The following is a 99,105-nucleotide window of genomic DNA, read 5'->3' as shown; positions in this document are numbered from 1 at the left end:
TTGAAGCTCAGGCCCTCGCGCCTCAAGAACATCCAGACCGCGTTGTGCGAGACCTTGACCCCGCGTGCGGCCAACTCATCCTTCAGACCATGCAGTGTCAGATGCGGCGTCTCACGCACACGCGCCTCGATGAAGGCACGGTGCGGCTCCAGCACCCTCTTGCGATGTCCGCCCATCTTGCCAGGCGCAACCGAGCCAGTCGCCCGATGGCGCTGCAACAACTTCACCGCCGCCGAAACCGAAATGCCGAACCGTTTCGCGGCCGACCGGCGGCTCTCGCCACCCAAAACCGCCGCTACAACACGTTCGCGAAGATCATCCGAAAGAGGTCGCGTCATCCGATGCTGGCCTCCACTCCAGCCAGCATCTTGAATCACAAAACCGACTGATCCGGAATCCCCTTCGATTCCGTCAAATCAGGAACCGCTCTAACTGTGCTGCATGGATGCAGCTCTAACCGGCATCCCGGTTGGTCAAGGCGATGTGGCAGCAGCCGGAACCGTGGCCCGGCGTCCAGGTGACGTTGTCGAAGCGCACTCCGGTGGCCTCGAACAGGCCGCGGTCGAAGGCGCCGGCGATGCGGCAGAGTGTGGCGAGCTTCTCGTCGCCGACGCCGGCCTCGACCCAGGCGTCCTTCAGCGGACAGCGCCTGACCTTGAAGGCGATGCGGTCCGGACCGCGTTCGACGTCGGTCGGATACATGCGGCCGCCATCCGGGCTGACGGCGAGGAACGCCTCGCCGATCGCCGGTGCGTCGTTTGGGCCGAAATCGGCAAAGGCCGCCGCCGCAACCTCCTTGCCGCGTTGTTCGATGATACGGATCATGATCGCCTCGGCTTTTTCCGCGCCCAACTCCGCGGTTAGCTCGTCGAGGAATAGACGATAGAGATCGGCGCGGTTGCGGAAGGCGGAATCGAGTTCGCGCGACAGTTTTTCGGCTCGGGCTTCGGCGTCGGTCATGATGCGTCCCGTTCGATCCTTGACAGTCTTGGCGCTGCCGCCACCAGCGCCTTGCCGATCGCGGATTGCGGCGCGTCGATGACGCTGCGCGCATCGCCGCTCTCGGCAATGCGCCCGGCTTCCAGAATAGTGACCCGGTGGGCGATGGCACGGACGACGCCGAGATCGTGCGAAATGAACAGATAGGCGATGCGTTCCTCGCGTTGAAGGTCAAGCAGCAGCTGCAGGATCTGCGCGCGCACCGAAACATCGAGCGCCGACACGGCCTCGTCGAGCACGACCAGCGACGGTTTCGTGGCGATGGCGCGGGCGATTGCAACGCGCTGGCGTTGGCCGCCGGAAATTTCGTGAATGGCGCGGCCGGCGAGACCGGGGCTGAGGCCGACGCGTTCCAGCAGAGCTGCAATATGGCGCGCGCGCTCGGGGCCAGAGGCAATGTGATGGATGCGCAAGGGGTCGTCGAGCACACGCGCGACTGTGGCGCGTGGGTTCAAGGCGGCGAGCGGATCCTGAAACACCATCTGAAGGCGGGCGCGCCGGCCGCGCAAGGCAGCGCCGTTCAGCGACAGGAAATCGCTGCCTTCAAATTCAATACGGCCGGTATCGACTTCGATGAGCCGGAGCACTAGACGAGCTATCGTCGACTTGCCGCTGCCGGAAGGTCCGGCCAGCGCCAGCGTCTCGCCGGGGTCGATGTGGAAGGAAACGTTGTCGACCGCGGCGATGATCTTGCCGCCGCGACTGTATCGTTTGGTCAGGCCGGAAACGGCGAGCAGCGGGTCGGTCATGTTCGCCGCAACAGCGGCTCGGCGTCGAGGCCGAGATGAGCGTCAAGCAGCACACGAGTGTATGCGTGACGCGGCGCATTGACGATTTGGGCTGTCGAACCGAGCTCGAGCAGCTCGCCATGCCGGAACACCGCGATGCGCTCCGCCAGCTCAGCGGCCAGCGCAATGTCGTGGCTGATGAACAGCAGCGTCATACCGTCCTCGGCCACCAGTCGCCGGATCAGCCCGACGATCTCGGCCTGCACGATCGTATCCAGCGCGCTGGTCGCCTCGTCGGCGATCAGCAATCTCGGACCGGCCGCGATCGCCGCGGCGATGGCGACACGCTGCTTCTGGCCGCCCGAGAGCTGGTGTGGAAAGGCGCAGAGGGCAGCGTCCGGATCGGGCAGGCGGACGCGCTCGAGCAGGGTTTTTGCCTTGGCATGGGCGTCTCGCCAACTGAGGCCGAGATGAGTGCACGCGACTTCCGCGATCTGCTTGCCGATTGGCATCACCGGGTCGAGACTGGCGGATGGGTCCTGGAAAACGAAGCCGATGTCGCGGCCGCCGATGGGGGTGTGGCTTGTCGCAATGACGAATGGTCGGCGCTCTGTCGCGCCCCCCTCTGTCCTGCCGGACATCTCCCCCTCAAGGGGGGAGATTGCGCTTTCATCTCTGCCTTCGCCAATCACCGAAGCTGGCGGAAAGGAACCGGCTGCGAAACTACCGATCTCCCCCCTTGAGGGGGAGATGTCCGGCAGGACAGAGGGGGGTGCCTTGGCACGAAACATTGGCGGCGGACGCAAGAGCCAATCGATGCGGCCTTCGATCCTGGCGGTGGCCGGCAGCAGCCCGGCAATGGCCAGCGCCAGCGTGCTCTTGCCCGAACCGCTTTCACCGATGATGGCAAAGCGCTCGCCGGCGGTGATGTCGAAGCCGACATTCTTCAGCGCCGCTACCTCGGCGCCGTCGCGGCGATAGGTCACCGTCAGATTGCGGATCGAAGCAAGCGCCGTCACGACAGGCTCCTCCTCATCGCCGTGGTCTCGACGACGCCTTCGCCGGCGAGATAGACGCCGAGCACGGTGAGCACGAGCGCTACGCCCGGAATAATCGACAGGAAGGGCGCGGTGCGCAGCACGGCGCGGCCTTCGGCGATCATGCCGCCCCAGGTAACCCGGTTGGGATCGCCGAGGCCGAGAAAGGACAATGCCGCTTCGGTGAGAATCGCCGCGGCGACGATCACCGACGACAAAGCCATTACCGGCGGCAGCGCATTGGGGAGCACCTCGCGAAAGGCGATCTCCAACGGATGCATGCCGATGACGCGGGCGCCGGCAACAAAATCGCGCTCGCGGATCGACAGCACTTCGGCCCGCGCCACGCGTGCCGGTCCGGTCCAGGCGCCAAGCGCGATCGCCGCGACGACGACGCCGAGCGACGGCCCGACGATGCTGACGAAAGCCAAAGCCAGCAGAAAGGCTGGCACGGTCTGGAACGCGTCGGCGATGCGCATCAGCATCTCGTCGACAACGCCGCCAGCAAAGCCGGCCAACGTGCCGATTATGGCGCCGACGGCAAGGGCGACGGCTGCTGCTGCCAGCCCGACCGCCAGCGAGGTGCGGGCGCCGTGGAGAAGCTCGGCTAGCACGTCGCGGCCGAGCCGGTCGGTGCCGAGCGGCAGCGACCAGTCCTGGAGGGGCGGCAGCAATGCCGGTCCGGCAATCGCCTGCGGATCGCCGGGAAACAACAAAGGCGCGGCAAAAGCCATGGCAAACAGCGCCGCCAGGATGACCGCGCCGGCGATCGCTTCCGGGGTCCGGAGAAAGCGGCGAAGCGGGCTCACGCGCCGGCCCCACTGGCCCCAACGCGCGGATCGAGGAAGGCGTAGGCGATGTCGACGAGAAGGTTGATGATGACGACCAGGACGGCGCTGACGAGAATGATGCCGAGCAGTAGTGGGGTATCCCGCGCGGCCACTGCTTCCTGCGCCAGCCGGCCGAGGCCGGGGACGGAAAAGACGCTCTCGATGACGACGCTGCCGCCCAACATCTGCGCGGATTGCAGGCCGAGCATGGTGACCAGCGGCAACAGCGCGTTACGGGCGACGTGAGCGAGCACGATGCGACGGCGGGAAAGTCCCCTGGCACGGGCGGCCAGCACAAAGTCCTGTCGCCACACCTCGGCCATGCCGGCGCGCGTCATGCGCAGATAGAGCGCGAGATAAATGAAGCCGAGCGCCGAAACCGGCAGGACGAGATGGCGGGCGATATCGGCGGCGCGATCGAGGCCGGTCCTGGCCGAGACGATACTCTCGATGCCGCCGATCGGAAACCAGCGCAGGTCGACGGCGAAGACAATGATCAGCACAAGCCCGAGCCAGAAGCCCGGCACGGCATAGAGCGCCAGCGAGCCGATGGACAGGAAACGATCACGGAAGCTGCCGGGTCTGGCGCCGGCATAGATGCCGAGCGCCGAGCCGAGGCCGAAGGAGAGCGCGGTGGCGCTCCCCATCAACAGAAGCGTGTTGGGCAGGCGCTCGAGGACGACTTCGCGGATCGGCCGCGAAAAGGTGACCGACTGGCCAAGGTCGAGATGCAGCAGCGCCCAAAGGTAATTGGCCAGCCGCGTCAGCTCAGACTGGTCGAGCCCCCAGCGGTGACGCAACAGCTCGATCATGCCGGCGTCGCCGCCGGTCGAGACGATATAGGCATCGACCGCGTCGCCGGGAGCGGCTTCGAGCAGCAGGAAGGTGCCAATGACGACAATCAGCAGCACGAAGATGCTGCCGACGAGACGGCGGCGAAGGAGGATGACGGCGCGGGTCATGGCGCAACGCCGATAGGAGAGCCAAGTCTTCGGTGCCGCGCTCTACGGCGCCCCCCTCTGTCCTGCCGGACATCTCCCCCACAAGGAGGGAGATTGGCAGCTTCGGCGTTGCCGGCCGTCTTGCAACGCTGGAGATTGGCGAAAGCGACAATGACAGCCGATCTCCCCGCTCGTGGGGGAGATGCCAAGTGATGGCAAAGAGGGCAGGACAGAGGGGGGCGCGAAAAAGCTCTCATCGCTGAAGCTGAGCACCCACACAAGCGGCACGCAAGTCTGGAGAGACTTTCTTACCCCGCCAGCCAAGTGTCCGCCCAGTTCGATACTGCCCAGCGCGGGTTGTTAGCGATGTTGTTGACCGTATCGCGGGCGACGCTGATGAAACTCCATTCGGCGACGTTGATCAGTGGCAGGTCGGCGGCAACTTTTCTCTGGAACTCCTTGTAGAGTTCGGTGCGGGCGGCGGTGTCGAGCGTCTCCGATGCCTTGGCGATCAGGGCGTCGAGATCGGCATTCTTGTAGCCACCTTGGTTGGAGAAGGGCACGCCGTCGGGAATGCCGCTCTGCACCAGGATGGTGGTCGAGATCGCCGGATCGCCGCGGAACACCGGCGGCCCGACTGCAAGGTCGAAGGCGTGGTCGGTGTAGACAGCCTTGATATGCGCGGCAGAGTCGTTGTTGACCAGCTGGGCGTCGATGCCGATGGCGGCGAGCGCCTGGCGCAGATAGTCGCCGAACTGCTTGGTTTCGTTGAAGTAGGGCGCCGGCAGCAACCTCAGTGAAAAGCGCTTGCCGTCATCGCCCCGGCTGTAGCCGGCCTCGTCAAGCAAGGCGTTGGCCTTGGCGACGTCGAAGGCGTAGGTCGGCACGTCGGCGGTGTAGAATTGCGGGTCGTTTTTCGGCACCGGGCCAGTGGCGGTGGCGGCATAGCCAAGGAATACCGTCTTGACGACGAAATCCTTGTCGATGGCGTGAGCGATCGCCTGGCGTACTTTCAGGTCGGCCAGCTCCTTGCGGCGATGATTGATCTCGACGACGAGCTGGTAGGTCAGCCCTTCATAACCCTTGGTGATCACCTTGACACCGGGCACTTTGGAGATGCGGTCGAGATCGGCCAGGGGCACGGCGGAGAAGGCGGCGAGCTGGATCTCTTCGGCTTCCAGGGCGCTGGCCGCCGACGTGCGGTCCGGCAGCACCTGATAGATGATCTCGTCGAGATAGGGCTCGTCCTTGTCCCAATAATCGGTGTTCTTCTCCAGCCGGGAATATTCGCCGGGCTTGTATTCGGCAAATTTGAACGGTCCGGTGCCGATCGGGGCGTTGTTGGCCGGGTTGTCCTCGATCTTTCCGGTCTCGTAGATGTGCTTGGGCACCACGCTGCTCAGCGCCGGCAAGGCGTTGCGGATCAGCTGGAACGGTGTCGGCTTGGCGAATTTGAACACGGCGGTGGTTTCGTCCGGCGTGTCGACCGCCTCCAGATCCTTGAACACGGTGCGGCCGAGATTCTGCAGCGGCTTCCAGACCTGCAGCGCCGAGAAGGCGACATCGGCTGAGGTGAATGGCTTCCCATCATGCCATTTGACGCCCTCGCGCAGTTTGAACGTCACCGACAGGCCGTCGGCGGCACCTTCCCAGCTGAGCGCCAGGCGCGGATCGAGCCCGTCCTTGCCGCCGAAGGAGGCCTCGGCCAAGGTTTCCACGATCTTGCTCGAGATGAAGAAGACGCCGTTCGAGGCGACAATCGCCGGATTGAGATTGCGCGGCTCGGAATCGGCGGCGACAACCAGTCGTCCGCCCTTTCTCGGCGTCTGCGCCGAGCCGATCGTCGGCATGGCGGTGGAGGCCAACAGCAATGCCGAACCGGCCAGCATCCTACGTCTGGAAATGGTGAACTCTGGCATGATCGAACTCCGTCCTCTCCGCGGACCCGGCCGGGTCCGCCGTACCCCGCGGACGCTCGTAAGCATCCTGCAAAGCTGATTATGGGCCTTGTGCGGGGTTTCGCCAAAGACGGAATTGGCGCATCTCTACGTGGCTTTGAAATTTCCGTCCGCTGGACCAGTTGTACAGAAAACGGTTCGACGCGCGGTTCTAGCAGGACCAGACTGGAGTACAGTGCAGCAGGTGGAGCAGCTTTTAGGGCTGGTTCGCCCGTTCTGGCTGGACCAGATCGGGCAAAATGATGCAGATTTAAGCATAGCCGAGGTTCAGAGCCGGAAAAGCCGGTGCCGGCGAGCGGCCGGCTAAGGAATTTCAGGGAGAGAGACATGAACATTGCCCCAGGCAAGAATGCCGTCGGCAGCGTGCCGTTCGACCAGGCCAGGGTGGACGAGCTGATGGAGGAGGCCGGCATCGACGTGCTGCTCGCCACCTCCAAGCACAACACGCAATATCTGCTTGGCGGCTACAAGTTCATCTTCTTCGCCGCCATGGATGCAATCGGCCACAGCCGTTATCTGCCTGTCGTCGTCTATGAGAAAGGTGGGCCGGAGCATGCCGCCTATATCGGCAACCGCATGGAAGGCGGCGAGCACCAGAATCATCCGTTCTGGACGCCGACACTGCATGCCGCCTGCTGGGGTACGCTCGATGCCGCCAATCTGGCGGTCGAGCATTTGCGAAAGATCGGCAAGGGCAATGCCCGCATCGGCATCGAGCCCGCCTTCCTGCCGTCCGACGCCTATATCCTGATCCGCAACGCGCTGCCGGATGCCAAGCTGATCGATGCGACTGATATGCTGGAGCGCATGCGGGCAATCAAAACCGAGGCGGAGCTGGAAAAGCTGCGCATCGCTTCTGAGCTGATCACCGATTCCATGCTGGCGACCATCGGCTGGGCACGCGAAGGCACGACCAAGAGCGAGATCATCGAACAGCTCAGGCGCGAGGAGACCAATCGCGGCGCGCATTTCGAATATTGCCTGTTGACGCTAGGCTCCAGCCACAACCGCGCCGCCTCGCCGCAGGCGTGGAGGAAGGGCGAGGTGATGTCGATCGATTCCGGCGGCAACTACCACGGCTATATCGGCGATCTTTGCCGCATGGGCGTGCTGGGCGACCCTGACGCCGAACTCGAGGATCTGCTGGCCGAGATCGAGACAGTGCAGCAGGCGGCCTTCTCCAAGGTCAAGGCGGGCACGCTGGGCGGTGACATGATTTCTCATGCCGAAGGCGTTCTGAAGAAATCCAAGGTTGCGGCCTATACTGATTTCTTCGCGCATGGCATGGGGCTGATCACGCATGAAGCGCCGTTCCTGATGACCAACCATCCGGTGACCTATGAAGGCACCTATGCCGCAAAGCCGCTGGAGAAGAACATGGTGCTTTCGGTCGAGACGACCATGCTCCACCCGACGCGCGGCTTCATCAAGCTGGAGGACACGGTGGCGGTGACCGATGCCGGTTACGTCATGTTCGGCGATCGGGGCAGGGGCTGGAACAGGGGTGGGGCTTAGGCGCCTTCTATCTCACTTCCCGCCCGGCGGCATCAACCTGAAATCCGGCAACTCCCGCAATGCCAGTTCCGGCCCTGCCGGCGAATAGACGACGAAAAGCTGCATCGGCCCGTCGCCGGTATTGAGCGTCGAGTGGAAGCGGCTTTCCGGCACATAGATGGTGCAGCCGGGGCCGACTTTCTCGACGACCGGGTTGCCTTTCTCGTCTTCGACCATCTGCTCGCCATTGCCTGAGATGACAAAGATGATCTCCTCCGCACCCGGATGGTTATGACGCGTATGGCCTTTGCCTGACGGTAGGTCGACGACACCACCGGAAAATCGCTTTGCGCCGTTCACTTCGGGAGAGACCGTCAGCGACAGCCTGCCCCAGTCGAAGCCGAAGGCGCTGACGTCTTTTGGATATACGAATACCTTGCTGTTGTCGGTCATCGTTCCACCCTTCTGTTTGCTGGTCTCTACGCAGCGCCGAACGTGACCGCCTTGAAATCCGCCGTCTGCCTGGCGATTGAGGCTTCCGCCGGCAGCCGCTCCATCGAACTGGCGCCATAGAACCCGTGCAGGCCCTTGCAGCGCTCGAGAATATATCTGGCGTCGTCCGGCATCGAGATCGGCCCGCCATGGCAAAGCAGGATCATATCCTCGCGCGCTGAGCGTGCCGCTTTGGCGATGGCGTCGATCTCGCTCACACAGTCGTCCAGCGATTTAGCCGATGTCGCGCCAATCGAGCCGCCGGTGGTCACCCCCATATGGGCGACGACGATGTCGGCGCCAGCTGTTGTCATGGCGCGCGCCTCGTCTGGGTTGAAGACATAGGGCGTGGTCAACAGGTCGAGTTTGTGAGCCTCGGCGATCATGTCGACCTCGAGCCCGAAGCCCATGCCGGTTTCTTCAAAACTCTGCCGCATCTGGCCGTCGAACAGTCCGATGGTCGGAAAGTTCTGCACACCGGAAAAGCCCATCGTCTTCAACTCGGCCAAAAGCAGCGGCATGATGACGAAGGGATCGGTGCCGTTGACGCCGGCCAGCACAGGCGTCTTCTTCACTACCGGCAGCACTTCGTAGGCCATTTCCTTGACGATCTCGTTGGCGTTGCCATAGGCGAGCAGGCCGGCGGCCGAGCCGCGCCCGGCCATGCGGTAGCGGCCGGAATTGTAGATGATGATCAGGTCGATGCCGCCGGCTTCCTCTGCCTTGGCCGACAGGCCGGTGCCGGCACCGCCGCCGACGATCGGCACGCCGTCCGCGATCATCTTGCGGAATTTCTCCAGGATTTTCTTGCGCGGTATGGCGGCCATGTCTTGGTGTCTCACTGTCTGGCGATGTCGAGGAAGGCCGTCGTGGCAGCCCAGGCGAATTCGGGGTCGTTGATATGAAGCGGCAGGCGCAGCACGCGCCGCGTTTTGGCCGGTTTGATGGTACGCTCGATCGCCCCGAACAAAGCGGCATCGGCTTCAGGGTCGAAGAAGGCGCCGCCTTCAATGTCGAGCGCCGACACGCCTTTCTCCGGAATGAGGAAACGAACCGGACCCTGGCAGAGGCTCAGCCTTGTACCGATCCATTCGCCGATCGTTCTGCTTTCGTCGGCAGTGGTGCGCATCAGTGTGACGTTTGGATTGTGCTCATAGAACAGCCGGCCGCGATAGCGTTCCGGAATTGTCGGCGGCGCCCAGAAATTGACCATGTCGAGCGCGCCGACCGAGCCCACATAAGGCAGCCCGGTGCGGGCGATGGCGCCAAAGCGATCTTCGGTCGCCGGCAGCACGCCGCCAAGCACCAAGTCGCAGACTTCGGTCGTTGTGATGTCGATGACGCCTGACAACAGGCCGCTGTCGGCCAATTTTTCCATGGTGCGGCCGCCGGTGCCGGTGGCATGAAAGACCATGCAGTCATAAGTCGAACGAAGCTCATCGGCGATCGCGGTCACGCATGGCGTGGTGACGCCGAACATGGTGAGGCCGAGCGACGGTTTGCCCTCGGGCGGCGGCGCCGGCTTTGTCGCCATGCCTGATATCGCCTGGGCGGCATTGTGCAGCACGACACGCGAAAGCCGGTTGAGGCCGGCCATGTCGGTCACCGACGGCATCATGACGATGTCGGAGATGTCGACGTAAGGCGCGGTGTCACCCGAGGCCAACGTCGAAACCATGATCTTGGGCAGACCGAGTGGCAGCGTGCGCATGCCTGCGGTGATGATCGAGGTGCCGCCACCGCCGCCAATGCCGATAATCCCGGCAATATCGCTGCGCGACTGGACAAACCGGGCAAAGGCGGCAGCCATCGCCGCCACCGCGGTGCCGCGATCGTCGACGCCGAGCACGGCATTGCGACCCTCGGAATGGTGGCTGGCGACCTCGTCTGCCGAAACATCGACCGGCACGGTCGCGCCGCGTGTTCCGATGTCGACACGGGCAATCGAAGCGCCGGTAGCCGCGACCGCATCGGCCAGAAATGCGAGTTCCTCGCCCTTGGTGTCGGCGGTGCCCACCACATAGATGCGCTTCATCGCGTTTCCCCGGTCTTGGGCGTGCTCGGCGCTGCCGCCCCTTTTTGCCCGGCCGTTCGACGGCGCGAAGGGCCATTGCAATTTTTTGAGACACGCGTATCGTATTGACATGAATGTCTCACGTCAACAAGCGGCAATGGACGACGATGCCAGCCAAGGGCCGAACCCCCAAGTAGAGCGCGGGGCCCGCGCGCGCACCAGGCGTCTCATGCTTGAGACGGCGACAAAGCTGATGCAGGCGGGCGCCACGCCCTCCGTCAGCGAGGTGGCGGAGGCAGCGGAGGTCTCGCGCGCCACCGCCTATCGGTATTTTCCGAGCCAAGCGGCGTTGGTGCAGGCGGTGGTCGATGAGGGGCTTGGGCCGATCCTTACGTGGAAATCGAGCTCTGCCGATCCCGAGCGCCGGGTCGCCGAGCTGTTCGAGACCGCCATGCCGCGCATCGAGGTCTTCGAAGCGACGTTCAAGGCGGCGCTGAAACTGTCGCTCGACCAGTGGGCGCAGCGACAGGCAGGCACGCTTGACGGCGAACCTGCCTTCACGCGCGGCCATCGCGTCGATCTTTTGAAAGATGCGATCGCGCCACTCAAAGGCCGGTTGCCGCCGCGCGAATTCAAGCGGCTCGCGCAGGCGCTGTCATTGATCTTCGGTGTTGAGGTGCTGATCGTTTTAAAGGATATATGGGGATTGGATAGCCGCAGTATGATGTCGGTTGCGCAATGGGCGGCCGGCGCTCTTGTGCGCGCGGCTATGACCGAATCGATGATTGAAGGAGATGGGATCGCGCCGACGACCGCCGTGAGATGACGCCAATCTGGTTCGACCAGATTTTCAACCTGGCTATTCATGCTACTAGCGATGCAGCGGCCCAAGTAAGGCATTCATGTATCAAGGAGTAGGAAAATTCAGGGAAAACAGGCAGATATCGCAGAAGCCAACTTGTCTGCGTGTCCGCCACCGCCCAAGAAAGGGCTTGACGTTCCTCTTAAATTGGTAATACCAGATCAGGACAAATAAAGCGGATCAAAGGTGAAGGCTGAGATCCGTTTCGGTCGAGCGAGGAGGCTCAAAAACCGGAACGGTGCCGTCACGGGAGGACTACCAGGGCCGGCCTCGCCGCCGGCTCGCATGACGCGGTAGAATGCGCACAAGGGAGGAAATCATTATGCGCAAGACAATGACCAGCTTGCTTGCTGGTATCGGCCTAGTGCTCGCCTGCGGAACGTCCGTCTACGCGCAGGAAAAGGAACTTACAATCTTCTGGGCGGAATGGGATCCGGCCAATTACCTGCAGGAACTCGGCAACGAGTACGAGAAGGAGACCGGCGTCAAGATCACGGTGGAAACCACACCGTGGCCCGACTTCCAGACCAAGGCCTTCACCGAGTTCAACGCCCATGGCGACGCCTACGATATGGTCGTCGGCGACTCGCAATGGCTTGGTGCTGGCTCGACCGGTGGCCACTATGTCGACCTGACCGACTTCTTCAACAAGCACAAGGTCGGTGAAGTGATGGCACCGGCCACGGTGAAATACTATGCCGAATATCCGGGCGGCAGCAGCAAGTACTGGGCCATTCCGCTCGAAGGCGACGCCGTCGGCTGGTCCTATCGCAAGGACTGGTTCGAAGACCCCAAGGAAAAGGAAGCCTTCAAGGCCAAGTATGGCTACGATCTCGACGTGCCGAAGGATTTCAAGGCGCTACGCGACATCGCCGAATTCTTCTACCGGCCGGACCAGAAAAAATACGGCATCGCCATCTACACCGACAATTCTTATGACGCGATGGCGATGGGCTTCGAAAACGCGCTGTTCTCCTTTGGCGGCGAGCTGGGTGACTATAAGACCTACAAGGTCGATGGCTTCATCAACTCCGACAAGGCGATCGCGGCGCTCGACGCCTACAAGGAACTCTACAAGTTCACGCCTCCGGGCTGGGCCAAGTCGTTCTTCGTCGAGGACAACCAGGCGATCACTGAAAACCTGGCCGCGATGAGCATGAACTACTTCGCGTTCTTCCCCTCGTTGATCAACGAGGCGTCGAACCCGAACGCCAAGAACACCGGCTTCTTCGCCAATCCAGCCGGACCTGGCGGCGACCAGTTCGCCGCACTCGGCGGTCAGGGCATCTCCATCGTTTCCTACTCGCAGAAGCAGGAAGAGGCGACGAAGTTCCTGGAATGGTTCATCAAGGACGAGACCCAGAAGAAATGGGCAGCGCTTGGCGGCTACACCTGCAGTGCCGCCGTGCTCAACTCGCCCGAATTCCAGAACGCCACGCCCTACAACAAGGCGTTCTACGAGACCATGTTCAAGGTCAAGGACTTCTGGGCGGTTCCGGAATACGCTGAACTGCTGCAGCAGCTTAACCAGCGCATCTATCCTTACATGATCGGCGGCGAAGGCACCGCCAAGGAGACGCTGGACGCACTGGCAGCCGACTGGAACGCGACCTTCAAGAAATACGGCCGCGGCCAATAAGTATGAAGTTTCACGGAGGGGGCGTTCGTGCCTCCTCCGTTTCTTTTTCTGATTTTTGAAATCTTTCTGATTTCTGAACTGGGAGCAGGGTCTTGGCGACCACAATGATCACCACGCTGGACAGGTCCTCGCGGGCCGCCGCTCGCGGTCTAAGCGACATTTCGATCCGCAATCTCTTCATCATCCCGACGATCCTGTTTCTGATCGTCTTTAACATCTTCCCGCTGATCTATTCGCTGGGCTATTCGTTCACCGATTTCCGCGCCTCGACCAGCGCGGCGGCGAATTTCGTCGGGCTGCAAAACTATCGCGACCTGCTCAGCGATCCCTATGTCTGGTCCAACTTCGCCATCACCGCAAAATACGTCATCATCTCGGTCGCCGGCCAGCTGCTCGTCGGCTTCGGCGTGGCCATGCTGCTCAATCGCGACATTCCGCTCAAGGGCCTGCTGACGACGCTCCTGTTGTTGCCGATGATGCTGTCGATGGCCGTCGTCGGCCTGTTCTGGAAGCTGCTCTACGATCCGTCCTTCGGCATCATCAATTATGCGCTCGGCCTCGGCACCTTCGAATGGCTGTCGAATCCGAAAATGGCGCTCTATGCGGTTGCGCTGACCGACATCTGGATGTGGTCGCCCTTCGTCATGCTGTTGTCGCTGGCCGGCCTGTCGGCCGTGCCCAAGCATCTCTACGAGGCAGCCGCGATCGACAGGGCCGGGCCGTTCTACACCTTCTTCCGCATAACGCTGCCGCTGGTTGCGCCGATCCTGATGATCGCGGTCATCTTCCGCACCATGGAGGCGTTCAAGACCTTCGACCTCGCCTACATCCTGACCAGCCAGCCGACGGCCGAGCTGATCTCGATCCGGCTCTACAAGATGGCGTTCCAGGAATGGCAGACCGGGCGTTCCTGCGCGCTCGCCTACATCGTGCTGATCATGGTGCTGGCGATCACCAACATCTATGTCAAATACCTCAACAAGGTGAAGGAGCGCTGAGATGGCCGCAGTCCGCACTTCTTCCGAAATCACCTTCAACCGGGTCGCCATCGTCGCTGTCCTGCTGGTGACGATCATCTTCCTGGCGCCGATCTACTGGATCGCCTCGACGGCGTTCAAGCCGCGCAACCTCGCCACCACCATTCCGCCGACGGTGGTTTTCCAGCCGGAGATATCGCCCTTCGTCAAGTTGTTCACCAAGCGTTCGCAGCTGCGCAGCCCGCCGTCGCCGGAGGAGTACGCGGCTGCGCCGTGGTGGGAGCGCGTCGTCTTCAATGGGGGCGAAAAGATCGTGCGCGACGGCAAGGGCCAGGTGCAGTGGTCGGGCTATCCGAGCCGTTTCATGAACTCACTGATCGTTGCCATAACCTCGACCGTCCTGGCCGTCGGCATGGGCACCTTCACCGCCTATGGGTTCTCGCGCTTCAAGGTAAAAGGCGAGGCGGACCTACTGTTCTTCATCCTGTCGACACGCATGCTGCCGCCGGTGGTCGTCGCCATTCCGATGTTCCTGATGTACCGGGCGGTCGGCCTCAACGATTCCCATATCGGCCTGATCATCCTTTACACCGCCTTCAACCTGTCCTTCTCGGTGTGGCTGATGAAAGGCTTCATGGACGAGATCCCCAAGGAGTATGAGGAGGCGGCCCTCGTCGACGGCTATACGCGCATGGAGGCCTTCTTCAAGATCGTGCTGCCCGAGGCCGCCACCGGCATCGCCGCCACCGCCGTGTTCTGCTTTATCACGGCGTGGAACGAATATGCCTTCGCACTGATCATGACCAGCCGCCGTGCCCAGACAGCACCGCCCTTCATCCCCAGCCAGATCGGTTCCGGCCTGCCGGACTGGACGGTGATTGCCGCCGGAACCTTCCTGTTCCTGCTGCCGGTCGCGATCTTCACCTTCCTGCTCCGCAACCACCTGTTGCGCGGCATGTCGTTTGGAGCGATCCGCAAATGAGCTTTCGCGACATCAACCAGAAATATCTCGAACCGGGCAGCCAGGTGCTGATGGTGCTCGGTATCATCGCGCTCTGCCAGCCGTGGAACATGCTGCTGCACAGCTATGGCGTGACCATCATCCTGATCGGCCTGATCGGCTTCAACATCACCTCCAAGATCGCGCCGGAGGAGAAGGCCGGCACCGGGCAAGGGGCAAATCCGGGGGCACAGCATTGACCCAGATCGAGCTTCGAGGCGTCCAGAAATATTTCGGCGCCGTCCAGGTCATCAAAGACCTCAACCTGAAGATCGACGACAACGAGTTCATCGTGCTGCTCGGCCAGTCGGGCTGCGGGAAGACGACGACGCTCAGGGCGATTGCCGGGCTGGAGACGATCGACGGCGGCGACATCCTCATCGACGGCAAGCCGGTCCAGCACCTCAAGGCCGCCGATCGCGATATCGCCATGGTCTTCCAGTCGTTCTCGCTCTATCCGCATATGAGCGTCTATGAGAACATCGCCTTTCCGCTCAGGGCGACGCGCAAGAGCAAGGCCGAGATCGACAGCGAGGTTCGCTCGGTCGCCAAGAAGCTGCAGATCAGCGATCTCCTCGCCAAGAAACCGTCGGCGCTGTCGGGCGGCGACATGCAGCGCGTGGCGATCGGCCGAGCCTTGGTGCGGCGGCCGAAGGCGATGCTGATGGACGAGCCGATCGGGGCGCTCGATGCCAAGCTGCGCGAGGAGATGCGGGCCGAGATCAAGCGGCTGCACATCAAGCAGGGCTCGACCAGCATCTACGTCACCCACGACCAGATCGAGGCGATGAGCCTCGCCGACCGCATCGTCATCATGCATGAAGGTGTGCTGCAGCAGGTCGGCTCGCCGGACGAGGTCTATTCGCATCCGGCGAATCTTTTCGTCGCGCAATTTGTAGGCAGCCCGGTGATGAACGTCGCCGACGCTTCGGTGACCGAGAAAGCCTCATCGGCCTCGGTCACGGTCGGCGATGCGGCCGCCGGTTTCGAATTCCCGCGCGCCTTGCTGTCGAAGCTCAACGGCCATGCCGGCAGCCAACTCGCGCTCGGCATCCGGCCGGAAGGCGTCCTCGTCCGCCGCGAAGCCGCCGAGGGATTCTTGCCGGTGGAGACGCAGATCGTCGAGCCGCTCGGGTCCTTCGACATCGTCGACCTCAAGGTCGGCTCCAAGATGCTGCGTGCGCGCACCAAGAGCGGCTTCATCGGCGGCCCCGGCGAAAGAGTCTTCGTCAGAATCGATCCCAGCCAGGCGCATTTCTTCGACACGGCGAGCGGCAAATCGCTGGGAGTGAGACTCTGATGGCCCACATCCAGCTCAAGAACATCTCGAAGAAATTCGGCAATCACACCGCCTTGACCGGGCTCGATCTCGACATCGCCGATGGCGAGTTCTTCGTCCTGCTTGGCGAGACCGGCGCCGGCAAGACGACGACGCTGCGCATGATTGCCGGCCTGGAAAAACCGAGCGAAGGCCAGGTCTTCATCGACGGCGTCGATGTCGCCGACTGGGGCGCGGCCGAGCGTGACGTGGCGCTGGTGCTGCAGCAATATTCGCTGTACCCGCGCTATACGGTGCGCCAGAACCTCGAATTTCCGCTGAAGCCGAAGATCCGCCGGCTGCCCGATGCCGAGATCAAGGATCGTGTCGACCGCGCGGCCAGGACGCTGAGGATCGAGCATCTGCTCGACCGCAAGACCGACAGGCTTTCAGGCGGCGAGATGCAGCGCGTCTCGATCGGTCGCGCCATCGTGCGCAAGCCGCGGGTATTCCTGATGGACGAGCCGTTGTCGGCGCTCGACGCCAAATTGCGCGAGGCGCTGCGCACCGAATTGAAGAACCTGCAGATGCAGCTTGGCGCCACCTTCCTGTTCGTGACGCATGATCAGATCGAGGCGATGTCGATGGGTGACAAGGTCGGCGTGCTCAACCATGGCCGCATCGTACAGACCGGCACGCCGTACGAGATCTATAACAATCCGCGCGACACCTACGTGGCAAGCTTCGTCGGCTCGCCGCCGATGAACCTCATCGACGGCAAGCTCGTCAACGGACGTGCGGTGATGGCGCCGCTCAATTTCGAATTGCCGTTTGCGGGGGGTGCCAAGACTTCGGGGGGTGCCAAGACTTCGTGGGGGCTAAAGACGGGCGCGGCGACCGACGGTCGCCCGCTCGTCTTCGGTATTCGTCCCGAGGACGTCTATCTCGAGACCGGCGCGCCGGTCGAGGCGCGGGTCCATGACGTCGAGAACCATGGCGTCGAGAAGATCCTGACGCTGCGGGTCGGCGACGCCATGCTGCGCGCCACCGTGCCTGCGAGGACCGACGTCCAGATAGAGCAGCCGGTGCGCTTTGCCTGGAACCCGGACAAGGTGGTGCTGTTCGACAAGGGCAGCGGAATAAGCCTGCGTCACGCCGGCTAAGTACAAGCGTCTTTACTGCGCTAGAGCGGGATACGTTCAAAGTGAACCGTGCATGCCGCTCTATCCATGTGTTTTAGCCGCATTTGTGCGACGCCACGTGATTCCGCTTGGCTGCGAAATGCTCGAGTCTTCCCGTCATCCCCCGTACGGGGGATGCGGATGCTCCGATTTGTCGAATAGGCTGATCCTTTGGTCCCAAACGGGCTTTGCAAGCCCAATTTGGAGGCCCAAAATGGAGGGTTGGCTATGGGAAATCTGTTCCGCAGTTTTGCGACGATCCTGCTCGTCGCCGGTATGGGATTGTCGGCGGCGCATCTGGGCGAGGCGCAGGCAGCCAAGAAAGTTGTCGCCGGCGCGAAGGTCGACGCCAAGAAGATCAAGGACCTCAACGGCACGGTCAATCTGTCCACCAGCGACTGCAAGCTGTTGTTGAGCGGCACCGTCGTGGAAGTCTCGGATGGCAGGTGCGGGGCCTCCGGCAAATATTGCAAGAGCAGCGCCGGCTCGGCCTGCATCACCGAGCAATAAGCCGGCCAACGTTTAGCCGGCCTGGCGGATCTCCGCCTGTTCCTCGGCCCGGAAATGGCTGGGCGGCGATCCGATGACCCGTTTGAAGGCGCGGCTGAAGGAGGCGTCGGATTCGTAGCCGAGGCGCGCCGCGACGACGGAAATCTTGAGCCGGTCGCGGACCAGCCATTGCCTCGCCTGGTGCATCCGCACCTGCGTGACGTACTTTGCCGGTGTTTCGCCGACAATGGTTGCGAAGCGCTCGGCGAAACCTGATCGCGAGGCACCCATCATCTTCGCCAGAGCCTCCACCGTCCAGTCGCGGTTCGGTTCCAGATGGATCGCGGCCAGCACCCGGCCGATCTCGCGGTCCCTGACCGCCGCAATCCAACCGGAAGAGTCGCCGCAGCCGCGCTCGACCCATGAGCGGATGACGGTCGCGGCGAGCACATCGGCCAGCCGCGCCAGGATGCCGCCAGAGCCGACGCGCTCCATCGTCACCTCGCGGGCCATCGCTTCCAGCAAATGCGGGATACCTGGCTCATAGGCCTCCAACTCATGTGCGCGCATCACGTCCGGCATCATGCCGAGCAAGGGGTGCAAGCCATCGAGATTGAAATACATGCTGCCGAAAAACAGCAAGGTCCCCGGACGGCAGCCGGGCATGCCGTCATTCGACATGCAATAGACACCCTTGCAGATTTCCTCGACATCATAGCCGTGGATCGGCGCCGCCTCGATACCCGGCTCGCTCGCCAGCGTGTGGGCTGAGCCGCGCGGCAACAAGGCAGCGTCGCCCGCCTTGAGCTCGACCCATTCACCGGACGGCTGCAGCAACCAGCAGCCTTGGCGGCCGATGAAATGAAACCGTGCCGCCGCCTGAGCCGGAAAATGGATGCCCCAGGGTTCCTTCATCTCGCAACGGCCGTAATCGACGCCTTCGAGGCGCAATCCGCGCAATATGTCTGTCAGCGGATCACCGGTGATTGGAATTTTGGACGAACGGTCAAGCATAATGGTGTTTCTAGCATGGAAACTCCAGACAGTCACTCCCTATGTTGCATTGCAGCCAAATGCTGCGCTGCAACCAGATCGGAGATCCCTCATGACCGAACCCGCGACAGGCGTCATGGACGCCGTTCTCGACCCATCGGAAACCGGCGAACGATCCGAGCCCGCATGGGGGGCGGTGGTCTCCCTGGCGCTCGGAGTCTTTGGCCTGGTGACCGCGGAATTTCTGCCTGCCAGCCTGCTGACGCCGCTTGCACAGGATCTCGGCATCACCGAAGGCGCCGCCGGGCAGGCGGTAACGGCCACCGCCGTCATTGGCGCGATTGCGGCGCCGACCATGGCTATTGTCACCAAGCGGCTGGACCGCAGGCTGGTCATGTGGGCGCTGACGGTGCTGCTTGTGCTGTCAAACCTGGTGGCCGCGTTTGCGTCCTCGCTTCCCGTTCTTCTGATTGCCCGCATCATGCTCGGGATCAGTCTTGGCGGCTTCTGGTCGATGTCGGCAGCCATGGCGATGCGGCTCGTTCCGATGCGGCTGATGCCGCGTGCCATGTCGATCATTCTCACCGGCGTTTCGGTGGCGACGGTCTGCGCGGCTCCGGTCGGCGCCTATGTCGGCGACATCTGGGGCTGGCGGACGGCGTTCATGATCGCCGCCGTGGTTGGTGCGCTGGCGCTGCTGGTGCAGGTGGCTACCATCCCGAAGCTGCCGCCTGCAGGTACGGCAGGTTTTCGTACGCTGCTGGAGGTGATGAAGCGGCCGATGATCAGGGTGGCGCTGCTGGTGGTGCTGCTGGTCGCCTCGGGACATTTTGCCGGCTTCACCTATGTCCGCCCGTTTCTCGAGAAGGTGCCCGCGCTGGACATCGAGACGATCTCGCTTGTGCTGCTCGCCTACGGCATTGGTGGCTTCTTCGGCAATTTTGCCGGCGGCTTCATTGCCGAACGCAGCCTCAAGGCAGCCGTCAGCCTGGCGCCCCTGCTGATCGCGTTTTCGGCGCTCCTGCTGCTGGTGGTCGGAGGTTCACCCGTCGTGGCTGCAATAGCAGTGGCCAGCTGGGGCTTTGCCTTCGGCGCCGTCCCAGTCGGGCTGCAGACCTGGCTGGTGCGGGCCGCCCCCGATCAGGCGGAAAGCGCCGGTGGGCTCATGGTTATGACGTTCCAGGTCGCCATCGCGTTGGGCGCCGTCTTCGGCGGCCTGCTGGTCGACAATACCGGCGTTGCCACCGCCTTCGCCTATTGCGCGGCGGCGACGTTGCTTGCGGCACTGGCGGCGTTCTTCCTTGGCCCCAAGCCGATCGACGACCCCAAGGCCTAAACGGAACGGCCGTCGAAGTCGAAGACCGGCACGGCGGCGACGTCCAACGCCTCGATGCAATTGATATTGATATAGGCACTTCGCCCGCTCCCTTCGCCGACATCCTCGGCGAAGGGGTGAATGCCGCAGCTGCGGCAGAAGCGGTGGGCGATGACATGGTTGCCGAAGCTGTAGCGGCCGAGATCATCGCCCCAGGCAAGCACCCGCATGCTCTCATGCGGAACTGCCCATAGCAGTGCACCCTTGCGCGAGCAGATCGAGCAATTGCACCGAACGGCTCCGGTCAGCTCGCCTTCGACCTCGAACGCGACCTTGCCGCAGTGGCAGCTGCCTTGGTAGAGCATCGGGCCTTCCTCCTTCGGTTCGACAGGTGCAAATCCGACCGTGCCGGGCTATGTCTCCTGCGGCCAGTTTCTGGCTACTACCTTAAGACGTTGCAAGCGCGCGGAGTCCGACACCGAAAAATGCAATCAGCCCGCGATCACCTCGAAGCAATTCTTTCGCCTCTTGCCGCTCGCGTCGACGATGAGAGGGTTTTCGTAAAGCTCTACCCGGAAGCCGCACGGGCGGCGGCGGACGCCACCGATGCGCGGCGAAAAGCCGGCGTCACGCTCGGGCCGCTCGATGGGGCGATCGTCTCGATCAAGGATCTGTTCGATGTCGCCGGCGAGCCGACCACGGCGGGCTCTCTGCTGCTCGCCAACGCAGCGCCGGCGCTGCGGGATGCCATTGTCGTGCAACAGTTGCGCCAGGCCGGCGCAATCATCCTCGGCAAGACCAACATGACCGAGTTCGCCTTTACTGCGATCGGCGTCAATCCACATTATGGCACGCCCGGCAATGCTAGCGATGCCAGCCGTATTCCGGGCGGCTCCTCCTCAGGCGCCGGCGTTTCGGTGGGCGAAGGCACCAGCGAAATCTCCATCGGTTCCGATACCGGTGGTTCGGTGCGCATTCCGGCATCGCTGAATGGCGTCGTCGGTTTCAAGCCGACTGCGCGGCGCGTGCCGCTTGCGGGTGCGTTTCCGCTGTCAGCCACGCTGGACTCGATCGGTCCGCTGGCCCGCACCGTCGCCGAATGTGCGGCGGCCGATGCAGTGATGTCGGGCGAAAACCTGGCGGCACTGTTGCCGCTGCCGCTGGACGGCCTGCGCATCGGTATTGCGCGCGGCGTGCTGTTCGATGATACGCAGGAAGAGGTCGCGACGACGTTCGACCGGTGTCTGCGCAAGATAGAGCTTAGCGGCGCACGGCTTGTGGAGCTGTCGATCGACGACCTGCTTGCCGATCTGCGCGTGGCAACCCAACGCGCGTCGATCGCGGCGATGGAAGGGGCGGAGATCCATGCCGACTGGCTGGCGACGGGAGCGACGAGGCCGGTCGACCCGCGGGTAAGCGGGCCATTGTCGCGCGCCGCCGCCATTCCGGCCACGGTCTATATCAGGGCAATGCGCCGCCGCACGGCGCTGGCCGCCGCGATGGATGACCGGCTGGCGTCGGTCGACGTGCTGGCCCTGCCGACCACACCGGTGACGGCGCCGACGATCGTGTCGATGACCAGCGACGAGGCTCTGTGCAACAGGACGGAAGGCCTTCTGCTGCGCAACACGCAGGTCGCCAACCAGTTCGATCTATCAGCCATCTCGCTGCCGATGCCGGGAATGACGCGTCCGGCCGGGCTGATGCTGGTGGCGCGCAATGGCCATGACCACCACCTACTGCGCATCGCAGCCGGCGTGGAGGGGCTGCTTGCAAATTGATCGGATAGCGCGTGTCAGCGCGACGAGCAGTGGCCGCGTTCGCTGTCCTTGGCGGCGCGTTCGATGCTGGTGGCGACCAGCCAAGGCAGGGTGTACCGCTTGCCGTTGAAGGTCCGGGTGCGGTTCTCGATCGAGCCGACAACAACGACCTTGCCGGCATAGAGCTTGTCTGAAAGATCGAGCGCCTTGTCTTGCTGCGGCAGGCGATCGATGTCGATTGAAACGCCTTTGATGAGCTTCCCAGCAGCGAGGTCGAGTGCGCTGTTCGATGGACAGGGTGCCGCCACGCAGCGTATGCCGTTGTCGCAGAACACGTAGCTACCCTGTCCGTTGGCGAAGGCTTGCGCCGTCGCCACGCAGAAGCCGGCGGTCAGTAGGAATTTTGTGACGCTTGCCATGCTGGCACCATCGCCGGCGAATTCGGGAAAATTGGGGCGCTTTCAGAAATCGGCAGGGAACCGCCGCCGGTAGTGCTCGACCACTTCGGGGTTGCGCAGATTGACCGGCAATCTGTTGGCCAGCACCAGCAAGGCTTCGCCAGCCGCGCCGACGCCCATGCGCATCATCGACTGCTCGGTAATCCCAGCCATGTGCGGGGTGACGATGACGTTGTCGAAGCCGAAATAAGGATGGTTGGGCGGTAGCGGTTGTGTAGCAAAAACATCGAGCGCAGCGCCGCCGATGCGGCCCTTCTGCAAGGCCTCGATCAGCGCGTCGTCATCGATCACCGGCCCGCGCGAAACATTGATCAGCAGCGCATCCGGCTTCATCCGCTCAATGCGCTCGCGGCTGATCAGCCCCCGTGTTTCGGGCGTCAGCGGGCAGCACAGAACGATGATGTCGCTCTGCTCGATGAGTGCATCGATCGACAGGAAGCCGACCCTGTCCGGCGCCGGCCGCATGCTGCGCGTCGTCGCCACCACATTCAGATCGAACCCATGGGCGGCGATGTGGCCAACCGCCTGACCGATCGCGCCGAGGCCGACAATGCCGATCGTCTTGCCCGCTAGCTCGCTGGCCACCACCGTGTGTTCGCGGCCCGCCAGCCAGCCCTTCGCACGCAAGTCGCGGTCCAACACACGGAAGCGCCTAAGCAGCGCCAGCGCCGCGAACATCACATATTCGGCGACAGATCGCGCGTTCACCCCCGGCACATTCGCCACCAGCACGCCGGCCGCATTGGCCGCTTCCATCGGTACCATGTCCAGCCCGGCGCCGTGGCGGATCGCGGCCCTGAGCTTCTTCGCGCCTTCGAAAAGCGCCGCAGGCAAGGGAGCGCGAACGATGATGACATCGGCGTTCCTCGCCTCGGCGGCCAGCGTGGCCGCATCGAGGGCGGAAGCAACGACGAGTTCGCCGGCCCCGGTCAGCATGGAAGCGGCACGAGGGTGCAGTCTGTGTGTTGACAGGATCTTGGGCATTTCAGGCCTTTTCGAGCGCAGGGCTTTCCGGTTCCGCCCCACGCCCCTCGATCAGCCCCTTCCAGTAGCTTTCCGCGCCTTGCAGGTGGGCGCTCATCAGCGCCTGGGCGAGATTGCCATCGCGGCGCAGCAGCGCCTCGTAGATCTGGATATGCTCGGCATGGGAGCGCACGCTGCGTTCGGGATCGTTGAAATAGATCGGCAGGCGCAGTTCACCCATCATGTAGTAGACGCTGCAGATATTGTGGAAGACGCTGTTCTTGGTCGCCCGCACGATCTCGAGGTGGAACTCGCGGTCTTCCCGGGCAAGCCCTTCACCGGCGGCGATGCGATCCTCGGAGGCCTTCAGGATCTCGCGCAGCCGCTCGAAATTCTCCTCGGTGGCGCGTGAACAGGCAAGTTCGGCGGCCTTGATCTCGTGGATCTTGCGCAACTCGACCGTCTCGTAGATCTGGACGGGATCGAGCGGCAGGCCGGCGCGGGCGAACAGCGCCATCGCCTCGACGCTCGCCTGCTTCGTATCGATGTAGATGCCGGATTTCGCCCGTCGCTCGACGATGCGCATGGCCTCGAGAATGGCCAGCGCCTCGCGGATCTGGCCGCGGCTGACGCCGAAATGCTCTGCCAGTTCGCGCTCCGACGGCGTGCGGCCCGTCTCCTTGTCCGAATGGGAGAACAGATAGGCGGCGAGTTCCGCGAGAAGGTTCTTTTCTTTCATGTCAGCCGTGTTGCGCGTGCGCCTCCAGGAACCGCTCCGAAATGGTGAATCCCAGCCCGGGTCTATCAGGGATCGCTACCACACCGTCCTTTGCTTCGACAGTCTCTTCGATCAGATCGTGGATCATCGGGTTGGCGCCGAGCGAATATTCGACGGTGAAGCTCGCCGGCGAAGCAGCGCAGACATGCAGCCCGGCAAAGAAGCAGGGCGCGCCGGCCCAAAGATGCGGCGCAAAGCGCAGATTGAAGGCGCTGGCGATGGTGCCGATCTTCATCGCCTCGCTGATGCCACCGCAAAAGGCCGGATCCGGCTGGAATATATCGGCGGATTTGAGCACGGCGAGGTCGCGGAAGGCATAGCGCGTCGCCTCGCTTTCGCCGGTGGCGATCGGGATCGAACCGCAGGCGCGCACCTCGGCCATGCCGGGCTTGTCGTCGGCGATCACCGGCTCCTCGAACCAGGCGAGATCGAGGTCGCCGGCGAGATGGATAAAGCGCTTGGCTTCGGCCACCGTGTAGGTGCCGTGCGCGTCGACCATCAGGTCGATATCGGGACCGAGCGCCTGTCTGGCGGCACGGACGCGAGCGGCCGAGATATGTGGGGCGCCGTCCATGGCGCCGACGCGCATCTTCAGCGCCTTGAAACCGCCCTTGGTGATGTAGGACTGCAGCTGGTCGCCGATGGCTTCCGCAGTGGCCCAGCCGCCGGAAGCATAGGCCGGCATGCGGTCCAGCTTGCGGCCGCCGAGCAGCCGCCAGACCGGAACGCCGAGCGATTTGCCAAGAATGTCCCACAATGCGATGTCGACGGCGCTGATAGCGGCGATGCTCATGCCGCGTCGTGCCAATTGCGGCATGGCGTGGCCAGCGCGAGCGGCGCTGTCGTGGCGCGTGCCATTATAGAGCATCTCCCATATGACGCCGATGTCAGCCGGGTCGCGGCCGACCAGCTGCGGGCCGACCTCGTAGTTCAGCAAATGGACAAGGGCGCCGTAGCTGCCGGCGCTGCCGGCGGCATTCTTGCCCTCGCCCCAGCCGACCAGCCCGTCGTCGGTCTCGATGCGCAGGATGGCGGCGTCGAACGTCGCTACCTGACCGAAGTCGCTGCGGTGCTGCTTCGCGGCTTCGATCGGTATGCGGACCCACCAGGCTTGGACCGTCTTGATGCGCATGTTCATCCTCGGCCCGGCCGCGGTGAGGCGGAAGGGCTTTTCCAAACGGCTCGGCTACTTGATCAGCGGCAGCAGCGTTTCCGCGTTGATGCGCATCTGGTCGGTGTAGAATTTCTCCGTGAGCACGCTGGAGCCGTGGTCCTGAATGAATTTCAACTGCTCCGGCGAGATGTCGACGGGGTTGCGTTCGACCATGTCGGGATAGGGGGCAGCCGGCGTGCGGTCGACGGGGGCGACGAATTCATTGGTCAGCGCGCCGTCATAGCCGATCTCCTTCAGCGTGCCGACGATCTTTGGCCAGTCGATCTGCCCGAGGCCGGCGGCGAAGCGGTTGTTGTCGGCGACATGGAAGTCGTACAGGCGCTTGCCGACCTGCCGGATGGCGTCGTAGACGTTAAATTCTTCCATGTGGATGTGGTAGGCGTCGAGGCAGACGCCGCATTCGGGACTGACCGCATCGGCCAGCGCCAGTGCCTGGGCGCCGCGGTTGAACAGATAGGTCTCGAAGCGGTTGAGCGGCTCGACCGCGATCTTGACGCCGACCTTCTTGGCGTGGGTGAAGCATTCCCGGGTGGCGTCGACCACCCATTTCCACTCCTCTTCCTCGGTGCCGTCCGGCACCACCTTGCCGACGGTGGCCGGAACCAGCGTGATGATCTCGCCATCAAGTTCGCTGACCATGGTCAGCACGTCCTTGACATACTGCACCGAGCGCTCGCGTTGGCCCTGGTCCTTGGCGGCGAGATTGCGCTCGCCCAGCATCAGCGTCACCGCTCCCCAGCAGCGAATGCCGTACTCGTTCAACAGTGCGCGCGTCTCCTTAGGCTTGTACTGTTCGGGTTCGCCGGAGATCTCGATCGACTCGTAGCCGAATTTCTTGATGCGCTTGAGCGTCGTTTCCAGCGGCTCCGCCCGCATCCAATTGTGCGTCGAAAGATGCATGGTCTATCCTTCCCAGAATCGTCTGTACCAGTTCGCCTGCGGCGCACTCTGCCGAAGCGTGTCGCATGATTCCTCCCCAAGGCGTCCCAGCATTTTTGGCAAACTGGTTCGACCAATTGGGCCTGATGGGAGGTCTACAGTAATTTTATCTGGACGGCAAGAACTGCTGTCATCAAGCGTTGGTTCCTAGCTAGACCATTGATTATGCTTAAACATGTGGCCTAACTCGGCATGGTTGCAGGACCGTCGCAGCGCGTCAAATGGCTTGACCAGATTTCGGCATTTGGTAATACCAGAATAGCAGCGCTGAGCGCGCTGTGCAAAGAGACCAAAGACGCTGGCCCTGTTTTCAATCGGCGCTATGCTTGGTCGTGAAACATAGGGAGATGCCGATGCCGACGACGATGAAGGGGCCTGGTCTGTTCCTGGCGCAGTTTGCGGGCGATGCCGCGCCGTTCAATTCGCTGGCCTCGATCACCAAATGGGCGGCTGGTCTGGGCTACAAGGGCGTGCAGATCCCAACATGGGACGCCCGATTGTTCGATCTCGAGAAGGCAGCCTCCTCCAAGGCCTATTGCGACGAGGTGAAGGGCATCTGCGCCGATGCCGGCGTCGAAATCACCGAACTGTCGACGCATCTGCAGGGGCAACTGGTGGCGGTGCATCCCGCCTATGACGCGCAGTTCGACGGCTTTGCGCCGGCTGCGGTGCACAACAATCCAAAAGCCAGGCAGCAATGGGCGGTCGAACAGATGAAGTTCGCCGCCAAGGCGTCGAAGAATCTCGGGCTCAAGGCGTCGGTGTCGTTTTGCGGAGCGTTGGCCTTCCCATACCTCTACCCCTGGCCGCAGCGGCCGGCGGGATTGATCGAGGAAGCGTTTGCCGAACTCGGCAAGCGCTGGAAGCCGATCCTCGACGTTTATGACGAGAACGGCGTCGATGTCGGCTACGAAATCCATCCGGGCGAGGACGTGTTCGACGGCGCGACATTCGAGATGTTCCTCGATGCGGTCGGCGGCCATAAGCGCTGCAACATCAACTACGACCCGTCGCACTTCCTGCTGCAGCAGCTCGATTATCTCGAATTCATCGACATCTACCACGAGCGGATCAAGGCGTTCCACGTCAAGGATGCCGAGTTCAATCCGACCGGGCGGCAAGGTGTCTATTCCGGTTACCAGAGCTGGACCAACCGTGCCGGGCGTTTCCGCTCGCTCGGTGACGGGCAGGTGGATTTCGGCGGCATCTTCTCCAAGCTCACCCAATACAATTACGATTCATGGGCGGTGCTGGAATGGGAATGCTGCCTCAAGCACCCGGAGGATGGTGCTGCCGAAGGCGCTCCCTTCATCCAGCACCACATCATCAGGGTGACGGAAAAAGCATTCGACGACTTCGCCGGCGGCACGACCGATAAAAAGGTGCTGCGCGGCATGATGGGGATCTAGCACAGATATCCCTCCCCCTCGAGGGGAGGGTCGATCCACGCAGCGGATCGGGGTGGGGTCGCTGGGCGTAGAGCTCGGCATGAACCAACCCCACCCGGCCCTGCGGGCCACCTTCCCCTCAAGCGGAGGGGTATTTCAGTGACGAGGGAGAAAATCATGGTTGGCGCATCGAAGACGGAAACGGGAGGCGGTCCGATCCGTTACGGCATGGTTGGCGGCGGACAAGGCGCCTTTATCGGCGCGGTGCATCGCATCGCGGCGCGCATTGATAACGAGTTCGTGCTGGTTGCCGGCGCCTTGTCGTCGAATCCGGAGCGCGCCAAGGCCTCGGCGGCCGAGCTTGGGCTCGATCCGGCGCGCAGCTACGGCTCCTATGCCGAGATGGCCAAGGCCGAGGCCGAGCGGCCGGACGGCATCGAGGCGGTGGCCATCGTCACGCCGAACAATGTGCACGTGCCGGCAGCCAAGGCTTTTCTCGAGGCCGGCATCCATGTCATCTGCGACAAGCCGCTGGCGACGTCGCTGGCCGAGGCGAAGAGGTTGGCCGCGCTGGTCGAGAAGACCGGCAAAGTTTTTGTGCTGACGCACAACTACACCGCCTATCCGATGGTGCGGCAGGCACGCGAGATGGTGGCCAAAGGACAGCTCGGCGATGTCCGCATCGTGCAGTCGGAATATCCGCAGGACTGGCTGACCGAAGATCTGGCCGCCACCGGCCAGAAGCAGGCTGCGTGGCGCTCAGACCCCAAGCAGGCCGGTGCCGGCGGTGCGCTGGGCGATATCGGCACGCACGCCTACAACCTCGCCCGTTTCGTCTCCGGGCTGGAGCTCGATTCGTTGTCGGCCGATCTCGATGCGTTCGTACCGGGGCGGCTGCTCGACGACAACATCAATGTGCTGCTGCGCTTCAAGCCGGTCGGCGGGTCGCACCCCGCCAAGGGCATGATCTGGGCAAGCCAGGTGGCGCCCGGCCACGAGAACGGCCTGAAATTGCGCATCTACGGCTCGAAGGGCGGGCTCGAATGGGTGCAGGCCGATCCGAACTATCTCTGGTACACGCCGTTCGGCCAGCCGAAGCAGTTGATCACCCGAAACGGCGCGGGAGCGTTGCCCGTTGCCGGGCGCGTCAGCCGCGTTCCACCAGGCCATCCGGAAGGCTATCTCGAAGGTTTCGCCAACATCTACCAGGAAGCCGCGCGGGCCATTCGTGCGGCGCGCCGGAAGGGCGGCAAGCCGGCTAAGGATGTCGTTTTCCCAACTGTGCAAGACGGCGTCGAAGGCATGGCCTTCATCGAGGCCTGCGTGAAATCGGCGAAGAAGAATGGAGTATGGACGAAACTTTAATCACTGCGTCCGGTTAACGGGAAGTCCCCCTCACCCGGATTGCCAGCCGAATTGCAAGGGCAATTCGGGGCATTCCGATCTCTCCCCGAGGGGAGAGGAGATCGCCTGCGTTGGCGTCTGCATCTTGTCCCCAGCGGGGAGAAGGTGGCCGCGAAGTGGCCGGATGAGGGGGCTTGTGGCGAAGTCGCCGGAGGAGCAAGCCCGGCCGTCAAAGGGGAGGGGCGTCGATGAAAATCGGCATGTGCATGTTGTTGTGGACGACCAGTGTCACGAAAAAACACGAGCCGTTGTTGAGGGATATCAAGGCGACCGGCTTCGACGGCGTCGAGATACCGGTCTTCTCCGGCACGCCGGACGACTACAAGAAGCTCGGTGAGTTGCTCGACCGCATCGGGCTGCAACGTACCGCCGTCTCGGCGATGGGCGATCCGGCGATGAACCTGATCTCGGCCGACGCCTCGACGCGCAAGGCCGGGATCGACTACATGAAATCGGCGATCGACTGCGCTCAGGCGCTTGGCGCGAACACGTTGAGCGGCCCGCTGCATTCGACACTCGGAGCCTTCTCCGGCAGCGGGCCGACGGCGGCCGAGAAAAAACGTTCGATCGCTTCGCAACGCGCCATTGGCGACTATGCCGGCAACAAGAGCATCACCATCGGACTGGAGGCGCTCAACCGCTTCGAATGCTATCTGCTCAACACGATGGACGATTTGTCGGCGCATATCGACGCGATCGACCGGCCGCACATCAAGGCGATGTACGACACCTTCCACGCCAACATCGAAGAGGCCGACCCGATCGGCGCCTATATGCGCAACCGCAAGAACATCGTCCATATCCATATTTCGGAGAACGATCGCGGCGTGCCGGGCCGCGGCCACGTCCCCTGGAAGGAGACTTTCTCCGCCATTCGCAAGAGCGGCTACGACGATTGGCTGACGATCGAGGCGTTCGGGCGTTCGCTGAAGGATCTGGCCGCGGCCACCAAGGTGTGGCGCGACTTTTCCGAAGGCCCGGAAGCTGTTTACCGCGACGGCTACAGGCATATCAGGAATGGATGGAGGAAGGCGCCCTAACCGCACGCCTGCGCAACGCCCCCCGTCAGCCCTGGCCGGCCTGGATCCGGTTGTAGTCGTGGATCGTCCTGCTCAAGCGGCGGCGCAGGAAATTGGAAATGTTGTCGAAGATGAAAACGACGAGCAGGACCAAGAGCACCATGTAGAAGACATTGGCCCAGTTGGAATTGGTGCGCATGGCCTCCCAGAGCTTCAGGCCGATGCCACCGGCACCGACGGCGCCGATGATCGTCGCGCCCCTGGTGTTGGATTCCCACTGATAGAGTGTCTGGCTGATGAAGACCGGGATCACTTCCGGCAGCACGCCATAGCGCTGCACCAGCAAGCCGTTGGCGCCGGTCGACTGGATGCCCTCGCGTGGCTTGTCGTCGATGTTCTCGAGGCCTTCCGAATAGACTTTGCCGAGCGTGCCGATCTCGGTGAAGAAAATCGCGGCGCTGCCGGCAAGCGGCCCCGGGCCGAAGGCGCGGGTGAAGAACAGCGCCCAGATCAGCATGTCGACCGAACGCATGAAATCGAAGAACCGCTTTAGCACCTGGCTAAGCAGGCCGCTCGGGGTGATGTTGCGGGCGGCGAAGAAGGCGAGCGGGAAGGCAACGATGCCGCCGAGCAAGGTGCCGAGAAACGCCATGACGATGGTCTGGAACAGCTTCGTCCAGACGTCGCCATGCTGCCATTGGGCGTTGTTCCAGATATTGTCGGCGGCCAGCGCAATGTTTGATGTGCCCGGCTTGAGCTGGGGTCCGGACATCAGCAACGAGACCACCTCGCCGGGCGACTTGCCGAAGAAGGGCGAGCGTGTGTCGAAGACGAAATTCGCCCAGCCGAGGAAGCGCTTGCGGACCTTGACGCGATCGACGGTTATACGGACCTCGCCGGCAAAGCCCATCCTGGCGACGATCTCATCGTCATGCGCGGTGATCCACTCCGGCACCGGGCCGGATATTACCGGTTTGCCGCTGGCCAAGGACACCGGCACCGTCTGGCCATTGGCGACCAGCGTCGCCTCGGTCTTGTCGAAGGTGACCGATTTGGCCCGGCCGTCGATCAGGATGGTGTAGGAGCCGTTGGCGTTGGTGATGACCCAATCGGGATGCGGGTCTTCGCCGAGCGCCGAAAAACGCGGGTATCTGGGTGTGATCTGAGGCTGGTCGAGACGGAATTCCGGCTGCAGATCGTAGCTGATCCATTGCGTCAGGAAGAGCGGCAGGCGCTCCCAGTGCGATTCCCTCAGAACTTGCGGCAGGCTGAAGAACCACAAGGCGTAGAGGAGATAGAGCAGGATGCCGGTGAACAGGACCAGCGGGCCGAAGCGTTTGTACAAGGGCCGCCGGAACACTTGGGGAAAGCGCTCCTCGATCGACCGCATCTCATCGGCGGTCATTGCGGCCATGGGCAGTCTTCTTGTTGATTTGCCATGATCTTTTCCAAAAACCGGAATCCACTTCAGGCACCCATCATGAATGCCTGCTCGCCGACGAGCTTGCGGCGTAGCCAGGCGGAAAACTGGTCGACGAGGAAGATCGTCGTGAACAGCAGCAGCACCAATGCCAGCGTCTTGGCGCCGAAGCCGCGCGAGATGGAGAGCTTCAGTTCCTCGCCGATGCCGCCACCGCCAACCGCGCCGATAATGGTCGAGATACGCACATTGATCTCGATCCTGAGCAGCGTGTAGGACATGAAATTGGGCAGCACTTGCGGCAGGCCGGCAAAGCGCACGCGCTCGAACCAGTTGGCGCCGACCGCCCGCAGGCCTTCTTCGGCGCGCATGTCGATGTTTTCGTTGATCTCGTAGAAGAGCTTGCCGAGGGCGCCGATGGAATGCAGGCCGATGGCGATAATGGCTGCGACCGGGCCGGTCGAGAGGATGGCTGCGAACAGGCCGGCAATGACGATCTCGGGGAAGGCGCGAAGCAGTTCCATGAAGCGCTTGACGACGAGCCTGAGCACCGGACTCGGCGTCAAGTTGCGCGCGGCGATGAAGGAAAAGGGCACCGCAAAGACAAAGCCGATGAAAGTGGAAACCAGCGCCACGTTAAGCGTGGTGAGCATCAGCTCGAAATATTCGGGTAGATAAAAGCCGCCCCAGAGATAGACGCGGCCAAGCGGGAAGTTGAACTCTTGGCTGCCCTTGTCGTGCGGCGATGTGATGTCGAACAGCGCCCGCCAGACGTCGTTCCAGTCCTTGGGAACAAGCCAACTAAGGAAATCCAGTATGTGCGGCAGCCGATCGAAGAAATGTCCGGCATTGGCCTCGTCGGCGAACCACATGGCTGTGCACATGGCGACAAGCAGTGAGCCGATGCCGAGCGCCGTGTAGAACCGGCGCAAGAACGTCTGGCGTCGCCAGGCGTCTGCTGCCTGCCGGACCGCGTCTGAACGAATTGTAGCGGCGAAGGTCATACGGGATCACGAGCGGACAAAAAAAGGTGGCGACCGCATCGGCCCGAAAGTCGACTTTCGGAAAGCACGATGCGGCATCTAAGTGTTAGAGCGTACTTTGTGCGTCCAAGTGGACGCACGTCGCTCTACTGGACGCCGCCCTTTCCGCAATTGTCGTCAGCCGCCGATCGCGGCTTTGCGGGCTTCGACGATGACGCTGTAGAAGTCCGGCTTCACCGGAACGTAGCCGGTGAAATCGCCGCCTTCGATGGCCTCGAAGCAAGGCTTGTCCTTGGCCGGCAGGCTGGTGAAGAAGTTGGCGAGCTTGGCGCTCATATCGCCGCCGAGTGCGGTGCGCACGACCAGCGGGCCGTTCGGGATCGAGCCGGAGCGCCAGACCTCGACGAAATCGTTGGGGTCCACGGCGCCCTTGGCGACTTCCTTGTGGAGGGTGCCGGAGGTGTAGCCGTTCTTGAAGTCGCCGATGCCCGAGGAATCGTCAACCGCCACGTCGACCTTGCCGTCGCGAACCGCGAGAAGGTTGTTCTCGTGGCCGCCATTGAACTGAGTCGAGGCGAAGAAGGTTTCGTTCGAAGCGCCGGTGTCCTTCGGGATCTGGGTCAGCGGGATCAGGTAGCCGGAGGTCGAATCCGGGTCGGCATAGCCGAGCTTCTTGCCCTTGGCCGACTTGATGTCGGTGATGCCGGACGACTTCAGCGCAAGGCCGATCGAATAATAGCCGGTCGCGCCGTCGGTCTGCTGGGTGGTGAGGATCGGGGTCACGGCGTTCGGATCCTTGAGGTAGACGCTGGCATAGCCCGACGCGCCAAGCTCTGCGAAATCGAGCGTGCCGCCGAGCAGGCCCTGGATAACGCCGTCATAGTCGGCGGCCGGGAACAGCGAGACCTTCTCGAAGCCGAATTCGGACTTCAGGTGATCGGCGAGGCACTGAAAGTTGCGCAGCCGGTCCGCTTCGTTTTCACCGCCAAGGATGCCGATGCGGAATTCCTTGATATCCTGGGCGTGAGCGGCGCTTGCCGCGATGGCGAGCAATGAAACGGCGCCAAAAACCATCTTCCTGAACATTATCTCTCTCCTGTTGGTCCCGGCCTCGCGCCGGTAGCGTTCGAATTTTTTGACAGGTGCCTTTGACGCGGGCGGGCGATCAGGCCGTTCTCAATATCCCGGGAATGCGGGCTCGAGCGGTCCGGCGGATGCAGCGATTTTCTGTTTGATGGCGACACTGGTGGAGGTGATGGCCTCGGAGATTTCGCCGCCATTGCCGTCGGCGCCGTAGACCATGCGCACGGCCTCGCGGTTGAGGGCTTCAGGCGGGCCGTCGAAGACGACCTTGCCGGCGGCCATGCCGATGATGCGGTTGCAGTAGGTGCGGGCCGTATCCAGCGTATGCAGATTTGTGATGACGGTGATGCCCTCGCGCAAATTGATGTCCTGCAGCGAATCCATCACCACCTTGGCGTTGAGCGGATCGAGCGAGGCAATCGGCTCATCCGCCAGCAACACCTTCGGCTGCTGCATCATGGCGCGCGCAATCGCAACGCGCTGCTGCTGGCCGCCGGAAAGCGTGCCGGCCGGCTGCAGGGCGGTGCGGGCGATGTCGAGGCGCTCGAGGGCTGCAACCGCCTCGGCGCATTCACCGCGGGAGAACATGCCAAATAGGTTGGACACGGTCGAACGGTGATTGAGCCGGCCGAGCAGCACATTGGTCAGCACATCGAGGCGCGGCACCAGGTTGAACTGCTGGAAGATCATGGCGCAGTCGCGCTGCCATCGCCGGAGCGGTGAGCCGCGCAACCCGGAGACCTCGACGCCGTTGAACAGGATGGAGCCCTGGCTGGGATCGATGAGGCGGTTAATCATGCGCAGCAGCGTCGATTTGCCGGCGCCGGAGCGGCCAATGATGCCGACCATCTGGCCTTGCGGAATCGCGATGTGAACATTGCTGACGGCGGTGTTCTTGCCGAACCGGCGGGTGACGCCGCGGATTTCGAGCGTAGCTGACATGGTGCAGGCTCCAGTCCAATCGCAATTGAAGGTCTGTTTACCCTGGCTAGCGCAGCCGCATGAACCTGCGGTGTCGGAACGATGTCAGTTTTGTTACTGCCCACAGCCTGGAGCGGGGCGGGATCAACTCGGCGCGAGAAGCTCGAATGGTGAATGGTGATAAGAACGGCTTCCCTGAGCCTCGAAACCTGTCCGCTGCCCCCATTCACATTCACCATTCACCATTCACGACCCTCAGCCGCCATATTTCTCCAGAAACGCCTCCGCCGACAATTCCCGAAAATCGTCGAGCGCGGCGCGCAGCCTTGCATGGTCCCAGTCCCACCAGGCGAGCGCCTGGTAGCGCTCCGCGGTGCGGCGGTCGAAGCGTTCGCGGATCGGCTTGGCCGGTACGCCGGCGACGATGGTGTAGGGCGCGACGTCCTTCGACACCACCGCGCCGGCACCGACCGCCGCGCCATCGCCGACGGTGACGCCCGGCAGGATGGTCGAGCCGTGGCCGAGCCAGGTGTCGTGGCCGATGGTGACGCGTTTGGCGCGGCGCCTGGCGAAGAATTCGCTCTCGTGCTTGGCGTCGTCCCAATAATCCGAGGCGCGATAGGTGAAATGGTGCAGCGTCGGCCGCCAGGTCGGATGGTTGGTGGCGTTGATGCGCACGCTTGCGGCGATGTTGGCGAATTTGCCGATCGTTGCGCACCAGACGCCGCAGTCCTGCATCATGTAGGAATAGTCGCCGAGCGTGCTTTCCGAAACCCGGCAGCGCTCGGCGATCTCGGTCCAGCGGCCAAGCGTCGAGTTCTCGACTTCCGCCGTCTCGTGGATCAGCGGCGCCTCCGACAGTTTCCTGGTCATGCGGCGATTTTCCCGGCGGCAAAAGCCGTCACGTCGATGACGTGGTCGGCGACCGCCTCACGCACGTCGTGATCGTGGAAGATGCCGAGCAAAGCGACGCCCGCTGCCTTCTTGGCGGCGATCAGGGAAATCACCACATCGCGGTTCCTGGCGTCGAGCGAAGCGGTCGGCTCGTCGAGCAGCAGGATCGGATGCTCGGTGATGAAGCCGCGCGCGATGTTGACGCGCTGCTGTTCACCGCCGGAGAACGTCGCCGGCGGCAGCGCCCAGAGCTTCTCCGGCAGGTTGAGCTGCGCCAGCAAGGCGCGTGCCTTGCCGTGCGCGACCTCGCGCTCCTCGCCGCGCTCGACCAGCGGTTCGGCCACGACGTCGAGCGCAGAGACACGCGGCACGGTGCGCAGGAACTGGCTGACATAGCCGATGGTAAGCCGGCGCACGGCAAGCACGGTGCGCGGGCTGGCCGAGGCGAGATCGATGAGCCCGCCCTCGTGCTGGACGATGATCTGGCCTTCATCGGCGGCATAATTTCCGTAGAGCATTTTCAGGATCGAGCTCTTGCCGGCGCCGGACGGGCCGCCGAGCACGGCGCATTCGCCGGCCCTGATCGCGAACGAGACACGGGCGACCACCGGCAGTTTGATGCCGTCGCGCAGATGCATGGTGAAGCTCTTCGCGACATCGGAGACAACGAGCGGGGTTGCCATCAGAGGGTTCTCCAATCGTCATTCGTCTGCGGGCCAACACCCCCCTCTGGCCTGCCGGCCATCTCTCCCTCAAGGGGGGAGATTGGCTGTCGCATTCGGTTTCGCCATTCTCCTGTGTCGCAGAACGGGCGGGACATAAAAGCTGCTGATCTCCCCCCTTGAGGGGGTGATGGCCGGAAGGCCAGAGGGGGGTACGCCGGAGCAATCATCGTCACACCTGCAGAATCGAGGAGACAAGCAACTGGGTATAAGGCGCGCGCGGATCGTCGAGGACGCGGTCGGTGAGGCCGCTTTCGACGACGCGGCCGTCCTTCATCACCATCATGCGCTGCGACAACAGCCGCGCCACGGCGAGATCGTGGGTGACGACGATGGCGGCCAGGCCGAGATCGGTGACCAGGCCGCGCAACAGATCGAGCAGGCGCGCCTGCACCGAGACGTCGAGGCCGCCGGTTGGCTCATCCATGAACACCAGCCGCGGCCCGGTGACGAGGTTGCGGGCGATCTGCAGGCGCTGGCGCATGCCTCCGGAAAAGGCGCGCGGCTCGTCGTCGATGCGGTCTTCGTCGATCGCGACACGAGACAACCAGTCGACCGCCGTTGCGCGGATCCTGCCATAGTGACGGTCGCCGACCGCCATCAGCCGCTCGCCGACATTGGCGCCGGCCGACACCGTCATGCGCAGCCCGTCGGCCGGGTTCTGATGGACAAAACCCCAATCGGTGCGCATCAGGAAGCGGCGCTCGGCCTCGCTCATGCGGTAGAGTTCGCGAAACTGGCCGTCGCGCATCCGGTAGCTGGCGGTGCCGGAGCTGGGCAGCAGTCGAGTTGACAGGCAGTTGAGCAAAGTCGTCTTGCCGGAACCGGATTCGCCGACCACCGCCAGCACTTCGCCCGGCCAGAGGTCAAAAGTGACGTTCTCGCAGCCGACGCGCGAGCCGTAGAATTTGGACAGTGCCGAAACGCGCAGCAGCGGTTCGTCGATCATTGCGCCGGCTCCGTTTTTCCTGGGGCAAGATGGGTCTCGGGCGCGAGATGGCCGCGGTGGCCTTCCGCGCGCCGCTTCTCGCAATGATCGGTATCGGAGCAGACGAACATGTGGCCGCCATGGTCGTCGAGGATGACCTCGTCGAGATAGACGTTCTCGGCCGCGCACAGCGCGCAGGGCTGGTCGAAGGTCTGCACCTCGAACGGATGGTCCTCGAAATCGAGGCTGACCACATCGGTGAAGGGCGGCAGCGCGTAGATGCGCTTTTCGCGGCCGGCGCCGAACAATTGCAAAGCCGGCGAACGGTGCATCTTCGGATTGTCGAATTTCGGCGTCGGCGAGGGATCCATCACATAGCGGCCCTCAACCTTGACCGGGTAGGCGTAGGTGGTGGCGATGCGGCCGTGCCTGGCGATGTCCTCGTAGAGCTTCACATGTATAAGGCCGTATTCCTCCAGCGCATGCATTTTGCGCGTCTCCGTTTCCCGCGGCTCGAGGAAGCGCAGCGGCTCGGGGATGGGCACCTGGTAGACCAGCACCTGACCGGCACTCAGCGGATATTCAGGGATGCGGTGGCGGGTCTGGATGATGGTCGCCTTCGCCGTCTCGGTGGTGACCGCGACATTGGCGACCTTCTTGAAGAAGGCGCGGATCGAGACGGCATTGGTGGTGTCGTCGGCGCCCTGGTCAATGACCTTGAGCACATCGTCCGGGCCAATGATCGAAGCGGTGACCTGGACGCCGCCGGTGCCCCAACCATAGGGCATCGGCATTTCGCGCGAGGCGAACGGCACCTGATAGCCAGGAATGGCGATGCCCTTGAGGATCGCCCGACGGATCATCCGCTTGGTCTGTTCGTCAAGATAGGCGAAGTTGTAGATGGCGATGTCGGTCATGGCGATCGCTTCCGCTCTGTGCTACCGAATTGAGTTCCAAGACACGGAAAAGGGGCTGGGCTCCGATGACCCCGACCGGATGGATGCGCCTCGGAATCCTGTTGCTGGTGTTCGTCGGGGTGGTTGCCTTTGTGCTTCGAAGAATGGTTCTTCCCGAGCCGAGGGAAGGCGCGCAAGGCGAGACCATTGGCGGCAGTAGCGGTTACGGCGGATCCGGAGGCCATTCCCCAGACGGGGAGGTCACGGTGGTGGAGCTAACTGAAGTCATTCCGCTGCCTGCCTCTTCTCTTCGCCCTTGCCGGCATTTTCGCGGGCGTCGTGCTCGGTGCGCATGCGGCGCACGAGGTCGAGCTCGGCCTGGAAGTCGACATAATGCGGCAGCTTCAGATGCTCGACGAAGCCGGTCGCCTGGACATTGTCGGAATGCGAGATGACGAACTCCTCGTCCTGCGCGGCGGCGATGACATCCTCACCCAACTCCGAGGCGCGCAGCGCGCGGTCGCATAGTGCCATGGCCATCGCCTTGCGCTCGCTCTGGCCGAAGACGAGGCCGTAGCCGCGGGTGAATTGCGGCGGCGCCTTGGCCGAGCCCTTGAACTGGTTGACCATCTGGCATTCGGTGACGCGGATGCTGCCGAGCGGCACGGCAAAGGGCAGTTCCGGCACGTCCAGTTCCAGTTCGACCTCGCCGATGCGAACCTCGCCGACGAAGGGATGGTTGCGCGCGTAGCCGCGCTGGGTGGAATAGCCGAGCGCCAGCAGAAATCCCTCGTCGCCGCGCGACAGCGCCTGCAGTCGGATGTCGCGCGCCATCGGGAATTCGAGCGGCTCGCGGGTGATGTCGCCGGGGGTATGATCCCCAAGCATGTCGCCGTCGGGCTCGATCAGGCCTTCGCGGGCGAGGATGGCCGAGACGCGCGGCATCGCCTCCGCTTCGCCTGCACGCTGTTCCGGCTCGGCGACATCGCCGCCGGTAGCAAGTTCGGGATCGAGCAGCCGGTGGGTGTAGTCGAAAGTCGGGCCGAGCAACTGGCCGCCGGGCAGATCCTTGTAGGTCGCCGACACCCGCCGCTCGACCAGCATCGTGCCGGTGTCGATCGCCCTGGTGTAGCCGAAACGCGGCAGCGTGGTGCGATAGGCGCGAACCAGGAAGATCGCCTCGATCATGTCGCCGCGCGCCTGGACGATGGCGAGTGCCGCCAATTCCCTGTCGTAGAGCGAACCTTCGCTCATCACCCGGTCGACGCCGAGCGCCAGTTGCTCGACGATCTGGTCGAGACGAAGTGCGGGCACCGAACGGTCGCCGCGCCGGCGGTCGGCGAGCAGTTTGTGAGCATTGCGAATGGCCGTCTCGCCACCCTTTACCGCAACATACATGCTACGCCTCCATGGATCTTGATGCGCGTCGTGCGCGGCAGGCAGGCAACGCCGTCAGGGGTGGCGAGGACGATGTCGACACCGCGGGGAAAGCGCTGGTTGTTCTGCTTCCATTGTTCGACGAAATGGCGTGGCATTTGCGCCGGCGCGATCGTCGCAGTCTTCTCGATGCCCGGGCCTTCGAGCAGCAGCGGAGCGCCGGAGATGAGATCGCCGACCTCGAGGATCAGCGTCGTCGAACGATCGGGATAATCCTGGGTGCCTTGCGAAAACCCGTCGAGCGCCATCATCTCGGCCGGCGTGGCGATCAGCGCGAAATGCGCGTCGGCCGGGGTGTTGGCCAGCGGCGCGCCGGTATGGAAGCCAAGCCAGGATTTCACCGCCGACGCCTGCAAAGCCGGGTCGAGCCAGAGCGGCGTGTCGTTGTCGCACAGCGTCAGCGCAACGGCGCCGGCGGTGGCCGACAGCGGCGCCGGGGGGTGGGCGAGGGCCGGCAGCGGCTGCACGCTGCCCGGCCGCGCCATCGCATCCATGACGGCGCGGAATACAGTCTGCGCGTTGAATACCGGATCGGCGAAGCCGCCTTCAATAGATTGAGTGGCGATATCCATCAGTCTTCTCCGCGCACCATGGTGAAGAAATCGACCTTGGTCGCCGCCGTCTCGGCGCGGAGCTGTTCACGCGCCTTGGCCAGTGCCGCTTGCAAGGGCGCAACGATCCTGATCTCGACCTCATTGCGGTGGGCCGGGTCTTGCCACAGCGCATCGGCGATTGCCGCCAGCCTTGCCTTCTGCTTGTCGCGGCCGAGCGCGTAGCAGTGGCCGACATGGCCGGACGCAAGCCGCACCGTGGCACGGGTGACCGTCGCCTCGCCGACATTGAAAGGGGCACCACCGCCGCCGATGCGGCCGCGTACCGTAACCAGGCCGGTTTCGGGGCCACGCAGAAGTTCCGCTTCGCAAGGCAGGCCGGCTTCGTCCCAGAGGCGGACGATGTCGTCGCCGGCCGATTGCGCCAGCGTCGCCATCACGGCCTTGCGCTCCGCCTGCTCTCGCGCTTCCCGTCCTCGCATGGCCGGTGCTCCTCGTCTGCGTTCATTTGTCTATTGATATAGACAACTATACAAATTATATCCACTATCTAGCGTGTGTCCATGACGGGCACGTGACACGGGCCAAAAGATCGGCGCGAGGAATTGGGGCGGGAGATGATCGGACAAGCCAACAGCATCGAGCGGCGCAGCGGTGTCGCGCTGTGGCGGCAGATCGCCGACCAGATACTGCATTCGATCGCCGCCGGCGATTTTCCCGAGAATGCCGCGCTGCCGCCGGAGATCGCGTTGGCCGGACGCTATGGCGTCAACCGCCACACGGTGCGTAGCGCTATCGCAGCGCTGGTGCAGGAGGGTGTGCTCAGGGCGGAGCAGGGGCGCGGCACCTTCGTGCTGTCGCGCAAGCGGCTGTCTTATCCGATCGGCGCCCGCACCCGCTTTTCCGAGGGATTGCAAGGACAGGCGTCCGAGCGGCATATCACCTTGCTCGCGTCATCGATCGAGCCGGCCAACCGTCGTGTCGCAGAGGGCTTAGGCCTTGCGACGGGGGCCGATGTGATACGCCTGGAAACGCGCGGCGAAGCCGATGGAATGCCGGTGTCCCGCGCGGCCGGCTGGTTCGATGCCAGGCGCTTTGCCGGCATCGATGCCGCCATGGCGGAAACCGGTTCGATCACCGCATCGCTGGCACGTTTCGGCATCGACGACTATCTCAGGCAATCGACCGTGCTGTCGGCGCGCCATGCCGATGCCGCCGACCTTGCGGACCTCGAGCTGCAGCCCGGCGCCATCGTGCTGGTGACGGTCGCCGTCAACGTCACGCCCGACGGTCAGCCGATACAGTTTTCGGAGTCGCGCTTCCCGGCCGAGCGGATCGAGCTCAAATTGTCGGCGCTCTGAGATGCGGCAGCCCTGGCATCATCCGACTTGAATGACGGCCTTGATCAGGCCGGACTTCTCATGCGCCCAGCGGGCGAGGTCGTGCGGCGTCTCGCCAAGCGTGGTGCGGTGGGTGACCAGCTTTGCCAGCGGCAGCGCGCCGTTGCGGATCGAGGCGGCGACATGATCGAAATCGGCACGCAGGGCGTTGCGGCTGCCGATCAGCATCATCTCGCGCTTGTGGAATTCGGGATCGGAAAAGGCGATGTCGTCCTTGACGACGCTGACCAGGACCAGCGCCCCGCCGTGCGCGACATGAGCGAAGGCCGACTGCACAGACCGGGTGTTGCCGGTGGCATCGAAAACCACGTCGAAGCCGTCGCCGCCGGTTGCTTCCCGCACCAGGTCGGCAGCAGCGCCCCGCGAGCCGTCGAGCGTCGCGAAGCCGAGTTCGCTTTCGGCAAAGCCAAGCCGTTCAGCGCTCATGTCGAGCAGCGTCACATCGAGCCCGGCGATGCGGGCGAACAGCGCCGTGCCGAGCCCGATCGGGCCGGCGCCGATGACCAGCGTGCGCGCACCTGGATCAGCCAGCGAGCGCCGCACGGCATGGGCGCCGATCGCCAGGAATTCGACGGCGGCAGCATCGGCCAGCGACAAGCCGTTTGCCGGATAAAGATTTTGCGCCGGCACCAGGATCTGCTCGCACATCGCGCCGTCGCGGTGGACGCCGAGCACCTCGATCATGACACAGCAATTCGGCTTGCCTTGCCGGCAGGCGATGCATTTGCCGCAGGCGAGATAGGGATTGACGACCACCGCTTCGCCGACGGCGAGATCGACGCCCTCGCCAACCTCGATCACGGTGCCGGAAACCTCGTGGCCCATGATGCGGGGATAGGCGAGGAACGGGTGCTTGCCTTCGAAGATGTGATAGTCGGTGCCGCAGATGCCGACATGGCTGACGGCGACCAGCGCCCAGCCGGCGGGGGGCGCGCCAGGCGCCGGACGATTTTCGAGGACAAGTTCGCCGGGCGAGCGGCAGACGACGGCTTTCATGCTTCAATCCAGTCGGTTCATGGCACTGCCGGCCCTGCTGTGGCGAGGCCGGCGATTGTTGGGAGGCGGTCTATTTGCCGCGGCGGCGCAGCCCGTCGAAATAGACGATGACGATGATCAGCACGCCGGTGATGATGCGCTGCCAGAAGGCGTTGACGTTGAGCAGATTGGCGCCGTTGTTGATGGTGGCAAGGATGAAGGCGCCGAGCAGCGGTCCGTGCACGGAGCCGACAGCGCCGAACAGCGAGGTGCCGCCGATCACCGAGGAGGCGATCGCCTGCAATTCCCAGCCCTCGGCCTGCGTCGGATTGCCGATGCCGATGCGCGAGGCAAGCAGCACGCCGACGAAGGCCGCGCACAGGCCCGACAGCGTGTAGGCCATGTAGATGGTGCGCTGGACGTTGACGCCTGAGAGGCGCGACGCCTCGGCGTTGGAGCCGACCGAGAACAGATAGCGGCCCCAGCGGCTGTGGTGCAGGAAGATGTAGGCTGGGATGCCGACCAGGATCACCATCCAGAACAGATTGGGGACGCCGGCGAAGGAACTGCGCGAGAACGTCTGGAAGGCGTCGTTGTTGATCGAGATCGAGTTGCCATTGGTCATCAACAGACCGATCCCGCGCAGCGAGGTCAGCGTTGCCAGGGTGATGATAAAGGGCGGCAGGCCCATCTTGACGATGCCGAAGCCATGGAACATGCCGATGGCGACGCCGACCAGCAAGGTGATCAGGATGGCGAGGAAAACCGGTGTCCCGGCGTTGATCAGCATCGCGACGATGACAGTGGCGAAGCCGACCACGGCGCCGACGGAAAGATCGATGCCGCCGGTGATGATGACGAAGGTCTGGCCGACCGCCAGGATGGCGATCATCGACCCTTGCCGCAACAGGTTCGAGATGTTGTTGGCCGAGGCGAAGCTCGGCGTCGCCACCGACAGGATGATCCATAAAAGAACCAGCAGCGCCAGCAGTGTCAGCCCGAACAGGGCGTTGTAGTTGCGTTTCGGCCTTTCGGCAGCGATCGCCTCGGTGCTCATATCCGTCCTCCCGGTTTTTCTTGTTTCTCGGCCAGCGCCTGGGTGAGGATCTCCTCGTGGTCAGCGGTACGAAAGCCGTGCGTGGCCACCAGCTTGCCGCGCCGGAACACGTGCAGCGTGTCGGCGAGTTCATAAACCTCGGGCAGGTAGGACGAGATCAGGATGATGCCGGCTCCCTTGGACAACAGCGCGCCGAACAGGCGGTAGATCTCGGCCTTGGTGCCGACGTCGACGCCGACAGTCGGCTCGTCGAAGATGAATAGCTTGGCGCCATGGGCGAGCCATTTGCCGATGACGATCTTCTGCTGGTTACCGCCGGACAGGCTGGAGGCCAGCGCGCCGCGCGTCGGCGTCTTGATGCGCAGGTCGGCGATCTGGCGATCGGCTTGCGCCTTTTCCTGCGCGCGGGAGATCAGCAGATTGCTGGAGATGCGCTTGTAGATCGGCAGATTGAGGTTGAGTCCGACCGGCAGGTTGAGGCAGAGGCCCTGGTCGCGGCGGCTTTCCGGGGCCAGCGCCATGCCGAGCCTGATCGCGTCATGTTCGGAATTGACTTTGACCTCCTTGCCCTCCCAGAGGATCTGGCCGGCCGATTTGCGGTGCCGGCCATAGAGCGTGGTGACGAACTCGCTGCGCCCGGCGCCGATCAGGCCGTAAAGGCCGACGATCTCGCCGGCGCGGACGGACATCGAGACATTTTCGAAACCCTTGCCGGACAGGTTCCTGGTTTCGACGATGGTCGCGCCGGGGGTGAAATGCTCCTTGTGGTAGACCTGCTCGATCGAGCGGTTGATCATCATCTTGACCAGCTCGGCGTCATTGGTCTCGGCAATGTTCCTGGTGCCGACCAGCGTGCCGTCGCGCAGCACCGAGACGCGGTCGGCGAGCTCGAACACTTCTTCCATGCGATGGCTGATGTAGATGATGGTGACGCCTTCGCCCTTCAGCCGGCGGATCAGCGTGAACAGCTGGTCGGCCTCCTTGCGGGTAAGATAGGCGGTCGGCTCGTCGAAGATCAGGAATTTGGTGCCGCGCACCGTGGCGCGGGCGGCGGCGATCAACTGCTGCTGGCCGATGGTCAGGTCACCCAGCATGACATGCGCCGGCAGGTCGAAGCCGAGATCGTCGATGATCTTCTGCGCCTGCCTGACCATCGCCCGCTGCTGCAGGATGCCGAAGCGGGAATCCTCCTCGCCGAGGAACATGTTGGCGGCGACGGTGAGATGGCGGCATAGGACGACTTCCTGATGCACGGCATTGATGCCGAGCGCCATCGCCTCATGCGGCGTTGCCAATGCGGCAGGCTTGCCCTCCCAGATGACGTCGCCGGAGGTGCGCGGCATGACGCCGGTCAGAAGCTTGATCAGGGTGGATTTGCCCGCGCCGTTCTCGCCGACGATGGCGTGGATCTCGCCGGCCTTGAAGGCGAGATCGACCGGCTTCAGCGCATGGGTGCCGGGATAGCGCTTTTCCAGCCCGCGGAGTTCGAGGATGGTCCTGCCCGGTTCGAGCGTTGGGGCCGGATGGAGTTCCTGCGCCGTCGACATCATGACAATCCTCCCAGATTGGCCCCCAAAGATTGGCCTCGCGATTGGCACGAGTGGGATGTTTCCGGGGCGAAAAGGCCCCGGAAACAGTTCACCTGAGGCTATGCTCAGTCGAGCTTCGGGTTGAGCAGCGCGTCGATCTTCGGATCCTTCATGTTGGCCTTGGTGACCAAATTGGCGCCCGTGTCGACATTGGCCTCGACCTTCTCGCCCTTCGAGGCGGCGAGCGCCGTCTTGATGCCGTCATAGCCCATCCGGTACGGATCCTGGACGACGAGAGCCGAAATGACGCCGTCGTTGAGGAACTTGATCAGCTTCTCGTCGCTGTCGAAACCGACCAGCCCGACCTTGCCGGCAAGACTGTTCTCGGCGATCGCCTGGCCGACGCCCTGCGCCATGATCAGGTTGGAGGCGAAGATGCCCTTGAGGTTGGGGTTGGCGGTGATCAGGTCGGTGGCGATGTTGAGGCCGGTGGTGGCCTGGCCGTCGGCGTATTTGTCGGCGACCAGCTTGAGGCCCGGATATTTGGCAGCGAGCTGTTCCTTAAAACCCTGGGCGCGCTGTTCGAGCGAGCCGGCGCCCGGAAGCGCGGTGATCAGGGCGACGTCGCCCTCGACCTTGCCGCCATTGGCTTCGCCGATGGCTGCGGCAAGGCCGTCAGCGGCAACGCGGCCGCCCTGGATGTTGTCGGTGGTCAGGAACGAGGTGAAGGCCTTGGAGTCGGCGCCAGAGTCGATACCGATGATCTTGACCTTGGTGGCGGCCTCGTCGATCGGCTTGCCGAGCGCCTTGGCTTCGGTCGGCGCAATGACGACGGCCGCCGGGTTGCCGGCGACGGCATTTTCAAGGATCGAGATCTGGCCGTTGACGTCGGTCTCGGCCTGGGCGCCGAGCTCCGGCACGTTGACGCCGAGGTCCTTGCCGGCCTTGCGGGCTCCCGCCAGAACGATCTGCCAGTAGAAGGACGTGGTGTCCTTGACGATGATCGGGATGGTCACGTCGGCCGCGGATGCCGGCGCCGAATGCATCACGCCGGCAAGCATCGAGGCGGCTGCAAGTGCCACGAAGGCGCGGCGATTGAGAATGCTGGTCACGAATTTCATTAGGAGTCCTCCCTAAGTCGCCCGGTGAATGTTACGGAAGCTCCATTCGGATGGCGCGGCCCAAACGGAACTTTATCAATAAAAAACATTTACCGCATTTTGATAGTGCATCACCTCGGTCGGCGCAAGCGATGTTTGATGGCCGCTCGAATGGCAGCTTGCCCCCTTGGAACTCCGCTGCCAATCTCCTCCAATATGTCGCATGGAATATTAATTCCACCACCCAGTCAATATGGAATGTTCATTCTTTTTCGGGGTGCACGAACTGTGACACCTGGCAATCACGTCAGGTGTTTGCGACTGGCTTAGAGCGTCGCTCCGAGGTGCCACGGCACGAACTCGTTGTCGCCGTAGCCGAACTCTTCGCTCTTGGTCTTGCGGCCCGAAGCCGTCTCGACGATCAGTTCGAAGATCTCGCGGCCCATGCCGGCGATGGTCTTTTCGCCCGAGGCGATGACGCCGCAATTCACGTCCATGTCCTCTTCCATGGTGTGGTACATGGTCGAGTTGCTGGCGACCTTGATCGACGGCGTCGGCCGGCAGCCGAAGCAGGAGCCGCGGCCTGTGGTGAAGACGATGACGTTGGCGCCGCCCGCCACCTGGCCGGTGGCCGAGACCGGGTCGTAGCCGGGCGTGTCCATGAACACCAGCCCGTGCCCGGTGACCTTTTCGGCATAGCCGAAGACGCCGTTGAGCGGCGTCTGGCCGCCCTTGGCGACCGCGCCGAGCGACTTTTCCAGGATGGTGGTCAGGCCGCCGCGCTTGTTACCCGGTGAGGGATTGTTGTCGATCGATGCGCCATGCTTGGCGACGTGGTCTTCCCACCATTTCACATAACCGTCGAGCTTGGCGGCGATCTCGGGGGTTGCGGCGCGATAGGCGAGCAGGTGCTCGGCGCCATAGATCTCCGTCGTCTCGGAAAGGATGCCGATGCCGCCGACGCCGGCCAGGATGTCGACCGCGGCACCCAGCGCCGGATTGGCGGTGATGCCGGACATGCCGTCGGAGCCGCCGCATTGCAGGCCGACGACGATCTCGCTGACCGGGATCGGCTCACGCTGAAGCTTGCCGACCTCCTCGGCGATCTCGGCCAGCACGATCAACGCCTTCTCGACCGATTTGCGCGAGCCGCCGGCTTCCTGGATGTTGAAATGACGTTTTCCCGCGGCAACGCCCTTCTGGCCGTAGAGGGTGAGCTGGTTGACCTCGCAGCCGAGCCCGACCATCAGCACGCCGCCGAAATTCGGGTGACGGGCGTAGCCGGCCAGCGTGCGGTGTAGCACCATCATGCCGTCGCCGGTGGCGCTCATGCCGCAGCCCTGGCCGTGGACGATCGGGACGAAGCCGTCGATGCCGGGATATTGCGGCAGAAGGGTGCGGTTCGCGGCGTCGGCGATGGCATGGCAGACGGTGGCCGAGCAATTGACGCTGGCGAGAATGCCGACGAAGTTGCGCGTGCCGGCGCGGCCGTCGGCGCGGCGGTAGCCCATGAAGGTGCGGGCGCGGTCGGCCTCGGTCGCATGCACTGCCTCGCTCGGCGGCACCACCGGCAAACGCCCGCTTTCGAAGACCAGATTGTGCGAATGGACATGCTCGCCGGGCGCGATGTTTTGCGTGGCGCGGCCGATCGCCTGGGCGTATTTGACCACGGCCTCGCCGGCCGCAATCGGCTTGATCGCCACTTTGTGGCCCGGCTCGATCACTGCGGCGGCGACGGCGCCGCCCGGCAGCACGGTGCCGATCTCGATGCGGCCATTGGCGACCGCGACATTGTCGGCGGGAGACAGAAGAATGCTGTTTGCGGCGTTCACGGGAGCTTCCTGGGTGTGTTCCTGGGTGCGCGAGCGGATTGACACGCGGCTCTTAACATATAATGTCTTTTATCGTGAAAAAACATTTTTGCGTCAATTGTTTTTTCGCCAGAGCGCGACGCGTCTTTTGGATGCGAGAAGTAGGCTCTACAACCAAAACTAGCGTTGCGCATGATGTTTTCCGAAAAGGTACCGGTTTCATGCGCGAGAAACGCTTCACACTGGCCGCAAACGCCGATGCGCCACGGGGCAGGGGATGTCGAAGAGCAACAACGTTTACAAGGACGCCTATAATCGCGGTCTGAGGCTGCTCGACGAAACCAGGAGCCTGCCTTCGGAGCCGGAGCTGGGTACGCTGCTCGGCGTCAGCCGCACGACGGTCCGCACTATCCTTGCGCGCATGGAAGAAACCGGGCTGATCGATTGGAACAAGCGCAGCAAGACGGTCCTGCGCGAACCGCGACCGGACGATTTCTTCCCGGAGGAAGAAACCGACACGCTGGCCGAGATCATCGAGCGCTCCTTCATGCGGCGGCTGCTTGCCAGCGGTGCCGAAGCCGGCATGCAGATCAACGAGCTCGAACTGGCGCGTGAGATCGGCGTCGGCACCACCAGCGTGCGCGAATTCCTGATCCGCTTCTCGCGCTTCGGGCTGATCGAGAAGCGCCGCAACAGCCACTGGGTGCTGAAAGGCTTTACCCGCGCCTTCGCGCTGGAGTTGACCGAAATCCGCGAGATGTTCGAACTGCGCTCGGCCGCAGCCTTTGCCGCTCTGCCCGAGGACAGCCCGGTGTGGGCCGACCTCGACCGCCTGGAAGACGAGCATCACCGGCTGGAGCGCGAGATCGCCGTGCGCTTCAACGAATTCTCCGAGCTTGACGAGCGCTTTCACCGGCTGATCCATCGGGCGTCGCACAACCGCTTCATCGTCGATTTCTACGACGTCATCGCCATGATCTTCCACTACCACTACCAGTGGAACAAGGCGCAGGAGCGCGAGCGCAACGAAGTCGCGGTCCAGGAGCATCTCGCCTATATCGCCGCGCTCAAATCGCGCGATCTCGCCAAGGTCGACGCCGCCTGCCGCAAGCACCTGAAATCGGCCCGCCACACGCTGCTGACGTCCATTCCCGAGGGCAGGCAGCCGCAACGCGCGTGATTGTGTTGCGTTGCCGCAGCAGCGTTTTGGCGATTTTCCGGCCGCCGGCTCCGTGCTAGAGAGCTGACGTTGCTGCGTGAAGAGGCTGGTTCTTGACCATACGCCGGAGACGATGGAGCATGCCGGTCGCGTTCGCCGCGGCGTGGCTTTTCATGCTCCAGTCGATATTCGGCGCGTTTGCTTCCGGCGTCGCACCCAACGCCTCGCAATTCGATGCTTTCGGCAACACGATCTGCACCCATGACGGTGCGGCGCAACTCCCCGCCGGCGATCCGCATCAGCAGCACATGCCGGCTTGCTGCATGCTTGGCTGCAATCTCGTTTCGGCGGTCTACGCGTCGCTGGATGCAGCCGGGAGCCTGGCTCGCAGCCTTTCCATCGAAACCATCGCCTTTTTCCTGCCGGCCTTCCGGCATCGCGATTTCGCCCGCGCCCGCACTCCGTCCAATCCGCGTGCACCACCGGCGACGGCCTGATCCGTTCTGGTTCGCGCCGCGCAACGCTTTGCCGGCGCGTTTATCGACATCGTTCGCGGCCGGCCATCGGCGCGATCCCCCTTAAAGTCCACGGAGCAATCATGTCTCACTCTTTTCGCGCTGCCGCATCCAGCCGCAGTCTGGGTCGTTTCGAGCAGCGTCTCGGCGTCGCCCTTTGCGTTCTTGCCCTCCTGTTCGCCAGCGCCCAGACGGTGTTGGCACACGAGTTCAAGCTTGGCGATCTCGAGATCGGGCACCCGTGGTCGCGGGCCACGCCAGCCGGCGCCAAGGTGGCCGGCGGCTACTTCACCATCACCAACACAGGCAGTGCGGCGGATCGCCTGCTGTCGATCACCTCCGACATTTCGGCCAAGGCCGAACTGCACGAGATGGGCGTCAGCAATGGCGTCATGACGATGCGGCCGGTCACCGGCGGCCTCGAAATCCCGGCTGGCGGCAAGGTCGCGCTGGCGCCTAACGGCTATCATTTGATGTTCATGGATTTGAAGCGGCAGCCCAAGGAGGGCGAAACGTTCTCCGCCACGCTGACCTTCGAAAAAGCCGGGCCCGTGCAGATTGAATTCGCCGTGCAAGGCATCGGCAGCGCGGCGCCCCAGGACGACGACTGACTTGGCCGCTTCGAGAGGTACCGTCATGAAGAAATCTCTTTTGCCCGGCTGCGTGCTTCTTGTCCTCGGGACCAGCGCGGCCTTTGCCCACATCACGCTCGAAACGCCGGAGGCGGCGGTGGGCTCGACCTACAAGGCGGTTCTTCGGGTGCCGCATGGCTGCGAGGGCAAGGCGACGACCGCCGTGCGCGTGCAGATCCCGGAAGGGGTGCTTTCGGTCAAACCGATGCCGAAGCCGGGTTGGACGCTGCAGGTCAAGAACGGCAAATACGAGAAGTCCTACCAGCTCTACGGCCAGGCAGTGACCAACGGCGTCAAGGAGATCGACTGGAGCGCCGGCAGCCTGCCGGACGAGTTCTACGACGAATTCGTCTTTCGCGCGACGCTGGCGTCCGACCTGCCGGCAGGCCAGACGCTGCATTTCCCGGTGGTGCAGGAATGTGACGGCATTGCAGATCGCTGGATCGAAATTCCGGCGGCCGGGCAGGCTGAGGACTCGCTGGAATTTCCGGCGCCCGGCCTCAAGCTGCTGCCGAAGACGTGATCCTTACGCGGCGCGCTCTATCCGAAAGAGCGCGCCGCTGTCTTTGTGGCGGTGACATGAGCGCGGCATCCATCCTGCGAACGGCCTGCACAACCGGCCGGCTTGCCATCGGCCTGCTGGCTGCGATTGTGCTGCTTGCCACCATTGCCGCGCCAAACGCAGCCTTCGCCCATGCGGCGCTGATCAAGGTCGAGCCGGCTGACGGTGCGGTGCTGGCGCAGAGCCCGTCGCAGATGTCGCTGACCTTCAGCGAGCCGGTTTCGCCGCTGGTGCTGACGCTGGTGCGGCCCGACGGCACGGCGGTTCCGCTGACGTCCTTTCGGCTCAGCGGCCAGACCGTCGAGATGGACAATCCGCAGGCGCTCACGTCGGGCACACATGTGCTGAGCTGGCGGGTAATCTCCGCCGACGGGCATCCGGTCGGCGGCTCGGTGCTGTTCTCGGTCGGTGCATCGAGTGCTGCGCCGACCGTTGCCGAAGCCGTCGACCGGGGGCTTCGAACGGCGATTTGGATCGGCAAGGTTTTTCTATACATCGGCCTGTTTTTCGGGGTCGGCGGTGCCTTTGCGCAGGCCTGGTTGGCGCAAGGCGGGCGATCCGGCCGGAACATGATCGTCGCTGCGATCCTGTGCGGGTTGGCGGCGGCACCGCTGTCGCTCGGTTTCCAGGGGCTGGATGCACTCGGTGCGCCGCTCGCCCGGCTGGCGCAGCCGGTCACCTGGCAGACCGCGCTCGGTACCAGCTTTGGCTGGACGGTGCTGATCGCGCTGATGGCGCTCGGCCTGAGCCTATTATCGCTGGTCGTGCCGCCCGCCGACGCAAAGCCGCTGGCCTTGGCCGGACTGGTTGGCGTTGGCGCAGCACTTGCCGCCAGCGGGCATGCCAGTGCCGCCGAGCCGCAATGGCTGACAAGGCCGATGGTGTTTCTGCACGGCGTCGGCATTGCTGTCTGGGCCGGAGCGCTGACGCCGCTCGGTCTAGCCTTGAAACGGCAGCCGGCCGAAGCCGGGCCGTTGCTGCGCCGGTTTTCGCAAGCGATCCTGCCCGTCGTGGTCGCGCTTGCGGCAGCCGGCATCGTGCTCGCCGTCATCCAGGTGAAAACGCCGTCGGCGCTGGTCCACACTGCCTATGGCCGGCTGCTGCTGATCAAGCTGGTGCTGCTTGTCTTTCTGTTCACGCTCGCTGCCGTCAACCGCTTCAAGCTTACGGTCCCCGCCGAGGCGGGAAAGACGGAAGTCCAGAGGCGGCTGGCCCGCTCGATCGCCATCGAGGTGCTGATCGTGCTGGCGATCTTCGGCGTTGCCGCCGGCTGGCGCTTCACGCCGCCGCCGCGCGCGCTGGCGATCGCCGCGGCACAGCCGGCATCGGTGCATATCCACACGCTGCAAGCGATGGCTGATCTCAGCATTGCGCCCGGCCATGCCGGGCCTGTTGCCGCTTCGATCTTAATCATGACCGGCGATTTCGGCCCGCTCGACGCCAAGCAGGTAACGCTGGTGCTGTCAAAGCCCGATTCAGGCATCGAACCCATCAAGCGCCCGACGACGAGGCTTGGCGACGGCACCTGGCGCGTCGACGATCTCGTCATTCCGGTCGCCGGCCGGTGGACGGCGCGGCTCGATATCCTGGTCTCGGATTTCGAGATGGTGAAGATAGAGGCGCCGATCGACATCAGGCCGGAGTGACGTGCGGATATTCAGGTGATGCCGGCCTGCAAATGGCGGTATCCTGCGCTTCCGGTGCTCACGTACTTAAGTACGCTCCGCTCCGGTTCTCGGAAACCACCTGTTTGGTCGCTTACGCGCCCGTCTTCGGCTCCGGCTCGGCCTGACCTGCATCTCAACACGCCCCGGCTGCAAGACAATTCGGCGAGGCGGTTGACGCGGCCGCGAACCCCCGTCAATCATCGCCATCAAGAATGGGCGTCCAACCCAATCGCGGGCTCAAAGCAACAAGATCCGAAAGCAGGGAAGAAACGATGGAAAAAGCCGAAATAGGCCTGATCGGCCTTGGCACGATGGGCTCCAACCTGGCGCTCAATATCGCCGAGAAGGGGCACCGCATTGCCGTCTTCAATCGCACCGCGGCGCGCACCGATGCCTTTGTCGAAAATGCCGGCGCGCTCAGGGATAGGGTGGTGCCCTGCTACAGCCTCGAAGAACTGGCCGCCGCGATCCGGCCGCCGCGGCCGATCATCATCATGGTGCTGGCCGGCAAGCCGGTCGACGAGCAGATCGCGGCATTGCGCGGCGTGCTGTCGGCCAACGATATCGTCATCGACGCCGGCAACGCCAATTTCCGCGATACGATGCGGCGCTTCTCGGAGCTTACCGATTCGGGCCTGACCTTCATCGGCATGGGCGTTTCCGGCGGCGAGGAGGGCGCACGCCACGGTCCCTCGATCATGGTCGGCGGCACCGAAGAGTCCTGGAAGCGCGTCGAAAAGGTGCTGACCGCGATCTCGGCCAAGTTCAAGGGCGAGCCTTGCGCGGCGTGGCTTGGCACCGACGGCGCCGGCCATTTCGTCAAGACCATCCACAACGGCATCGAATATGCCGACATGCAGATGATCGCCGAGATCTACGGCATATTGCGCGACGGGCTCGGCATGGGGCCGAAAGCGATCGCTGAGGTGTTTTCCCAGTGGAACACGGGCAGGCTCAATTCGTACCTGATCGAGATCACCGCCAGGGTGCTGGCCGCCGACGATCCCAAGACCGGCAAACCGGCGGTCGACATCATTCTCGACCGCGCCGGCCAGAAAGGCACCGGCAAATGGTCGGTGATCGAGGCGCAGCAGCTCGGCATCCCGGCCACCGCAATCGAGGCGGCGGTGGCGGCCCGCGTGCTGTCATCGATCAAGGACGAGCGGCTTGCCGCCGAAAAGGTCTATGGCGGCGGCGTGAGCAAGATTTCCGGAGACAGGGACGCCCTGCTCGCCGATCTCGAGCTGGCTCTGTTTGCCGGCAAGATCGCCGCCTACGCGCAAGGATTCGCGGTGATGAGCGGCGCGTCGAAGGAATTCAACTGGAACCTGCCGATGCCGGTCATCGCCAAGATCTGGCGGGCCGGCTGCATCATCCGCTCGCAATTGCTGGATACGATGGCGGAGGCCTTCGGCGGCGGCGGCGCAGCCACCAACCTGTTGATGGCGCCGGCTTTCGTCTCATTGATGCAGGAGGCGCATCCGTCACTTCGCCGTGTCGTCGCAAGGGCGGCCGAAGCCGGCTCGCCGGTGCCGGCCCTGTCATCTGCACTTGCCTATTTCGACAGTTACCGGCAGGGCCGGGGCACCTCGAACCTGATCCAGGCGCAGCGCGATTTCTTCGGCGCGCACGGCTTCGAGCGCATCGATGGGCAGGGTGCGTTCCATGGCCCTTGGGGGAGCGGAGCGGGCGGTTAGCGCCTCCTTCGGCCGTTGAGGTCAGCGCTGCTGCTCGCCAAAAGCTGACATTCAGACCGCCGTAAAAAGGTGGAGGACAGCGATCTGCTTTAACTCCCCGACGGCATGACCGGTATCGTCACACGCCCAGTCAGCTTTTTCCATTGCTCGTTGTCAATGAGCGTCGAACGATCGACCCGTAGCCCCGAGCATCCGGGCAGAGACTTCAAGGTTTCCTTCACGACAGGGACCAAGGCTGGAGCGAGCCAAGGACTGAGTGTGACGCGAGTTATTGCATTCAGCTCAATCGGCACAGCATAGGCGGCGAGTTCCTTGTCATTGTCGATGTAGACCGCGCGATACTCACTCTCGTCGCCATACGGCCAGCGCTTCATGAACGGCAACCGCTCAAGGTCGACGTCCGCCATTTTGTTGACTTGGGTGATCAGTTGGTAGTCCACAATCGGCGGCGCACACCCTCCGCTCGACTGAAGGCCGAACGCAGTTTTTCGCTGTCAAGCTCTAAGCAGACTCCGTCTGCCCCACGGGAGAATACCTGCCAATGGTGATACGTCTCCTCTCGGACTGCGAGACAAATCGCCAGGATGGTCTTTGCTTGTTTCAACCGCTTATATTCTGCCATGAAGAAGGCATCATTCCGGTCGTCCCATGTCTCAGGGCTCAATAGCGTCAGGCACTTGTTACGAAGTATGTGCAATGCCGATGCTAGGTTGGTGTAGCGACGATAAGTTCGCTCGGTCATCGTGCCTCCTTGCACCTAGTCCTATATCGACCGCAGCCAGCTGACCGGCACGAGCTTGATGCTGTCCCGCCACCTTTGGACCGTGGACTCGCGGAACCAATCCTCAAGCAGTTCGACGTGGTCCGTAACGATGATCTGCATGTTGGGATAGTGCTCTGCGCAATAGTCGAAGAGAAGCCGATACAGCCGGGCGACGGCGGCTTGGTCCTCATCACTCTTGCCATCAATTTCCCCTACGTCACGTTCGGGCGGGTAATGCACCTGCGACGGCTGATCGAGCATCAGGAACGCCGGAACTGGCCTCCTGCGGGCACGAAACAGGCCGTGAATCGCGAGGTGGGCGGCAACGTGGTATCCGACCCAGTTTTCGCCGCTTCCGATCTGCGGAAGGGCCAAGGGGCCATCGATCGTGTCCGCGACAACGGTGAGGTTCTTCCGGTCGAGCCGCAGCGTATTGTCGCCATGCTCAAGGTCGAGCAAACGCGCGTATCGGGTGAGATCGCGCCCCACAAGGCCTAATGCAGTGGTGAGTCTTTCCTCGAGCGCCTCCTGGTCCAGCAGTTGTTCGAGCTCGGACACCTCGGCCCGGGCCCGCGCGATCGCTAGCCGGATCCCCTCGTCAGAGGCGATGGTCCGCGCATTTTCGAGGTAGTAGCCGATACGGCCGGCGGTCCGGGCCTGTTCGGTGAACTGGTCCTGCTCGATCCTGAGCCGTTCGTTTTCCGAGATCCGCACGAGGATGTCGGCCTGGACGCTTCTCAGCTGTTCATCGATGGCGTTCCGGCGCGCCTCAAGATCGGCCTGTCGGGCTTGCAGGCGCGGATTGTCTCGGCGCACCGACTGCAGCTGGCCCTCAAGCGCGGTGAGTGACCTGCGAACCTCGCTGACCGATGGGATGGGGGTGGCCAGGTGGCTGTCACAAAGCGGGCAGGTCTCGGCGTCGCCGCTGTCGTCGAGGAGCAAGCCGATCGACGCCAGACGGGCCTCCTGTTCCCGGGCCTCGACCTGAAATTCCGATGCCTCGCGTTCGAGCCGGTGGACGTCGGCGATCTCCTCACGTACCTCTTGCATTTCGCCGCGTAGACGCCGACGGCGATTTTCCAGATCGGTCAGGTCCGCACCCGGATCGTCATTGCGGGCGTAGGCAAGCTCGCGAGGCGCCGCAGCGGTGGCCAAAAGGATGCGCAGATCGGCCGGCGTGTCGGCGAAGGCGTCGGCGGGCAACAGGCCGACGCGCTTGGCTTCCTGAAGGAGAGACTGCGCGGTGCCGGACGCCTCATTCGCCAAGGCCCGTGCTTCGGCGTAGTCGCGTTCGAGCCTACGCAGGCGTGCCCGAGCTTCGTCGTAGCGCATGCGTTGCAGGTAATGATCCTCGCCCATCGCGCCGACGAAATACGGCAGCGTGTCCTTGATGTGTGAGGGGATAAACTGTTCGCCTTGGCGATGGAAAAGCAGGCGGCGATTGGCGATTTCATCCTGGGCCTGAAGGCAAAAGAAGATCGCCTGGCTGGCCGAGGCCTCCAACGGCGCCCGGGTCGATCCAGGTTCGGGAACATGCTTGTTCTCGGCGATGCCCAACACTATTGAGAGCTGGGCGCGCAGGCCATCGGCGGTCACGTTCTTGGCGAAAGGCTGTGGGGTGTCAGGGAACCCCGCCACCCCACGCTCGAAGAAGATGTCGTCGGTAGCCTTGCCGGCCGGCCCCGGATTGCGCCGGGCGATCAGGATGCCTTCGCCGTCGCGGTCCAAGAGGATCGCGAACCAGGACACGCTGCGTCGAATCTCGCCTTCCGGGATGGTGCACTCGCCGCGACCCCAGCAGTAGTCGACGATGTCGAGCAAGGCTGACTTGCCCGTCTTCGAAGCCCCAGTGACGATGTTCAGCCGGCCGAGAACGAACTCGATGTCGCGGCGCTCGCCGGCATGGGAATAGATCGCGATAGCTCGCAGCTGCAGGATCACGGCGTCACGCCCATTGTCTGGAGGATTTGGACCGGCGCGCCTTGGTTGGCGAACCATCGGCCGAGCAGGCCGGCAGCGCGGCGGATATCGTCGACATCTGACGTCGTCGCCGCCGTCTTCGCCGTAAGCCTCATGGGCTTCGCGCCGGTCCGCAGCCCCTCTGCGTCCACCGTCAGGGCCTGATGCTGCGCGAGGAAGAGCAGGGCTTCTCGGCTGATCGGTCGAAGGCGTAGGGTGCGTTCAGGCAACTCGGCGAGCAATGCCTCATTGTCCGCCGACCAGGTGGCGAAGGTCGTGTTCGCCCGGCCGGGCAGTACGGCAAGGGTGGGCGGGTGCAGCACCAAGGGCAGGACGACAAAGCCTAGGGGAAGCGGAAATGCCGTGGCGCGGATCCGTTCGTAGTCCTTAGTGGCGCGAGCGATTAGCTCACCGCAGAAGGCGGGATTGAGAAGCGCAGCTTCCTCGGGAGGACGGTCGCGCCATGCTAAACTCCACCGCGAGGCCATGGCTAAACCTCGTCGGCGGCGCAAGCCGTCTCGTAGTCCGGATGCCATCCGACACGCAGGTCGTTGGCCAGGATATGGTAGGAGCCGACGGTCAGGAAGCGTTGGCTGACCGTTCGGAAGGGGAAGCGGGCGTCCGCCTCCACCCAGCTGTAGAGTTCCTGGCCGGCTTGGCGGCGCCCCGCATCGGTGGTTTCTCTGTCGCCGATCTTGTCGCACATCTGCTGAAACCGGGGCTGCCACTCCTCGATGAGAGTCTGCTCATACTTCGCGATCTCGCCGTCGAACACCAGATGCTCGCGGACCCATTTTGACCGCTGGGTGAACGCCCGGTAGTAGTCCCGCTTGGCGTACTCGATTCGGTTTCCGCCAACGCCGACCACCTTCAATTGGCGGACGAAGGGGCGCCCTTCGTAGTCGGCGATCTCGTCACCGGTGGGATCGACATATTCTTGGTCGGCGACCAGAGCAGCGCGCTTCAGGCCGTCACGGATGTCGTCAAGCTTCGCCTCGACCTCCAGCACTGATATGGGCTCCGCGGGGCGGGCCATGAGCGCCTTGCACACGCGCGGCCACCACCAGCCCTCCAGCCGCTCGCGGGCGATTGGGGCCTGGCCCCGGGGCGCGAGCATGCGCAGGTCTTTCTCGATCACCTCGTCCAAATCCGTAACCAGCGGCTGATCATCTAGGATCTCGATCGAGCTTAGGAGCGAAATGCGCATGGTCGGGCCGAGTGCCAAGAACGCCGCGTAGGCCGCCTTCAGTTCCTGATTGCCCCCTGCCTCCGCGACCGCCCCGAGCAAGGCGGCCGCCGCCTTGGGGTCGCGCGCCTTTCCGACAGGATAAGCTCCCGCCGGACGCAGCATGGCGGCTGCGCTGTCGTCGGGCGCGGAGCCCGTGGTCACCAAGGCCAGGCGGGTACGTGCGGGCAGGGTCGGATCGTTAGCGGCGGCTTGGCTCCAGACGCGAAGCGTCTTCCAAAGGTCGACACTCTTGTCGGTGAGACTGGCGACACGATCGATGTGGTGCTTCGCCTGAAGAAGCTCCAGCGCCGTTCCACTGGTTTCGAACGAGACGTCGTCCAATCGTTCGATGCCAACCTCGACGCCCGCATCGACATTCACGTACTTCAGGCACAGAGCCAGCGCCAAACGGGCCTGATAGAGATAGCCCGCAGCGGATGGAGCTGCGCTGAAGTTCGTAGATGGAGTGGCCAAGCAAATACCCCCAATGGCGAGCTTAACTATTTTTCATCGAACAGCAATCTCCCGACCTTGAGACGCGGTTACGGGAGAGCAGGGCTGCCTTGGGAAATGAAGGGGAATGCTCAATTCAGAACTGGGGTTGGCATACACGGGTGGGTAGTGTGCGAAACATAAGGAAGTATCAGATGCTAGCGTCTGTACACAGCTAGAATACAAGATCTCATCGAAAACGGCGATTGATTCGAAAGTCTGATTTCGGCGTTAGGCGATAAGAAACTCAAGCCGCTCAGAAATGACGCCGGCGGGAATGACCATTTACAACAGTCGCTACCCAGAAACGGACGGTCTGCCGTCGGCCCCAAGGTTGTCAGTCGGCAGCGCGCATTTTGCAGCCAAGTGGAATCACTTGGCGTCGCAGAAATGCGGCTAAGACAAATAGATGGAGCCCAGTTCACTTTGAACTTGTCCCGCTCTAGTCGGGGCGGCGATAGGCCTGCACTTCGCCCGGCTCGCTCAGGCTCTGCAGGGTGCCGGGTGCGGCGCCGCCGATCCAGCCCAGCACCGAGCGGGCGAGTTCGGCGCCGGCCAGCCGGAAGTTCTCGTTGACGACCAGCAATTCGCTGCGAAACAGGTGCAGAAGCTCCGACGATTGTTTGGACACCACATCGACATCGCGGCCAAGCTTGAGGCCGGCGTCTTCGATGCCGGCGACGATGGCGAGCGTCGCGGCGGCGGCGCTGCTGATGAAACCGTCGGGGCGGCTTTCGCGGCGCATCAGCTGCGCGGTCCGCATTCTGATCTGCTCGATCGAATGATCGATCGAAACGGTGTTGAACGGAATCTCGCTGGCGCCGACCTCGCTCAGCGCATCGGCAAAGCCGGCGAGCGTGTGGCCGTGATAGGTCAGCTCGACCGGCGGCGCCAACAGAGCCAGGCGGCGACGGCCGAGGCCGGCCAGATGGCGCACTGCCTCGGCTGCGAAAGCGTAATTGTCGAAATCATGGTAGGGATGGATCAGCCCCATATCGGTGCGGCCATGCGTGGCAAAGGGGATGCCGCGCTCCAGCATATAACGGGCCCTCGGATCGTTCGGCTGCGTGCGCGAAATGATGACGCCGTCGGCTGAACCGGTTTCCACGAGGTAGCGGATCGGATCGAGCGGATCCTGCGAGCGCGAGTAGGGTGTCACGATCAAATGGTAGGGCGTGTCGGCAATGACTTCGGAAACGCCGTAGATGATATCCGAGACAAAGCTCATGATCTCGTGCTCGGTGTTGAGCACCAGGCTGATGACATTGGTCTTGCCGGTGCGCAGGCGGACGCCGGCACGGTTGGGCCGATAACCGATCTGCTTGGCGACAAGCTGGACGCGCCGCCTGGTCTCGGCGCCGATCTCGGGCGCATCCTTCAGCGCGCGCGACACGGTGGTGACGCCCAGCCCGGTCATGAAGGCGAGCGTCTTCAATGTCGGCCGGCCCTGGCCCGACGCTTCGTCGGCCTTCTCTTTTTGATGCCTGTTCATTCATCCCGCCCCGTCAGGCGCATAACAGTTGCCGGACAGGCCGGCAATCGGCCGGCCGCGGGTTCACCGCGGGCCCTCACCGAATGAAACCGCTATATACTGAAACGTTACAGATTGTCACTGCCGTGGCGATATCACTGGTGACAGGCGCAAAACGAGGGGCACTCCGGTCGGCGCAAAAAAGAGCGACAGAAGGAGCTTTTCCGGTTTTCTGGCGTCGCAGCATTGCATTTTGCAGTGCAACCCCTCTTGTTGCGATGCGGTAGGCCGACGAGCCGCGCGATTTTATTCGCGCTTCGAAAAAACTTGATGCCACCTTCGCCTGAGGGGTTGCGCGCCTCGAGCAATTGCCGTATCGAAAATCTGTAACGTTTCAGATTCTGGGAGGAACGAAATGCGATACCAACTCATGACTGCTGCGCTGGCTGCGACGGTCGCGCTGCAATTTGCCGGCCCGGCGGCCGCGACGGATCTGGAAGTCACCCATTGGTGGACCTCCGGCGGCGAGGCGGCAGCGGTCGCCGAACTCGCCAAGGCTTTCGACGCAACCGGCAATCACTGGGTTGACGGCGCCATCGCCGGCTCCGGCGGCACGGCGCGGCCGATCATGATCAGCCGCATCACCGGCGGCGACCCGATGGGCGCGACCCAGTTCAATCACGGCCGGCAGGCGGAAGAATTGGTACAGGCCGGGCTGATGCGCGACCTCACCGATCTCGCCACCAAGGAAAAGTGGACGGAAATCGTGCAGCCGAAGAGCCTGCTCGACGGCTGTACCCTCGACGGCAAGATCTATTGCGTGCCCGTCAATATCCACTCCTGGCAGTGGCTGTGGCTGTCGAATGCGGCCTTCAAAAAGGCCGGCGTGCCGGTGCCGAAGAACTGGAATGAATATGTCGCTGCGGCGCCCGCGCTTGAAAAGGCAGGCATCCAGCCGCTAGCGGTCGGCGGCCAGCCCTGGCAGGCCTCCGGCGCTTTCGACGTGCTGCTCGCGGCGGTCGGCGGCACCGACGCCTTCCTCAAGGTCTACAAGGACAAGGACGCGGAATTCGCCGCCGGGCCCGAGGTCGCCAAGGTCTTCAAGGCCGCGGACGATGCCCGCAAGATGGCCAAGAACACCAATGTGCAGGACTGGAACCAGGCCACCAATCTGGTCATCACCGGCAAGGCGGGCGGCCAGATCATGGGTGACTGGGCGCAGGGCGAGTTCCAGGTTGCCGGTCAGACCGCCGGCAAGGACTATACTTGCCTTCCGGGCCTCGGTCTCAACGAGATGATCGCCACCGGCGGCGACGCTTTCTACTTCCCGCTGCTGAAGGATCCCGAAAAATCGAAGGCACAGGAAGTGCTGGCCCACACGCTGCTCGATCCCAAGACGCAGGTCGCCTTCAATCTCAAGAAAGGTTCGCTGCCGGTACGCGGCGACGTCGACCTCAAGGCGGCGAACGACTGCATGAAGAAGGGGCTCGAAATTCTCGCCAAGGGCAATATCATGCCCTGGACCGACCAGCTGCTTTCGCAGGATACCCAGAAGCAGAAGGAGGATCTTTTCTCCGAGTTCTTCGCCAAGCAGGACATGACCGTGGAAGATGCGCAGAAGCGCTTCGCCGCCATTGTCGGTTCGGCCGATTGAGCGATCGACCGACCGCCTCACTCCCGCCCCTGCAAACGCAGGGTCGGGAGCTCGGGTCAAGGCCTCTTGACCCTCCGGCCCTTACCCGATCCAAAGCGGCTGTGCAGATGAGCAAGAGCGAACGCCCTAGCCAACTCTTTCGCAACCTCAATGCGAAGATCGCCTCGATCCCAATGATCCTCACAGCGCTGGTGATCTTTGTCGGCGGCAGCGCGTGGACGGTGCTTTATTCCTTCACCAGTTCGAAGCTCCTGCCACGGCTAAATTTCGTCGGGCTCGACCAGTACTACCGGCTGTGGTCGGTGCCGCGCTGGCTGGTCTCGATCGAGAACCTGCTGATCTACGGCGTGCTGTCGCTGCTGTTCTCGCTGGTGATCGGCTTCCTGCTTGCCGCCCTGCTCGACCAGAAGATCCGGTTCGAGGACACGTTCCGGACCATTTTCCTCTATCCCTTCGCCCTCTCCTTCATCGTCACCGGCCTCGTCTGGCAGTGGTTGCTCAACCCCGAGTTCGGGATCCAGGGAGTGGTGCGCAGCCTCGGCTGGACGAGCTTCAGCTTCAATCCGCTCTATGATTCCAGCATCGTCATCTACGGCATATTGATCGCCGCTCTCTGGCAGGGCACCGGGCTCATCATGTGCCTGATGCTGGCCGGCCTGCGCGGGATCGACGAGGATATCTGGAAGGCAGCGCGGGTCGACGGGATACCGACCTGGAAGACCTATCTGTTCATCATCATACCGATGATGCGGCCGGTCTTCATCACCACGCTTGTCATCATCGCTGCCGGTATCGTCAAGATCTATGACCTGGTTGTCGCCCAGACCAGCGGCGGGCCCGGCATCGCCTCCGAAGTCCCGGCCAAATATGTCTATGACTACATGTTCTTCGCCCAGAACCTCGGTCAGGGGTTCGCCGCCTCGACCATGATGCTGCTGTCGGTGATCATCGTCATCGTGCCGTGGGCCTATCTCGAGTTTGGAGGCAAGAAGCGTGTCTGACCATACCGTTTCCTTGCCGGCCGGCCCCGGCACGCTCGAAGCGTACGGGCCGAGCGGGCCGAAGCCGCGGCATATGTTCTCGCGCCGCAACATCTTCCTCTACGGCACGCTCATCGTGGTGGCGCTCTACTATCTTTTGCCGCTCTATGTGATGGTGGTGACGTCGCTCAAAGGCATGCCCGAGATACGCCTCGGCAACATCTTCTCGCCGCCGATGGAGATCACCTTCGAGCCATGGGTCAAGGCCTGGTCGAGCGCCTGCACCGGGCTCAACTGCGACGGGCTGTCGCGTGGCTTCTGGAATTCCGTGCGCATCACGATCCCGTCGGTGATCCTGTCGATCGCGCTCGCCTCGGTGAACGGCTATGCGCTTGCCAACTGGCGCTTCAAAGGTGCCGACACCTTCTTCATCATCCTGATCGTCGGCGCCTTCATCCCCTATCAGGTGATGATCTATCCGATCGTCATCATCCTGCGCGAAGTCGGCCTTTACGGCAGCCTCAGCGGCCTGGTGATCGTCCATTCCATCTTCGGCATGCCGATCCTCACACTGTTGTTCCGCAACTACTTTACCTCCATGCCGGAGGAGCTGTTCCGGGCAGCGCGTGTCGACGGCGCCGGCTTCTGGGGCATTTATTTCCGCATCATGCTGCCGATGTCGCTGCCGATCTTCGTCGTCGCCATCATCCTGCAGGTGACCGGCATCTGGAACGACTTCCTGTTCGGCGTCGTCTACACCCGCCCCGACACCTATCCGATGACGGTGCAGCTCAACAACATCGTCAACTCGGTGCAAGGCGTGAAGGAATACAACGTCAACATGGCAGCCACCATCCTGACCGGCCTGGTGCCGCTGATCGTCTATTTCCTGTCCGGAAAATTGTTTGTGCGCGGCATCGCCGCCGGCGCGGTGAAAGGATGATGGCGATGAACGCAAACGGCAGCATTGCGGCAAACGGCACCAGCGTCTCGATCCAGAACCTGTCGCTGAATTTCGGTGCGATATCGGTGCTGCAGACGCTCAACCTCGATGTTGCCGAAGGCGAATTCATCGTGCTGCTCGGCCCGTCCGGCTGCGGCAAGTCGACCTTGCTCAACTGCATTGCCGGGCTGCTCGACGTTTCCGAAGGCCGCATCTTCATCAAGGGCAAGAACGTCACCTGGGAAGAGCCCAAGGATCGCGGCATCGGCATGGTGTTCCAGTCCTACGCGCTCTATCCGCAGATGACGGTGGAGAAGAACCTGTCGTTCGGGCTGCGCGTTGCCGGCCTCGCCAAGGACGAGATCGCCAAGCGCATCGCCCGGGCCGCCGAGATCCTGCAGATCGAACCGCTTTTGCATCGCAAGCCGGCGGCTCTGTCCGGCGGCCAGCGCCAGCGCGTGGCGATCGGGCGCGCACTTGTGCGGGACGTCGATGTCTTTCTGTTCGACGAGCCGCTCTCCAATCTCGACGCCAAGCTGCGCGCGGAATTGCGCGTCGAAATCAAGCTGCTGCACCGCAAGCTCGAGAACACCATGATCTACGTCACCCACGACCAGATCGAGGCGATGACGCTGGCCGACCGTATCGCGGTGATGAAGGGCGGCGTCATCCAGCAGCTCGATGCGCCGCAGACCATCTATAACCGGCCGGTCAACCGGTTTGTCGCCGGCTTCCTCGGCTCGCCGGCAATGAACTTCCTCGACGGCAGACTGGAACAAGCGGCAGGCGACTGGCACTTCGTCGCCGAGGATGTGCGGATACCGCTTGCCACCTATGCTTTCGAGAAGGACCCGGTGCCAGGGCCGGCCGTGTTCGGCATCCGCCCCGAGCACGTGGCGTTCAACAGCGGCACGGGATGGCCGTTCGCAGCCACGGCAAATGTCGAGGTCGTCGAGCCCATGGGTTCCGACACGCTGGTCTGGCTGAAGCTCGCCGGCCAGAATTTCACGGTGCGGGTGACAGCCGAGCGCACGCCAAACAACGCCGAGGCGGTCGGCATCGGTTTTGACCCGATGCGCGCCTCGCTTTTCGACGCCGCCACGGGTAACCGCCTCTAGAGCATGATTTAGCCTCCCAAGACTCTTCCATTCCCCCAAGACTCATCCCCCCAAAACTAACCATCCACAAGAAAACGGACAGAGACGATGAACTGGTCATTCCAACTTTACAGCGCCCGCAATTTCCAGCCCTGGGAGGGCGTGCTCAAGATGCTGGGGGAGCTTGGTTACAGCCAAGTCGAAGGGTTCGGCGGCGTCTATGACGATCCCAAGGCGTTCCGTGCCGAGCTCGACAAGAACGGGCTCGCCATGCCGACCGGGCATTTCTCGATCGACGCGCTCGAGAAGGATTTCGACGGCGTGCGCAGGACGGCCGACGCGCTCGGCATCACGCTGCTCATCTGCCCGTTCCTGAATGCCGAGTTCAGGCCGGCCGACACAGCCGGCTGGCGCGGCTTCGGCGAACGCCTGGCCAAGGTCGGCGAGACGGCCAGGAAAGCCGGCTATGGCTTTGCCTGGCACAACCATGATTTCGAGTTCAAGGCGCTCGCCGACGGCTCGGTGCCGCAAGACCACATCCTGTCCTCCGCGCCCGACATCGGCTGGGAGATGGACGTCGCCTGGGTGGTGCGCGGCGGCGTCGATCCGCTGCCCTGGATCGAGAAGCACGGCAAGCGCATCGTCGCCGTCCATGTCAAGGACTTGGCCAAGCCGGGCGAGGGCCTCGACGAGGACGGCTGGTCCGACGTCGGCCACGGCACCATCGACTGGCCCGGCCTGATCAAGGCGCTACGCGCCAAAAGCGCCGCAAAATACTACGTCATGGAACAGGACAATCCCAACGATATCGAGCGCTTCGCCCGCCGCTCGATCGCAGCCGCCAAGACCTATTAGGAGCACATCAGCATGGCAACAAAACTTGGCATCGGCGTCATCGGCTGCGGCAACATCTCGAAGGCGTATTTCTCGCTGGCGCCGCTGTTTCGCGGCATCGAGATGCGCGCCTGCGCCGACATCAACATGGAAGCGGCGAAAGCGCGGGCAAAAGAGTTCAAGCTGCGCGCCGAGACCGTCGAGGGGCTGCTCAAGGCCGACGATATCGACATCATCGTCAACCTGACCATTCCGGCGGTGCATTACGAGGTGTCGAAGCAGATCCTCGACGCCGGCAAGCACGTCTATTCGGAGAAGCCCTTCGTGCTGTCGGTCAAGGAAGGGCTCGACCTGAAGAAACGGGCGGAAAGCAAGGGGCTGCGCATCGGTTCGGCGCCCGACACCTTCCTCGGCGGCGCGCACCAGCTTGTCCGCGACCTGATCGACACCGGCAGGCTCGGCAGGATCACCAGCGGCACCTGTCATGTGATGAGCCATGGCATGGAGCATTGGCACCCCAATCCGGACTTCTTCTTCCAGCCGGGCGCCGGGCCGGTGCTCGATATCGGACCGTATTACATCACCAACCTGATCCAGCTGATCGGGCCGGTGAAGCAGGTCGCCGCCTTTGCTTCGATCCCGATGACGGAACGCATCATCAGCTCGAAGCCGCGCGCCGGCGAAAAGATCCCGGTCTCCACGCCGACGACGATCCACGGCGTGCTGGAATTCGAGAACGGCGCCATGGTGACGCTCAACACCAGCTGGGATGTCTGGAGCCATGGCCACGCGCCGATGGAACTCTATGGCGAGGCGGGCACGGTGTTCGTGCCGGATCCGAACTTCTTCGGCGGCGAAGTGCGCTACACCGAAGCCGCCAAACCGGTGAAGAAGCTGCCGAAATGGCCGCATCCGTTCGGCGTGCCCAACGAGATGCATTCGCAAGGCATGATGGCCAACTACCGCACCGCCGGTTTGGCCGACATGGCGATCGCGATCAGGGAAGGCCGGCCGCACCGCTGCTCGATGGAACTGGCGCTGCATGCCGTCGACGTCATGACCGGCCTGTTGCGTTCGGGCGAGACCGGAAAGTTCGTCGCCATGCAGACCAGCTGCGAGCGGCCCGCGGCACTCGGCGTCAAGGCGGCGAAGGAGCTGCTGGCGAAGAAGAAAACCAAGTAGGCGGCGCACCTCCCAAGCACCGCAAAAAGCCTCTCCCCGTTTGCGCGGGGAGAGGCTAAGGGTGGGCCGGAGTCGACTTGCCCCACTGTCGCGGCGGCAGCTGTCGGCTCGTTTCGATATGAGGATTTCCCATGCCGTATGTTCCCGCCGAAAACCGCTACGACAAGATGGTCTACAATCGCTGCGGGCGGTCCGGCCTGAAGCTGCCGGCGATCTCGCTTGGGCTGTGGCACAATTTCGGCAACGACACGCCGCATAGAACCAAGCAGGCGATCGCGCGCAAGGCGTTCGATCTCGGCATCACGCATTTCGATCTCGCCAACAATTACGGCCCGCCGCCCGGCTCGGCGGAGCGGGCGTTCGGCGAGATCCTGCGGACGGACTTTGCCGGTTATCGCGACGAGCTGATCATCTCGACCAAGGCTGGCTACGAAATGTGGGCAGGGCCTTATGGGGAATGGGGCGGCCGCAAATATGTGCTGGCCAGCCTCGACCAGAGCCTGAAGCGGATGGGGCTCGACTATGTCGACATCTTCTATTCGCACCGCTTCGACCCCGACACCCCGCTGGAGGAAACGATGGGCGCGCTCGATCACGCGGTGCGCTCGGGCAAGGCGCTCTATGCCGGCATTTCCTCCTATAATTCGCAGCGCACCCGCGAGGCCGCCGACATATTGAAGCAGCTCGGCACGCCTTGCGTGATCCATCAGCCGAGCTATTCGATGCTCAACCGTTGGGTCGAGGATGATGGCCTGCTCGATACGCTGGAGGGGCTTGGTGTCGGCTCGATCGTGTTCTCGCCGCTGGCGCAAGGCATGCTGACCGACAAATATCTCGGCGGCATCCCCGATGGCAGCCGCGCCAGCCAGGGCAAGTCGCTGCGCCCGGCATTCATCAACGACAAATCGATCGCCAATATCGAGGCGCTGAACGTCATCGCCCGTCGCCGCGGCCAGACGCTGGCGCAGATGGCGCTGGCCTGGGTGCTGCGCCGGGGCAGGGTCACATCGGCGCTGATCGGCGCCAGCCGGCCGGAACAGGTCGAGGATTGCGTCGGCGCGCTGAAGGCGCTCGACTTCAGCGATGCCGAACTCGCCGAGATCGACACCTTTGCACGCGAGTCGGATATCAATCTCTGGGCGGCGTCGGCCGAGCGCAAGGGGCCGCCGAGGAAGTAGGCGATGACGGCATCCGGTGGCCGAAGGGCGACGGCTTCCGGGACGCTGAGCATAGAATGGCCGGGCAGCTGGATGGGTATTGCAAGAAGGTCGTTTCGTCCGATTCGGGGTTAGGCGATGAATCAGGAAATCCGGCTTTTTGGCGCTATTGCGGTCCGCCCCGCCATTCTAGCTCTCATACCCCGGTTCGAAACGGGCACGGGATTCACAGTTGCGGTCAGGTGGGAACTCAATCCGACAGTAAAGAAGCAGATTGAAGCTGGGGAAGCTTTTGACCTCGTCATCACCAATCCGGACCTGGTTCAGGATCTGACTGCCTCGGGAAAGGTCAAGGCGGGGAGCCAGGTGGCGTTTGGCCGGATAGCAATGGGGGTGGCAGCCAAGGCAGGCAGTCGACCGCTCGATATCGGGTCCGTGGAAGCATTCGAACAGGCGTTGAAGAGCGCCAGATCGATCGCCTTCGCCAGTGAAGGAACCAGGGTGGCTACTTCTCCGGTTTGCTGGAACGTTTGGGGATAGCGGATGAGGTGAAGCCCAAGCTGGTGGCCATACCAGGAGGGCAGACAGCGCCGGCCGTGGGCCGTGGGGAAGCCGAGTTGGGGGTGGTTCCCGTGACTTCGATTCTCGCGGCCGCTCCCGATGTCGTGCTTGTCGGTCGGTTTCCGGAAGAACTCCAAAGTTACGTCGACTTCGCCATCGGCATCAGCGCCGATTCGACGGACGCAGAAGCTGCCAAGCAGCTGTCGGCATTTCTGATGTCGGCAGCCGTTGATGACATGCTGGCGGCAAGGGGTGTCGAGCGCCGCTAAGAGCGTGCTTGATAAGCAGCGCTGGGAATCCCCTTCTCAACACGCTCTAACTTTCGGCTGCCTTGAGGTTCCGCGCGGCTTCCTCCAGCGTCGCCCTGTCGTTGCCAAGCCTGTCGATCAGCTCTTGCGCCTGATCACCGGTTATCCCGGTGCGCATCGCCAGTGCCTCGACCGTCAGAACGTCGGAGCTGGCGATCGTTCCCGCCGGAACGTCCGCGTCGTCGAGGCCAAGCTCTTGCTTCGCCTGCTGCCAATGACGTTCATGCGCGCCATCCGGGCGGCCCTCGCGCACCCAGATTTCATAGGCTCGCTGCCGAATTTTTTCATGCCGATCGTCGTCCATGGCGGTTCCTCCCTTGTGGCGTTTTCACCAACGCGGGGAGCGCCGGAACGATCCGATGTTGATGCCGAATTCGCAGACATGCCGGACAAAAGCCGGTTTCTCACCGAACAAACACCGGACATACGCGTTTTGCGGAGGAACCTGCACAGTGGGCCGGCCGTTGAGCCGAGCCTGAGCAAAGGAGATTACAATGGCCGACGAACCGAACGAATCCGCAGCACCGAAGATGACTCAACGTGAAGCTCAGGAAGCCCTGGAGAAGCAGGTCGCGCAGCTGAGGCGCGAGATCAACAAGATCAACCGAACCTTGGCGGAACGCGCGGAAGAGGCGATCGAGGACGCCGGCGATTGGTATGGCAACGCTGCTGAGCGCGCCTCGCGGACGGCACAAGCCCTGCGCAACAGGGCGCAGACGGTGTCCGGGGTTGTCCAGGAGAATCCTGGGACAGTATCGTCCGCCTTCATACTCGGAGCGGCCGTAGGGGCGTTACTGGGCCTCGCCTTGGCCGCCACAGACCAGCGCCGCGATCGCTGGTTTTAGTCCCAACCTAAGGTTCCGGGCAGAAACGGCGGGATTGCTCCCGCCGTCATTCAGCAAATGACACCGGTCAGGGCGTGGCGGGCTTCTGCGCCGTGCCGAGGGCTTTGGGCGCTGCGGGCGCTGCCGTCCTCATCTTCTCCTCGATCCAGCCGGTGTAATTGGCCAGCCGCGTGTAGATGCCGTAGGCGTTCTTGTGGCCGCAGGCGGTGCTGCCGTCGGCCGGACCTTCGCCCCAGCTGACGACGCCGACCTGCATCGGACCATCGGCGCCGGTCATGAACAGCGGTCCGCCGCTGTCGCCATTGCAGGCGTCGCGCTCGCCGCTTGCGGTGCCGGCGCAGATCATGTTGCCGGTCAGCGGATCGGCCATATCGGCTGCAATCGCGTTGGCGGCGGCCTCGATGCCCCTTTCCGAATAACGCATGCGGCGGGCGAGCTCGCCGAGCGCTGCCTTCAAATCATGCGCATAAATCGCCTTGATGCCGCTGTTGCAGGTTGCGTTCGGCTGGAGGTCCAGGTCGGCTGACCATCAGCGCGGTGGGAAACGTTCCGTCCTGCATCTTGCCCCAACCGGTGACCGTCGTCTTACCGGTGTCCGGTGTCGGCTCACGGGCAATTTTGATGGTCGGGGCATCGGCCGGCGCGGCCAGCCGGATCAAGCCGACATCGTTGTCCAGCGTCTGCTCGCTATAGCCCTCGTTGACGACGATCTCCGCCGCCTTGTAGCGCTTGCCCTCGCTGAGATCGGTGGCGCCGGTGAGCACGGTAACCATATCAGGCGAAATCGGCTCGCCGTCGTCATTGAGGCAGTGCGCCGCCGTCAGCACCCATTGCGGCGCGATCAGGCTGCCGCCGCAGAACTGCGCATTCGCCTGGGAGGCCGGGCTTTTGTCCAGTTTGCCGGTGGTCAGCAATGCCACCTGGAACGGGTAAGCGCCCTTCTCGGCCTCTTTGCCGCCGTAGACACGATCGGCGCCGTCGGGGTTCTCCGCCCTGGCCTTGGCCCTGGCCTCCGCCACGCGTTTCATCGGCGAGATCGCCGCCTCCGGCCGGGCGACCGCGTCCGTGGCATGAACGGAATTGACGGCCGGCAAGGCCGCCGCGATGCCGAGCAGCGCAGCGGCGGCAATCGGTCTGAACCTATGGATGATCTTCACCTCGAACCCCCTGAGACGATGTTCCCGACAGGTCAGTCGCCGACGCATGATCCACTGAAATGGAACCGGCCGGTGAGATCATGCTCCACGGCGAAGCACGATCCGTCACAAAGCCGAGCACCATTTCTGCTAGTCGTGCTGTCGAGCCAAACCCGCCCAAAATCCTATAGCCCCCCACGGGCTATGTGGAAGCAATTTGTCGTTGCCAATGTTGGATTATTTTAGGCAGTATACCGTTGCAGGCATTTTTGGCGGGGACCTAAACTGGCTGCACTGAATAATGGCCCGGTAAAGGCACCTGTAACCAATTTCATTTTTCTGCGCCACCACGATCTCGACAATATTTCTGTATCTTGATCCAGTTCTTGCTGACTTTTGGGAGAGTCTCACCATGACAAAACTGACACAGTGCATTATTGCGTCCGCGTTGCTTTCCACCGCAATGTGGGCGGTTCCTGCCTTGGCTGCCGATCCAGGTTCCGCCAATGCCGGCAACGGCGAAAGCATGCGGGATGTAACATCGGGCGATTACAAGCCCGGCCGGGCGAAACCGATCGCCCCGCCGAAATTGACCGACGACGAGGCCAACCGCGCCGCGCCGCTCACCGACGAAGCAACGGCGGTCAAATCCTATGGCATCGTCGGCCGCTCCGCCGATGGCAAGAACATCAAGATCGACCCGAACGAGACGCTGAAGGACCTTGTCATCAAGGAAATGAACGCGCCCGCCGAGGGACAGAAGTCCGAGAATTCCGGGCTGAGCGGAGGCGAAGAGGCCGGCCGCCAGGTGTTCGGGACGGACGACCGCGAGCAGATCAAGAATACCAAAACCTACCCGTTCACCGCGATCGGCTATCTCGAAGGCAAATCGAAGAGCGGCAGCTATGGCAGCTGCTCGGCGACGCTGATCGGCCCGCGCACGGTGCTCACCGCGGCGCACTGCCTCTACAGCCACGAAGACAAGGCCTGGCTGGACGATATCCTGTTCGTGCCGGCTCTCAACGGCAAGACTGCCGACGACGCACCGTTCGGCGCCTTCACGTATGAAAGCGCCTATATCGTCCAGGGCTTCATCGACAATTACCAGGGCTTTTACGGCTCGGTCGTGCCGTGGGATCTCGGCATCGTGACCCTGAAACAGGATGTCGGCACCAATCTCGGCTGGCTGGGCTATGCCAATTACGTGGATCTTGGCGACTTCACCGCCAACATCGTCGGCTATCCCGGCGACAAGCCGATGGGCACGATGTGGAAGGCGACCTGCGAAGTGCTCGCCGAACACATCGCCACGGAGTATTTCCAGTACGACTGCGACACGTATCCAGGATCGAGCGGCAGCTCGGTCTACGCCTATGACAATGGCTCCAAGCAGCGCGTCATCACCGGCGTGAACGTGGCCGAGAGCCCGGATGCCAATACCGCCGTGCGCCTGAACGCCATCAACGTCCAGTGGATCAACAGCCTGTACAAATAGGCTTGCAGAATTTCGGCCGCGATCGTCGCGGAAAACCTGCCGGCGGCGGAGCATTTCCGTCGCCGGCTTCGCATTTTTCGGGGATTATCTGGACTGGGCCGAGGGTGGCGCCTGGCGGACATAGTTCTCGATCGGCTGGGCGAAAGTCGGTGAACCGGCCTTGCGCTCCTTGTCGATATAGCCGGCAAAATAGCTCCAGAACGAAGCGGCATAGTCGCGGAAATAGGAGTCGGCGACCTCACGCGAGCACAGCCTGCCTTCGACGCAGAAGGAAAGGCGGTTGAGGAAATAGACGATGCGGTCGAAATTGTCGCTGAACTCGGCAAGCGGCATGTCGCCGCCGGTTGCGCTCATCGCTTCGATGCCGATGCGCTGCCTGAACACCTGTTCCTCGGTCGGCGTCGGATTGGCACTGAGCAGATTGCCGTATTTGGCGTTGAGCGCCGCCAGGCGTTGCTTGAGGGCCCGTTGCGCCTGCTGGTAATCCTTGCTTTCCCAGAGCTCGACCAGCGACATCGTTTGCTCGACGCGCTTCTGCTCCTGGTTCGCCAGGAACTGGTAGACCGAAAAGATCAAGGTGAAGATGATCGCCAGGCGCACCAGCAATCCGGACCAGGCATAGACGAGCATGCGCCAGTCGCGATCGGTGAATGGGTTCGCCTCCTTCTTGACCTCGTGATTGCTCACCCACGGCAGGCCTTCGACGGTTTCCGGCAGCGACACCGGCTTCTTTTGCGGTACCGGCGCCGTCACTGCCTGCTGCGTTGCGTTGCCCCCCGCTTTCGTCATCCGCAGCTGTCCAGTTCTATGGTGGCGGACGGGTCGAGCACGATGCCCGGCGTCTCCAGCTTCTTCTTCAGGCAATCCAGCTGCGCCCGCGAAACGATGAACTGCACGTCAGGCGCCACCTGCGCCTTGCTCGGCGACGGCAATGGTTCGACCACGCCGCGTGAGGTGCAACTGCTGAGATCGACCACGACGGCGGCGTTGCCGGTTTTGGCGATCTGGTCGTACTGGTCGAGAAAGCAGCTCGCCAGTTCGGAATTGATGACGACCTCCTTGGCGCAGAGGCCGCAAACCTCGTCCGCCGAAGCATTCGCGGCCAGCAACAGCCCGGCGACAAGGCCGGCGGTTGTTGCGCGCCACGAAAATACGATCCTGTCCACGAACGCCCTCATCCGTTCCGTTCGGCCGCCGACAGCGGCGGTCGAAGAATGTTCATTATCAGCCGATTAGGCAAGAGGCCCGGCCGGGCACCTGACCGCGCCTCAGGCGCGCGGCACCGTCTCCATCGGGAAGATCATCACGGCGCCCTTCGATCCCTTGTCGTCGGTGAGCCGCATGGCCGAACGCGTCGCCGGCGCCATGCCGATATCGGCCAGCATGTCGGCGAAGCTTGGCTGTCCCAGTCCCCGCGTTACCGAGACAACCCCCTCTTGCGCCAGGAAGCTCAGATCCTGCTTCTCGCTCTGCGGCGGCGCCTCGGTCAAGACGGCGATCATCCGCTCCATGCCGAAGCTGGTGTCGGTGAATTTGAACAGGCCTTCCTCGAGCACGGCGCCTTCGGTCAGGCGCTCGGCAAGAAAATGCTGGATGGAATAGTCGGAGCCGACATAGAGCACGTTGATGTCGATCAGGTTGGTCGAACCGTTCCTGGCCAGGACGTGGACCTGATCGTCGGGCGAAACACGCGGCACCGTCGACGGTTCGATCGGCTGCAGCGTGTCGCTGTCAAAACGCTTGATCCGGAACTCGACGCTGACCTCTTCCGGCCGATAATCGGAAGCGGCGGCCAGCCTCGACAGTCCGATGGCGCGGAAGATTTTCGTCAGATTCCCTGCGGCGGCCTCGATCAACTTTTCGCGGCCGTCCGGATGAATGACGATCGACGGCGGCTTGCTGCCGCCCTTGAGCGTCATGTCGCCCGAAGTCGGCAGGAACCACAGCGCCGGCGCGTCGGTGGCATCTTCTGCGGCGCCGGTAATGGCGTTCTCGCGCAGCACTGCGAGACGCAGATCTGCGCTCTTGCCCGGCTCGACCAGCGCGATGTGGAACCCTGAGCTCTCCCTGGCCGCCAGTTCGTCGAGAACCGAGTTCGCCAGCGCGGCCACTTTCTCGAGGCCTTTGGCCGCTGCCGGCCGCGCGACCACGAGCTTGTAGTCGACGGCGAGCTCGGCCAGTCGCGCATAGGCATTGGCGGGGATGTCGGCCAGCTTGAGCGCCGGCTTGCCGCCGAACTCGACCGGCTTGACCCGGCTTTCCAGGTTTTTCGCCGACTGCACCTGGAGATAGCCAAGCGCCTCGGACAGCGGCGACAGCGCCGACGGCAATATTGCGAGCCTGCTGCCGGGGGTGAGGCGATGCAGCAACCCGGCGCCGATCGTGGCTTTGTCGTTCTCGATGACGATCGGCCATTGCATGACCGCCTCGGTCTTGTCGGTGCCGAAGACGCGTGCGTCGAGTTCTCCCTCGAACAGCGGCGTTGGCCGGGTGCGTCCGTCCGCCGAATATTGCTGCAGCACGGCCTGGCCGAGCTGGCGATAAGTGATGTTGGGGTTCTCGGCCAGTTTCGACAGGATGGTGAAGGTGAACAGCCCGAAACGCGGCGCATCGGCCGTGCCCTTGGGCAGCGGCATCTCGGGCGTCGTCTCCACCGTCTGCGCCGCGTAGAAGGCGACCAATTTGCCCTTGGTGGTCGGCTCGGCGCCGGTCGGCGTCAGCTTGAAGGCCGGCTTGCGCTGCCCGTCCTCGTCAAAGCCGCGCGGCGCGGCCGACGCAATCTCGTCATAGGCTCTCACCGCAGCCGCCCTGGCAGCGTCGTCGCCGCCGACCAGATCGGCGAACTCGACCTTGCGTTCCAACTCGTCGTCGACCTCGGCGGCGCGCGTCGCCGTGCCGGAATGGCAGCAGTCGAACACGGCCCAGATAAAGGCGCCCTTGTCGCGAATAGCGTCGAGCGCGGTGCCGATCTCGTTGTCGACCAGCGCATTGGGCACGCCCTTTTCGCGGTTGACCCATTTGTCGATGTCGGACGGCAAGAAAATCTCGTCGAGGCCGTCCGTCTCGTCGCCCTTGTTCGCTGCCGGCTGCTGCGCGCCGTGACCGGACAAATGCAGGTAGACGAAATCGTCGCGCTGGACCTTGGCGGCAAGATCGGCCAACGCCGCCTTGATCGCCGCATGTGTCGGCGGTCCGTTGGCGCCTTCGACATCCTTGGCGAGCAGCGTGGCGTTTTCGGCCAGGAATTTTACCGGCGCGGGCGTGTTCCCCAGGAGGTAATCGCGCACCAGGCCGGCATCGTTTTTCGGTCCGATCAGCCAGTTTTTCTTCGGCAGGTTCGGATAATCGGTGCAGGCAACAAGCAGCGCATGGTAGGTGCGCGCCGCTGCGAATGCCCGAAACGGCACCAGGCCGGCAGCGGCCAGCGCGGACGTGCCGGCAAGCAGCGTCCGCCGCGTCACTTTGATCATGATTGCTTCCCCAAGCCCGATCGAATTTCCAAGCACGGCCAGCCTGGCCGAGGATTTTGTCAGTATTTTGAATATGGCGCCGCCGGCCAGCCGACCACCGGCTGCGAATAGAAACAGTAGCAAAAATGGCAGTTCGTCGCTATCTCAGTGGAAGAGGTCCGACTGCTTGCGAAATGGCAGCGATCGGCACGGAGCGGCTTGGAACAGGATCATGGCGGCAAGGGATGTACTGACGAAGAACCAGCTTTGCGTTCTCGAGAAGCTCGAGGCCGCCAGCGGCCCGCTCAGCGCCTATACGTTGCTCGACCAACTGCGCGAGCGCGGTTTTCGCGCGCCGCTGCAGGTCTACCGGGCGCTCGACACGCTGGTGAAATCCGGCTTCGTGCACAGGCTCGAAAGCCTCAATTCCTTCGTCGCCTGTGCCGAGCCGCACGACCACAGCCATTCGATGACGGCGTTTGCCATCTGCGACACCTGCGGCCAGGTGACCGAGTTCTCCGACCATGATGTCGGCCACCGGCTCGACGAATGGGTGCGCTCGACCGGCTTCGCCGCCAAGAAGGCGGTGATCGAGTTTCGTGGGACATGTGCGAAGTGTTTGGCCGAGGCGGCTTGAGGCCGGAGCAACGCGGCGAAGGCGGAGCAAGGTTTTCCGAGCCCTCGCCGGGTGTTCCCGGATCGGCTCAGTAGGGAAAGGGTCTCCTTGAGGTATGCCGGATGTGCAGGATCTCAATTGCGTCGGCACGGGCACGATAGAAGACCTTATAAGGGTAGCGGCCTATGAAGAGGACGCGAACGCCAGGGATGTCGGTCGCGTGACCGCTTTCGGGAAATTCGGCAAGTCGCGAAATCCCAGCGTGGATCCGAGAAATGACTGAAAGGGCGCCCTGAGGCGCCCGCTCTTCGAGGTAGTTGAAAATCGCCTCGCGTTCGGCAAAGGCTTGCCGCGTAAATCGGACCTTCATAGCCTGCGGCGGGTGTCGGCCGCGCGAACGGTATCCTCATCTACGAAAGTGCCGTGATCGGCCTCTGCTAGGCCCGCTGTGACCGCGCTGCGCTCTGATTCCGACATCGCATACACGCCAGTCCGCCGCGCCTCGATGACGCGGGCGTAATCAGCAAGCTCCTCCTGGTCTTCGCGAGGCCAAGCTTCCGCATGCCTTACCAGATTCTCAAGTGCCTTGGTGATCATACGGGCACTATAGCATACCGCTGCTGCTCGTGAACCTTGAACCGAACATGGCTCTGTGGCCCGCCTTAATGCGCCTCTTCCCAGTTGTTGGCGGCGCGGGCGTCGACGTGCAGCGGCACCGACATCGACACCGCCGGCATGGCGGCGTTCTCCATGACGTGGCAGACGACCGGGATCGTCGCCTCGACCTCGGCTTCGACCGTCTCGAAGACCAGTTCGTCATGCACCTGCAGCAGCATGCGGGCGGAAAGCCTGGCTTTTTCCAGCGCCTCGTCCATACGGATCATGGCGCGGCGGATGATGTCGGCGGCGGTGCCCTGCAGGCGTGCGTTGATCGAGGCGCGCTCGTTGAACGCCCGGACCGAAGGATTTGACGATCTGATTTCCGGATAGTGGATGCGGCGGCCGAAAATGGTCTCGACGAAGCCGTGCTCGCGGGCATAGGCCTTGGTCGCATCGATATAGTCGCGGATGCCGGGAAAGCGCTCGAAATATTTCTTGATGTAGTCGCCGGCTTCCTCGCGCGCGATCGACAGCTGGTTGGCGAGGCCAAAGGCCGAAATGCCGTAGATGATGCCGAAATTGATCGCCTTGGCACGGCGGCGCACTTCCGAAGGCATGCCCTCGACCGGCACGTTGAACATTTCAGACGCGGTGATGGCATGGATGTCGGCGCCGTCGGCGAAGGCCTGCTTGAGCTGCGGGATTTCGGCGACGTGGGCGAGCACGCGCAATTCGATCTGGCTGTAGTCGGCGGAAACCAGCTTGTTGCCCTTGTCCGCGATGAAGGCCGTCCTGATCTTTCGACCCTCGACGGTGCGCACCGGAATGTTCTGCAGATTGGGATCCGAGGACGACAGCCGCCCGGTCGTCGTCGCGGCAAGCGCGTAGGAGGTGTGGACGCGCTTGGTGTCGGGATGGATGAAGCCGGGCAGCGCATCGGTATAGGTCGATTTCAGCTTGGTCAGCTGGCGCCAGTCGACGATCTTGCGCGGCAATTCGTGGCCTTCGGCGGCGAGGTCTTCGAGAAGCTGCGCCGAGGTCGACCACTGGCCGGTCTTGGTTTTTGAACCGCCGGGCAGACCCATCCTGCCGAACAGGATGTCGCCGAGCTGTTTTGGCGAGCCGATGTTGATGCGTTCGCCGACCAGCTGGTAGATTTCGTCCTCAAGCCGTGCGGCACCCTGTGCCAGTTCGCCGGAGAGCCGCGACAGGATCTGCCGGTCGACGGAGATGCCGCGCTGTTCCATCCGCGCCAATACCGGCACCAGCGGCCGTTCCAGCCGTTCATAGACCGAGACCAGGCCCTTGGCGGCAAGCCGTGGCTTCAGCACCTGCCAGAGCCTGAGCGCGACGTCGGCGTGCTCGGCGCCGTAAGCCGTCGCCTTGCCGAGGTCGGCCTGATCGAGGCCGACGAAGCTTCTTCCCGAACCGGCCAGTTCCTTCAGCGGAATGGTCGCGTGGCCGAGCCATTTATCGGCCAGCGCCTCCAGGCCATGGCCACCGTGGGTGCCGGCCTCGAGCACGTAGGAGATCAGCATGGTGTCGTCATAGGGGCCGACCTCGATGCCGTGACGGCTCATGACGACAAGGCGGTATTTCATGTCGTGCACGATCTTGAGGACGGATTTGTCCTCGAGCAGCGGCTTGAGCAACGCCAGCGCGTCGCGGACCGGGACCTGGTTTTCGACCGCGCCGCCGCCGAGCAGGTCGCCATTGCCGTTTTTGTGGGCAAGCGGCACGTAGGCGGCGTGGCCAGGCGCGACGGCCATGGCAAGGCCGATCAGTTCTGCCCGCATCGGATCGGGCGAGGACGTCTTAACGTCGAAGGCGACAATGCCTCTCTCCATCGCCTCGGCGATCCAGGCCTTCAGCGTCGCGGCGTCGCGGATGCAGGCGTAGGCGCCGGTGTCGATCTTGCGGGCGGTGGCAGCCTCCAGGCGAAGCGCCGAAAGCAGGGATGGAGTGTCGCCTTGCTTGGCTGCGGCCGAAGCTTCGAGTGCCGCTTCGTCCGACGGCGGTGCGCTCTCGGCGGCCGCGGGCACGCCAAAACCCATATCGGGGCCATGCGCGGTATCGGCACGCTCTATGGTGACGGGGGTGGCTGGAACGTCGCCGGCGTCGGTTCCGGTCGCTTCGGCCACGCGGCGGGTCAGCGTCGAGAATTCCATGGTCTTGAGGAAGCCGATCAGCCTGGGGCCGTCCGGCGCATGCAATACGAATTCGTCAAGCCCTTCGGTCACCGGCACGTCGTTCTTCAGCCTCACCAGGTCACGCGAAATGCGTGCCTTGTCGGCATTGGCGATGATCGATTCGCGCCGCTTGTCCTGCTTGATCTCGCCGGCGCGGGCGAGCAGCGTGTCGAGGTCGCCGAACTGTTCGAGCAATTGCGCTGCCGTCTTCGGCCCGATGCCGGGCACGCCCGGCACATTGTCGACCGAATCGCCGGTCAGCGCCTGCAGGTCGATCATTTTCTGTGGCGGCACGCCCCATTTCTCGATCACCTCGGGAACGCCGATCTGGCGGTCCTTCATCGGGTCGTACATGGCAACCGTTGGGCCGACCAGTTGCATCAAGTCCTTGTCGGAAGAGATGATGGTGGTGTCGGCGCCGGCTTCGCAGGCAAGCCGGCAATAGGTGGCGATCAAATCGTCGGCCTCGTAGCCTTCCGTCTCAAGGCATGGCAGGTTGAAGGCCCTGGTCGCCTGGCGGATCAGGCCGAATTGCGGGATCAAATCTTCCGGCGGCGCCGAGCGGTTGGCTTTGTATTCGGGGTAGAGGTCGTTGCGGAAGGTCTTCGACGAATAGTCGAAAATCACGGCGAAATGCGTCGGCACGATGCCGACATCGGTGTTGCGGGCGTCCTGCGTCAGCTTCCAGACCATGTTGCAGAAGCCGAGCACGGCACTGGTCGGCAGCCCGTCGGACTTGCGGGACAGCGGCGGCAGCGCGTGATAGGCACGGAAGATGTAGCCGGAGCCGTCGACAAGGAAGAGATGATCGCCTTTTTTCATGGCACGAGGGAATAGCGCGGCGCAGCGCCGCGGTCCATGCCAAAGGCGGCTTGCGCCAAGGGTTCCGGCAACACCCTGACAAATGGCGTGCGAGCCTGGCCGGCCATGGCGGCCTGGCCGGAGCTTTGTTCGCTCACGCCTATGTTACAAAAGTGTAATTTTTGTGCCCTTGAATCGCCACGTTCGCAGACACAGATAAACGCCATCGGCAGTTTTCGCCGAAGTCCGGAGCAAGGCCCGTCCCCCGCCTATCCCGGACACTTGCGGCAGCCTATCCCCCCTCTCCGGGCTGCCGCATCGTTTCGAGTAAAGGCCGCCGTGGTTCCCCTCCACCACGGCGGCATTTTTTTGCCTTTGGACAGGAAGCTGTGGCCCAACGGTCGCGGGCTTTCCGTTTCGCCGCATGGGCCCTAGATTCGCCGCCAGAATCGAAAGGCCCCGCCAGATGTCCCCAGTTTCCCCTGTTCTCGACCGCCTAGACAAGAACTTCGACCAGAGCCTGGAACGCCTGTTCGGCCTGCTCGCCATCAAGTCGATCTCCACCGATCCCGACTACGCCGCCGACTGCCGCAAGGCCGCCGAATGGCTGGTCGCCGAGCTCAAGCTGATCGGCTTCGACGCCAGCGTGCGCGACACACCAGGGCATCCGATGGTGGTCGCGCATCACGATGGGCCGGCGGGCGCGCCGCATTTGCTGTTTTACGGCCATTACGACGTGCAGCCGGTCGATCCGATCGAGCTGTGGGAAAGCGACCCGTTCGCGCCGGCGGTCAAGGAGATCGAGCCCGGCCACAAGGTGATCACCGGCCGCGGCGCGGCCGACGACAAGGGCCAGCTGATGACCTTCGTCGAGGCCTGCCGCGCGTGGAAGCAGGTGCATGGCGGATTGCCGTGCCGAATCACAATCCTGTTCGAGGGCGAGGAGGAGTCCGGATCGCCGTCGCTGAAGCCGTTTCTCGAGGCGAATGCGGATGAGCTCAAGGCCGATTTCGCGCTGGTCTGCGACACCGGCATGTGGGACCGCGATACGCCGTCGATCTGCGTCTCGCTGCGCGGGCTGGTCGGCGAGGAGATCACGGTGACTGCCGCCGACCGCGACCTGCATTCCGGGCTCTATGGCGGTGCGGCCGCCAATCCGATCCGCATCCTGGCAAAGATCCTGGCCGACATCCACGATGCGGATGGTCACGTCGCCATTCCAGGTTTTTATGACGGCGTCGAGGAAACGCCGTCGCAGATATTGCAGTCGTGGCTGTCGCTCGGCGAGACGGCCGAGACCTTCCTCGGCCCGATTGGCCTGTCGATTCCGTCCGGCGAAAAGGGCCGCTCGGTGCTCGAACTGACCTGGGCGCGGCCGACGGCTGAGTTCAACGGCATTATCGGCGGCTATACCGGCAAGGGCTTCAAGACGGTGATCGCCGCGCAAGCCTCGGCAAAAGTCTCCTTCCGCCTGGTCCACAAACAGGATCCGGAAAAAATCCGCGCCGCCTTCCAGGCATTCGTCAGGCAGCGCGTTCCGGCCGACTGCTCGGTCGAATTCCACCCGCATGGCGGCTCGCCGGCGATCCAGCTGTCCTACGAATCGCCCTTCCTCGCCAAGGCCAAGCAGGCGCTGTCCGACGAATGGCCGAAGCCGGCGGTGGTGACCGGCAGCGGCGGCTCGATCCCGGTGGTCGGCGATTTCCAGGCCTATCTCGGCATGGAATCGCTGCTGGTCGGTTTCGGCCTCGACGACGACCGCATCCACTCGCCGAACGAGAAGTACGAGATGAGCTCCTTCCACAAGGGCCAGCGCTCCTGGGCGCGCATTCTCGAGGCGCTGACACGCTGAAATTGCGCCAGACTCAAGTTTTTGTTGATTTTTCGCCGGATCGCGGCAAGGACGGGCATGGTCTGTCGCGCATCGCTGCACGGGGCGGCGACCGGAGAAGACGATGAGCGACATACGTTTCCACAAAAACGATCTGCCCGGCCTGCTGCATTACGATGTCGGGGCGGTCGCCATCGACACCGAGACGCTGGGGCTGAACCCGCATCGCGACCGGCTCTGCGTCGTGCAGATCTCGCCTGGCGACGGCTCGGCCGACGTCATCCAGATCGCGCCCGGCCAGAAGAAGGCGCCGAACCTCGTCAGCCTGCTCAAGAACCGCAGCATCACCAAGCTCTTTCATTACGGCCGCTTCGATCTCGCCGTGCTCTACAATGCCTTCGGCATCATGCCGGAGCCGGTGTTCTGCACCAAGATCGCGTCGCGGCTGACGCGCACCTACACCGACCGGCACGGGTTGAAGGACATCTGCTTCGAGCTTCTCGGCGTCGGCCTGTCGAAGGCGCAGCAATCGTCGGACTGGGCGGCCGAGATACTGTCGCCCGAGCAGCTCGAATATGCCGCCTCCGACGTGCTCTATCTGCACCGGCTGCGCGACGTGCTCAGCGCGCGGCTGGCGCGCGACAACCGGACCAGGGAGGCCGATGCCTGCTTCCGCTTCCTGCCGACGCGTGCGAAACTCGACCTGATGGGCTGGGATGAAGAGGACATCTTCGCCCACAGCTGATGGCCTTCTGGCACTTTAACGCCGTCGGCCGGGAGGAATTGAAATGGCTGCGCGAAAACCAATCGAAACGGCACCCAGGGACGGTTCCAAGGTCACCGTCTACTGGCAGGACAGCGACGGCGTGATGAACGAGAGCATCGCGCAATACCGTTCGCTCGACCGGCTGAAGGCGGCCGGCGACGACTGGGACGAAAGCGACGCCGGCTGGTGGGCCTATACGGACGGCCATACGCAAAGGAAGATCGAGCCGATCAGCTGGCGGCCGGCCTCCGACGATGCGGATGCCGACGACTGAGGGTTGTCGCAACCGCCGACCTGAAGTGATTATTCTGAGGCAAAGCGTATTTTGTTCTTGCTTTGTGCCGGCAGCTATGCTACTAGTTCCGCTATGGTGCTCATTGGCTCCAACGACCCGCCCGCCGAGGCGGGTTTTTCATTTCCGGCTTTGGCGCTGTCGCGGGCCGCAGCCGTTCGGCAAGCGACTGAATACAGTTTACTTCGATTTTTCCCGACTTAACCCGCCTTTAAACCGCCGCATCTAGTCTTCAACCCCAACGCCATAGGCATGGGGAAGACAGCACAGCGCATGGCGAACCGGAAAGACAGCCGCATCGAGCCCAGCTTCGAGGCATCGCCGGCGGCGAGATCCTCGGCTGGTTTTTCGGTAAGCGAGGAGGACCGCGTCGTGCCGAGCAACCGAAAAGCCGCTGCAAAGCGCAAATCGTCCAAGGTCAAGCCGCCGCGCGGCGGGCGCGGCAAAAGCCGGCGCGGCGTCTTCGGCGTGCTTGCCCGGCTGTTCTACTGGTGCTTCGTGCTGGCCATCTGGGGCGGCATCGCCACTGCCGGCATCGTCGTCTATTACGGCGCGAAAATGCCGGCGGCCACCACCTGGGCCATTCCCGATCGCGCCCCCAACATCAAGATCGTCTCGGTCGACGGCCAGCTGCTTGGCAATCGCGGCATGAGCGGCGGCGAGGCCGTCGGCCTGCACGAAATGTCGCCCTATATTCCCGAGGCCGTCATCGCCATTGAAGACCGTCGTTTCTATTCGCATTTCGGCATCGACCCGATCGGCCTTTCCCGGGCCATGGTGACCAATGTGCTGGGCGGGCATTTTTCGCAGGGCGGCTCGACGCTGACCCAGCAGCTGGCCAAGAACCTGTTCCTGACGCCGGACCGCACGCTGGAACGCAAGGTGCAGGAAGTGCTTTTGGCGCTGTGGCTGGAGCACAAGCATACGAAGGACCAGATCCTCGAAATGTACCTCAATCGGGTTTATTTCGGCTCTGGCGCCTATGGTGTCGAAGCGGCCTCGCGCCGCTATTTTGGCAAGAGCGCGCGTGACGTCACGCTGTCGGAGGCCGCCCTTCTCGCCGGCCTGCTCAAGGCGCCGTCGCGGCTGTCGCCGGCGCGCGACCCGAAGGCGGCCGAGCAGCGCTCGCAGCTGGTGCTCGCCGCGATGCGCGACGAGGGCAAGATCAGCGCCAAGGAGCAGACCACGGCAATGAGCGCGCCGGCGACGCGTTCGCCGTCCTACTGGACCGGCTCGGAAAACTATGTCGCCGATACGATCATGGAAGAACTGCCCGACCTGATCGGCGACGTGCGCCGCGATATCGTCGTCGACACGACCGTCGATCTGACGCTGCAGAAGCTCGCCGAGCAATCGATCCGCCGGCTGATCGACCAGAGCGGCAAAAAACTCAATGTCAGCCAGGGCGCGCTGGTGTCGATCGACAATTCCGGCGCGGTGCGCGCGATGGTCGGCGGTTACGACTATTCGACCAGCCAGTTCGACCGCGCCTCGGAAGCGCGCCGGCAGCCGGGCTCGGCGTTCAAGCCGTTCGTCTATATGGCGGCGCTGGAATCCGGCCGTACGCCGGACAGCGTGCGCAACGACGCGCCGATCAAGATCGGCAACTGGACGCCCGACAATTACGGCGGCAAATATTTCGGCAAGGTGACGCTGGCGACGGCGCTGGCAAAATCGCTGAACTCGGTGGCCGCGCAGCTGACCATGGAAGTCGGGCCGAATGCGGTGGTCGAGGCGGCGCACCGCATGGGCATCCAGTCCGAGCTGACGGCCAACACATCGATCGCGCTCGGCACCTCGGAAGTGACGCCGCTGGAACTGACCTCGGCCTATGTTCCCTTCGCCAATGGCGGTTATAAGCCCGACATCCATTTCATCCGCCGGGTCACGACGAGCGACGGCAAGGTGCTCTACGAAAACAATGGCGGCGGTGCGCCGCGGGTCGTCAAGCCCGATGTCGTCGGCATGATGAACTCGATGATGACCGGCACGGTCGAGATCGGCACGGCCAGGAAGGCGGCGTTCGCCTGGCCGGCGGCCGGCAAGACCGGCACCAGCCAGAATTCGCGCGATGCCTGGTTCATCGGCTATACCGCCAATCTGACCACCGGCGTCTGGTTCGGCAACGATGACGGCAGCGCGATGAAGAAGGTCACCGGCGGCGCGCTGCCGGCGCAGGCCTGGCATGAGTTCATGGTCGCCGCGCATGAGGGCGTGCCGGTGCGGCCGCTGCCCGGAACCTGGAAGTCGACGCCGCCCGACACCATCGTCCCGGACGACATACCGTCCGACACAGCGCCGCCGGCGCCGGTCGCTTCCGTCGGCCAATCGGCGCCGCCTGCAGCAGCCACCCAGTCGCCTTCGCGTCCCGTGCGTTCTGCCGAGACAGTCGATGCCGGCGGCCTGGCCATGCCGGGCGTCGACAGCGCCACCGGATCGATCAAGCATCCGGTGCCGCCCGGCAATGTCGGCGGCCCGGTCAAGAAGCGGCAGACCTCGATATTGGACATTCTGACAGGCGGCTGAGCGACGGGCCCCTCGCCACCGCTGCCGCGTTCCGCTACATCTCCCGTTTGGAGACCGCGAATGGCAGAGACCGACACCAGAAAAACCATCGTGCTGACCGGCGCCAGCCGTGGCATCGGCCATGCCACTGTCAAGCGCTTTTCACGCGAAGGTTGGCGCGTCATCACCTGCTCGCGCCAGGCCTTTGCCGAGGACTGCCCGTGGCCGGCCGGACCTGAAGACCACATCAAGGTCGACCTCGCCGACCAGGAGGATGTCGGCATCGCCATCTCGGAAATCCGCCACCGGCTGGAGGCGCATGGCGGGCAGTTGCATGCGCTGGTCAACAATGCCGGCATCTCGCCCAAGCTCAAGGACGGCAACAGCCGCATGAACTCGATCGACACGCCGATGCATGTCTGGCGCGACGTCTTCCAGGTGAATTTCTTTGCGCCGATCATGCTGGCGCGCGGACTGTTCAAGGAATTGGCATCGGCCAAGGGCTCGATCGTCAACGTCACCTCGATCGCCGGCACCCGGGTGCACCCCTTCGCCGGCACCGCCTATGCGACGTCGAAGGCAGCACTCGGCTCGCTGACACGCGAGATGGCGCATGATTTCGGCCCGCACGGCATTCGCGTCAACGCCATTGCGCCGGGCGAGATCGACACCGCGATCCTGTCGCCGGGCACGGAAAAAATCGTCGAGACCATCCCGCTGAGAAGATTGGGCACCACGGCGGAAGTCGCCGACATCATCTTCTTCCTGTGCTCGCAGCAGGCGTCCTACGTGACCGGCTCGGAAATCCATATCAATGGCGGCCAGCACGTTTGAGCGAGCAGACCGATCGATATGCGCGTTTCACCGAAACCAACGTGGTTGGATCGCTTATTATCTACGAATGGGCCGCCAGTTTAGATATTTCCGGCGCGCGCGACATACTGGATCGCATAGTCGAGGTCCTCGGCTCTGAGCCTGATATCGCCACGGTCACCGACGAAAAGACGGGCAAGGATTATCTCTACCGAAACTTTGCGAAACGCGACGTCATAACCAAGAAAGATTGGCAGTCGGTCGGGTACTTGTGGAAGAGAAGTCCGGATGTGCTATCGGATTTTTCCATAGACATTGGTTGCTCTGTCGATCGTTTCAGGCTCTTCGAGATTCACATCGATCGAGCTGCTAACGCAGACGCGAAAAAAACCTTCGAAAGTATCATCAAACTGCTCGTTCAAGAGCTTCAGCCGATCTATGGCATAGGATTGTCAATGCCATATTTCTGGGGCCCAAGAGCGTTTGCGCATGGCTCAACGTCTTCCCGCTTCGCGACCGTCGACAAAACGTTCTATGGCCCGCCAGAACAGCTACGGGCCCAATCCTTTGTTTTCGGCCGGACCTTTCACGCGCGAAGTGATGAACGGCACCTCGACATAAATCTCCGTGATGTGTTCCCATTCAACTTGCTGTCCCAGGGGCATTTGGAACGTCGGATCGACCGCAAGCGGTTGCAGAATTGGATTCAAGACAACGCCTATGGTGTCTTGCGGCAACTGTCGCCTGTGTCATGGCGGTGGGATGTTCCGCCCGAAGACATTCAAAAAATCAGAAAATTTCTGATCGATGCAGGAATCACGATTGTGAAAGAGTAGCCGTCGTAGCGGTGTCGGCAGCCAAAGCCGGCTCGATCCTGCTCGCCGTCACCACCTCGACGATGCCGCGGGCGATCTCGCGTTCGCCCATGATGACGGTGTCGGCACCAAGGTTTTTGAGGTGCTCGACCGCGGCATCGGAATGGGCGCGGGCGATGATTTCGATTGTCGGATTGGCGGCGCGGGCGCGCAGCACGACCTGCCCGGCCTCGAAGGCGTTGGGAATGGCCAGGATCAGCCGCTTTGCGCCCTCGGGATTGGATGCGGCGAACACGTCGCCACCCGCCGCGTTGCCGGGTACGGTTTCGACGCCTTCGGCCTTGAGCTTCGCCAACGTCTTGTCGGCATCCTCGATGACGAGGAAGGGCAGGGCGGCCTGCTTCAGCGCCGTGCCGACGAGACTGCCGACGCGGCCGTAGCCGATCAGGATGGTGTGGCCGGTCAGCCTGGTCCTGGGCGGCGGGCCATCCTCGTTAGCAGGCGCCGCGACCGAGGCCACCTGGCCGGGCTCGGTCGCCGGGCCGATCGGCCTTGCTTCGCCGGACGGCGCCGTCCTGCCGGCGCGTGCTTCCAGCCAGGGTTTCATCCGGTCGACGGCAAGAAACATTAGCGGATTGAGGACGATCGACAGGATGGCGCCGGCGAGGATGAGGTCGCGGCCTTGTTCGGGCAGCAGTTTCAGCCCGACGCCGAGTTCAGCCAGGATGAACGAGAATTCGCCGATCTGAGCTAGGCTTGCCGAAATCATCAATGCGGTTGCGACCGGATAGCGGAAGACGACGACGATGACGAAGGCTGCCAGCGACTTGCCGACAACGATGATGGCTAGCGTCGCCAGGATCGGCCAGCCATTGCTGATCACGCTGAACGGGTCGAACAGCATGCCGACCGAAACGAAGAACAGCACGGAAAAGGCGTCGCGCAGCGGCAGCGATTCCTCGGCCGCCCGGTGGCTGAGCTCGGATTCGCTCATGATCATGCCGGCGAAGAAAGCGCCGAGAGCCAGCGACACGCCGAACAGCTTGGCCGCGCCGAAGGCGACGCCAAGCGCAATCGCAAGCACCGCCAACCGGAACAGTTCGCGCGATCCGGTATGGGCGACGTAGTGCAGGATCCAGGGGATAAGCCGGCGGCCGACCACCAGCATGACCACGACAAAGGCCGCGACCTTGGCCAGTGTGACGGCGACGACGCCCCAGACACCGTAGCTCGCCGGCAGCGACAGCAGACCGCTGGAGTGCACCTCCACCTGCTCCCGGCCGCCGAGCACGCCGGCCAATGCCGGCAAAAGCACCAGCGCCAGCACCATCGCCAGATCCTCGACGATCAGCCAGCCGACGGCGATGCGGCCGCGCTCGGTCTCGATCAGCCGCCGCTCCTGCAGGGCGCGCAACAGCACCACGGTCGAGGCCACGGAAAGCGCCAGGCCGAAGACCAGTCCCGCGCCCATCGACCAGCCGAGCATCCAGGCAAGGCCGGCGCCGAGGGCTGTCGCGAAGCCGATCTGCACAATGGCGCCGGGCACGGCGATGGCGCGGACCGACAACAGGTCCTTCAGCGAGAAATGCAGGCCGACGCCGAACATCAGCAGGATGACGCCGATCTCGGCAAGTTCATTGGCGAGGCCGGCATCGGCGACGAAACCCGGCGTGTTCGGTCCAACCAGAACGCCGGCGATGAGATAGCCTACCAGCGGCGGCACGCGAAAACGGTTGGCAAGTGCGCCGAAGACGAAAGCCAGCCCCAGACCGGCGACGATGGTGGCGATAAGGGGCGTGTCATGCGGCATTGTCTATGGAGCGCCTTCAGGAATCGCGATGTCGGACATGCGCCGTCCAAAAGCCGCCGCCGTGGCAGTATGGAGGCTGCGACAGTCGCGAGACAACCCCGCATTCCTCATGAAATCGATGACAAAGCAGCAAAAGACGGAGAGCCGGCAAGCGTTGCCACCCAGCGCGGCCTGCTCCAAGCAGGCGCTTGCTACGGAAACGAAAGTTGCGCGCCGCCGATGCCGATCAGGTCGCCTGCAGCAGGTTCTCGATATCGGGTATGCTGTGGTTGGTCAGCGTCTTTGGAATTTCGGCCGTTATCTTGTCGGTAACCTCCTTGTGCAGTTTCCTGCGCATGTCGCCCAGCACCGGCGGCGGCGCGATCAGCACGATCTCCTTGAAGCTGCCGCGATGCGCCAGCTTGTAGAGCCTGTCGGCAATCTCTTCGGCAAAACGCTCCTTGCCGAGACGGTGCCAGTCGGTGTCCTCGACCGCACTGCGGTGGACGGAAGGGCCGTCGCTGTAGCGGCCGGGGCGGTCCGTGCCCTGTTCTCGGGTTGCCGGATTTTCCTGCTCCATCTCGTGCACGACCTGAAGGTCGGGATATTGGACGTCTCCACGGTTCTCGAGGAACAGCGCCTTTTCGCCATCTGCCACCACGATCCACAGTCCGCGTTTCAGTCTGACGTTGCTCATGGGGCGCTCCTTTTTTGATTTTTCGAGCCCATCGCCGGGCCTTTGCCGCAGGGGTGTGACCGGGCCTGGGTCCATAGAGCAAACGCGTGCCGAGGCGGGAATGTTCCGGCACTCGGACCCGGTGCTCCGACAAGGGCCGGCGAGAGTGCGGGGCTGCCGTCGATCGCTCGGTCAGCATCCGGCGGCTTAATCTACTAAATTGATAGAATTTAGAAAAATCTGTTTTGTGGTTAGCTCCTCTGGCCGCTAAAAAGGCAGCGGATCAAGGGCTGCAACAGCAGCTTCAATCTGCTCCGCATTTGAATGTGGAATATTTTTCTCTTGGCCTTCATGCTTGCAGAAAAGAGATTGCCTGCTACGAAGCGATGCGCGAGTGGGTGCCTTCTGGTTTTTCGCGCCCCCGCGTAGAACTGACAAACGGTTCCAGGATTCCGCTCGTCATGCCGCAAGCCACGCCCAAGCTCAATGCCTTTCCCGTCTTCATGCGGGTCGAGGGCGAAGCCGTAGCCATCGTCGGCGGCGGCGAGGAGGCGCTGGCCAAGGCGCGGCTGCTCGCGCAGTCGAGCGCTGTGCTGCGCATCGTCAGCGATGAAACAAGCCCGGAGCTGCTGGCCTTTATCGCCGAGACGGGGGCCGCCCACATCGCCGACGCCTATGATGCAGCACATCTCAATGGTGCGGTGATGGTGTTTGCCGCCAGCGGCGACGAGGCGCTCGATCGCCGCGTTGCCGGGGATGCGCGCCGGCTGGGCATTCCGGTCAATGCCGTCGACCGGCCGGAGCTATGCGATTTCTTCACGCCGGCACTGGTCAACCGCGCGCCGGTCGCCATTGCCATCGGCACGGAAGGTGCCGGCCCGGTGCTGGCGCAGATGCTGCGCAGCCGCATCGACCGCATGCTGTCGCCCTCGCTCGGTCCGCTCGCAACTCTCGCCGCATCGTTTCGCGACACCGCCGAAAGACTGCTGCCGAAGGGCAATGCCCGCCGCCGCTTCTGGAGCGATTTCTTTGGCGGCGCGCCGGCCCGCGCTGTCGAGGCCGGCGAGCTTTCGCAGGCGCATGATGCGGCCGTCGGCCTGCTGCTTTCGAAAGAACCGGCATCGGGCCATATCGCGCTTGTAGGCGCCGGTCCAGGCGCCGAGGACCTTTTGACGCTGCGCGCCCATCGCCTGCTGATGGAAGCCGACGTGATCGTCCATGACGCGCTGGTGCCGGAGGCGATCGTCGCCATGGGCCGCCGCGATGCCGAGCGCCTGCCGGTCGGCAAGCGCAAGGGCTGCCATTCCAAGAGCCAGGCCGAGATCAATGCGCTGCTGGTCGAGCTTGGCCACGCCGGCAAGCGTGTCGTGCGGCTGAAGTCCGGCGACCCGCTGGTGTTCGGCCGGGCCGGCGAGGAGATGGCGGCACTTCGCGATGCCGGCGTCGCCTACGAAGTGGTTCCGGGCGTCACCGCAGCCTTCGCCGCCGCCGCCGATTTCGAACTGCCGCTGACGCTGCGCGGCGTGTCGTCGTCGATGGTGTTCACCACCGGCCATGACCTCAAGGGAAATTCGCTGCCAGATTGGGCAAAGCTCGCCATTTCCGGCGCGACGGTCGCCGTCTATATGGGCCGCTCGGTCGCTGCAGAGGTCGCCGGCCGGCTGATCGAAGCCGGCCTGTCGCCGGATACGGCCGTCGCCGTGGTCGAGAATGCCAGCCTTGCCAACCGCCGCCGTTTCCACGGCACGCTCGCCGACCTGCCGTCGCTGGAGGCGCGTGCCGACCTCAGCGGCCCGGTGATGACCATCATCGGCGACGCTGTCGCCGGCGCCAATTTCGAACGGTCCGAGCCACTGGCGGCACACAGGCAGGAAAGCGTGGCCCGTGCTGCCGCGCAAGGAGTGAACCAATGAAAGTCCTGACCGCGAACCGCCTCGCCGACGGCATAGCCGTCTGGTACGCCAATGGCGGCTGGGCCGAGACCATCGACCATGCCGACATCGCCCATGACAAGGCGGCCGAGGACCGGCTGGAGGCGATCGGCGCCAAGGCCTCCGCCAACAACGAAGTGGTCGACGTCAACCTGATCGACGTGACCGTGGCCAACGGCACGGTCGAAGCGGTCCGGCTGCGTGAAAAGATCCGTGCCGCCGGCCCGACCACCCGCAACGACCTGGGCAAGCAGGCCCGTCCGCAAGCCCGCGCGGCGTAAACGACCACACACTGATGAAACGGGCGGACGCGCCCGGAAAGACCTGAATATGTACCGTTACGATGAGTTCGACCACGATTTCGTCAAGGCCCGCGTCGCCGAGTTCAGCGACCAGGTCGCACGGCGGCTTGCCGGCGAGATCACCGAGGACCAGTTCCGGCCGCTGCGGCTGATGAACGGAGTCTATCTGCAACTGCATGCCTATATGCTGCGCATCGCGGTGCCCTACGGCACGCTGAACAGCAAGCAGCTGCGCATGCTCGGCCACATCGCCCGCAAATACGACAAAGGTTACGGCCATTTCACGACACGCCAGAACATCCAGTTCAACTGGCCGGCGCTGTCGGACATCCCGGCGATCCTGGCCGATCTGGCAAGCGTCGAGATGCACGCCATCCAGACCAGCGGCAATTGCATCCGCAACGTCACCGCCGACCACTTCGCCGGCGCCGCCGCTGACGAGGTTGCCGATCCGCGCCCCTATGCCGAAATCCTGCGGCAATGGTCCTCGGTGCATCCGGAGTTCTCGTTCCTGCCGCGAAAATTCAAGATCGCGGTGACCGGCGCCGAGCGCGACCGCGCCGCCATCCAGACGCATGACATTGGCCTGCATCTGAAGAAGAACGCCGCTGGCGAGCTCGGTTTCGCCGTCTATGTCGGCGGCGGCCAGGGCCGCACGCCGATGGTCGCCAAGAAGATCCGCGATTTCCTGCCCGAAGCGGATCTGTTGTCCTATTGCACGGCGATCCTGCGCGTTTACAACCTCTACGGCCGTCGCGACAACAAGTTCAAGGCGCGCATCAAGATCCTGGTCCATGAGACCGGCGTCGAGGAGATCACCCGCCAGGTCGAGGCCGAATGGCAGGAGTTGAAGGACGCCGAGCTGAGGCTGCCGGAAGAAGACATCCGCGCCATCGACGCCTATTTCGCGCCGCCGGCGCTTGTCGACCGGCCGGAAGGCGATGAGGCGGTCAAGCTTGCCCGCCTCGACTCCAAGAGCTTTTCCGAATGGCTGGACCAGAATGTGGTCACCCATCGCCATCCCGACTACGCGGCGGTGACCATCTCGCTCAAGGGCATCGGCGAGACGCCCGGCGATGCCTCCGACAGCCAGATGGAAGCGGTCGCCGACATTGTCGAAAAATATTCATTCGACGAGTTGCGCGTCAGCCACGAGCAGAACCTGATCCTGCCGCATGTGGCGCGTGCCGACCTCAAGGCGGTCTATGACGCGCTTGTCGATATCGGGCTGGCGACGGCCAATTCCAACCTGATCAGCGACATCATCTCCTGCCCCGGCCTCGACTATTGCGCGCTGGCAACGGCGCGTTCCATTCCCGTGGCGCAGGAAATCTCGCGGCGCTTTGCTTCGCTGGAGCGCCAGCGCGACATCGGCGAATTGAAGCTGAAGATTTCCGGCTGCATCAATGCCTGCGGCCATCACCATGTCGGCCATATCGGCATCCTCGGGGTCGAGAAGAAAGGCGCCGAGCTCTACCAGGTGACGCTCGGCGGCTCGGCCGACGAGAACACCTCGGTCGGCGAGATCATCGGCCGCGGCTTCAGTTCGGAAGAGATCACCGATGCCATCGAGCAGATCGTCGAGACCTATCTCGGGCTTCGGCTGGACAGAAACGAAAGATTCATCGACGCCTACCGCCGAGTCGGTCCCGCGCCGTTCAAGGAGGCGCTCTATGCTGGCGAAGCCAAGGCCGCTTGACCGTATCGTCGACGTCGAGGCCGGCATCGCCGCCCAAGCAGCGGGTCTCGACGCGCTCTACGGCCATCTGAAGCCGCTGGAGATCATCGAGCGGTCGACCCGGGAGTTCTTTCACGGCGAAATCGCCGCCGTCTCGTCCTTCGGCGCGGATTCGGCGGTGCTGCTGCACATGATCGCCGAGATCGACCGGACGCTGCCGGTGATCTTTCTCGACACCGGCAAGCATTTCGAGGAGACGCTCGGCTATCGTGACGCGCTGGCCGCCGATTTCGGGCTGAGCGATATCCGGGTGATCAGGCCCGACGATGTGGCGCTGGCAAGGATCGACCCGACCGGCAATCTGAACGAGACCGACACCGACGCCTGCTGCGACGTCCGCAAGGTCGAGCCGCTGGCGCGCGGCGTCGAGCCGTTCCGCGCCTGGTTCACCGGCCGCAAGCGCTTCCAGGCGGCGACCCGGGCAGCGCTGCCGGTGTTCGAGGCGGTCGGCTCGCGCATCCGCATCAATCCGCTGGCGCACTGGACGACATCGGACCAGGCCGGCTACATGCGCGCGCATGCGCTGCGTGAGAACCCGCTGGTCGCCTATGGCTATCTGTCGATCGGCTGTTTCCCATGCACGCAGCCGGTGCAACCGGGCGACGATGCGCGCAGCGGCCGCTGGGCCGGGCACGCCAAGACCGAATGCGGCATCCACTTGTCGGGGCTGGAAAGGTCGCTGACCGACGCCTCGCTTTAGGATATGTTGATATTCAGCCGGCCTGCAAACGGCGGCTTCCTGCGCTTCCGGCGCTCACGTACCCAAAGTACGCTCCGCTCCGGTTCTCGGAAGCCACGCAGTTTGGTCGCTTCGCGCCCGCCTTCGGTTCCGGCTCGGCCTGACCTGAATCTCAACGCACCCTGAGGTGCACCTTAGAATCTTTGGACTTGGGAATTTTCTTGATGAGCGATTTGATAGCCGAAAACGCCATGCGGCTGTGGACACCGGATGGGTTCCGCGAGGACGAGTGGGTTCATGCCGAAAGTGCCGAGGCGCTGGTCGGCAATGGCCGTTTCATCCTGCCGTTGCAAGCGTTTCTCGGCCTCGATCCGGAGGTGCGGCGGTCGGCGAAGGAGCGCATCGGTGTGCTGCTGCAGCCGGGCGATCAGCTCGAAAAGATCGCAGGCCTGCTCGATCAGCTGTCGCTGGTGGCGCTGGCATTTCCGGCGTTCAATGACGGCCGCTCGTTCTCCAAGGGCGAATTGCTGCGCAGCCGTTATCATTTTGCAGGCGCTATGCGAGCCACCGGGCAGGTGCTGATTGATCAGCTGCCGCATATGCTGCGCCTCGGCTTCGATGAATTCGAGATATCGCACCCGGTGCTGCTGAAGCGGCTCGAGCAAGGCCGCACAGGCGGACTGCCGCTGTTCTATCAGCCGGCGGTGAAGCCGGAGGCCAAAGGCCCGAAATATTCCTGGCGGCGGGTGCGCGCCGGCTGATCCGCTCCAGAGGGCCAGAAGCCTTCTGGTCGGACCACATTCCCGATTCAGCCTTTTATTTTGCGCCTCTCCGCCTTAGGATAGACCCATTATTTCGCGATCCGAATAAATGTGGCCACAAGGGAGGAACCGGGTATGGCTGGCAAGAAGATATTGATGCTCGTTGGCGAGTTCAGCGAGGAGTACGAGATTTTCGTCTTTGAACAGGCCATGCATGCGGTGGGCCACACCGTCCATGTCGTTTGCCCCGACAAGAAGGCCGGCGATATCCTGAAGACCTCGCTGCACGACTTCGAGGGCCACCAGACCTATACGGAAAAGCTCGGCCACGACTACATTCTCAACAAGACGTTTTCCGAGGTCAATCCGGCCGACTACGATGCCGTCTACGCGGCGGGCGGGCGCGGCCCGGAATATATCCGCATCGACAAGCGCGTGCAGGCGCTGGTGCGGCATTTCCATGAGACGGGAAAACCGATCTTCACCATCTGCCACGGCGTGCAGATCCTGATCGCGGTCGACGGCGTGGTGCGCGGCCGCGAAGTCGCGGCGCTGCAATATTGCGAGCCGGAAGTCACGCTGGCCGGCGGCATCTATATCGATGTTGCGCCGACCGGCGCCCATGTCGACGGCAATCTGGTGTCGGCCAAGGGCTGGCCGGGCCTTGCCGCGTTCATGCGCGAATGCCTGAAAGTGCTGGGCACCGAGATCCGCCAGGGCGAGATCCTGATGCGCGACCAGCGCCAGGCGGCTTAAGCTCGGAATGTGGAGCCCGCCGCCGCATCCTTGATGCGGCGGTGCGTCTACACGGCCATCCGCGCTTCGCGGAACGATACCAGCTTGCTGCGGCTCTCGTCCCACAGCGCCAGCTTGACGCAGCGCAGGCTGTCGAGGAGTGTGACGCGGCCGATCTCACGCAGCTCCGGATAGTCCCTCAGCACTTCCGGAAGCCGGTAGCATGGCACCTTGGCCGAGAGGTGGTGCACGTGGTGGACGCCGATATTGCCGGTGATCCAGTTCAGCACCGGCGGCAGGTCGTAATAGGACGAACCGTGCAGGGCAGCGTGCTGGAATTCCCACTCGGAGTCCTTTGTCCACTCCGTCTCCTCGAACTGGTGCTGGACATAGAACAGCCAGATGCCGGCCGATCCGGCGAGGATGACGATCGGCAAATGCACGACCAGAAACGCGCCGGGGCCAACGAACCAGATGAGCAGCGCGGCGATGACCGCGATGGCGAGATTGGTCGACATCGACGACACCCAGGGGGTGAAACCGCCCCGCATCATGCCCAAGGGCAGTCTCTGCTCGAAAATGAAGATCCATATCGGGCCAAGGCCAAACATCACCAGCGGATGGCGATAGAGGCGATAGGCGAGCCGGCCCCGCCACGACAGTTGCCGGTATTCGGCGACGGTCAGTGTCTTGATGTCGCCGGTGCCGCGCTCGTCGAGATTGCCGGCGCTGGCGTGATGGGTTGCGTGGGCGCGGCGCCAGCAATCGTACGGCGTCAGCGTCAGCACGCCAAGCACGCGGCCGATCCAGTCGTCGGCATAGCGATTGGCAAAAAAGGAGCCGTGGCCGCAATCGTGCTGGATCATGAAGATCCGCACCAGAAAGCCGGCGGCCGGAAGGATGAGGACCAGACCCCACCAATGGCCATAGGCATAAGCGGCCGAGGACAGTGCCCACAGCGTGGCGAAAGGAATGAGGGTGATGGCGAGTTCGACGGCGCTGCGACGCCTGTCGGGCTTTTTATAGCGCGACAGGATTTTCAACCAGGCACGCTTGCTGTTTGCCACAGCTTCGGGGGAAATCATGTTCATCATGAAACATAGGCGGAGCGGCACGCTGCCGCAAGGCGGAGATCACGCAAAGTTACTGCGGGTAAATGTCGCGCGATGGCGAGGAATTGCGGCCGCAATCGCAGGTCGCGTTGCTTGCGACGGTGTCTACCGACGGCGCCCGCCTGCGACCACCTTGGCTTCGACGCCGTCCAGGCGGTCGAGCAATTCCTTCAGACGGTCGGGAATATCGGACTCCGTGCGGAAGGCCGGCAAGGTGCGCAGAAAGCGCTTGGTCGCCTCGGTGCCGAGCTGGCGCCGGATATCGCCGGCGAGCCCGTCGCGTTTTTCGCCATTCCTGCGGGGCATCATCCAAAATCCTGTGTCGGCTTCGAAACTCTTCCAAGGGAGGAATGGTTCCCGCATTGTAGTGTCCCGGCAAGCAAAGCCGTCGGGTACGGTAAAGTTTGAATTAAAATCGAGAGGTCTGCGCCGTCCGCCATCAAGCGGCGACAGCGGCTGCAGTATCGCTTGCCCCTTGATTTTTGGCCGCTAAACCTCGATATCGGGCGCAAATCCACACCATTCGAAAATGACGGGAAACGGCGATGAGCGACCAGGCAAAAGACGAACGCGCGCCCGATGAAGCCGAGAAGACCGAGGCTGCCGCGGAGCCAAGGGAAGGTGGCGTCGACGGCGACTATGAAGCGCTTGTGCGGCTTCTGAAGGAAAACGAAGAGCTGAAGGATCGCGCGCTGCGCGTCGCGGCCGACATGGAGAACTTGCGTCGCCGCACCGCCCGCGACGTCCACGACGCGCGCGCCTATGCAGTCGCCAATTTTGCCCGCGACATGCTTTCGGTGTCAGACAATCTGCGCCGTGCGCTGGATGCCATCCCGGAGGAGGCCAAGGCGTCGGGCGATGCCGGCTTCAAGGCGCTGATCGACGGCGTCGAGATCACCGAGCGCGCCATGCTGTCGGCGCTGGAACGCCACGGCGTGAAGAAGCTCGAGCCCGAGGGCGAGAAATTCGATCCGAATTTCCACCAGGCGATGTTCGAGGTGCCCAATCCCGACGTACCGGCCAACACGGTCGTGCAGGTCGTGCAGCCCGGCTATTCGATCGGCGAGCGTGTTCTGCGGCCGGCCATGGTCGGCGTCGCCAAGGGCGGCCCCAAGCATGTGGCGAGCGAAGCGCCCGTCGAGCCGGGGCCGGTCAACGAGCAGGCCGAGAAGGATGCGTGAACTGGGAATAGTGCACCGTTCGGCAGCAACCGCCACCAAAGCGTGAGGGATGATCGACCGCCCCCCAACCTGTCCGAGTTCAGGGGGCGATCAAACAGGTCGCCGTGCAGGGCTTTCCTGCCCTCAGCCCAGCAGTTCACACCCATAGTGGCGGACCACGTCGGGGAATGTCTTCATGTCCGGCATTCCTTCGCCGTCCGGAGGGATGCGCCTGTCTCCGGCAGGCACACTGGTCGCTTCTAAAAGCTCCTCGAACCCACCGGGCGTGAAGAGGAACAGCATCCGGGCCGGCCCACGCTTGACCGTATAGCGGTGCGGCACATCGCGTGGCCCAAAGAGAAACGAACCGGGTCCAGCCATAATCGCCTTACCGCCGATCTCGAACTCGATCTCGCCTTCCATCACCAGGAATGACTCGTCCTCGCGATGATGGACGTGCAGCGGCGCCTCACCTTCGCTCTCGAGGACTTCAACCAGCGTGAACTGGCCCGCCGTCTGGGCTGCTGTCGCCTTGATCACCGCCAGCGAGCCAAGCCACCAGCGCGCCTCTCCATCCAAGGCGTGACTGCAAAAGGCGTGGGGAATGCTCCTGCCAGCTCCGCCGCTAGCCACAGCCGCCACAGAATGGTAGCCGACCTTGATCGAGGCGGAATTCACCATCGAGCAATAGTTTTTGATGCCGGGCAGGGTGGACCAGACCTCGCCAGCCGACTTGGCGCTGTCAATGTCCGCCCATTCGAGTATCTCCGTCCAGCCTCCCTCGGATTTAAGGAGGCGACGATTGATGAAACCCTTGAGCTTCCGCACCTCGTCATTCACTTCATCTCTGGTCTGCAGGAACATCTGCTCGGTGAATCCGGGCTTCAATGCAAATTCGGTGATTTCAACGACATTCGTGTCCATGACTTCCTCCCTTTGCTACCTGACCTTTGTTTCGCCTCCCGCATTCTGTTCGCTCAAGACGTGCTCGTTCGGCCTTGGCCTTTGAGCCAGCAGAGCGCCATTTCTGTTGCCGTTTCGACTGCGAGGTCCACCGTCATGCCGCGTATCCGCATCGCGTTGAACGTCGGAAAGTCGAATAGAAAGCTGATTGCCTGCACGACATCATCGCCGGGACCGTCGTTGGCCAGGGCCTCGCGCACGAATCCGGCCACCATGTGTCGCAGGTATTCCTCCCATTCCCGCATGGCTGGAAGCTCGCGCTCGCGCAGGTCGCTTTCGAGATGCCGTCCGCCACGGTGGTAGAAGGCGAACAGCTCGTTGGCGACCCGGCGCAACCGTTCTTTAGGGTGCGTCGCCCCGCCGATTATCTCAGTCACCGATTCGGGCGACGGAGGACGCAGACGCTCCATCAGCACTTCGCCGCACGCCGGCACCAGGTCATCCAGAG

Annotated in this window: 95 protein-coding genes and 2 pseudogenes (1 of these 97 running past the window's edge); 45 read left to right on the top strand and 52 right to left on the bottom strand. The window is 63.2% G+C overall.

Features of this window, described 5'->3' with window-relative positions; genetic code table 11:
- From NKI24_RS02160 to NKI24_RS02130, 7 genes and pseudogenes are all read right to left on the bottom strand, one after another.
- Window positions 1-338, bottom strand: a pseudogene (locus NKI24_RS02160) (IS630 family transposase); the annotation flags it as partial.
- A gap of 115 nt (window positions 339-453) precedes the next feature.
- Window positions 454-960, bottom strand: coding sequence for an L-2-amino-thiazoline-4-carboxylic acid hydrolase (locus tag NKI24_RS02155; protein WP_352577383.1), 507 nt, complete (start codon window positions 958-960; stop codon window positions 454-456).
- Window positions 957-1,748: an ATP-binding cassette domain-containing protein gene (locus NKI24_RS02150; RefSeq protein ID WP_352743062.1), complete on the bottom strand. Its 792-nt coding sequence runs from the start codon at window positions 1,746-1,748 to the stop codon at window positions 957-959. Before NKI24_RS02150 ends, NKI24_RS02155 begins: the two co-directional genes overlap by 4 nt.
- Window positions 1,745-2,746, bottom strand: coding sequence for an ABC transporter ATP-binding protein (locus NKI24_RS02145; RefSeq protein WP_352743060.1), 1,002 nt, complete (start codon window positions 2,744-2,746; stop codon window positions 1,745-1,747). Before NKI24_RS02145 ends, NKI24_RS02150 begins: the two co-directional genes overlap by 4 nt.
- Window positions 2,743-3,573: an ABC transporter permease gene (locus tag NKI24_RS02140; protein WP_352743058.1), complete on the bottom strand. Its 831-nt coding sequence runs from the start codon at window positions 3,571-3,573 to the stop codon at window positions 2,743-2,745. Before NKI24_RS02140 ends, NKI24_RS02145 begins: the two co-directional genes overlap by 4 nt.
- A complete protein-coding gene (locus NKI24_RS02135; RefSeq protein WP_352743056.1) occupies window positions 3,570-4,556 on the bottom strand; it encodes an ABC transporter permease in 987 nt (328 codons plus the stop codon). The genes NKI24_RS02140 and NKI24_RS02135 overlap by 4 nt, the downstream gene beginning before the upstream one ends.
- 287 nt (window positions 4,557-4,843) lie before the next feature.
- Window positions 4,844-6,454, bottom strand: coding sequence for an ABC transporter substrate-binding protein (locus tag NKI24_RS02130; RefSeq protein WP_352743054.1), 1,611 nt, complete (start codon window positions 6,452-6,454; stop codon window positions 4,844-4,846).
- Window positions 6,455-6,820: 366 nt separating this feature from the next.
- On the opposite strand from NKI24_RS02130, the gene NKI24_RS02125 reads away from it, so the two are divergent.
- On the top strand, window positions 6,821-8,008 hold the full coding sequence (locus NKI24_RS02125; protein ID WP_352743052.1) for a M24 family metallopeptidase: 1,188 nt from the start codon (window positions 6,821-6,823) through the stop codon (window positions 8,006-8,008).
- Window positions 8,009-8,020: 12 nt separating this feature from the next.
- Here the strand turns inward: NKI24_RS02125 and NKI24_RS02120 are convergent, their stop codons facing one another.
- Genes NKI24_RS02120 through NKI24_RS02110 form a run of 3 tightly spaced genes read right to left on the bottom strand, consistent with a single transcriptional unit; the run spans window position 8,021 to window position 10,514 of the window.
- Window positions 8,021-8,440: a cupin domain-containing protein gene (locus NKI24_RS02120; RefSeq protein WP_352743050.1), complete on the bottom strand. Its 420-nt coding sequence runs from the start codon at window positions 8,438-8,440 to the stop codon at window positions 8,021-8,023.
- A 26-nt stretch (window positions 8,441-8,466) separates the two neighbouring features.
- Window positions 8,467-9,306, bottom strand: coding sequence for a phosphoenolpyruvate hydrolase family protein (locus NKI24_RS02115; protein WP_352448406.1), 840 nt, complete (start codon window positions 9,304-9,306; stop codon window positions 8,467-8,469).
- Window positions 9,307-9,317: 11 nt separating this feature from the next.
- On the bottom strand, window positions 9,318-10,514 hold the full coding sequence (locus NKI24_RS02110; RefSeq protein WP_352448405.1) for a Tm-1-like ATP-binding domain-containing protein: 1,197 nt from the start codon (window positions 10,512-10,514) through the stop codon (window positions 9,318-9,320).
- A 109-nt stretch (window positions 10,515-10,623) separates the two neighbouring features.
- Between NKI24_RS02110 and NKI24_RS02105 the strand changes: the two genes are divergently transcribed.
- The 8 genes from NKI24_RS02105 (at window position 10,624) to NKI24_RS02070 (ending at window position 17,920) form a co-directional block, all read left to right on the top strand.
- Window positions 10,624-11,319, top strand: coding sequence for a TetR/AcrR family transcriptional regulator (locus NKI24_RS02105; protein ID WP_502901422.1), 696 nt, complete (start codon window positions 10,624-10,626; stop codon window positions 11,317-11,319).
- 358 nt (window positions 11,320-11,677) lie between these two features.
- A complete protein-coding gene (locus NKI24_RS02100) occupies window positions 11,678-12,994 on the top strand; it encodes an ABC transporter substrate-binding protein (RefSeq protein ID WP_352743047.1) in 1,317 nt (438 codons plus the stop codon).
- A 92-nt stretch (window positions 12,995-13,086) separates the two neighbouring features.
- The gene (locus NKI24_RS02095; protein WP_254816733.1) at window positions 13,087-13,992 is read left to right on the top strand and encodes a carbohydrate ABC transporter permease; all 906 of its coding nucleotides are present in this window, start codon (window positions 13,087-13,089) and stop codon (window positions 13,990-13,992) included.
- A gap of 1 nt (window position 13,993) precedes the next feature.
- Window positions 13,994-14,953: a carbohydrate ABC transporter permease gene (locus tag NKI24_RS02090; RefSeq protein WP_352448403.1), complete on the top strand. Its 960-nt coding sequence runs from the start codon at window positions 13,994-13,996 to the stop codon at window positions 14,951-14,953.
- Window positions 14,950-15,171 (top strand): hypothetical protein, encoded by a 222-nt coding sequence (locus NKI24_RS02085; RefSeq protein ID WP_023675179.1) that lies wholly within the window; start codon window positions 14,950-14,952, stop codon window positions 15,169-15,171. Before NKI24_RS02090 ends, NKI24_RS02085 begins: the two co-directional genes overlap by 4 nt.
- A complete protein-coding gene (locus tag NKI24_RS02080; RefSeq protein WP_352448402.1) occupies window positions 15,168-16,271 on the top strand; it encodes an ABC transporter ATP-binding protein in 1,104 nt (367 codons plus the stop codon). Before NKI24_RS02085 ends, NKI24_RS02080 begins: the two co-directional genes overlap by 4 nt.
- Window positions 16,271-17,392 carry an ABC transporter ATP-binding protein gene (locus tag NKI24_RS02075; RefSeq protein ID WP_352448401.1) on the top strand — a complete coding sequence of 374 codons (1,122 nt, stop codon included), beginning with the start codon at window positions 16,271-16,273 and terminating at the stop codon, window positions 17,390-17,392. Before NKI24_RS02080 ends, NKI24_RS02075 begins: the two co-directional genes overlap by 1 nt.
- Window positions 17,393-17,638: 246 nt before the next feature.
- Entirely contained in the window at window positions 17,639-17,920 is a 282-nt protein-coding gene (locus NKI24_RS02070) for a hypothetical protein (protein ID WP_352448400.1), read from the top strand.
- Window positions 17,921-17,932: 12 nt separating this feature from the next.
- Here NKI24_RS02070 and NKI24_RS02065 read toward each other — a convergent pair whose 3' ends face one another.
- On the bottom strand, window positions 17,933-18,913 hold the full coding sequence (locus NKI24_RS02065) for an AraC family transcriptional regulator (RefSeq protein ID WP_352448399.1): 981 nt from the start codon (window positions 18,911-18,913) through the stop codon (window positions 17,933-17,935).
- A gap of 91 nt (window positions 18,914-19,004) precedes the next feature.
- On the opposite strand from NKI24_RS02065, the gene NKI24_RS02060 reads away from it, so the two are divergent.
- On the top strand, window positions 19,005-20,228 hold the full coding sequence (locus tag NKI24_RS02060) for an MFS transporter (RefSeq protein ID WP_352448398.1): 1,224 nt from the start codon (window positions 19,005-19,007) through the stop codon (window positions 20,226-20,228).
- On the opposite strand, the gene NKI24_RS02055 is transcribed toward NKI24_RS02060, so the two are convergent.
- Window positions 20,225-20,572, bottom strand: a complete 348-nt coding sequence (locus NKI24_RS02055; RefSeq protein ID WP_023675184.1) for a GFA family protein — start codon at window positions 20,570-20,572, stop codon at window positions 20,225-20,227. The genes NKI24_RS02060 and NKI24_RS02055 overlap by 4 nt on opposite strands.
- 120 nt (window positions 20,573-20,692) lie before the next feature.
- Here NKI24_RS02055 and NKI24_RS02050 point away from each other — a divergent pair, with 120 nt between their 5' ends.
- The gene (locus NKI24_RS02050; RefSeq protein ID WP_352448397.1) at window positions 20,693-21,988 is read left to right on the top strand and encodes an amidase; all 1,296 of its coding nucleotides are present in this window, start codon (window positions 20,693-20,695) and stop codon (window positions 21,986-21,988) included.
- 14 nt (window positions 21,989-22,002) lie between these two features.
- Here the strand turns inward: NKI24_RS02050 and NKI24_RS02045 are convergent, their stop codons facing one another.
- Genes NKI24_RS02045 through NKI24_RS02025 form a run of 5 tightly spaced genes read right to left on the bottom strand, consistent with a single transcriptional unit; the run spans window position 22,003 to window position 26,240 of the window.
- Window positions 22,003-22,386, bottom strand: a complete 384-nt coding sequence (locus NKI24_RS02045; protein ID WP_023675186.1) for a DUF6748 domain-containing protein — start codon at window positions 22,384-22,386, stop codon at window positions 22,003-22,005.
- Between the two features lie 42 nt (window positions 22,387-22,428).
- Entirely contained in the window at window positions 22,429-23,409 is a 981-nt protein-coding gene (locus tag NKI24_RS02040; RefSeq protein WP_352448395.1) for a hydroxyacid dehydrogenase, read from the bottom strand.
- A 1-nt stretch (window position 23,410) separates the two neighbouring features.
- The gene (locus tag NKI24_RS02035; protein ID WP_352448394.1) at window positions 23,411-24,127 is read right to left on the bottom strand and encodes a FadR/GntR family transcriptional regulator; all 717 of its coding nucleotides are present in this window, start codon (window positions 24,125-24,127) and stop codon (window positions 23,411-23,413) included.
- Window position 24,128: 1 nt separating this feature from the next.
- Window positions 24,129-25,298, bottom strand: coding sequence for a mandelate racemase/muconate lactonizing enzyme family protein (locus tag NKI24_RS02030; RefSeq protein ID WP_352743042.1), 1,170 nt, complete (start codon window positions 25,296-25,298; stop codon window positions 24,129-24,131).
- Window positions 25,299-25,352: 54 nt separating this feature from the next.
- A complete protein-coding gene (locus NKI24_RS02025) occupies window positions 25,353-26,240 on the bottom strand; it encodes a sugar phosphate isomerase/epimerase family protein (RefSeq protein WP_023675190.1) in 888 nt (295 codons plus the stop codon).
- 392 nt (window positions 26,241-26,632) lie between these two features.
- Between NKI24_RS02025 and NKI24_RS02020 the strand changes: the two genes are divergently transcribed.
- The 3 genes from NKI24_RS02020 (at window position 26,633) to NKI24_RS02010 (ending at window position 30,111) form a co-directional block, all read left to right on the top strand.
- Window positions 26,633-27,688 carry a sugar phosphate isomerase/epimerase family protein gene (locus NKI24_RS02020; RefSeq protein ID WP_292661180.1) on the top strand — a complete coding sequence of 352 codons (1,056 nt, stop codon included), beginning with the start codon at window positions 26,633-26,635 and terminating at the stop codon, window positions 27,686-27,688.
- A gap of 156 nt (window positions 27,689-27,844) precedes the next feature.
- A complete protein-coding gene (locus tag NKI24_RS02015) occupies window positions 27,845-29,032 on the top strand; it encodes a Gfo/Idh/MocA family protein (RefSeq protein ID WP_352448391.1) in 1,188 nt (395 codons plus the stop codon).
- A gap of 227 nt (window positions 29,033-29,259) precedes the next feature.
- On the top strand, window positions 29,260-30,111 hold the full coding sequence (locus NKI24_RS02010) for a sugar phosphate isomerase/epimerase family protein (RefSeq protein ID WP_352448390.1): 852 nt from the start codon (window positions 29,260-29,262) through the stop codon (window positions 30,109-30,111).
- A 25-nt stretch (window positions 30,112-30,136) separates the two neighbouring features.
- Here the strand turns inward: NKI24_RS02010 and phnE (NKI24_RS02005) are convergent, their stop codons facing one another.
- The 11 genes from phnE (NKI24_RS02005) to phnG all read right to left on the bottom strand — a co-directional run bounded on the left by phnE (NKI24_RS02005) (window position 30,137) and on the right by phnG (window position 40,407).
- Window positions 30,137-31,504, bottom strand: a complete 1,368-nt coding sequence (gene phnE, locus NKI24_RS02005; protein WP_352448389.1) for a phosphonate ABC transporter, permease protein PhnE — start codon at window positions 31,502-31,504, stop codon at window positions 30,137-30,139.
- 53 nt (window positions 31,505-31,557) lie between these two features.
- Window positions 31,558-32,514 carry a phosphonate ABC transporter, permease protein PhnE gene (gene phnE / locus NKI24_RS02000; protein ID WP_352743039.1) on the bottom strand — a complete coding sequence of 319 codons (957 nt, stop codon included), beginning with the start codon at window positions 32,512-32,514 and terminating at the stop codon, window positions 31,558-31,560.
- Window positions 32,515-32,670: 156 nt separating this feature from the next.
- A complete protein-coding gene (gene phnD, locus NKI24_RS01995) occupies window positions 32,671-33,579 on the bottom strand; it encodes a phosphonate ABC transporter substrate-binding protein (RefSeq protein WP_352743038.1) in 909 nt (302 codons plus the stop codon).
- Window positions 33,580-33,669: 90 nt separating this feature from the next.
- Complete coding sequence (phnC, locus tag NKI24_RS01990) at window positions 33,670-34,518, bottom strand: phosphonate ABC transporter ATP-binding protein (protein ID WP_352448386.1); 849 nt, start codon at window positions 34,516-34,518, stop codon at window positions 33,670-33,672.
- A 234-nt stretch (window positions 34,519-34,752) separates the two neighbouring features.
- Window positions 34,753-35,370, bottom strand: a complete 618-nt coding sequence (locus NKI24_RS01985; RefSeq protein WP_352448385.1) for a DapH/DapD/GlmU-related protein — start codon at window positions 35,368-35,370, stop codon at window positions 34,753-34,755.
- The gene (gene phnL / locus NKI24_RS01980; protein ID WP_352448384.1) at window positions 35,367-36,074 is read right to left on the bottom strand and encodes a phosphonate C-P lyase system protein PhnL; all 708 of its coding nucleotides are present in this window, start codon (window positions 36,072-36,074) and stop codon (window positions 35,367-35,369) included. Before phnL ends, NKI24_RS01985 begins: the two co-directional genes overlap by 4 nt.
- A 211-nt stretch (window positions 36,075-36,285) precedes the next feature.
- Window positions 36,286-37,062, bottom strand: coding sequence for a phosphonate C-P lyase system protein PhnK (phnK, locus tag NKI24_RS01975; protein WP_352743036.1), 777 nt, complete (start codon window positions 37,060-37,062; stop codon window positions 36,286-36,288).
- A complete protein-coding gene (locus tag NKI24_RS01970) occupies window positions 37,059-37,958 on the bottom strand; it encodes an alpha-D-ribose 1-methylphosphonate 5-phosphate C-P-lyase PhnJ (protein ID WP_352743034.1) in 900 nt (299 codons plus the stop codon). Before NKI24_RS01970 ends, phnK begins: the two co-directional genes overlap by 4 nt.
- 264 nt (window positions 37,959-38,222) lie before the next feature.
- Window positions 38,223-39,335: a carbon-phosphorus lyase complex subunit gene (locus NKI24_RS01965; protein WP_352743032.1), complete on the bottom strand. Its 1,113-nt coding sequence runs from the start codon at window positions 39,333-39,335 to the stop codon at window positions 38,223-38,225.
- On the bottom strand, window positions 39,320-39,946 hold the full coding sequence (gene phnH, locus NKI24_RS01960; protein ID WP_352448380.1) for a phosphonate C-P lyase system protein PhnH: 627 nt from the start codon (window positions 39,944-39,946) through the stop codon (window positions 39,320-39,322). The genes NKI24_RS01965 and phnH overlap by 16 nt, the downstream gene beginning before the upstream one ends.
- Window positions 39,946-40,407, bottom strand: coding sequence for a phosphonate C-P lyase system protein PhnG (gene phnG / locus NKI24_RS01955; RefSeq protein WP_352743029.1), 462 nt, complete (start codon window positions 40,405-40,407; stop codon window positions 39,946-39,948). The genes phnH and phnG overlap by 1 nt, the downstream gene beginning before the upstream one ends.
- 135 nt (window positions 40,408-40,542) lie before the next feature.
- Here phnG and phnF point away from each other — a divergent pair, with 135 nt between their 5' ends.
- Window positions 40,543-41,286, top strand: coding sequence for a phosphonate metabolism transcriptional regulator PhnF (gene phnF / locus NKI24_RS01950; RefSeq protein WP_352448378.1), 744 nt, complete (start codon window positions 40,543-40,545; stop codon window positions 41,284-41,286).
- An 18-nt stretch (window positions 41,287-41,304) separates the two neighbouring features.
- Here phnF and NKI24_RS01945 read toward each other — a convergent pair whose 3' ends face one another.
- The 5 genes from NKI24_RS01945 to NKI24_RS01925 all read right to left on the bottom strand — a co-directional run bounded on the left by NKI24_RS01945 (window position 41,305) and on the right by NKI24_RS01925 (window position 47,818).
- Window positions 41,305-42,321, bottom strand: a complete 1,017-nt coding sequence (locus NKI24_RS01945; protein WP_352743027.1) for a zinc-binding alcohol dehydrogenase family protein — start codon at window positions 42,319-42,321, stop codon at window positions 41,305-41,307.
- A gap of 70 nt (window positions 42,322-42,391) precedes the next feature.
- Window positions 42,392-43,357, bottom strand: a complete 966-nt coding sequence (locus tag NKI24_RS01940) for an ABC transporter permease (RefSeq protein WP_352448376.1) — start codon at window positions 43,355-43,357, stop codon at window positions 42,392-42,394.
- Entirely contained in the window at window positions 43,354-44,907 is a 1,554-nt protein-coding gene (locus NKI24_RS01935) for a sugar ABC transporter ATP-binding protein (RefSeq protein ID WP_352456805.1), read from the bottom strand. Before NKI24_RS01935 ends, NKI24_RS01940 begins: the two co-directional genes overlap by 4 nt.
- Window positions 44,908-45,011: 104 nt before the next feature.
- Window positions 45,012-46,007: an ABC transporter substrate-binding protein gene (locus NKI24_RS01930; RefSeq protein ID WP_292638478.1), complete on the bottom strand. Its 996-nt coding sequence runs from the start codon at window positions 46,005-46,007 to the stop codon at window positions 45,012-45,014.
- Between the two features lie 305 nt (window positions 46,008-46,312).
- Window positions 46,313-47,818: a UxaA family hydrolase gene (locus tag NKI24_RS01925; protein WP_352743024.1), complete on the bottom strand. Its 1,506-nt coding sequence runs from the start codon at window positions 47,816-47,818 to the stop codon at window positions 46,313-46,315.
- Window positions 47,819-48,074: 256 nt separating this feature from the next.
- On the opposite strand from NKI24_RS01925, the gene NKI24_RS01920 reads away from it, so the two are divergent.
- From NKI24_RS01920 to gnd, 6 genes are all read left to right on the top strand, one after another.
- A complete protein-coding gene (locus NKI24_RS01920; RefSeq protein WP_352448373.1) occupies window positions 48,075-48,977 on the top strand; it encodes a GntR family transcriptional regulator in 903 nt (300 codons plus the stop codon).
- A 119-nt stretch (window positions 48,978-49,096) separates the two neighbouring features.
- Entirely contained in the window at window positions 49,097-49,453 is a 357-nt protein-coding gene (locus NKI24_RS01915; protein WP_352448372.1) for a DUF2946 family protein, read from the top strand.
- A gap of 101 nt (window positions 49,454-49,554) precedes the next feature.
- Window positions 49,555-50,082 (top strand): copper chaperone PCu(A)C, encoded by a 528-nt coding sequence (locus NKI24_RS01910; protein ID WP_352743021.1) that lies wholly within the window; start codon window positions 49,555-49,557, stop codon window positions 50,080-50,082.
- A 25-nt stretch (window positions 50,083-50,107) separates the two neighbouring features.
- Window positions 50,108-50,626, top strand: a complete 519-nt coding sequence (locus NKI24_RS01905) for a YcnI family copper-binding membrane protein (protein WP_352743019.1) — start codon at window positions 50,108-50,110, stop codon at window positions 50,624-50,626.
- A gap of 56 nt (window positions 50,627-50,682) precedes the next feature.
- Window positions 50,683-52,311: a copper resistance CopC/CopD family protein gene (locus tag NKI24_RS01900; RefSeq protein WP_352743017.1), complete on the top strand. Its 1,629-nt coding sequence runs from the start codon at window positions 50,683-50,685 to the stop codon at window positions 52,309-52,311.
- A 293-nt stretch (window positions 52,312-52,604) separates the two neighbouring features.
- Window positions 52,605-54,029 carry an NADP-dependent phosphogluconate dehydrogenase gene (gene gnd, locus NKI24_RS01895; RefSeq protein WP_352743015.1) on the top strand — a complete coding sequence of 475 codons (1,425 nt, stop codon included), beginning with the start codon at window positions 52,605-52,607 and terminating at the stop codon, window positions 54,027-54,029.
- 89 nt (window positions 54,030-54,118) lie between these two features.
- Here gnd and NKI24_RS01890 read toward each other — a convergent pair whose 3' ends face one another.
- The 5 genes from NKI24_RS01890 to NKI24_RS01870 all read right to left on the bottom strand — a co-directional run bounded on the left by NKI24_RS01890 (window position 54,119) and on the right by NKI24_RS01870 (window position 59,963).
- Window positions 54,119-54,469, bottom strand: coding sequence for a hypothetical protein (locus NKI24_RS01890; RefSeq protein ID WP_352743014.1), 351 nt, complete (start codon window positions 54,467-54,469; stop codon window positions 54,119-54,121).
- A 323-nt stretch (window positions 54,470-54,792) separates the two neighbouring features.
- Window positions 54,793-56,733, bottom strand: coding sequence for a DUF3732 domain-containing protein (locus NKI24_RS01885; RefSeq protein WP_352743012.1), 1,941 nt, complete (start codon window positions 56,731-56,733; stop codon window positions 54,793-54,795).
- Window positions 56,730-57,239, bottom strand: a complete 510-nt coding sequence (locus NKI24_RS01880; protein ID WP_352743010.1) for a three component ABC system middle component — start codon at window positions 57,237-57,239, stop codon at window positions 56,730-56,732. The genes NKI24_RS01885 and NKI24_RS01880 overlap by 4 nt, the downstream gene beginning before the upstream one ends.
- A 2-nt stretch (window positions 57,240-57,241) precedes the next feature.
- Entirely contained in the window at window positions 57,242-58,387 is a 1,146-nt protein-coding gene (locus tag NKI24_RS01875) for an ABC-three component system protein (protein WP_352743008.1), read from the bottom strand.
- 526 nt (window positions 58,388-58,913) lie between these two features.
- Window positions 58,914-59,963, bottom strand: a complete 1,050-nt coding sequence (locus NKI24_RS01870; protein ID WP_254816774.1) for a LacI family transcriptional regulator — start codon at window positions 59,961-59,963, stop codon at window positions 58,914-58,916.
- A gap of 394 nt (window positions 59,964-60,357) precedes the next feature.
- On the opposite strand from NKI24_RS01870, the gene NKI24_RS01865 reads away from it, so the two are divergent.
- From NKI24_RS01865 to NKI24_RS01830, 8 genes and pseudogenes are all read left to right on the top strand, one after another.
- Window positions 60,358-61,596: an ABC transporter substrate-binding protein gene (locus NKI24_RS01865; RefSeq protein WP_352743006.1), complete on the top strand. Its 1,239-nt coding sequence runs from the start codon at window positions 60,358-60,360 to the stop codon at window positions 61,594-61,596.
- Window positions 61,597-61,703: 107 nt separating this feature from the next.
- Window positions 61,704-62,597 carry a carbohydrate ABC transporter permease gene (locus NKI24_RS01860; protein ID WP_352448363.1) on the top strand — a complete coding sequence of 298 codons (894 nt, stop codon included), beginning with the start codon at window positions 61,704-61,706 and terminating at the stop codon, window positions 62,595-62,597.
- A complete protein-coding gene (locus tag NKI24_RS01855) occupies window positions 62,590-63,519 on the top strand; it encodes a carbohydrate ABC transporter permease (protein WP_023675222.1) in 930 nt (309 codons plus the stop codon). The genes NKI24_RS01860 and NKI24_RS01855 overlap by 8 nt, the downstream gene beginning before the upstream one ends.
- A 5-nt stretch (window positions 63,520-63,524) precedes the next feature.
- Window positions 63,525-64,637: an ABC transporter ATP-binding protein gene (locus NKI24_RS01850; protein ID WP_352448362.1), complete on the top strand. Its 1,113-nt coding sequence runs from the start codon at window positions 63,525-63,527 to the stop codon at window positions 64,635-64,637.
- Between the two features lie 87 nt (window positions 64,638-64,724).
- Window positions 64,725-65,471: a sugar phosphate isomerase/epimerase family protein gene (locus NKI24_RS01845; protein ID WP_023675224.1), complete on the top strand. Its 747-nt coding sequence runs from the start codon at window positions 64,725-64,727 to the stop codon at window positions 65,469-65,471.
- 12 nt (window positions 65,472-65,483) lie between these two features.
- Complete coding sequence (locus tag NKI24_RS01840; RefSeq protein ID WP_352456787.1) at window positions 65,484-66,632, top strand: Gfo/Idh/MocA family protein; 1,149 nt, start codon at window positions 65,484-65,486, stop codon at window positions 66,630-66,632.
- Between the two features lie 131 nt (window positions 66,633-66,763).
- Window positions 66,764-67,810, top strand: coding sequence for an L-glyceraldehyde 3-phosphate reductase (gene mgrA / locus NKI24_RS01835; RefSeq protein WP_352448360.1), 1,047 nt, complete (start codon window positions 66,764-66,766; stop codon window positions 67,808-67,810).
- Between the two features lie 117 nt (window positions 67,811-67,927).
- Window positions 67,928-68,619: pseudogene (locus NKI24_RS01830) on the top strand (molybdate ABC transporter substrate-binding protein).
- 46 nt (window positions 68,620-68,665) lie between these two features.
- On the opposite strand, the gene NKI24_RS01825 reads toward NKI24_RS01830, so the two are convergent.
- Window positions 68,666-68,962, bottom strand: coding sequence for a DUF2934 domain-containing protein (locus NKI24_RS01825; protein ID WP_352448358.1), 297 nt, complete (start codon window positions 68,960-68,962; stop codon window positions 68,666-68,668).
- A gap of 190 nt (window positions 68,963-69,152) precedes the next feature.
- Between NKI24_RS01825 and NKI24_RS01820 the strand changes: the two genes are divergently transcribed.
- Window positions 69,153-69,503 (top strand): hypothetical protein, encoded by a 351-nt coding sequence (locus NKI24_RS01820; RefSeq protein ID WP_352448357.1) that lies wholly within the window; start codon window positions 69,153-69,155, stop codon window positions 69,501-69,503.
- Between the two features lie 67 nt (window positions 69,504-69,570).
- On the opposite strand, the gene NKI24_RS01815 is transcribed toward NKI24_RS01820, so the two are convergent.
- Together NKI24_RS01815 and NKI24_RS01810 are read right to left on the bottom strand one after the other, a co-directional pair.
- Window positions 69,571-69,960, bottom strand: a complete 390-nt coding sequence (locus tag NKI24_RS01815) for a trypsin-like serine protease (RefSeq protein ID WP_352743002.1) — start codon at window positions 69,958-69,960, stop codon at window positions 69,571-69,573.
- Window position 69,961: 1 nt separating this feature from the next.
- Complete coding sequence (locus NKI24_RS01810) at window positions 69,962-70,660, bottom strand: S1 family peptidase (RefSeq protein ID WP_352743000.1); 699 nt, start codon at window positions 70,658-70,660, stop codon at window positions 69,962-69,964.
- Window positions 70,661-71,051: 391 nt separating this feature from the next.
- Between NKI24_RS01810 and NKI24_RS01805 the strand changes: the two genes are divergently transcribed.
- The gene (locus tag NKI24_RS01805; protein WP_352448355.1) at window positions 71,052-72,134 is read left to right on the top strand and encodes a trypsin-like serine peptidase; all 1,083 of its coding nucleotides are present in this window, start codon (window positions 71,052-71,054) and stop codon (window positions 72,132-72,134) included.
- An 84-nt stretch (window positions 72,135-72,218) separates the two neighbouring features.
- Here the strand turns inward: NKI24_RS01805 and NKI24_RS01800 are convergent, their stop codons facing one another.
- The 3 genes from NKI24_RS01800 to NKI24_RS01790 all read right to left on the bottom strand — a co-directional run bounded on the left by NKI24_RS01800 (window position 72,219) and on the right by NKI24_RS01790 (window position 75,604).
- Complete coding sequence (locus NKI24_RS01800) at window positions 72,219-72,923, bottom strand: DUF4760 domain-containing protein (RefSeq protein WP_352448354.1); 705 nt, start codon at window positions 72,921-72,923, stop codon at window positions 72,219-72,221.
- Window positions 72,920-73,300: a hypothetical protein gene (locus NKI24_RS01795; protein WP_352448353.1), complete on the bottom strand. Its 381-nt coding sequence runs from the start codon at window positions 73,298-73,300 to the stop codon at window positions 72,920-72,922. Before NKI24_RS01795 ends, NKI24_RS01800 begins: the two co-directional genes overlap by 4 nt.
- Before the next feature lie 102 nt (window positions 73,301-73,402).
- Window positions 73,403-75,604, bottom strand: coding sequence for a caspase family protein (locus NKI24_RS01790; protein WP_352448352.1), 2,202 nt, complete (start codon window positions 75,602-75,604; stop codon window positions 73,403-73,405).
- A 211-nt stretch (window positions 75,605-75,815) separates the two neighbouring features.
- On the opposite strand from NKI24_RS01790, the gene NKI24_RS01785 reads away from it, so the two are divergent.
- A complete protein-coding gene (locus NKI24_RS01785) occupies window positions 75,816-76,220 on the top strand; it encodes a Fur family transcriptional regulator (RefSeq protein ID WP_023675234.1) in 405 nt (134 codons plus the stop codon).
- A gap of 67 nt (window positions 76,221-76,287) precedes the next feature.
- Here NKI24_RS01785 and NKI24_RS01780 read toward each other — a convergent pair whose 3' ends face one another.
- Together NKI24_RS01780 and polA are read right to left on the bottom strand one after the other, a co-directional pair.
- Window positions 76,288-76,569, bottom strand: a complete 282-nt coding sequence (locus NKI24_RS01780; RefSeq protein WP_352448351.1) for a type II toxin-antitoxin system RelE/ParE family toxin — start codon at window positions 76,567-76,569, stop codon at window positions 76,288-76,290.
- A gap of 292 nt (window positions 76,570-76,861) precedes the next feature.
- Window positions 76,862-79,810, bottom strand: coding sequence for a DNA polymerase I (polA, locus tag NKI24_RS01775; RefSeq protein ID WP_352742997.1), 2,949 nt, complete (start codon window positions 79,808-79,810; stop codon window positions 76,862-76,864).
- A gap of 445 nt (window positions 79,811-80,255) precedes the next feature.
- Here polA and NKI24_RS01770 point away from each other — a divergent pair, with 445 nt between their 5' ends.
- The 6 genes from NKI24_RS01770 (at window position 80,256) to NKI24_RS01745 (ending at window position 86,832) form a co-directional block, all read left to right on the top strand.
- Entirely contained in the window at window positions 80,256-81,641 is a 1,386-nt protein-coding gene (locus tag NKI24_RS01770) for a M20/M25/M40 family metallo-hydrolase (RefSeq protein ID WP_352742995.1), read from the top strand.
- Between the two features lie 103 nt (window positions 81,642-81,744).
- Window positions 81,745-82,365 carry a ribonuclease D gene (locus tag NKI24_RS01765; RefSeq protein ID WP_352742993.1) on the top strand — a complete coding sequence of 207 codons (621 nt, stop codon included), beginning with the start codon at window positions 81,745-81,747 and terminating at the stop codon, window positions 82,363-82,365.
- Window positions 82,366-82,408: 43 nt separating this feature from the next.
- Complete coding sequence (locus NKI24_RS01760; RefSeq protein WP_352742991.1) at window positions 82,409-82,660, top strand: hypothetical protein; 252 nt, start codon at window positions 82,409-82,411, stop codon at window positions 82,658-82,660.
- A gap of 291 nt (window positions 82,661-82,951) precedes the next feature.
- A complete protein-coding gene (locus NKI24_RS01755) occupies window positions 82,952-85,204 on the top strand; it encodes a transglycosylase domain-containing protein (RefSeq protein ID WP_352742989.1) in 2,253 nt (750 codons plus the stop codon).
- 60 nt (window positions 85,205-85,264) lie between these two features.
- Window positions 85,265-86,017 carry an SDR family NAD(P)-dependent oxidoreductase gene (locus NKI24_RS01750; protein WP_023675240.1) on the top strand — a complete coding sequence of 251 codons (753 nt, stop codon included), beginning with the start codon at window positions 85,265-85,267 and terminating at the stop codon, window positions 86,015-86,017.
- Complete coding sequence (locus NKI24_RS01745; RefSeq protein ID WP_352742987.1) at window positions 86,014-86,832, top strand: hypothetical protein; 819 nt, start codon at window positions 86,014-86,016, stop codon at window positions 86,830-86,832. The genes NKI24_RS01750 and NKI24_RS01745 overlap by 4 nt, the downstream gene beginning before the upstream one ends.
- On the opposite strand, the gene NKI24_RS01740 is transcribed toward NKI24_RS01745, so the two are convergent.
- Window positions 86,813-88,621 (bottom strand): cation:proton antiporter domain-containing protein, encoded by a 1,809-nt coding sequence (locus NKI24_RS01740; protein WP_352742985.1) that lies wholly within the window; start codon window positions 88,619-88,621, stop codon window positions 86,813-86,815. The two genes, NKI24_RS01745 and NKI24_RS01740, sit on opposite strands and share 20 nt — an antisense overlap.
- A gap of 226 nt (window positions 88,622-88,847) precedes the next feature.
- Entirely contained in the window at window positions 88,848-89,297 is a 450-nt protein-coding gene (locus NKI24_RS01735) for a baeRF12 domain-containing protein (protein WP_023675241.1), read from the bottom strand.
- A 440-nt stretch (window positions 89,298-89,737) separates the two neighbouring features.
- Between NKI24_RS01735 and cysG the strand changes: the two genes are divergently transcribed.
- From cysG to NKI24_RS01705, 6 genes are all read left to right on the top strand, one after another.
- Entirely contained in the window at window positions 89,738-91,189 is a 1,452-nt protein-coding gene (gene cysG, locus NKI24_RS01730; RefSeq protein WP_352742983.1) for a siroheme synthase CysG, read from the top strand.
- Window positions 91,186-91,488 carry a DUF2849 domain-containing protein gene (locus tag NKI24_RS01725; RefSeq protein ID WP_352448341.1) on the top strand — a complete coding sequence of 101 codons (303 nt, stop codon included), beginning with the start codon at window positions 91,186-91,188 and terminating at the stop codon, window positions 91,486-91,488. Before cysG ends, NKI24_RS01725 begins: the two co-directional genes overlap by 4 nt.
- Before the next feature lie 49 nt (window positions 91,489-91,537).
- Window positions 91,538-93,208: a nitrite/sulfite reductase gene (locus tag NKI24_RS01720; protein WP_352742980.1), complete on the top strand. Its 1,671-nt coding sequence runs from the start codon at window positions 91,538-91,540 to the stop codon at window positions 93,206-93,208.
- Entirely contained in the window at window positions 93,183-93,947 is a 765-nt protein-coding gene (locus NKI24_RS01715) for a phosphoadenylyl-sulfate reductase (RefSeq protein ID WP_352742978.1), read from the top strand. Before NKI24_RS01720 ends, NKI24_RS01715 begins: the two co-directional genes overlap by 26 nt.
- Window positions 93,948-94,150: 203 nt before the next feature.
- Window positions 94,151-94,687, top strand: a complete 537-nt coding sequence (locus NKI24_RS01710) for a DUF934 domain-containing protein (protein ID WP_352742213.1) — start codon at window positions 94,151-94,153, stop codon at window positions 94,685-94,687.
- A gap of 135 nt (window positions 94,688-94,822) precedes the next feature.
- Complete coding sequence (locus tag NKI24_RS01705) at window positions 94,823-95,443, top strand: DJ-1/PfpI family protein (RefSeq protein ID WP_023675247.1); 621 nt, start codon at window positions 94,823-94,825, stop codon at window positions 95,441-95,443.
- Between the two features lie 47 nt (window positions 95,444-95,490).
- Here the strand turns inward: NKI24_RS01705 and NKI24_RS01700 are convergent, their stop codons facing one another.
- Window positions 95,491-96,513 (bottom strand): fatty acid desaturase, encoded by a 1,023-nt coding sequence (locus tag NKI24_RS01700; RefSeq protein WP_352469420.1) that lies wholly within the window; start codon window positions 96,511-96,513, stop codon window positions 95,491-95,493.
- 126 nt (window positions 96,514-96,639) lie between these two features.
- Window positions 96,640-96,843: a hypothetical protein gene (locus tag NKI24_RS01695; protein ID WP_352588355.1), complete on the bottom strand. Its 204-nt coding sequence runs from the start codon at window positions 96,841-96,843 to the stop codon at window positions 96,640-96,642.
- Between the two features lie 236 nt (window positions 96,844-97,079).
- Here NKI24_RS01695 and grpE point away from each other — a divergent pair, with 236 nt between their 5' ends.
- Entirely contained in the window at window positions 97,080-97,715 is a 636-nt protein-coding gene (grpE, locus tag NKI24_RS01690) for a nucleotide exchange factor GrpE (protein WP_023675250.1), read from the top strand.
- 123 nt (window positions 97,716-97,838) lie between these two features.
- Here grpE and NKI24_RS01685 read toward each other — a convergent pair whose 3' ends face one another.
- Entirely contained in the window at window positions 97,839-98,618 is a 780-nt protein-coding gene (locus NKI24_RS01685) for a cupin domain-containing protein (protein ID WP_352448336.1), read from the bottom strand.
- 53 nt (window positions 98,619-98,671) lie between these two features.
- Window positions 98,672-99,105: the 3' portion of a TetR/AcrR family transcriptional regulator gene (locus NKI24_RS01680; protein WP_352448335.1), read on the bottom strand. Its footprint extends 217 nt past the window's final position; the window shows 434 of its 651 coding nt (coding positions 218-651); its start codon lies off the right edge, out of view — the gene reads right to left on this strand; the stop codon is at window positions 98,672-98,674.

It is taken from the genome of Mesorhizobium sp. M0701 (assembly GCF_040320365.1).
In the GTDB taxonomy this organism is placed as follows: domain Bacteria; phylum Pseudomonadota; class Alphaproteobacteria; order Rhizobiales; family Rhizobiaceae; genus Mesorhizobium.
The sequence above is the reverse complement of the archived record's forward strand: the minus strand, read 5'-3'. Positions and strand labels throughout refer to the sequence as shown.

Bases quoted from the DNA above. Each gene is read 5' to 3' on its own strand.
- NKI24_RS02155 (WP_352577383.1), bottom strand. From the start codon at position 960: ATGACCGACGCCGAAGCCCGAGCCGAAAAACTGTCGCGCGAACTCGAT.
- NKI24_RS02150 (WP_352743062.1), bottom strand. From the start codon at position 1,748: ATGACCGACCCGCTGCTCGCCGTTTCCGGCCTGACCAAACGATACAGT.
- NKI24_RS02135 (WP_352743056.1), bottom strand. From the start codon at position 4,556: ATGACCCGCGCCGTCATCCTCCTTCGCCGCCGTCTCGTCGGCAGCATC.
- NKI24_RS02130 (WP_352743054.1), bottom strand. From the start codon at position 6,454: ATGCCAGAGTTCACCATTTCCAGACGTAGGATGCTGGCCGGTTCGGCA.
- NKI24_RS02125 (WP_352743052.1), top strand. From the start codon at position 6,821: ATGAACATTGCCCCAGGCAAGAATGCCGTCGGCAGCGTGCCGTTCGAC.
- NKI24_RS02120 (WP_352743050.1), bottom strand. From the start codon at position 8,440: ATGACCGACAACAGCAAGGTATTCGTATATCCAAAAGACGTCAGCGCC.
- NKI24_RS02115 (WP_352448406.1), bottom strand. From the start codon at position 9,306: ATGGCCGCCATACCGCGCAAGAAAATCCTGGAGAAATTCCGCAAGATG.
- NKI24_RS02110 (WP_352448405.1), bottom strand. From the start codon at position 10,514: ATGAAGCGCATCTATGTGGTGGGCACCGCCGACACCAAGGGCGAGGAA.
- NKI24_RS02105 (WP_502901422.1), top strand. From the start codon at position 10,624: ATGAATGTCTCACGTCAACAAGCGGCAATGGACGACGATGCCAGCCAA.
- NKI24_RS02100 (WP_352743047.1), top strand. From the start codon at position 11,678: ATGCGCAAGACAATGACCAGCTTGCTTGCTGGTATCGGCCTAGTGCTC.
- NKI24_RS02090 (WP_352448403.1), top strand. From the start codon at position 13,994: ATGGCCGCAGTCCGCACTTCTTCCGAAATCACCTTCAACCGGGTCGCC.
- NKI24_RS02085 (WP_023675179.1), top strand. From the start codon at position 14,950: ATGAGCTTTCGCGACATCAACCAGAAATATCTCGAACCGGGCAGCCAG.
- NKI24_RS02075 (WP_352448401.1), top strand. From the start codon at position 16,271: ATGGCCCACATCCAGCTCAAGAACATCTCGAAGAAATTCGGCAATCAC.
- NKI24_RS02070 (WP_352448400.1), top strand. From the start codon at position 17,639: ATGGGAAATCTGTTCCGCAGTTTTGCGACGATCCTGCTCGTCGCCGGT.
- NKI24_RS02065 (WP_352448399.1), bottom strand. From the start codon at position 18,913: ATGCTTGACCGTTCGTCCAAAATTCCAATCACCGGTGATCCGCTGACA.
- NKI24_RS02060 (WP_352448398.1), top strand. From the start codon at position 19,005: ATGACCGAACCCGCGACAGGCGTCATGGACGCCGTTCTCGACCCATCG.
- NKI24_RS02055 (WP_023675184.1), bottom strand. From the start codon at position 20,572: ATGCTCTACCAAGGCAGCTGCCACTGCGGCAAGGTCGCGTTCGAGGTC.
- NKI24_RS02050 (WP_352448397.1), top strand. From the start codon at position 20,693: ATGCAATCAGCCCGCGATCACCTCGAAGCAATTCTTTCGCCTCTTGCC.
- NKI24_RS02045 (WP_023675186.1), bottom strand. From the start codon at position 22,386: ATGGCAAGCGTCACAAAATTCCTACTGACCGCCGGCTTCTGCGTGGCG.
- NKI24_RS02040 (WP_352448395.1), bottom strand. From the start codon at position 23,409: ATGCCCAAGATCCTGTCAACACACAGACTGCACCCTCGTGCCGCTTCC.
- NKI24_RS02035 (WP_352448394.1), bottom strand. From the start codon at position 24,127: ATGAAAGAAAAGAACCTTCTCGCGGAACTCGCCGCCTATCTGTTCTCC.
- NKI24_RS02030 (WP_352743042.1), bottom strand. From the start codon at position 25,298: ATGCGCATCAAGACGGTCCAAGCCTGGTGGGTCCGCATACCGATCGAA.
- NKI24_RS02025 (WP_023675190.1), bottom strand. From the start codon at position 26,240: ATGCATCTTTCGACGCACAATTGGATGCGGGCGGAGCCGCTGGAAACG.
- NKI24_RS02020 (WP_292661180.1), top strand. From the start codon at position 26,633: ATGCCGACGACGATGAAGGGGCCTGGTCTGTTCCTGGCGCAGTTTGCG.
- NKI24_RS02015 (WP_352448391.1), top strand. From the start codon at position 27,845: ATGGTTGGCGCATCGAAGACGGAAACGGGAGGCGGTCCGATCCGTTAC.
- NKI24_RS02010 (WP_352448390.1), top strand. From the start codon at position 29,260: ATGAAAATCGGCATGTGCATGTTGTTGTGGACGACCAGTGTCACGAAA.
- phnE (WP_352448389.1), bottom strand. From the start codon at position 31,504: ATGGCCGCAATGACCGCCGATGAGATGCGGTCGATCGAGGAGCGCTTT.
- phnE (WP_352743039.1), bottom strand. From the start codon at position 32,514: ATGACCTTCGCCGCTACAATTCGTTCAGACGCGGTCCGGCAGGCAGCA.
- phnD (WP_352743038.1), bottom strand. From the start codon at position 33,579: ATGTTCAGGAAGATGGTTTTTGGCGCCGTTTCATTGCTCGCCATCGCG.
- phnC (WP_352448386.1), bottom strand. From the start codon at position 34,518: ATGTCAGCTACGCTCGAAATCCGCGGCGTCACCCGCCGGTTCGGCAAG.
- NKI24_RS01985 (WP_352448385.1), bottom strand. From the start codon at position 35,370: ATGACCAGGAAACTGTCGGAGGCGCCGCTGATCCACGAGACGGCGGAA.
- phnL (WP_352448384.1), bottom strand. From the start codon at position 36,074: ATGGCAACCCCGCTCGTTGTCTCCGATGTCGCGAAGAGCTTCACCATG.
- phnK (WP_352743036.1), bottom strand. From the start codon at position 37,062: ATGATCGACGAACCGCTGCTGCGCGTTTCGGCACTGTCCAAATTCTAC.
- NKI24_RS01970 (WP_352743034.1), bottom strand. From the start codon at position 37,958: ATGACCGACATCGCCATCTACAACTTCGCCTATCTTGACGAACAGACC.
- NKI24_RS01965 (WP_352743032.1), bottom strand. From the start codon at position 39,335: ATGTATGTTGCGGTAAAGGGTGGCGAGACGGCCATTCGCAATGCTCAC.
- phnH (WP_352448380.1), bottom strand. From the start codon at position 39,946: ATGGATATCGCCACTCAATCTATTGAAGGCGGCTTCGCCGATCCGGTA.
- phnG (WP_352743029.1), bottom strand. From the start codon at position 40,407: ATGCGAGGACGGGAAGCGCGAGAGCAGGCGGAGCGCAAGGCCGTGATG.
- phnF (WP_352448378.1), top strand. From the start codon at position 40,543: ATGATCGGACAAGCCAACAGCATCGAGCGGCGCAGCGGTGTCGCGCTG.
- NKI24_RS01945 (WP_352743027.1), bottom strand. From the start codon at position 42,321: ATGAAAGCCGTCGTCTGCCGCTCGCCCGGCGAACTTGTCCTCGAAAAT.
- NKI24_RS01940 (WP_352448376.1), bottom strand. From the start codon at position 43,357: ATGAGCACCGAGGCGATCGCTGCCGAAAGGCCGAAACGCAACTACAAC.
- NKI24_RS01935 (WP_352456805.1), bottom strand. From the start codon at position 44,907: ATGATGTCGACGGCGCAGGAACTCCATCCGGCCCCAACGCTCGAACCG.
- NKI24_RS01930 (WP_292638478.1), bottom strand. From the start codon at position 46,007: ATGAAATTCGTGACCAGCATTCTCAATCGCCGCGCCTTCGTGGCACTT.
- NKI24_RS01920 (WP_352448373.1), top strand. From the start codon at position 48,075: ATGTCGAAGAGCAACAACGTTTACAAGGACGCCTATAATCGCGGTCTG.
- NKI24_RS01915 (WP_352448372.1), top strand. From the start codon at position 49,097: ATGCCGGTCGCGTTCGCCGCGGCGTGGCTTTTCATGCTCCAGTCGATA.
- NKI24_RS01910 (WP_352743021.1), top strand. From the start codon at position 49,555: ATGTCTCACTCTTTTCGCGCTGCCGCATCCAGCCGCAGTCTGGGTCGT.
- NKI24_RS01905 (WP_352743019.1), top strand. From the start codon at position 50,108: ATGAAGAAATCTCTTTTGCCCGGCTGCGTGCTTCTTGTCCTCGGGACC.
- NKI24_RS01900 (WP_352743017.1), top strand. From the start codon at position 50,683: ATGAGCGCGGCATCCATCCTGCGAACGGCCTGCACAACCGGCCGGCTT.
- gnd (WP_352743015.1), top strand. From the start codon at position 52,605: ATGGAAAAAGCCGAAATAGGCCTGATCGGCCTTGGCACGATGGGCTCC.
- NKI24_RS01880 (WP_352743010.1), bottom strand. From the start codon at position 57,239: ATGGCCTCGCGGTGGAGTTTAGCATGGCGCGACCGTCCTCCCGAGGAA.
- NKI24_RS01870 (WP_254816774.1), bottom strand. From the start codon at position 59,963: ATGAACAGGCATCAAAAAGAGAAGGCCGACGAAGCGTCGGGCCAGGGC.
- NKI24_RS01865 (WP_352743006.1), top strand. From the start codon at position 60,358: ATGCGATACCAACTCATGACTGCTGCGCTGGCTGCGACGGTCGCGCTG.
- NKI24_RS01860 (WP_352448363.1), top strand. From the start codon at position 61,704: ATGAGCAAGAGCGAACGCCCTAGCCAACTCTTTCGCAACCTCAATGCG.
- NKI24_RS01850 (WP_352448362.1), top strand. From the start codon at position 63,525: ATGAACGCAAACGGCAGCATTGCGGCAAACGGCACCAGCGTCTCGATC.
- NKI24_RS01845 (WP_023675224.1), top strand. From the start codon at position 64,725: ATGAACTGGTCATTCCAACTTTACAGCGCCCGCAATTTCCAGCCCTGG.
- NKI24_RS01840 (WP_352456787.1), top strand. From the start codon at position 65,484: ATGGCAACAAAACTTGGCATCGGCGTCATCGGCTGCGGCAACATCTCG.
- mgrA (WP_352448360.1), top strand. From the start codon at position 66,764: ATGCCGTATGTTCCCGCCGAAAACCGCTACGACAAGATGGTCTACAAT.
- NKI24_RS01825 (WP_352448358.1), bottom strand. From the start codon at position 68,962: ATGGACGACGATCGGCATGAAAAAATTCGGCAGCGAGCCTATGAAATC.
- NKI24_RS01820 (WP_352448357.1), top strand. From the start codon at position 69,153: ATGGCCGACGAACCGAACGAATCCGCAGCACCGAAGATGACTCAACGT.
- NKI24_RS01805 (WP_352448355.1), top strand. From the start codon at position 71,052: ATGACAAAACTGACACAGTGCATTATTGCGTCCGCGTTGCTTTCCACC.
- NKI24_RS01800 (WP_352448354.1), bottom strand. From the start codon at position 72,923: ATGACGAAAGCGGGGGGCAACGCAACGCAGCAGGCAGTGACGGCGCCG.
- NKI24_RS01790 (WP_352448352.1), bottom strand. From the start codon at position 75,604: ATGATCAAAGTGACGCGGCGGACGCTGCTTGCCGGCACGTCCGCGCTG.
- NKI24_RS01785 (WP_023675234.1), top strand. From the start codon at position 75,816: ATGGCGGCAAGGGATGTACTGACGAAGAACCAGCTTTGCGTTCTCGAG.
- NKI24_RS01780 (WP_352448351.1), bottom strand. From the start codon at position 76,569: ATGAAGGTCCGATTTACGCGGCAAGCCTTTGCCGAACGCGAGGCGATT.
- polA (WP_352742997.1), bottom strand. From the start codon at position 79,810: ATGAAAAAAGGCGATCATCTCTTCCTTGTCGACGGCTCCGGCTACATC.
- NKI24_RS01770 (WP_352742995.1), top strand. From the start codon at position 80,256: ATGTCCCCAGTTTCCCCTGTTCTCGACCGCCTAGACAAGAACTTCGAC.
- NKI24_RS01765 (WP_352742993.1), top strand. From the start codon at position 81,745: ATGAGCGACATACGTTTCCACAAAAACGATCTGCCCGGCCTGCTGCAT.
- NKI24_RS01760 (WP_352742991.1), top strand. From the start codon at position 82,409: ATGGCTGCGCGAAAACCAATCGAAACGGCACCCAGGGACGGTTCCAAG.
- NKI24_RS01755 (WP_352742989.1), top strand. From the start codon at position 82,952: ATGGCGAACCGGAAAGACAGCCGCATCGAGCCCAGCTTCGAGGCATCG.
- NKI24_RS01750 (WP_023675240.1), top strand. From the start codon at position 85,265: ATGGCAGAGACCGACACCAGAAAAACCATCGTGCTGACCGGCGCCAGC.
- NKI24_RS01740 (WP_352742985.1), bottom strand. From the start codon at position 88,621: ATGCCGCATGACACGCCCCTTATCGCCACCATCGTCGCCGGTCTGGGG.
- NKI24_RS01735 (WP_023675241.1), bottom strand. From the start codon at position 89,297: ATGAGCAACGTCAGACTGAAACGCGGACTGTGGATCGTGGTGGCAGAT.
- cysG (WP_352742983.1), top strand. From the start codon at position 89,738: ATGCCGCAAGCCACGCCCAAGCTCAATGCCTTTCCCGTCTTCATGCGG.
- NKI24_RS01725 (WP_352448341.1), top strand. From the start codon at position 91,186: ATGAAAGTCCTGACCGCGAACCGCCTCGCCGACGGCATAGCCGTCTGG.
- NKI24_RS01720 (WP_352742980.1), top strand. From the start codon at position 91,538: ATGTACCGTTACGATGAGTTCGACCACGATTTCGTCAAGGCCCGCGTC.
- NKI24_RS01715 (WP_352742978.1), top strand. From the start codon at position 93,183: ATGCTGGCGAAGCCAAGGCCGCTTGACCGTATCGTCGACGTCGAGGCC.
- NKI24_RS01710 (WP_352742213.1), top strand. From the start codon at position 94,151: ATGAGCGATTTGATAGCCGAAAACGCCATGCGGCTGTGGACACCGGAT.
- NKI24_RS01705 (WP_023675247.1), top strand. From the start codon at position 94,823: ATGGCTGGCAAGAAGATATTGATGCTCGTTGGCGAGTTCAGCGAGGAG.
- NKI24_RS01700 (WP_352469420.1), bottom strand. From the start codon at position 96,513: ATGAACATGATTTCCCCCGAAGCTGTGGCAAACAGCAAGCGTGCCTGG.
- NKI24_RS01695 (WP_352588355.1), bottom strand. From the start codon at position 96,843: ATGATGCCCCGCAGGAATGGCGAAAAACGCGACGGGCTCGCCGGCGAT.
- grpE (WP_023675250.1), top strand. From the start codon at position 97,080: ATGAGCGACCAGGCAAAAGACGAACGCGCGCCCGATGAAGCCGAGAAG.
- NKI24_RS01685 (WP_352448336.1), bottom strand. From the start codon at position 98,618: ATGGACACGAATGTCGTTGAAATCACCGAATTTGCATTGAAGCCCGGA.